Origin of the sequence: Aquimarina litoralis, from assembly GCF_019295435.1 — a bacterium.
Taxonomy (GTDB): domain Bacteria; phylum Bacteroidota; class Bacteroidia; order Flavobacteriales; family Flavobacteriaceae; genus Aquimarina; species Aquimarina litoralis_A.
This window is the reverse complement of sequence record NZ_WEKL01000108.1, coordinates 1-115,343: the sequence shown is the minus strand read 5'-3', so window position 1 is coordinate 115,343 and position 115,343 is coordinate 1. Positions and strand designations below refer to the sequence as shown.

81 protein-coding genes, 1 tRNA gene and 1 pseudogene (1 of these 83 running past the window's edge) are annotated in these 115,343 nt (G+C 32.9%); 30 read left to right on the top strand and 53 right to left on the bottom strand.

The features are described from left to right. From GBO31_RS24450 to GBO31_RS24415, 8 genes are all read right to left on the bottom strand, one after another. On the bottom strand, positions 1-1,149 hold the 5' portion of the coding sequence (locus GBO31_RS24450; RefSeq protein WP_219011259.1) for an AIR synthase related protein. Its footprint begins 33 nt before the window's first position; 1,149 of the gene's 1,182 nt are visible here — the first part of the coding sequence; its start codon is at positions 1,147-1,149; its stop codon lies beyond the left edge, outside the window. A 123-nt stretch (positions 1,150-1,272) separates the two neighbouring features. After that, positions 1,273-2,763, bottom strand: coding sequence for a carboxypeptidase-like regulatory domain-containing protein (locus tag GBO31_RS24445; protein ID WP_219011258.1), 1,491 nt, complete (start codon positions 2,761-2,763; stop codon positions 1,273-1,275). Between the two features lie 13 nt (positions 2,764-2,776). Next, complete coding sequence (locus GBO31_RS24440) at positions 2,777-4,252, bottom strand: CsgG/HfaB family protein (RefSeq protein ID WP_219011257.1); 1,476 nt, start codon at positions 4,250-4,252, stop codon at positions 2,777-2,779. Between the two features lie 6 nt (positions 4,253-4,258). Beyond that, positions 4,259-4,666 (bottom strand): curli production assembly/transport component CsgF, encoded by a 408-nt coding sequence (locus GBO31_RS24435; protein ID WP_219011256.1) that lies wholly within the window; start codon positions 4,664-4,666, stop codon positions 4,259-4,261. A 17-nt stretch (positions 4,667-4,683) separates the two neighbouring features. Then, positions 4,684-5,406 carry a curli production assembly/transport protein CsgE gene (locus tag GBO31_RS24430; RefSeq protein WP_219011255.1) on the bottom strand — a complete coding sequence of 241 codons (723 nt, stop codon included), beginning with the start codon at positions 5,404-5,406 and terminating at the stop codon, positions 4,684-4,686. Positions 5,407-5,427: 21 nt separating this feature from the next. Next, positions 5,428-5,946: a hypothetical protein gene (locus GBO31_RS24425; protein WP_219011254.1), complete on the bottom strand. Its 519-nt coding sequence runs from the start codon at positions 5,944-5,946 to the stop codon at positions 5,428-5,430. 85 nt (positions 5,947-6,031) lie between these two features. Beyond that, positions 6,032-7,216, bottom strand: a complete 1,185-nt coding sequence (locus GBO31_RS24420) for a hypothetical protein (protein ID WP_219011272.1) — start codon at positions 7,214-7,216, stop codon at positions 6,032-6,034. A gap of 327 nt (positions 7,217-7,543) precedes the next feature. Further along, a complete protein-coding gene (locus tag GBO31_RS24415) occupies positions 7,544-9,730 on the bottom strand; it encodes a glutamine synthetase III (protein WP_219011253.1) in 2,187 nt (728 codons plus the stop codon). A 219-nt stretch (positions 9,731-9,949) separates the two neighbouring features. On the opposite strand from GBO31_RS24415, the gene GBO31_RS24410 reads away from it, so the two are divergent. Beyond that, a complete protein-coding gene (locus GBO31_RS24410) occupies positions 9,950-10,972 on the top strand; it encodes a glutamine synthetase beta-grasp domain-containing protein (RefSeq protein ID WP_219011252.1) in 1,023 nt (340 codons plus the stop codon). A gap of 240 nt (positions 10,973-11,212) precedes the next feature. Here GBO31_RS24410 and GBO31_RS24405 read toward each other — a convergent pair whose 3' ends face one another. After that, a complete protein-coding gene (locus GBO31_RS24405; protein ID WP_219011251.1) occupies positions 11,213-12,166 on the bottom strand; it encodes a calcium/sodium antiporter in 954 nt (317 codons plus the stop codon). 182 nt (positions 12,167-12,348) lie between these two features. On the opposite strand from GBO31_RS24405, the gene GBO31_RS24400 reads away from it, so the two are divergent. The 4 genes from GBO31_RS24400 (at position 12,349) to GBO31_RS24390 (ending at position 15,993) form a co-directional block, all read left to right on the top strand. Further along, positions 12,349-12,705, top strand: a complete 357-nt coding sequence (locus tag GBO31_RS24400; protein WP_219011250.1) for a BlaI/MecI/CopY family transcriptional regulator — start codon at positions 12,349-12,351, stop codon at positions 12,703-12,705. A gap of 3 nt (positions 12,706-12,708) precedes the next feature. Continuing rightward, positions 12,709-14,772: a M56 family metallopeptidase gene (locus tag GBO31_RS24395; protein WP_219011249.1), complete on the top strand. Its 2,064-nt coding sequence runs from the start codon at positions 12,709-12,711 to the stop codon at positions 14,770-14,772. Between the two features lie 129 nt (positions 14,773-14,901). Beyond that, a complete protein-coding gene (locus GBO31_RS27115; RefSeq protein ID WP_246615983.1) occupies positions 14,902-15,051 on the top strand; it encodes an SsrA-binding protein in 150 nt (49 codons plus the stop codon). Positions 15,052-15,174: 123 nt separating this feature from the next. After that, positions 15,175-15,993, top strand: coding sequence for a hypothetical protein (locus GBO31_RS24390; protein ID WP_219011248.1), 819 nt, complete (start codon positions 15,175-15,177; stop codon positions 15,991-15,993). A gap of 72 nt (positions 15,994-16,065) precedes the next feature. Here GBO31_RS24390 and GBO31_RS24385 read toward each other — a convergent pair whose 3' ends face one another. Then, a complete protein-coding gene (locus GBO31_RS24385) occupies positions 16,066-16,578 on the bottom strand; it encodes an adenine phosphoribosyltransferase (protein ID WP_219011247.1) in 513 nt (170 codons plus the stop codon). Between the two features lie 377 nt (positions 16,579-16,955). Here GBO31_RS24385 and GBO31_RS24380 point away from each other — a divergent pair, with 377 nt between their 5' ends. From GBO31_RS24380 to GBO31_RS24370, 3 genes are all read left to right on the top strand, one after another. Then, on the top strand, positions 16,956-18,293 hold the full coding sequence (locus GBO31_RS24380) for an SPFH domain-containing protein (protein ID WP_219011246.1): 1,338 nt from the start codon (positions 16,956-16,958) through the stop codon (positions 18,291-18,293). Positions 18,294-18,356: 63 nt separating this feature from the next. Continuing rightward, positions 18,357-18,584, top strand: coding sequence for a putative signal transducing protein (locus tag GBO31_RS24375; RefSeq protein ID WP_219011245.1), 228 nt, complete (start codon positions 18,357-18,359; stop codon positions 18,582-18,584). Positions 18,585-18,628: 44 nt separating this feature from the next. Beyond that, a tRNA-Arg gene (locus GBO31_RS24370) sits at positions 18,629-18,702 on the top strand. Positions 18,703-19,611: 909 nt separating this feature from the next. On the opposite strand, the gene GBO31_RS24365 is transcribed toward GBO31_RS24370, so the two are convergent. The 14 genes from GBO31_RS24365 to GBO31_RS24300 form a co-directional block, all read right to left on the bottom strand. Further along, positions 19,612-22,200 carry a leucine-rich repeat domain-containing protein gene (locus GBO31_RS24365; protein ID WP_219011244.1) on the bottom strand — a complete coding sequence of 863 codons (2,589 nt, stop codon included), beginning with the start codon at positions 22,198-22,200 and terminating at the stop codon, positions 19,612-19,614. Next, positions 22,190-22,441: a hypothetical protein gene (locus GBO31_RS24360; RefSeq protein ID WP_219011243.1), complete on the bottom strand. Its 252-nt coding sequence runs from the start codon at positions 22,439-22,441 to the stop codon at positions 22,190-22,192. Before GBO31_RS24360 ends, GBO31_RS24365 begins: the two co-directional genes overlap by 11 nt. 4,698 nt (positions 22,442-27,139) lie before the next feature. After that, entirely contained in the window at positions 27,140-30,133 is a 2,994-nt protein-coding gene (locus GBO31_RS24355; protein ID WP_219011242.1) for an immunoglobulin-like domain-containing protein, read from the bottom strand. A 145-nt stretch (positions 30,134-30,278) separates the two neighbouring features. Beyond that, a complete protein-coding gene (locus GBO31_RS24350) occupies positions 30,279-31,178 on the bottom strand; it encodes a T9SS type A sorting domain-containing protein (RefSeq protein WP_219011241.1) in 900 nt (299 codons plus the stop codon). Positions 31,179-31,199: 21 nt separating this feature from the next. Then, positions 31,200-40,382 carry a M4 family metallopeptidase gene (locus GBO31_RS24345; RefSeq protein ID WP_219011240.1) on the bottom strand — a complete coding sequence of 3,061 codons (9,183 nt, stop codon included), beginning with the start codon at positions 40,380-40,382 and terminating at the stop codon, positions 31,200-31,202. A gap of 381 nt (positions 40,383-40,763) precedes the next feature. Then, complete coding sequence (locus tag GBO31_RS24340; protein WP_219011239.1) at positions 40,764-41,621, bottom strand: helix-turn-helix transcriptional regulator; 858 nt, start codon at positions 41,619-41,621, stop codon at positions 40,764-40,766. Beyond that, positions 41,618-41,929, bottom strand: coding sequence for a hypothetical protein (locus GBO31_RS24335; protein ID WP_219011238.1), 312 nt, complete (start codon positions 41,927-41,929; stop codon positions 41,618-41,620). Before GBO31_RS24335 ends, GBO31_RS24340 begins: the two co-directional genes overlap by 4 nt. Before the next feature lie 89 nt (positions 41,930-42,018). Further along, positions 42,019-42,408: a hypothetical protein gene (locus GBO31_RS24330; protein ID WP_219011237.1), complete on the bottom strand. Its 390-nt coding sequence runs from the start codon at positions 42,406-42,408 to the stop codon at positions 42,019-42,021. Positions 42,409-42,446: 38 nt separating this feature from the next. Then, the gene (locus GBO31_RS24325; RefSeq protein WP_219011236.1) at positions 42,447-42,857 is read right to left on the bottom strand and encodes an STAS/SEC14 domain-containing protein; all 411 of its coding nucleotides are present in this window, start codon (positions 42,855-42,857) and stop codon (positions 42,447-42,449) included. A 508-nt stretch (positions 42,858-43,365) separates the two neighbouring features. After that, positions 43,366-43,755 (bottom strand): hypothetical protein, encoded by a 390-nt coding sequence (locus GBO31_RS24320; RefSeq protein WP_219011235.1) that lies wholly within the window; start codon positions 43,753-43,755, stop codon positions 43,366-43,368. 2 nt (positions 43,756-43,757) lie between these two features. After that, entirely contained in the window at positions 43,758-44,672 is a 915-nt protein-coding gene (locus tag GBO31_RS24315) for a cadherin-like beta sandwich domain-containing protein (protein ID WP_219011234.1), read from the bottom strand. A 171-nt stretch (positions 44,673-44,843) separates the two neighbouring features. Further along, entirely contained in the window at positions 44,844-53,396 is an 8,553-nt protein-coding gene (locus GBO31_RS24310) for a LamG-like jellyroll fold domain-containing protein (protein WP_219011233.1), read from the bottom strand. Positions 53,397-53,404: 8 nt separating this feature from the next. Continuing rightward, positions 53,405-54,298, bottom strand: a complete 894-nt coding sequence (locus GBO31_RS24305) for a tail fiber protein (RefSeq protein ID WP_219011232.1) — start codon at positions 54,296-54,298, stop codon at positions 53,405-53,407. Positions 54,299-54,692: 394 nt separating this feature from the next. Next, positions 54,693-56,303 (bottom strand): tetratricopeptide repeat protein, encoded by a 1,611-nt coding sequence (locus GBO31_RS24300; RefSeq protein ID WP_219011231.1) that lies wholly within the window; start codon positions 56,301-56,303, stop codon positions 54,693-54,695. Positions 56,304-56,842: 539 nt separating this feature from the next. Here GBO31_RS24300 and GBO31_RS27420 point away from each other — a divergent pair. After that, positions 56,843-57,106: pseudogene (locus tag GBO31_RS27420) on the top strand (IS982 family transposase); the annotation flags it as partial. Between the two features lie 665 nt (positions 57,107-57,771). Here the strand turns inward: GBO31_RS27420 and GBO31_RS24295 are convergent. Then, positions 57,772-58,545, bottom strand: a complete 774-nt coding sequence (locus GBO31_RS24295; protein WP_219011230.1) for a tetratricopeptide repeat protein — start codon at positions 58,543-58,545, stop codon at positions 57,772-57,774. A gap of 1,467 nt (positions 58,546-60,012) precedes the next feature. Here GBO31_RS24295 and GBO31_RS24290 point away from each other — a divergent pair. Both GBO31_RS24290 and GBO31_RS24285 read left to right on the top strand, forming a co-directional pair. After that, positions 60,013-60,564, top strand: a complete 552-nt coding sequence (locus GBO31_RS24290; protein ID WP_219011229.1) for a hypothetical protein — start codon at positions 60,013-60,015, stop codon at positions 60,562-60,564. 308 nt (positions 60,565-60,872) lie between these two features. Further along, a complete protein-coding gene (locus GBO31_RS24285; protein WP_219011228.1) occupies positions 60,873-62,159 on the top strand; it encodes a DUF4157 domain-containing protein in 1,287 nt (428 codons plus the stop codon). A 278-nt stretch (positions 62,160-62,437) separates the two neighbouring features. On the opposite strand, the gene GBO31_RS24280 is transcribed toward GBO31_RS24285, so the two are convergent. Then, positions 62,438-63,295, bottom strand: coding sequence for a helix-turn-helix domain-containing protein (locus GBO31_RS24280; protein WP_219011227.1), 858 nt, complete (start codon positions 63,293-63,295; stop codon positions 62,438-62,440). Between the two features lie 175 nt (positions 63,296-63,470). Between GBO31_RS24280 and GBO31_RS24275 the strand changes: the two genes are divergently transcribed. The 3 genes from GBO31_RS24275 to GBO31_RS24265 are packed head-to-tail and all read left to right on the top strand — an operon-like array spanning position 63,471 to position 66,163. Then, positions 63,471-64,424 carry an SDR family NAD(P)-dependent oxidoreductase gene (locus GBO31_RS24275; RefSeq protein ID WP_219011226.1) on the top strand — a complete coding sequence of 318 codons (954 nt, stop codon included), beginning with the start codon at positions 63,471-63,473 and terminating at the stop codon, positions 64,422-64,424. Positions 64,425-64,476: 52 nt separating this feature from the next. Next, a complete protein-coding gene (locus GBO31_RS24270) occupies positions 64,477-65,418 on the top strand; it encodes an MBL fold metallo-hydrolase (protein ID WP_219011225.1) in 942 nt (313 codons plus the stop codon). Beyond that, the gene (locus GBO31_RS24265) at positions 65,405-66,163 is read left to right on the top strand and encodes a hypothetical protein (RefSeq protein WP_219011224.1); all 759 of its coding nucleotides are present in this window, start codon (positions 65,405-65,407) and stop codon (positions 66,161-66,163) included. The genes GBO31_RS24270 and GBO31_RS24265 overlap by 14 nt, the downstream gene beginning before the upstream one ends. A 377-nt stretch (positions 66,164-66,540) precedes the next feature. Here the strand turns inward: GBO31_RS24265 and GBO31_RS24260 are convergent, their stop codons facing one another. The 4 genes from GBO31_RS24260 to GBO31_RS24245 form a co-directional block, all read right to left on the bottom strand. Further along, positions 66,541-67,863: a serine hydrolase domain-containing protein gene (locus GBO31_RS24260; protein WP_219011223.1), complete on the bottom strand. Its 1,323-nt coding sequence runs from the start codon at positions 67,861-67,863 to the stop codon at positions 66,541-66,543. 106 nt (positions 67,864-67,969) lie between these two features. Next, positions 67,970-69,163 carry a leucine-rich repeat domain-containing protein gene (locus GBO31_RS24255; protein ID WP_219011222.1) on the bottom strand — a complete coding sequence of 398 codons (1,194 nt, stop codon included), beginning with the start codon at positions 69,161-69,163 and terminating at the stop codon, positions 67,970-67,972. An 81-nt stretch (positions 69,164-69,244) separates the two neighbouring features. After that, a complete protein-coding gene (locus GBO31_RS24250; RefSeq protein WP_219011221.1) occupies positions 69,245-70,312 on the bottom strand; it encodes a helix-turn-helix domain-containing protein in 1,068 nt (355 codons plus the stop codon). Positions 70,313-70,642: 330 nt separating this feature from the next. Next, the gene (locus tag GBO31_RS24245; RefSeq protein ID WP_219011220.1) at positions 70,643-72,235 is read right to left on the bottom strand and encodes a serine hydrolase domain-containing protein; all 1,593 of its coding nucleotides are present in this window, start codon (positions 72,233-72,235) and stop codon (positions 70,643-70,645) included. 401 nt (positions 72,236-72,636) lie between these two features. Here GBO31_RS24245 and GBO31_RS24240 point away from each other — a divergent pair, with 401 nt between their 5' ends. Then, positions 72,637-73,779 (top strand): helix-turn-helix domain-containing protein, encoded by a 1,143-nt coding sequence (locus GBO31_RS24240; RefSeq protein ID WP_219011219.1) that lies wholly within the window; start codon positions 72,637-72,639, stop codon positions 73,777-73,779. Between the two features lie 30 nt (positions 73,780-73,809). Here the strand turns inward: GBO31_RS24240 and GBO31_RS24235 are convergent, their stop codons facing one another. The 8 genes from GBO31_RS24235 to GBO31_RS24200 all read right to left on the bottom strand — a co-directional run bounded on the left by GBO31_RS24235 (position 73,810) and on the right by GBO31_RS24200 (position 80,767). Then, positions 73,810-74,910 carry a serine hydrolase domain-containing protein gene (locus GBO31_RS24235; RefSeq protein ID WP_219011218.1) on the bottom strand — a complete coding sequence of 367 codons (1,101 nt, stop codon included), beginning with the start codon at positions 74,908-74,910 and terminating at the stop codon, positions 73,810-73,812. Positions 74,911-74,920: 10 nt separating this feature from the next. After that, the gene (locus GBO31_RS24230; protein ID WP_219011217.1) at positions 74,921-75,631 is read right to left on the bottom strand and encodes a GNAT family N-acetyltransferase; all 711 of its coding nucleotides are present in this window, start codon (positions 75,629-75,631) and stop codon (positions 74,921-74,923) included. Positions 75,632-75,633: 2 nt separating this feature from the next. After that, positions 75,634-76,590, bottom strand: coding sequence for an NAD(P)H-dependent oxidoreductase (locus tag GBO31_RS24225; protein WP_219011216.1), 957 nt, complete (start codon positions 76,588-76,590; stop codon positions 75,634-75,636). 37 nt (positions 76,591-76,627) lie between these two features. Continuing rightward, positions 76,628-77,206 (bottom strand): NAD(P)H-dependent oxidoreductase, encoded by a 579-nt coding sequence (locus GBO31_RS24220; protein ID WP_219011215.1) that lies wholly within the window; start codon positions 77,204-77,206, stop codon positions 76,628-76,630. 19 nt (positions 77,207-77,225) lie between these two features. Beyond that, positions 77,226-77,504 (bottom strand): hypothetical protein, encoded by a 279-nt coding sequence (locus GBO31_RS24215; RefSeq protein WP_219011214.1) that lies wholly within the window; start codon positions 77,502-77,504, stop codon positions 77,226-77,228. A gap of 101 nt (positions 77,505-77,605) precedes the next feature. Continuing rightward, positions 77,606-77,953: a DUF983 domain-containing protein gene (locus tag GBO31_RS24210; RefSeq protein WP_219011213.1), complete on the bottom strand. Its 348-nt coding sequence runs from the start codon at positions 77,951-77,953 to the stop codon at positions 77,606-77,608. Between the two features lie 10 nt (positions 77,954-77,963). Next, positions 77,964-78,839, bottom strand: coding sequence for an SDR family oxidoreductase (locus GBO31_RS24205; RefSeq protein WP_246615982.1), 876 nt, complete (start codon positions 78,837-78,839; stop codon positions 77,964-77,966). 134 nt (positions 78,840-78,973) lie between these two features. After that, entirely contained in the window at positions 78,974-80,767 is a 1,794-nt protein-coding gene (locus GBO31_RS24200; RefSeq protein ID WP_219011212.1) for a helix-turn-helix domain-containing protein, read from the bottom strand. Positions 80,768-81,416: 649 nt separating this feature from the next. On the opposite strand from GBO31_RS24200, the gene GBO31_RS24195 reads away from it, so the two are divergent. Further along, a complete protein-coding gene (locus GBO31_RS24195; RefSeq protein ID WP_219011211.1) occupies positions 81,417-82,646 on the top strand; it encodes a S8 family serine peptidase in 1,230 nt (409 codons plus the stop codon). Positions 82,647-83,116: 470 nt separating this feature from the next. Further along, positions 83,117-84,334: a S8 family serine peptidase gene (locus tag GBO31_RS24190; protein WP_219011210.1), complete on the top strand. Its 1,218-nt coding sequence runs from the start codon at positions 83,117-83,119 to the stop codon at positions 84,332-84,334. Between the two features lie 119 nt (positions 84,335-84,453). Here the strand turns inward: GBO31_RS24190 and GBO31_RS24185 are convergent, their stop codons facing one another. The 4 genes from GBO31_RS24185 to GBO31_RS24170 all read right to left on the bottom strand — a co-directional run bounded on the left by GBO31_RS24185 (position 84,454) and on the right by GBO31_RS24170 (position 90,157). Beyond that, positions 84,454-87,951 (bottom strand): polyprenyl synthetase family protein, encoded by a 3,498-nt coding sequence (locus GBO31_RS24185; protein WP_219011209.1) that lies wholly within the window; start codon positions 87,949-87,951, stop codon positions 84,454-84,456. Continuing rightward, on the bottom strand, positions 87,882-88,163 hold the full coding sequence (locus GBO31_RS24180) for an FAD-dependent oxidoreductase (RefSeq protein ID WP_219011208.1): 282 nt from the start codon (positions 88,161-88,163) through the stop codon (positions 87,882-87,884). The genes GBO31_RS24185 and GBO31_RS24180 overlap by 70 nt, the downstream gene beginning before the upstream one ends. A gap of 501 nt (positions 88,164-88,664) precedes the next feature. Then, a complete protein-coding gene (locus GBO31_RS24175; protein WP_219011207.1) occupies positions 88,665-89,363 on the bottom strand; it encodes a LytR/AlgR family response regulator transcription factor in 699 nt (232 codons plus the stop codon). Next, complete coding sequence (locus tag GBO31_RS24170; RefSeq protein WP_219011206.1) at positions 89,360-90,157, bottom strand: sensor histidine kinase; 798 nt, start codon at positions 90,155-90,157, stop codon at positions 89,360-89,362. The genes GBO31_RS24175 and GBO31_RS24170 overlap by 4 nt, the downstream gene beginning before the upstream one ends. Positions 90,158-90,363: 206 nt before the next feature. Here GBO31_RS24170 and GBO31_RS24165 point away from each other — a divergent pair, with 206 nt between their 5' ends. From GBO31_RS24165 to GBO31_RS24145, 5 genes are all read left to right on the top strand, one after another. Then, complete coding sequence (locus GBO31_RS24165) at positions 90,364-91,275, top strand: M28 family metallopeptidase (RefSeq protein WP_219011205.1); 912 nt, start codon at positions 90,364-90,366, stop codon at positions 91,273-91,275. Continuing rightward, the gene (locus GBO31_RS24160) at positions 91,272-91,676 is read left to right on the top strand and encodes a hypothetical protein (protein ID WP_219011204.1); all 405 of its coding nucleotides are present in this window, start codon (positions 91,272-91,274) and stop codon (positions 91,674-91,676) included. Before GBO31_RS24165 ends, GBO31_RS24160 begins: the two co-directional genes overlap by 4 nt. 200 nt (positions 91,677-91,876) lie before the next feature. Beyond that, positions 91,877-92,386, top strand: coding sequence for an RNA polymerase sigma factor (locus GBO31_RS24155; protein ID WP_219011203.1), 510 nt, complete (start codon positions 91,877-91,879; stop codon positions 92,384-92,386). A gap of 70 nt (positions 92,387-92,456) precedes the next feature. Continuing rightward, on the top strand, positions 92,457-93,368 hold the full coding sequence (locus GBO31_RS24150) for a FecR family protein (RefSeq protein WP_219011202.1): 912 nt from the start codon (positions 92,457-92,459) through the stop codon (positions 93,366-93,368). Further along, entirely contained in the window at positions 93,369-95,978 is a 2,610-nt protein-coding gene (locus tag GBO31_RS24145) for a TonB-dependent receptor domain-containing protein (RefSeq protein ID WP_219011201.1), read from the top strand. Between the two features lie 205 nt (positions 95,979-96,183). On the opposite strand, the gene GBO31_RS24140 is transcribed toward GBO31_RS24145, so the two are convergent. The 8 genes from GBO31_RS24140 to GBO31_RS24105 form a co-directional block, all read right to left on the bottom strand. Continuing rightward, the gene (locus tag GBO31_RS24140) at positions 96,184-97,026 is read right to left on the bottom strand and encodes a M57 family metalloprotease (protein WP_219011200.1); all 843 of its coding nucleotides are present in this window, start codon (positions 97,024-97,026) and stop codon (positions 96,184-96,186) included. Positions 97,027-97,583: 557 nt separating this feature from the next. Further along, a complete protein-coding gene (locus tag GBO31_RS24135; protein ID WP_219011199.1) occupies positions 97,584-98,432 on the bottom strand; it encodes a M57 family metalloprotease in 849 nt (282 codons plus the stop codon). Positions 98,433-98,783: 351 nt separating this feature from the next. Then, positions 98,784-99,059, bottom strand: coding sequence for an ATP-dependent Clp protease adaptor ClpS (locus GBO31_RS24130; protein ID WP_219011198.1), 276 nt, complete (start codon positions 99,057-99,059; stop codon positions 98,784-98,786). A gap of 57 nt (positions 99,060-99,116) precedes the next feature. After that, positions 99,117-99,956 carry a 50S ribosomal protein L11 methyltransferase gene (gene prmA, locus GBO31_RS24125; RefSeq protein WP_219011197.1) on the bottom strand — a complete coding sequence of 280 codons (840 nt, stop codon included), beginning with the start codon at positions 99,954-99,956 and terminating at the stop codon, positions 99,117-99,119. 94 nt (positions 99,957-100,050) lie between these two features. Next, a complete protein-coding gene (tpiA, locus tag GBO31_RS24120) occupies positions 100,051-100,803 on the bottom strand; it encodes a triose-phosphate isomerase (RefSeq protein ID WP_219011196.1) in 753 nt (250 codons plus the stop codon). Between the two features lie 52 nt (positions 100,804-100,855). Next, the gene (locus tag GBO31_RS24115; protein WP_219011195.1) at positions 100,856-101,926 is read right to left on the bottom strand and encodes an ABC transporter permease; all 1,071 of its coding nucleotides are present in this window, start codon (positions 101,924-101,926) and stop codon (positions 100,856-100,858) included. Position 101,927: 1 nt separating this feature from the next. Beyond that, the gene (locus GBO31_RS24110) at positions 101,928-103,664 is read right to left on the bottom strand and encodes a BT_3928 family protein (RefSeq protein ID WP_219011194.1); all 1,737 of its coding nucleotides are present in this window, start codon (positions 103,662-103,664) and stop codon (positions 101,928-101,930) included. Between the two features lie 91 nt (positions 103,665-103,755). Continuing rightward, complete coding sequence (locus GBO31_RS24105; RefSeq protein WP_219011193.1) at positions 103,756-104,298, bottom strand: DUF1599 domain-containing protein; 543 nt, start codon at positions 104,296-104,298, stop codon at positions 103,756-103,758. Between the two features lie 83 nt (positions 104,299-104,381). Between GBO31_RS24105 and folP the strand changes: the two genes are divergently transcribed. The 4 genes from folP to GBO31_RS24085 all read left to right on the top strand — a co-directional run bounded on the left by folP (position 104,382) and on the right by GBO31_RS24085 (position 107,843). Further along, a complete protein-coding gene (folP, locus tag GBO31_RS24100) occupies positions 104,382-105,215 on the top strand; it encodes a dihydropteroate synthase (protein ID WP_219011192.1) in 834 nt (277 codons plus the stop codon). 221 nt (positions 105,216-105,436) lie between these two features. Then, entirely contained in the window at positions 105,437-106,213 is a 777-nt protein-coding gene (gene cdaA / locus GBO31_RS24095) for a diadenylate cyclase CdaA (protein WP_219011191.1), read from the top strand. Further along, positions 106,213-107,007, top strand: coding sequence for a DUF3667 domain-containing protein (locus GBO31_RS24090; protein WP_219011190.1), 795 nt, complete (start codon positions 106,213-106,215; stop codon positions 107,005-107,007). Before cdaA ends, GBO31_RS24090 begins: the two co-directional genes overlap by 1 nt. 35 nt (positions 107,008-107,042) lie before the next feature. Further along, positions 107,043-107,843: a DUF3667 domain-containing protein gene (locus GBO31_RS24085; RefSeq protein WP_219011189.1), complete on the top strand. Its 801-nt coding sequence runs from the start codon at positions 107,043-107,045 to the stop codon at positions 107,841-107,843. Here the strand turns inward: GBO31_RS24085 and GBO31_RS24080 are convergent. Then, entirely contained in the window at positions 107,816-109,582 is a 1,767-nt protein-coding gene (locus GBO31_RS24080; RefSeq protein ID WP_219011188.1) for an ABC transporter ATP-binding protein, read from the bottom strand. The two genes, GBO31_RS24085 and GBO31_RS24080, sit on opposite strands and share 28 nt — an antisense overlap. A 2-nt stretch (positions 109,583-109,584) precedes the next feature. Next, on the bottom strand, positions 109,585-110,328 hold the full coding sequence (gene truA, locus GBO31_RS24075) for a tRNA pseudouridine(38-40) synthase TruA (protein ID WP_219011187.1): 744 nt from the start codon (positions 110,326-110,328) through the stop codon (positions 109,585-109,587). 118 nt (positions 110,329-110,446) lie between these two features. Between truA and GBO31_RS24070 the strand changes: the two genes are divergently transcribed. Next, a complete protein-coding gene (locus GBO31_RS24070) occupies positions 110,447-110,941 on the top strand; it encodes a metallophosphoesterase family protein (protein ID WP_219011186.1) in 495 nt (164 codons plus the stop codon). 58 nt (positions 110,942-110,999) lie between these two features. On the opposite strand, the gene GBO31_RS24065 is transcribed toward GBO31_RS24070, so the two are convergent. Continuing rightward, entirely contained in the window at positions 111,000-111,410 is a 411-nt protein-coding gene (locus GBO31_RS24065) for a DUF4293 domain-containing protein (RefSeq protein WP_219011185.1), read from the bottom strand. Between the two features lie 200 nt (positions 111,411-111,610). Between GBO31_RS24065 and rho the strand changes: the two genes are divergently transcribed. From rho to GBO31_RS24050, 3 genes are all read left to right on the top strand, one after another. After that, on the top strand, positions 111,611-113,281 hold the full coding sequence (gene rho / locus GBO31_RS24060; RefSeq protein ID WP_219011184.1) for a transcription termination factor Rho: 1,671 nt from the start codon (positions 111,611-111,613) through the stop codon (positions 113,279-113,281). Between the two features lie 176 nt (positions 113,282-113,457). Then, positions 113,458-114,126, top strand: coding sequence for a peptide-methionine (S)-S-oxide reductase MsrA (gene msrA / locus GBO31_RS24055; RefSeq protein ID WP_219011183.1), 669 nt, complete (start codon positions 113,458-113,460; stop codon positions 114,124-114,126). Positions 114,127-115,034: 908 nt separating this feature from the next. Next, positions 115,035-115,343: SH3 domain-containing protein (locus GBO31_RS24050; RefSeq protein ID WP_219011182.1), on the top strand; the 309-nt coding region annotated here is incomplete at its 3' end.

Genomic DNA, 115,343 nt, shown 5'->3' with positions numbered 1-115,343 from the left:
TATCGTTAACTTCTTAGAAGTTGCTTCCTCTACTCGACCTACGATTTTAGCATCTACATCAAAACTTTTCGAAATAGAAATAATTTCATCAGCAACATCAGGAGAAACATATAATTCCATACGATGTCCCATATTAAATACCTGATACATTTCTTTCCAATCTGTTCCAGAGTTTTCCTGAATCAATTGAAATAATGGAGGTACATCAAATAAGTCATCCTTTATAATATGTAAATTATCTACAAAATGTAAGATTTTGGTTTGAGCTCCTCCGCTACAATGTACCATTCCGTGAATCGTATTACTATTATATTCAGATAATATCTTTTTTATAATAGGTGCATAGGTTCTTGTTGGCGATAAAACCAATTTCCCTGCATCAATAGGAGCATTTTTAACCTCATCTGTAAGTTTTGTTTTTCCAGAATACACAAGATCGGAAGGTACTGCCGCATCAAAACTCTCAGGATATTTCTCAGCTAACACCTTATGGAACACATCATGTCGTGCCGAAGTTAGACCATTACTTCCCATACCACCGTTGTATTCTTTTTCGTAAGAAGCCTGACCAAAAGAAGCCAATCCTACAATGACATCACCAGCCTGTATATTTGCATTATCGATAACATCTTTACGTTTCATTCGAGCGGTAACCGTAGAATCTACAATAATGGTTCGTACCAAATCTCCAACATCTGCTGTTTCTCCTCCAGTTGAATGAATGGTAACTCCAAAACTTTTAAGTTCTTCTAATAATTCCTCTGTTCCATTGATAATTGCAGAAATCACCTCACCAGGAATCAAATTTTTATTTCTTCCTATCGTGGAAGATAACATGATATTATCGGTAGCTCCAACACATAATAAATCATCGATATTCATGATCAACGCATCCTGTGCTATCCCTTTCCAAACGGAAACATCTCCCGTTTCTTTCCAATACATATATGCAAGAGAAGATTTTGTTCCTGCACCATCAGCATGCATGATTAAACAATACTCATCATCTCCAGTAAGATAATCTGGAACGATTTTACAAAATGCTTGTGGAAAAAGACCTTTATCTATATTCTTTATGGCACTATGAACATCTTCTTTGGATGCCGAAACACCTCGCTGAGCGTAGCGTTTGCTTACTTCTTGACTCATTATTATTGTATTATTCCGCTAGTAAAGGGCAAAGATAATCGAATTAATTTCGATTTTAATACTAAGAATTGCGATTTATTCGAAGTAAATCGCAATTCTATTATTTTCTATAAGAAGTTAACATCATTCCCAATCTGCCATAGAAGCATTTACAATAAGATCTGCTCTATTGGCAATTTCAAGAATTGACATTGTTTGAATATTTTTTTGAGATATCCCATCATTAGAAGTATTCACAAAAATGACAGCAGCCTCATTTGGTGAAAATCGAGCATCTAAATCATTCGTTCCTGCAGGTTTCTGAATAGAAATATCCAAGCTCGAACTATCTCCAAAATCATACACAAACAAATGAGAATCTAATTGCCTATAATCACTACTTTCAAAACCTGAAATATCTTGACTATACAATAATTTCGAACCATCTACAGAAAGATTTATACTACCTGCAGCTCCAGAAACTCCGGTTAAGACCGTTTCAAGAATTGCACCAGAAGCATTAATAGTAAATATCTCTACTTCGTATCCATCTAGATTATTCGTTTTCAATGCAATCACTCCATTATTATCGTTTTTATCAACCTCTGTAATTAAATCTCCATCAGATGTTTGATACAGCAGTGTCAGACCACTTCCATCTATATCAATACTATATAGCTTATCTTGATTAGGAAACAATAATTTAGAGCCATTATCTGACCATGAGAAATCAACTTCTCCTAAATTAAATCCTGCTACAGAAACCTGAGAAGTCACTTGAGAAACTTCGGTTCCGTCTTCATTCATAATAAATAAATGCACTTCAGAACTAACTGATTGTAAGAATGCTATTTTTCCAGTTCCTACATTTCGTCTAGGTCTGAAACTATTTTTGGTTTCTGAAGTTAATTGAATTTCAGTATCTCCTTGTTCATTTGCAGAATAAATCACACTATTTCCACCTACGGATCTTGTATAGATAATACGATTATTTGGTGGGCTTGAAGTTTCAAAAGCAAAAGTACTACTATTCACCGGATCATTAATTCCATCGCTACTACTTACCTGCCAAAAGTATTTTACGTTATACTGAAGATCGGTAAGCACATAGGTAGTATCAGTAATATTTTCAAATACCTCAACATCGGTATTGTCATCATTACGTAAGGTTACTGTATATGTTAACGTATCCTCATCAGGATCTTCACCTGTCCAAACCAAAGTAACTTCTATTGGTTGATCCACAGCATTATCTACTGGAGTATCTAAAACTGCAGCATTAGGAGGTCGGTTTCCAGCGGTTTCAATATCCATTTCAAAAACTATTTCTAATTCTCGATCTGCAATAACAGACACAGCTTCAAATTGAGCTAAAAGTCCATCCCTTTCTGCCGCAAGAGAATAATCCCCTGAAGGAATATTTTCTATTAAATATTCTCCATCAGCATTGGTAAAAACGGTGCTTGATGATGGATTTGTGGAAATTTTCACGTTTTCAAGAGGTTCATTGGTTCCAACAGCGACTACTGTTCCCCTTACAGAACCTAAACCTTCTAAATCTATAGTATCTTCGCTACATGAATTTATTAGCACTGCAGTGAAGATTAGTATTAATTTTATAAAATATCTTTTCATTTTCATTGGGGTTTTATCCTTTAGGAAGTTCACCGTTTTCAATTACTTTTCTATTTCTTTTTTTTAACTTTCTCAGTTCTTTCTCTTCTCTACGCTTTTGTTTTCGAAGCTCCTTATCCATTTTTAAAGGGCTTTTAAAATACCAGTTTAAACCAAAAGAGAAATTAAAATATTGATCATCTCTTTTCCCTTGAGATACATTGTCTAATTTATCTCCTAAAACAAGATTATGCGTAGCGTTTAGCGCGACTCCTATTTGATCTGTAACCAAATATTCTATTCCGCCTCCGTATTGGAACTTAAAAAAAGTTCTATCAAAATCATCCGTATTTACTGTTCCCACACCACCAAAAAAATATGGCGTGAGTTTTTCGAAAGGCAATAGAGTTAGTTCTGCATTGACATCGATTGCATTAAATCCTTCTGAAAAAGCATTTTCATTGCGCAGCTGAAATTTACTCAAACTTGCATTCGCGTTTAGATATGGATTAAAGTACCATTTTCCACCAATTCGAGCTGAATATGATAAATCTGCGTTATTATAATCTCCACTTATTAACGCTAATCCTCCATTTGCAAAAAGTGATTTCTTACCTCTTCGTTCTTTGAAATAACGCTCATAAAGTCCTGTATTTTGAGCTTCATTTTTTTCAGCATTATAATCCGCTACTAAAGCGTTCACAGTATCAGGCTCTTCAGAAGAACTCCATAACTTATCTTCTATCCCTTCTATTACAAGTGCTTCCACAGCTTTTTCAATTGCCTCCGAAACTGCGATTTGTCCAGGTTCGTTTTTAGTAAATCCTGTTTCTGCTTCTAATAAGCGACTAAACTTTACATACCTAAAGAAACTAGCATCTAATGCTTGAGATAAAATAGTTTTGGAAACATATACTGTTTTTAAAATCTTCCCGCTAGATGTAGAAACTGCTCTTAAATAAATAGTGATTCGATCTTGTCGATACTGAGTAGAACCTCCTACTCCAAAATATCTTGCTCCTAATCCTCCTGTAATAATATTGGAATCATAAGAAACTATACCTCCTTCTAAAATAATTCCTGCATAGAGTAAAGGTGGTAGTTGTGGTTCGTTCGTGTTTTTATTTTTTCTATATTCTTTTCTCGTAGAACGTATAATATTACGTTCATTTAATAGGTTACTAAGGTTTTCTCTTTCTATAGGCACAAACCACTTAGAATCTTCCAGAGCTTTAATCAAAATAGTAGTTGCTCCTTGGGTTACTGCAGTACTAAAGGTACTACCGGCTTCGGTAGGTTTATACTGACCTGTTTGATCTCTAAATTTATATACCCCAACCACAACAGGTTCTTTTGGCGAAGGCAAATCCCTTAGCGTTTGAGTAAACTTTGTATCTTCCCCTATTCTTGCTTGTTCTACTGTAATGGGCTGATTAAAATATGTCCCACATCCAGGTAACAATATGACACAAGCAATTACTAGAATTACTTGATAAAACTTGTGATGCATTAAAATTTAATTAGGAATTATTACTTGAGATTGATCTCCTGTACTGGTATCTAAAATATTAATTACCAGCCCTTCCCCTGATGGGAAAATCTCTATAAACAATGTTCCGAAACTAAAAGTTCCTTCTGTAAGACCTTCTTGTCCAAATTGCTCATTAAATAAGGTTCTTGATATTTGACTTAGTAATTGGTTGTTAAGACTCTCTGTAAATCGTTCTAACTCTGATCTATCATCTGCATTAGAATCACTTTCATCCATAAATGTGTTTTGGGCTTCTGCAGAACTCAATAACCACTGGTAGTTAAATGTATCACCCCCAAAAGCTGGATTCTTTGGCCTATAAACTAAGTCTTGCCCTACACTATATTGATATGCGGAGAAAACAAGTATTATAGTAATTATAACTGACTTCATTGTGTGTAAATAAGTAATTAGTACTGAAAAATATCTCTTTTTTGTTTTTTTAGATCTTTAAAATATTTATAGACCCTTCGAATCGAAATCTTAGACATTTGTTCTAAATATTCTATATCCGGTTTTCCTAAAAATTCATGAATAACTTTATCTTCAATTTTCACCTGAATGATAGTACTTCTACCAAAGCTAAGCTTTTCATAAACACCGACTATCTTAGAACCGTTGATGCTATTTAAAGTATAGGAATTATAGAAAAAATCATAAAAGTCTTTTCCTGGTTTTGTTTTAGTTTCTTCAATTACGATTCCTTTTAAAACAATTCCATCATCCTCAACGTATTCTTCTTCTTTTTCTTTTTTTTGTTCTTTTTCATTAAAAGCAATTCGAGCTTTACCTACAATTTTATCTTCTTCATATACTAGTAAAAGCATTATGATTTTATCTTTTTCATCTACACCTATCGATGTAGAAGTAAGTTTTTTTTGTTCATTAGCTTCTAATGTAAATCTATCTTCTTGATTATTTTTGGTAACTGTATTCGTACTATCGGTTCGAAAAATCGAGAATGTATATTTAAGACTTTTGTATACCTCGGTAGCATTCGCTGCTTCCGCATTGATAGCTATAATATCATCAATTCTTTCTGTCTTTATTTTAGCTACAACATCTGTATTCGTAAACTGACCATTTGAAAATTGAAAGATGAGTAGAAAAAGTATAGCCAGCTTAAAATTCATAAAACATAGCGTTATATCTGGTTAAAAACTTCTAACGATAATAGTTCGAGCATTTCCGGTCATTTTGAATTTCAAATTATTTGATAATTCATTACTTCCAAATTTTTCAAATGAAAGATTATCACCTTCCTGAAGAATTTCAAGATTTGTAGATATATCTGGGTTAAATGAAAAGTCGATAACAGAATTATTATTACCATTCTGAGTAATAAATTTTTCTATATCCCTTGACGTTTCGTTAATATCTATCAGGTTTTGTTCTCCATTCTGACTTAATCGAATATCAGAAGTTTGCGCTGTAATATTGGAAAACACCTGGTTGCCCGTACCCACCTGTTGTATAAAGACTGAATTATTATTTATTAAACTCTCTCTAGAGAATTGCGAATTGATGTTCGTACTTTGTAATTGGTTCAAAGTAATGAATTGCTCTTGATTATCTACCAATGATTCATCCTGATTATCTTCGTTCTGAGCATATGTATTTCCGAATATACATAGGGAAATTACTACTAGATATAATTTGAAATATTTTTTCATCAGCAAAGGGTTTTAAAAGTAGTAAAAGAGTTATGCCAACTTTTGGTTAGCATAACCCTTTCAAATATATTAAAATTATATCTTATTATTCTCCAGATCCAGACTGAGTTACTACAGCAGCGTTTCCAGTTCCACTTTGAAGAATGATGCTACTATGAGACTCTCCTGTTTGAGTAACAAAAGTAGTATTACCTTCTCCAAACTGAGTATCTTGAGCAAAGTTAGAATCTCCTAATTGGAAGATATCACTAATATTGCTTGCTCCATTTTGAGAAGAAACAGCTGTGTTTTCGTCTCCTATTTGTCCTTGTAATACTAAGTTATTTTCTCCGAAAAGACCAAAATCACCTTCTTGAGAAGCAGTAGCTACATTTCCATTACCAGACTGAAACTGACTTGCTGCATTATCTCCACCAAAGAATGCTAGATTTTGAGTTGCAGAAACTGAGTTTCCATCACCTATCTGAGTTTGGATGATAAAGTTGTTATCTTCTTCATGCTGAGCGAAAGCTTCGTTCTCATCACCTTCTTGTAATTGATCTACGATACCACCTCTAGAATCGAAGAAACTACTTCCTTGAAGAGAAGTTGCAACGTTACCTCCACCATTTTGTACTTGGATTAAGGTATTGTTAGTTCCCCACTGCTCACCAGCACCAAGGTTTGCTTCTCCTGTTTGTCTTTGATCTGCGAAGTTCACATCTCCAACTTGTGCCATTGTAGCAGTATTGAAAGAACCAGACTGGATGATTAAACTAAAGTTTTCTTCTCCACCTTGAGAAGTTGTTGCTGAATTAGCGTCTCCAAATTGACCTTGACCAGCATAGTTTAATGATCCGTCTCCAAAGAAACCTGCTCCTTCTTGAGAGATTGTAGCTGTGTTACCATTTCCTTCTTGAAGTTGTTCAGAAAGGTTATCCCCTCCAAAGTTTAAAAGATTTTGCGTTGCAGAAGCAGAGTTACCATTTCCTACTTGAACTTGGTATACTTCATTTCTATCTTCTTCGTGTTGTGCGAATGCAGTATTCTTGTCACCAGTTTGCATCTGAGTAACAATTCCGTTTCTAGAAGCAAATGCTTCACTACCCTGAATGGCTTCTGCGCTGTTTCCTGCCCCTAACTGAGTAGTAGTATTCGTATTTGCTAAACCTACTTGCGTAATATTTGCTGCATTGGCATCACCCGACTGATCTACACTACTTGTGTTTGACTGTGCAACCATCACTGACGCGCTTAATAAAGCTGCTAGACTAAAAATTACTTTTTTCATACGTAAAATATATTAAATTTGATTAATAATTCAATTCCACTAAATATTTGGGGCGCATGAGTAAGTTTTAGAACATTTCTAAAACTTAATTTTCAATGAAAAATCTGGGGGGAGATATTCCTGAAGGATTTGATTTTCCTTCTACAGAACAACACAAATTTAGGAAAACATTAAGGGTATTTTTAAAGATTTAATAAGAATTCGACAAAATGCATTACGGAAAACCCATAAAAAACAGTCACTTATGCGATTTTTTCAAGGTTTTAACAGATATTAATTTTTTGTTAATAATTGAACAAAAAAACAGCGTGGTCAGTAAATTCTTACCTATCTCGTAAATAAAAGCTCTCTATATTTAGTTAAAGGCCATAATTCATCATCTACTAATAGCTCTAATTCGTCGCAATTAGTTCTAACCTCATCAAACAAAGGTTTGACCTTTTCACAATAATCGATTGCTTTTTGCTCGATGTCACTTAAGGCATTAGCTTTTTTACGTTCTTTGGTCATTTGGTTGACCTTCGTATTGATGGCTCCAATATGCTTAGAAATCTCTTCAATGATTTCCATTTGTTCTTTGCCGTACTTTTTGAAATCGTTACCATATAAGTTCTTCAAACCAGATACATTACTGATGAGCATATTTTGATATTTTATGGCTGTTGGGATTATATGGTTTCTAGCAATGTTACTTAACACTCTGCCTTCTATCTCAATCCGCATTACATATTCTTCAATTTCGATTTCATATCTGGCTTCGGCTTCAATCTTATTCATCACTCCCATCTTATTAAAAAGATCCAAGGTCTTTTTTGAGACTTTAGCTTTCAATGCTTTTGGAGTTGTCTTATTATTACTTAGTCCTCTTTTTTTAGCTTCTTTTTCCCAATCTGCCCCATAACCATTTCCTTCAAAAAGAATATTTTTAGATTTCTTAATGTATTCACGTAGTACATTAAAAATTGCTTCATCTTTTTTCAAGTTCTTTTTATCAATCAACAGATCCACTTCTTTTTTGAATTCTACTAGTTGCTGCGCAACAATTGTGTTTAGAATAGTCATTGGATTTGCACAATTTGCTTTAGAACCTACAGCTCTAAACTCAAATTTATTACCCGTAAATGCAAAAGGCGATGTACGATTACGATCTGTATTATCCAATAAAATTTCAGGAATCTTACCAACCACATTTAGTTTCAGGTCTGTCTTTTCTTTAGGAGAAAGTTTTCCATCGGTCACACCTTCCAAATCTTTTAATACAGAAGTAAGTTGCTCTCCTATAAATACAGACATAATTGCTGGTGGTGCTTCATTAGCTCCTAGACGATGATCATTACTTGCAGATGCAATACCAGCTCTCATCAATTCTTCATGCTCATTTATAGCTTTTATAGTATTGATAAAAAAGGTTAAAAACTGTAAGTTACTCATAGGTGTTTTTCCAGGACTTAATAAATTAACTCCTGTATTAGTACTCAAGGACCAATTATTATGTTTTCCTGATCCATTGACACCTGCAAAAGGTTTTTCGTGTAGCAAAACTTTTAGATGATGTCTCGCTGCTATTTTTTCCATAATATCCATTAATAATGAATTATGATCTACAGCAAGATTTGTTTCCTCGAAGATGGGCGCTAATTCAAACTGATTCGGAGCTACTTCATTATGTCTTGTTTTTGCTGGAATCCCAAGTAGCATACATTCAACCTCAAGATCTTTCATAAAATTTAAAGCTCTTGTTGGTATACTGCCAAAATAATGATCATCCAATTGTTGTCCTTTAGCAGAAGAATGTCCAAGCAGCGTTCGACCGGTCATTACAAGATCTGGTCTTGATTCTACAAGCGCTTTATCAATCAAAAAATATTCTTGCTCCCATCCTAATGAAGCATTTACTTTTTTTACATTTTTATCAAAATATTTCGCAACTGCCGTAGCTGCAACATCAACAGCATGTAGTGCTCTTAGCAAGGGAGTTTTATAATCTAAAGCCTCTCCTGTATATGCAACAAAAACAGTTGGAATACACAAAGTAGTACCATAGATAAAAGCAGGAGATGTAGGATCCCAAGCAGTATAACCTCTTGCTTCAAACGTATTTCGAATACCACCATGAGGAAATGAGGAAGCATCAGGTTCTTGTTGTACTAGTTGTCCTCCACCAAATTTCTCAATTCCATGCCCTTCACCAATGATTTCAAAAAAAGCGTCGTGTTTTTCTGCTGTTGCTCCTGTTAATGGTTGAAACCAATGTGTGTAATGTGTTACTCCTTTTGATAAAGCCCAATCTTTCATTGCGGAAGCAATTTGATCTGCAATTTGCCTATCAATTTTACTACCGTGATCAATTGCATCCATGACACTAGTATAGGCGTCTTTTGTTAGATATTGAAGCATAGTTGTCTGATTAAAAACGTTTTCACCAAACAGAACAGATCTTCGTTCGGTTTCTGTAACTACTACAGAATTACGATTTAATGTTTCCTTTAATGCTTCGAATCTAAGTGTTGCCATAATGAAGAAAATTTATTTGCAAATATAAAGGAAGTTTTCATTGTTAAAATCAAAAAAATGATCTATAAAAATTACTATAAACACAAAATACCCTATAAAAAAGTAGGGTGTTGATAAAAATTGATAAAAAAAACACATTTGACCCCCTATTTTTTTTCCGTTATCACAAAATAAAACTAATTTTGAAACCTTTAAGAGTTCAATTATAAAGTGTTAATTATGAGTAAAGCTAAATTAGAATACATTTGGTTGGATGGTTATAAACCAACTGCTAATCTAAGAAGTAAAACAAAAATTGAAGAAGATTTTAGTGGAAAGCTAGAAGACTGCCCAACATGGTCTTTTGACGGTAGTTCTACAAAGCAAGCAGAAGGAGGTTCTTCTGACTGTTTATTAAAGCCAGTAGCTATTTATCCTGACCCAACTAGAAGAAATGGATATTTAGTAATGACTGAGGTTTTAAATGCTGATGGAACACCACACGAATCAAATGCAAGAGCTACTATTGATGATGATGATAACGATTTCTGGTTTGGTTTCGAACAAGAATACTTTATTATGGATAAGACCACTCAACTACCTTTAGGTTTCCCTGTAGGTGGATATCCTGGTCCTCAAGGAATGTACTACTGTTCTGTAGGAGGAAAAAATACTCACGGTAGAGATTTCGTAGAAGAGCACGCTGATTTATGTATTGATGCTGGTCTTAATTTTGAAGGAATCAACCAAGAGGTAGCAAGTGGACAGTGGGAATTTCAATTATTCTCAAAAGGAGCTAAAAAAGCAGGAGACGAAATCTGGGTTGCTAGATATTTACTAGACAGACTTACTGAAAAATATGGTTACTATATTGAGTACCACCCAAAACCAATAAAAGGTGACTGGAATGGTTCTGGTATGCATGCAAACTTCTCTAATGAAATATTAAGAACTTGTGGTTCTAAAGAAGTTTATGAAGCGATTTGTGAAGCATTCAGGCCTGTAACTGCTGAGCACATTGCGGTTTACGGAGAATTTAATGACCAAAGATTAACTGGAGAGCACGAAACTCAATCAATCCACGAATTCTCTTACGGAGTATCGGATAGAGGAGCTTCTATTAGAATCCCAATTATCACTGTAGAAAAAGGATGGAAAGGTTGGTTAGAAGATCGTCGTCCAGCTTCTAATGGTGATCCATACAAAATTGCAGCTAGAATTGTTAAGACTGTAAAAACTGCTGAAATACCAGTTACAGCATAATAAATTAACCAAAGTTGTTAAACGCAAAAAACAGCCTTCTTCATCGAAGGCTGTTTTTTTATGCTTTAAATTTAAAATCTTATAGATCAATCTATTTTGTGATGACATTCATATAAAACCGGAATGCATACATAAACGAAAAGAATAGGTACTTATAAATCCTTATGATGAAAAGCTCAATTAACTATACTATATAAAAAGGATACTATAGACTTCTAGTATTTATAATTTCTAAGTAAGCTAGTTGATAAAAACCAATGCAATGAAAATACAATAGCCTGCAAATATTAAAAATCCTTTAGGTCGTCCTAAAACCATTTTTTTAGGCACAAATGCTAATGGTAATAATATCATGGCAAATCCTAACATCCAGAAGATATCAATATTCATTAAACGGGTATCTGAAACAGCAATTGGTTGAATTAATGAAGTTACTCCTAAAACAGAAGCGATATTAAAAATGTTAGAACCTATTAAATTCCCTAAGGAAATTGCTTTTTCCTGTTTTAAAGCAGCTATAACCGAAGCGGCTAATTCTGGAACACTAGTTCCTACAGCAACCATTGTAAGTCCGATAACAGCTTCACTTACTCCCATTCTTGAAGCAATATCCTTTGCTCCATCTACCAATAACTCTGATCCAAAATACAGAGATACTCCACCAATAAGCAGCCAAAATATCATTTTAAAATTAGATACACTCTCTAGGGAATCATCAACATCTTCCACCATTTTATCCGCATTCTTTCTTGCTCTTTTAATTAATAAAAACATATACACAAAAAGAGATCCTAATAAAACTCCACCTTCTAATCTGGTAAGTACCCCATCATTATCCAGAAAAACATATAATGCCAATGATAGTAACATCATAACTGGCCAATTGAACTTATAAAAATCTCTATCAATTGCCAAAGGACCTATTAACGCCGTAATTCCCAAGACCAAACCAATATTAGCAATATTTGATCCAATCACATTACTTAAAGAAAGATCTGCAGACTCACCCAAAGCTGCTTGCAAACTCACTAATAATTCAGGAGCAGAAGTAGCAAAGGAAACCACAGTAAGTCCAATCACCATTTTTGACAACTTTAATCTAAAGGATAAAGCAACCGAAGAACGCACCAAATACTCTCCTCCTACTACAAGTAATACAAAACCTATTAGTACATAAAATATACTCTGAATCATATGCTATGAATTTGTTTGCGAATATAGAATAAGTATAGGATATGTGGTAAATGTTACACCTTTTTTTAACAAACTAAACACCCTTAAAAGATTTGAAAACTACAAAAATAGTTAAATAACTATAAAAATAGTTGTGAAACTAGATTCGTAGTTATATATTTGGCTTCAAATAAAAAAAGAAAATGGAAAAGCTCACCAATAAGGAAGAAGAAATCATGCAAGCTTTATGGAAACTCGAAAAAGCATTTGCAAAAGAGGTTCAAGCGGAATTAAATAACACAGTACATTATAATACTGTTTCTACGATCATAAGAAATCTAGAAGAAAAAGGATACATCGATCACAAAGCATTTGGCAAAACACATCAGTACTATCCAATTATTACTAAAGAAGCTTATCGAAATAACTTTGTAGGCAAAGCAATGACCCAATACTTTAATAACTCTTATAAAAACATGGTTTCCTTTTTTGCTAAAGAAGAAAAGATTACCGCAGATGAGTTAAGAGAGATTTTAAATGTAATTGAACAAAAAAAATAACCTATGGAAGCGTTTCTATTATACATACTGAAATCGAGTATTATTCTTTCCTTATTTTATATGGTGTATTTCTTCTTATTAAGAAAAGACACTTTTTTTACAGCGAACAGACATTTTTTATTGGCTGGAATGCTAGGCTCTCTTTTATTACCGTTTTTAGAGTTCACTCAAATAGAATTTATCGAACAACCTAGTTTTCAATTCATCGAGTACAGTTCTGATGCTTCTGTAAGCGAAGAAATACCTTCTGCTCCCATAAATTGGTATCTACTATTACTTATTGGGTATGCTGTGATCACATTTATTTTATCAGTTAGATTTATTATTCAATTGGTTTCCCTTCGTAAAATTTTTAGAAAAAGCGATAACAAACAAGGACAAGGTTTTTCATTTCTAAAAACCAGAGAAGACATCGCTCCTTTTTCTTTCTTTAAATACATTATATTCAACCCCATTCTACATGATTCTAAAGAATTAGAAATGATCTTAAAGCATGAAAAAATACATGCCCAACAGTATCATACTCTAGATATATTACTCATCAACTTGTTTGTAATTTTTCAATGGATAAATCCTTTTTCATGGTTATACAAAAAAAGCTTACAACAAAATCTTGAGTTTATTGCTGATCAGGAAGCCATACGTGATCTTCCTTCAAAAAAAGATTATCAGCTCACCTTAGTGAAGGTATCAGCTAATAATTATTCATCAATCACTAATAATTTTTATCAGTCATTAATCAAAAAACGAATCGTTATGTTAAACAAAAAAGAATCCAATCATCGAAACTTATGGAAAGCCACAATGATCCTTCCATTACTATGTCTGTTTTTATGGAGTTTTAATACAAAAACTGAAATTCAATATATTCAGACCGATACTCCTGAAGAAATTATAACTTCTGAAAGCAATGCACTAAGCACAGCTAATGTTTCTGACATTACTGATAAAGAAGTAGAAGCTGAATTTCCCGCAAAGGCTACATCTTCCAATACTAATAAGAAAACCATAGCTACTTCAGAAAAAAAGTATCCTACTAAAAACTTACAGAAAGAAGATGTGCGTACTACTAGTATACCTAGTAATACAAATGCTAATATTCAAAATAGCACTATTACTAAAACGCAGACTTCAAAAATCAAAAAGAAAAACACCATTGAATTTGTTATTAATAAAACATCTACAAAGTCAGATTTAGATAGAATGCAACGTATTTTGAAAAATGAGTATGATGTGCAAGTTAGTTTTAGTGATATTGAAAGAAATAGCAGCGATGAAATTACAAGTATTAGCGTAGAAGTATCTTCTAAAAAGAGTAATGCTAATTTTTCTGTATCTAATGATTCCCCTATTTCACCCTTTGTATTATCCTATGACAGTAAAAGTGAAAAGATTAATATCGGACAAACAGGGAATAAAAATATTTGGATCAGCAAAGACGGCAAACACAAACATGTCGGTGTAAATAGTATCGAAATAAAATCTGATGATGAAGGAAAAAGCTTTGTCCTTATCAATGAAGAATCCAAACACAAAATATTAAAGAAAGGCAAGAACTCTTTTATTGTCAAAAGTGGTGATGATGAAGATGGTATACATTTCCATTCTGACAGTCATGAAACAACCTTCAAATTTGATGGTGATTCTGATAAGGAGCCATTATTCTATATAGATGGTAAAAAAGCTACTAAAAAGGACGTAAAGAAGTTAAAGTCTAAGGATATTGCTACAGTAGAAGTACTTAAAGGTAAAAAAGCTATCAAGAAATACGGAAAAGAAGCTGAAGATGGTGTTGTTCAGATTACTACTAAGAAGTATGCTAAAAAGAAATATAAAAAAGGTACTGGTTTTGACATTCACATAGATAACAACGACATTCGATTTGGATCCACTGAAGATGGTAAAGAACCTTTGATCTTTGTAAATGGTAAAATGGCAAAACACAGCTCACTTGGAAGCTTGGACGCAGACAAGATCAAATCCGTGAATGTTTATAAAGGTCTTAGAGCACTAACCAAATTTGGAGTAAAAGGAGAACAAGGAGTTGTAGAAATCATCACCAAATAATACATTCATAATATAATATTTATCAAAAAACTCACTTGAAATCAAGTGAGTTTTTTTAATGATCTAATCCTCTAAAATTGCTTATTTTTATATTTCAAAGATTTTCTTCACACCCTATGATTTATTGACATGACAAAACCATTCTTTATTTTTTTGGCTAGATTAAATAAGATATTGCTCCCAAGTTTTACTAAAAGAAGGCTAGATCTCAGCAAAGCCTCTAAACTTCAGTTGCTTATTTTTGGCTGGAGGTTATATGTTACCAAAAGAGCACTATAATACTAATTTTCAAAATTTTATATTGAAAATCACTTTCTTTTTGCAACACTCCTATTCCTACTTCGTATTTATTTTTGAATTCATTTCAATTAAAAATCGAAAACCGAAAAAATAATATTTAGTATGAAAAAATGGATCTTTTTAGGAATGGGTATACTAGGTATACTTTCCTTAACTGCTTTCACGTCTAAATTATCTACAGACTCCTCTCAATACGCTTTACTTCCAAATGAAATTATAGCTACTATTAATAAGGATACTACAGAAAAAGAACTAGATGATTTAAAAGACTTTTTCTCTGAAAGTGGGATAGAACTAATCATTGAGAAGATAAAGTTCAATGAACAAAATGAAATTACGAGCCTTAGCATAATCTTAAAAAAAGGAAATGCAAAAAGTAAATACTCTTCGTCTTCTTCAGAACCGATATCAGATGTAGAACTTGGGTATAAAAATGGTAATCTATATATCACAAATTCGGGAATGTTTGATATTAACTCCTGGAGAAATCAAATTGGATTTCAGCATCAAAATTTTGACTTAGACAGTCTTTTAAAGAATCAGAATTTTAGATTCAATTTTGACTTTGATCAAGAAGGTGATTCTATATTTTTTAATGGAAAGCATTTTAATATAGGAAAGCTAAAAGATCAAATCATGAATTCTTTTGAGTTTAAAGAAGATGAAGATGGGAATATATTCTTTAACAATCAGCAGTTCCCTGCGAATTTTGGAAAATCTAAAAAGTACAGTTTTATAGATGATCCTGATATCGAAAAATTAATCATTATAGATGGAAAAGAAGCAGATTTCAAAACGTTGGATGAATTAGCCAAAGCCGATAAGTTGGAAGAAGTAGATTTCCTAAAATCTAATATTGCTGTTAGTCTTTATGGAGATAAAGCAAAAGATGGAGCGATCATTGCGATTACCAAAAAATAATTTTTTAGAGAACAATACAAAAACAAAAACAGTCTTTACTTCGGTAAAGACTGTTTTTGTTTGTTCCTTCTACTAATATTGTAATAAAGAACCTATAGGATACTTAAGTTTGTCTTTTCCATTTAGAAAGCTTAATTCCATAATAAAATTACACTGTACAATTTCGCCTCCTAGCTGCTCTACCAATTCACAAACAGCTTTTGCTGTTCCGCCAGTTGCCAATACATCATCGTGAATTAATACACGTTCTCCTTTTTTGATAGCATCTTGGTGAATCTCCAAAACATCTTCTCCATATTCTAACCCATAACTCTTACTATAAGTATCCGATGGCAATTTTCCCTGTTTGCGAACTGGCACAAATCCAGCGCCTAATCGTTGTGCAATCATACCTCCTAAAATAAAACCTCTCGCTTCGATACCGATTACTTTGTCTACTGTAACCCCACTCGGAATTAGCGCAGAAAGTTGATCTGCTACATATACCAAAGCATCAGAACTTGCCAGTAAAGGAGTAATATCTTTAAAAATAATTCCCGGTTTTGGAAAGTCAGGAATATCTCTTATCAGTTCTTGTATGTTCATAGTTGCAAAATAATGAAAATCGAAAAAAGAGCCTCAAAAATTATAAAAAGCTCCTTGAATTATCGAAACTACCCAAAAAAGCCCCTTCAATTATTACAAACATATAGTTAAAATATCATTATAAGTTATATTTTAAAACATAAATTAAAGAAATAAGATTACAAATTAAAACTAAAATCATTTTTTACCTTACAGAAAACATTCACTTTCGCAGATTTTAGCATAAATATTTTTTTATAAGCTTCTAGTACTATATTTTAAAAAAAGTACAACAATACAATAACAATTATTTTCAATTTAAAAACCTAGAAATCATGTAATCCTTAGTCTTCCTTTTTGATGAATTATAAATAACTAACATTTAAAAAGTCATTACTATGCTTACATATTTAGGAATCATAATGGTAATTATTGGAGTTGCCATTTTTATTATCAAACCATTTTTCAAAGAATCAAAATTATTACACAAGTTTACTCGACAAAGAAACATCGCTATGATCCTTATTGGATTATGTATGAGTGTCATCTCAGGGATGTTCTTTTATGCAGAACCAGGAACGGCATACGCAGTGCAATATCCTTGGGGAAGCCAAAAAGCAGTGGTTAATCAGGGAATTAATACCAAAATGTGGGGAAGATTGATCCCTATACAGTTTGAATTACCTATTAAATACGTCATCCCTAACAAGAAAAACGAGTTGGGTGAGCAAAGCAAATACGCCAATGTAGACAAGGCAAAATATTGGGCATTTAGCGATGCGGTAAAAGCGAGAATCGCTACTTCTGTGGTGATCAGTATCAATACTGCAGATGAAGATCAATTTTTATCGGTTGCAGATCGTAACAAAACGGAGAAAAATTTAATCAGATCTAGAATCATCCCTAACATAGATCAGTCTATTAAGAATACCTGTAAACTTATGGATGCACAAGATTATATATCTGGACAAGCATCTGATTTTGATCGGTATTTTAAAGATCAGTTAGAAAACGGAATGTATGTTTTGGAAGAGTTTATTGCGACTGAAACCAGAGAAACTATTGGTGATAGCACTACGGTAAGAACAATTCCTAACAAGGAATCGAAACAAAAAAGATTTCGCATAAAATATCATAATGGAGAGCCTGTTCGTGAGAAAGGCAACTCCTTAAGAGGATATGGTTTAACGGTGGTACAAGCCGTAGTTACCGAAATCGACTGGGAGCCTGAGTTTGATAAACGTCTTCAGTTACAGAAAGAAGAAGTAGCACAGACACAATTAGAAAAACAGCAGGCAGAACGTGAATTTTATAGAGCGCAAAAAGAGATTGCTCGTGGAGAAGCTGAAAAAGCTGCAGAAAGAGCTCGATTAGAAAAAGAGCAAATTCAAAAAACCATCGAAGCTGAAACAAAGGCTAAAGTGGCTGAATTCAATCTTATTGAAGAGCGAAAAAACTATGAAGTAGCACAGTTTAAAGCAAAAACTCAGAAAACAATGGCAGACGCACAGTCTTATGAGAATGCAAAGTTAGTAAATGCGGGTCTTACTCCACAGGAGCGCGCTGAATGGGAATTTAAGACCTCTGTAAATGTTGCCAAGCAATTAAAAGATTTGAGACTACCTGAAATTTACATTCAGGATGGAGGAAAGCAAGAAAATGATACCAATTTATTACAATCACTAATTGGTGCGGATCTTGCGAAAAAAATGATGTCACAAAAAACACCAAAGTAGTAACATCAAAAAGTGGGATGCTTTTTGCATCCCACTTATAAAAACATATTAAAACATAGCATTATGGGAACATACGTCAAATTATATATTGGAACATCTATTCTTACAAACAGGTTAGCTTTTTTGCTGGATGAAGCGGGTATTGCTACCATAATTAAAAATCATGATGAATCTGCAAGATTAGCAGGTTTTGGAACGCTTCAAAATTCGAGTGAACTTTTGGTAATGGATGATGATCTCCAAGAAGCTCATAAAATCACTCAAAATTTTAAAAAAGAAATTTTAAAATAGTTTTATAATTTATAAATTTCGCATATATTTGCACCCGCAAAAAAGGCCTCGTAGCATAACTGAATAGTGCACTTGATTACGGCTCAAGAGGTTGCAGGTTTGAATCCTGCCGAGGTCACTACAAGCAAGAAACCACGTCAAAAGACGTGGTTCTTTAATTTATGGAAAAATCAAACGTAGTTTGAAATTTTGGAATAAGATAAAGAACTAGAGCGATAGCTCGTGGTTTCTTATTTGCAAAGGGGAGTTTACTCAGGATCATCAAAGATAGTTCTGCCAAAGTTCAAGAATTGAAATATGAACAAAAAAGTACAAATCTGTGATTTGCGGCTTTTCATTTAGACTACGGAATTCAAAGGAACACCAAAGGTAATCTGCCGAGGTCACTTGATAATCAAAGCGTTACAGAAATAAATCACTGTAACGCTTTTTTATTTGCACAAAATTTGCATAAAGTTTCCCAGTAATCACAACATATAATGATAGATACAGTTTTCCTTCTATGGGCATCAACCTAACGATAACTTACAAGTTATTACACCTAATTGTTGGAAAACCTCAGCTCTATGACATCTAGTATCGTATGAAACTTCTGGATTAATTATAATTGTAATTACTTAATCCGTATGGGTTTCTACCAGATTAAAATCTCTATATAATTGATGGACTTCTAATTGTAACATCATAATAAAAATGAGAGGTATTACTTAAAATTATAATAAATCCAGTATACAAGATCCATATAAAAAACTGCCTGAAAATAAATTCAGGCAGTTACCATCGCTGATATTGCTAATTTTAACTATATAAAGCCCCTTAGCTCTTTATACAACATTAGCAATTTTATAGATTACCTCAATCAAGCAAAAGATAATCGTATAACTGTATAAAATATTATCATATAAAACAGTAACAATGTTATTGATAACCGATGTTTTCCTATTATTTTTTTCATATTATTCACAGTTTAATTTTTTATAACGCCTTGTATAATTTTATTTAGCAAGCTCATAAGTAAATCAAAGATTTAAAATTGTTCTCCTTTACCTATGTTTTGTAGAATGATATTTACATCGGTATTTTGTACTTGTCCGTTCATATCTACATCGTATATATTATATCCAGAAATTCCAATTTGAGTAATTACTGAACTAGTATCTGTATTTTGTATTTGTCCGTTTGCATCAACATCGCCCAAAGGCATTCCGTAAGAACCATTTCCTAAATCTGTAAAAGCATTGGTTCCTCCTTGTACATTTTCCGTCTTTTTAAAGTCAATTGTTGTGTTTTGAAAAAGTTGGAGTGAATATGTAGCGTTAGATACTAATGTTAAATGATTTCTATGTGCTACGGCTACATAGTAATCACCTTCCCAAGCAGTCATTATTGGAGTGCTTACACCATCTACATCAACTATATCCCCTGTTCTAAGCAATAAAGCAGATTTTGTACTCACAATTTCATTAACATTATCTGTAGCTCTTAATTGAATTTCTACCCAATCGACCACGGCACTATCACCAGTTGTATTAAATACTGAACTATTACAAGTTTCATTGGTATTGTATGGCGAAGTTGTAGGAATAATTTCTCGAATATTAGCCAACATAGGCGTAAATCCGAAATCATTTTCATCAAAAGCGGCTTCTAGAATTACACTTGGAGAAATGGTTAATGATTCGCAATCAATACTAAATTTAGCAGTACTATCCTTATCCGGCCAATTAGCTGTTGCATATGCTGAATCATCAACCTGAATACATGTTAAGTTGGGATTGCCTGTCGTATCAAAATAGCCAATATTGGTATTTGCACCATTCTTAATATTCAATTGGGATAAGTTACAGTTTTTAGCTTCAAAACCAATTAAGTTGCTCAATACACTTAGGTCTAGGCTTTCAATTGGGTTATTAGATACATAAAGTTCTTGAAGTGATATATTATCAGAAAGGTCTAAAGCAGTCAAATTATTATCAGAAAGCACCAATGAAGTCAATTTTGTATTATTACTTAAATCGATACTTTCCAAAGCATTTCCCCAAATACTTAGCCCTTTTAATTCTATATTTTGAGAGAGATTAATGCTGCTAAAGTTATTGCTAGTTGCTACCAAAGTTTCCAAAGCGGCAAAATCTTCAATCCCTGTTAGGTCTGTAATGGTTTGATCCGATAAGTTTACGGAAGTAACTACTTCTATTAAAGCTGTTGGCACTTGTCCATCCCCAGCAATATCATCATATCCTAAAGCTTCTAAAGCAGCTTCAAAATTACTATCAGGGATAGCTGTATACTGTATGGGGGTAGTGTCATACATTTGTATATACATTTGACTGTCATCTACTCCTTCAAAAAGAACCAATATTTCATTTTGTCCATTATCGACAACTATGGGATCATCATAACGAACATCAAGATCTGTTAACCTAATTTCTGAATTAATYAATGAACTCGCAGCAGCATCGACTTCCTGCATAAAARTACCCCAAGAATTGTCAGAAGTAGCTCTATAAATAACTGTATATGTATCATTCATACTATTATAAGCCACAGAAGGCACTTCTGCGTCATAATCAGAATTGTTTGTTGTAGTAGAACTAATTAAAAAGTTTGCCCCTATAAAAACCCCTGTATTAGATATACGTTGTCCATAAATATCTTCGAGTCCGGAAACGGGATCACCATTCCATACAACTAAGTATTCGTTTTGGGCTGTACTATGCGCAACCACAGGTTCAAAAGCATCCTCAGAATTATTAGTAGCATCACCAGTCACTGAAATTTGAAAATTAGTACCGGATAAGACTCCTGAGTTTGTAACAATTTGACCATATATTTCTTCTTTATTGTTTCTGTCAGCATCAGAATACCAAGCCACTAAATACTCATTATCTATTGCATTATACGCTACATGAGGTTCGTCTGCATCGAGGAGAGTATTTGTTGCGTCTCCTGAAAAAGAAATTTGAAATTCGGTACCCACTAATGTTCCGGTACTTGACACTCTTTGTCCATAGATTTCATCTTTATTTAAAAGTGAAGTATCAGATCTATACACTACGAGATACTCATTATCTGTTGAATTGTATACCACCTCCTGAGACTGCGCATCAAAATTTGCATCAGTTGTCGTACCTGTTGTGGTAATTTGAAATGTGTTTACTACCACATTACCAGTATCATCCAGTATAAGGCCAAAGATCTCATCTTTACCAGATAGTGTACTAACATCTCCATAGTATGTTAATAAATATTGATTATTGGTACTATTGTAGGCAATTCTTGRTTCATTAGCACCAAAAGAGGCACCCCCATAACCCACGTGTTCCGTAATTACAAAGTCTACCCCTTGCTCATTACCATTAGCATCTATAAATTGCCCAAAGATTTCAAATTCGCGGTCTGCCATTGTAGAGACTAAATTATTATCATCTGCAGACCAAACTGTTAAATAGTTGTTGTTCGTACTATTGTAGGCTGCACTTCCGGAAGACACAATTGCAAAATCACTAGTGGTAGAGACAGCATCTGAAACTTGAAAATCATTGGTTCCAAACTCTTGCGCCATATTCCATAACGGAAAACATAAAAACAATAAATTAAGTAGTTTAATTTTCATTTTGAAATTTTTTAGATATTCGAGACTTTACAGGTAAATCGGCAATACCTTTATTTGATACATCCAGAGAAGTTACATCTTCAATCAAAGCCGTAGGCACTTGTCCATCGCCTGAAATATCATCGTAGTCTTGTGAAAATATTTCAGCTTCAAAATTCGCATCTGGAATTTGTGTGTATTGCCCTGGTAATGTATATACTGTAAAACTTAAAAAAAATATACATAATGAAATCCTATACATACCTTATTAGTTTTTAAAAGTTGTAGTTAAAATTGTTCTCCTTTACCGATATTTTTTAATATCAAATTCACATCAGAGTTTTGTACTTGACCATTCATGTCTGTATCAAAAATGCTATAGCCTGAAATTCATATTTGAAGTACAGTACTAGAGATATCAGCATTTTGTACTTGACCATTTTCATCTGCATCTCCTAATGGAATACCGTTATAACCATCTCCTAAACTTACAAGAGCACTATTTCCTCCAGAAACATTTGTAGTATTGGTTAAATCGATTGAAGTAGCAGTATTCGTAAAGGAATAACTAGCATTAGAAACAACTGTTAAGTGATTTCTATGAGCAATTCCTAAGTAAAAATCGCCTTGCACTTGACTGAATGATACGGGGGAAGTACCATCAGTATCTACTATGTTTCCGTTTCTAAGTAACAAGGCCGATTTTGAAGTTTCTATTTGAGTAATATCAGATGCGTTTCTTAATTGAACCTCTACCCAATCTACTACGGCATTTTCTCCTGTGGTATCAAAAATTGTTGCTTCACAAATTGCAGCATCAGCATAAGGAGAAGTCGTAGGAATTAATACCGAAGTATTATCTCGTAAGTTATCATGCATTACAATATTGCCCGTATCTAATGAAAAAGCTCCTTCTAAAATTACTACGGGTGAAACTGAAAAGTTATACCCACAATCTTCATTAAAAGTTGTTTGGTTGTCTAAGTAAAAATCTACATCTATTTTTGAAGTAGCATCAGTAGCATTATCTACTTGAATACAAGTTAGGTGTGTATTTCCTGTAGCACCTATATATGTGAGTAGGTTATTAGAATCATTTTTAAGGTTTACTGCTGAATAATCACAATTTGTAATATCGAATTCTTGTAAACTAGTATGTTCACTCAAATCTAAATAACCACTTAATGGGTTTTCATATATGTATATCTCTTGTAGTTTAAGGTTTTTGCTTAAATCGATAGCCGTTAAATTATTGTTTTCTAAATATACCTTAGTAAGGTCTGGAATTYTGGTTAAGTCTATTTCTGATAGCGAACAACTTCCAGCATCTAATTCCTCTAATTCAGTATTTTGAGAAATGTCTATTGCGTTTATAGTATTATTCCTAACACTTAAAACTTCTAAAAGTGTGTTTTGAGTTACATCGATTGAAGTTAACTCATTATCCCAAATACTTAAGTAATTTAAATTGCTTAGATTCGTAACATCTACTTCAGTTAAGTTATTTCTATTAATGATAACAGATTCTAATATTGAAGTATTACCAAAATTAATATTCTCTATATTATTTACCGCAGCGTTTAAAAAGGTTAGATTGTTGTTGTTAGAAAGATCTAAACTGCTAATTAAATTATTCCCGCATCGTAAAGTTGCAAGATTTGTAAAATCTTCAATTCCTGTAAGGTCTGAAATAGATTTTGATACAATATCTAAGGCAGTAGCAGTTTCAATATTTGCTGTAGGGATTTTTCCATCGGCGCTAACATCATCACGAAAAGATAATGCAGCTTCAAAATTTGCATCTGGAATTAAGGTATACCCACAAGTAGTTGTGCTAAATGTTGTACCACTAATTACATTTGTAAAATTTGTTTCCGCATAACTAACATCGTCTACCATAATACATGGTAAATCGCCATTGCCAGTTGCATCAAAATTGGTAATGGTTGTATTGTTTCCATTTCTTAAATCTAAAGATACCAAGCCACTAGAATAACAAAGCAAAGTAGTTAAGTTTACATTTGTTGAAAGATCTAAAGTTTGAATTCCAGAAGAGCTATAGCATCTTAAATCTGTCAGAGCAGTTGCTCCACTTACATTTAATGAACTCAATGAAGTATTATTATAACAATATAGAGTAGTTAACGCCTTATTTGTTGAAACATCCAGTTCAGTAATTAGTGTTTGATACACAAACAATTCCTCTAAAGCAATTGCACCATTGGTATTGATAGTTGATAAACCACAACTATAAGCATGTAGTGTTGTTAAATTAGTGTTAGACGATACATCTAACGATGTGATACCAGAACTATGTACATTCAATATCTCTAAAGCCGTATTCGTGCTTAGATCTAAACTAGAGATTTGAGTGCTATATAATTGTAATTCTTTTAAAGCTGTTGCACCAGTTGTATTTAAGCTCTGTAATGAACTACCGTAAGATGTAACTATTTCTAAAGCAGTGTTTGTACTTACATCTAAACTCAATAGCTTAGTAACATTAATAAAACTTAAAGCTTTTACACTAGTTGCACCAGTAAGATTGACAGTACTTAGTTCGTCACAGCCATTACATTCTAGTATTTCCAAAGCTGCCATATTACTCACATCAATACTTTCTATAATTGAAGGTTCTGCATATACTTCTTTAATTACTGTATTCCCACTTAAATCTAAATTGACAATTGAAGTTGAAGAAACTGTTAACACTTCTAAGGAAGTAAAATCAGTAATTCCGGTAATATCAGTGATGGCGTTATTACTTAAATCTAAAGAAGTAACGGTTTGGATAAATTCTGTTGGAACCTGTCCATCATTGCTAATATCATCATAACCTAAATGATATAATAGCTCTTCAAAAACGGTATCTGGTATAGTAGTATAAGTAACACTACAAACTGTAGCACTGTATACATTAGCATCATCAACATCTGTCCAATTAGTAGTTGCGTAAGTCACATCATCTACCGAAACACAGATTAAATTTGGATTGTTTTCTAAATAGACCTCTTCGATGTTTGGATTTGCCCCATTTTTTAGATTTAATGTTACAATTGGTGTATTTGTAACTTCAACTTCAACTAAATCAGGATTGTTCGATAAATCCAAAGAAATTAAATCGGTATTATCTGCTAAAATTACTTCAAGTAAAGGATTGTTTGAAAGATCTAACCTGGTAATAGCATTGTATGAAACACCAATTCTATATAATAAGCTATTATTTGAGAAGTCAATTTCGGACAGTTGATTATTAGTACAAAACAAACTTTCTAATAACGTATTTTGGGAAAGATCTATGGAAGTGAGTTGATTGTTTAAACAGTTTAACTCTTTTAAATTGGTGTTAGAACGAACATCTAACGCAGTTAAATTATTATCGTAAATATCTAATTTCTCTAAAGCTTTAAAATTCTCTAAGCCTGAAGCGTCGGAAATATTTTTATTAAATAAAGAAAGTTCTGTTATATTTTCAATTAAAGTAGTAGGAACAAAACCGTCTCCAGAAATATCATCATAACCTAATGCTTCTAATGCCGCTTCAAAATTAGAATCGGGTATGGCTGTATATGCACAGTTTACTGTACTAAATATTACTCCAGCATCAACATCCGTAAAATTAGTTTGTGCATAAGCAACATCATCAACCAATATACAGATCAGAGCCGGATTACCTGTTGCAGCAAAAAGGTCAGTTGCAGTGTTATTCCCATTTTTAACGTTTAAAGATGTTAAATTGTTATTAGTAACATCTATCTTTTCGAGTCTAGTATTTAATGAAAGATCTAACTCAGAAATTGAGTTATTCCCTAAAGATATCCTTCGTAATAAAGTGTTTTTAGAAAGATCAATGCTCGCGAGTAAATTATCAAAAAACTCAATCCTCTTTAAGTTTGCATTTTTTGATAAATCAATTGAAGAAATTTGATTCTCGTCTAAGTATAGCTCCTCTAAATTAATTAAATCGCTTACATCAACTGTTGATAATGAATTTCCATTAGCAAATAGTATTTCCAGTGAAGTAAAATATTGTAACCCATATAAATTACTAATATTGGCATTGTCTACATTTAATGAAGTTAGATTTTGAATGTTTGCAATAGGCACCTGACCATCGGCAGAAACATCATCATATGAAGCTAAGGCTGCTTCAAAATTTGCATCTGGAATTGGAATATAATCACAACTAGTTGTAATAAAACGGACTCCAGTATCAATATCAGTAAAATTTGTTTCTGCATAAGCAATATCATCTACAATTATACAAGTCAAATTTGCATTACCAGTAGCACCAAATGCTTTGAAATTGCTATTATTTCCATTTTTAATATTTAAGTAAGAAAGGTTATTGTTATTTACATCTAAGCGTTCAAGAAGTACATTTTGTGATATATCTACACTTGTAATTGTGTTACTATCCATATAAGCATCAACCAGTACTACATTTTGAGAAAGATCTATACTTGTTAGTTGATTATTATAAAAATCAATTTCTGTTAACTTCGTATTATTCGTTAAATCGATAGCAGTAAGCTGATTTTCAAATAAAGCTAATTCTTCTAAATCAGCTAGATTACTTATATCTATACTCGTTAAAGAATTTCCGTTAGCACTCAATTGTTTTAAGGCAACAAAATCTTCAATTCCTTCTAAACTACTAATATTTTTATTAGCAACATTTAATGATGTTATGCCATTAATATTAACTGTTGGAATTCGACCATCTCCTGCTACGTCATCTAAAGTGGATAATGNAGCTTCAAAATTTGCATCTGGTATTTGTGTGTATTGCGCTTGTGCAGTACATAAACCAAAAATAAAAGTGATTATGATAAAATGTATAATTGTTTTCATATTTAAGGGGTTTTTACAATAAAGAATACACTTATTATCACCAAAATCTCTAATACCCCTTCTTGCCTAAAAGAAGAAGACAAAAAGGAGTAGATGAGATTTACCTTTATTGTTTTATTAATTTTAAGACATCATTGCCTCGATTTGTAAAAATGTGGACAAAATATATTCCAGACTCTAAATGAGAAACAGCAATCTTATTGTTCTTTGTTTCCATCACTTTTTGTCCATTACTGTTATAGATAATGACTTGTTCTACATCAAGCGTAATAAATACATTGTCAGCACTTGGATTAGGGTACATTGCTAATCCTTCTAATGTGTTATCCGCTATACTCAAAGATGGTACTACGTTTACTGTTCTAGTAACCTGTGTTGCATTATTTCCTGCAGCATCGCTCACGTTATACGTTATGATATAGGTTCCTAAAACAGCTGTATTAACAGGGTTTACTACCACAATATTTGCTGTGATATCTCCATCTAACGAATCTGTGGCTATAGCTCCAGAATCTACATAATTCCCTCCTTCTTCTATGTCCACAGGGTTATCACCTTGTAAGATAATAACAGGAGCAGTCGTATCTACAACAGTTACTTCCCTTGTTACTTGTACAGCTGCATTCCCCTCTGAGTCACTTACATTGTAAGTGATAGTATATACTCCTGTAATGGATGTATCCACAGGGTTTACTACTACGATATCCGCTGTAATATCTCCATCTACAGAATCAGTAGCTGTCGCTCCCGCATCGGTATAAATAGTTCCTGCTTCTACGGTTACGGTTGCATTTCCTGTTAAGGTAATTACTGGAACTGTCGTATCGGATACCCTTACTTCTCTGGTAACTTGTACAGCCGCATTTCCTGCAGCATCACTTACATTATAAGTTATTATATATACTCCTAGCGTAGAAGTATCTACAGGATTCATCGTTACAATATTTGCTGTGATATCTCCATCAAATGAATCAGTAGCTGTAGCTCCCGAATCGGTATAAGTCGTTCCAACTTCTACAGTTATTATTGCTGCTCCGGTTAAAGTAATTACTGGAACTGTTGTATCAGACACCGTTACTTCTCTAGTAACTTGTACGGCAGCATTTCCTGCAGCATCGCTCACATCATAGGTTATTGTATATATTCCTGGAACCGCAGTGTCTACGGGATTTACCACTACAATATCTCCCGTGATATCTCCATCTAATGAATCAGCAGCTATAGCTCCTGCATCGGTATAAGTCGTTCCTGCTTCTACAGTGAGGGTAGTAGCTCCGGTTAAAGTAATTACTGGAACTGTTGTATCAGACACGGTTACTTCTCTGGTAACTTGTACGGCAGCATTTCCTGCAGCATCGTTCACATCATAGGTTATTGTATATATTCCTGGAACAGCAGTGTCTACAGGGTTTACCACTACGATATCTGTCGTGATATCTCCATCTAATGAATCTACAGCTGTAGCTCCTGAATCGGTATAAGTCGTTCCTGCTTCTACGGTTAGGATTGCAGCTCCCGTTAAGGTAATTACAGGCACAGTCGTGTCTGACACAGTTACTTCACGAGTTACTTGTACAGCCGCATTTCCCGCAGCATCACTTACATCATAGGTTATTGTATATATTCCAGGAACAGCAGTGTCTACGGGATTTACCACTACAATATCTGCTGTGATATCTCCATCAAATGAATCAGCAGCTATAGCTCCTGGATCCGAATAACTCGTTCCTGCTTCTACGGTTACGGTAGCAGCTCCCGTTAAGATAATTATAGGTGCAGTAGTATCTGATACGGTTACTTCTCGAGTAACTTGTACAGCAGCATTTCCTGCAGCATCACTTACATTATAAGTTATGGTATATATTCCAGGAACAGCTGTATCTACAGGGTTAACCACTACGATATCCGCCGTGATATCTCCATCAAATGAATCAGCAGCCGTGGCTCCCGCATCCGTATAACTCGTTCCTACTTCTACAGTTAGGGTTGTGGAGCCTGATAAAGTAATTACTGGAACTGTTGTATCAGATACCGTTACTTCTCTAGTAACTTGTACAGCTGCATTTCCTGCAGCATCACTTACATTATAAGTTATGGTATATATTCCAGGAACAGCTGTATCCACAGGATTTACTATTACAATATCTGCTGTGATATCACCATCTAATGAGTCATTAGCTGTAGCTCCTGCATCGGTATAAGCAGTTCCCGCTTCTACGGTTAATGTTGCAACTCCTGTTAATGTAATTACTGGTACGGTGGTATCCTCAACAGTTACTTCTCTAGTAGCTTGTGTAGCTGCATTTCCTGCAGCATCACTCACGTTATACGTTATCGTATATATTCCTGGAACAGCTGTATCCACAGGGTTTACTACTACAATATCTGCGGTGAGATCTCCATCAAATGGATCAGTAGCTGTAGCACCTGCATCGCTATAGGTAGTCCCTGCTTCTACAGTTACCGTTGCAGCTCCTACTAAAGTAATGACTGGTACTGTTGTATCTATTTCTGCTCCTGTACTATCGAATGTGTCATTTGTTAATTGAACTCCAGGAAAATTTGTACAATCTGGGAAACCGAATGTAGTTGGTCCACAAGCAGTAAAAAACTGATCTAAAAATACAGAGCCCGTTTCAAAAGCAATGGTAGGATCCTCACTGATATCAGCATATTTGATTCGTATACTAAAAAGGTGTTTTGGTGTACTGGTTACATTATTAGCCGTGATAGTACCACTACTTAATCCTTGTTGGAAAGATGTAGAAACTCTTGAGTTTGTATTATCATTAGCAATAAATGATGAATAAGCAGGAAAACCAGAATAGGTTTCTGCCAAAATAGATCCAGCTGGTTGTAAGTATTCAAAGTTACCTCCGCTATGGATGTTTTCACCAAATGCGGCAGTGCTATAGGTAAAATAAATTTGCCCTGATCCAAGCTTAAAATCCGAAGTAGCTGCTATATAAATATCCGCTTCATAAAAGTCGTCTGTTCCGTCATTGGTGTTTCTGGTATTCTGAAACGTAAAAGTAATGTCTTGAGCATTCATATATGTCGAGAGACATATCAGCAAGGTAAATAGTATTATTTTTTTCATGGATTTTACTTTTAATTAGGTTTATTGAGGTATTTCTTATTTTAGTTTCACATTAAGTTTTAGACAAACGATACCTTGTTAGCCACATAACGAGGTGTCCCTGGCAGCTAATAAAAGAGGAGTATGTTATCTGCTTATTTTTTTATTATTCCTTGATGAGTTTGTAGGTTTTTCGGGAATTTTGCTTATCTATTTGTACAAAATACACACCTGATTGTAGCCTAGTTACATCAATAGTTCGGTCCAATGAATGATCTATCATTGTTTGGACTAACTTACCGTTAAGATCCGTTATATAGATATCAGATTTTACACTTCCTAAACCACGTATAGTAAAAAATTCTTTGACTGGATTAGGGTACAAACTAATAGTATCAATTTGTTGTTCTTCTATGTTTAAGGTTTGTAAGGCAGCACCACTAGAATCATAGGTGTCATTGATCAATTGGATTCCTGGTAAATTAGCACAATCTGGGAATCCAGCTTTGATACCACTTTTGAGCATACTGCCACAAGCTGTAAAAAATTGATCTTGAAAGATTACTCCTTCTTCAAAAGCAATCATAGGATCTTTGGTAGCATCCATATATTTTATTTTGATATGAAACAGCAACTTAGCAATAGTAGTTACATTTGCTTTGGTAATGGTTTCAGCACTCACACCTTGTTGAAAAGCAAAGGATACACGATGCACAGTATTGTCATTTTGCACAAAACTTTTGTATGCGGGTAACGTATAGTTTTCTCCTAAAATATAACCAGAGTCATACTTGTACTGGATTGCATTGTGTTTAGAAATATTATCTCCAAATGCTTCTGGATTGTAGGTTAAATACACCTGTCCAGATCCTAGTTTAAAAGCTTCAGAAGCCTCAATCATTACATCGACTTCATAGTAGTAATTACCATTTTCGATTGTTTTTTGGGCATTGGCAAAGGTAAAATGAATATCCTGAGCCTGAATTGCTATAGTAGCGAACACTAACAAAAAGGTAAGCCGAAACTGTTTTTTTATTTGACAGTACATAGATTTTACATTTTTCATAATCAAGGGTTATTATTCTTTTTAAAATTGTTCTCCTTTCCCAACATTGGGATTCATTAAGTTATTGATATCCGTATTTTGAATCTGACCGTTCATATCCATATCTGCATCGCTATATCCAGAAGCCCCAAGTAATGTGATCACTGTATTGATATCTGTATTTTGAATTTGACCATTGGCATCATGATCACCGGATATTAATGCAAAAGTACCATCGCCTATTTCTGCTACAGCATTAGCTCCTCCTTGGATTTGTGAGGCATCCATTGTTAAATCTATTGTATTCGCTGCTGTTGTTGAAAAAGTAATAGCACTATTGGTCATAATGCCCAAATGATTTCTATGGTGTATCGCCATATAATAGGTGTCATCCTCTGTTGAAAAATCTAGTGGAGAAGTACCATCAACATCTACAATATCGCCATCACGCTGTAATAAAGCAGAGCGCGAATAACTTACTAAGGTGTTATTTGTAGCATCTCGCAATTCTAACCAAACCCAATCTACAATGGCATCATCCCCGGTAATATCAAATACTGTAGCATCACAGCTTGCACCATCTGTATAAGGACTTATGGTTGGTAGTAAACTAGCTACTCTTAGATCATCTCGCATTAAGGTCTCTTCTCCTGTATTAGGGTTTAAGGCTGCACCTTGCAAAAAGACTTTTGGCATTACTACAAAATCTGTGGTACAGCTTGTATCACTGAAACTTGTTTGGTTATCAATATCCGTCCAGTTGGTTGTGCTGTAGGCTGCATCATCTACGAGGATACAGGTTAGATTTGGATTATTGGTGGTATTAAAACCAGTAATGATGGTATTATTTCCATTTTTAATATTGAGTTGACTTAGATTGCTATTTGAAGCATTTAATCTCTCTAGATTTACATTGTTAGAAAGATCTAACACTTCAATCATGGTATTCTGAATTTCCAAGTCTTCTAAACCTGTTAGGGTGCTTACATCAATCGAACTTAAACCAGTATTGTCAGCCTCGATTTCTGATAGCAATGTATTATTCCCAAAAGTAATATTAGTAAGTGCCACTGCATTTGTGAGTTCTAGAGCATCAATGATAGAGTTGTTGGTAAGATCCAAACTGGTAATAACTGTATTATCTTCTATACCTATGTATCCCAATGAGGTATTGTCACTAGTATCAAGTGCTGCTATAGTACTTCTATTAAGATACAAGTTATCCAAAAGGGTTAATCCAGAAATATCAATACTTTCAATAGTACTACAGTCTTCAATAAGTATTTCTGTTAGTAATGTGTTGTTTGATAAATCAATACTCAAAAGTGCTGTATTGGATGCATCTATATATTTTAACAAGCTATTTGCTGAAACATCCAAACTACTCAATGGATTATCATTAATTCCTAAATATTTTAAAGAAACAAGTGTACTAAGATCGATGGTAGCTATGTTATTTCTACCTAAGTTTAATTCCTCTATAGCGACGTTAGTAGTTAAATCTATTTCGGATAAATCATTCCTTACTAAGTCAAGATTTATTAGATTAATATTCTGAGATACATCAATTTCTAATAAATTATTAGCATCTAGATCTAGTTGTTCTAGCGCTATATTGTTGGACAGATCAATTTCGGACAAATTATTACTGTCAAGAACAAGTGTTTTTAGAGCAGTAAAATCTTCAATTCCGGTAGCATCATTAATATTATTACTTCTTAGGTCAATGGATGTTATATTTTCTATCAATGCCGTAGGTACTTGTCCATCACCAGAAATATCATCGTATCCTAAAGCCTCTAACTTAGCTTCAAAATTACTGTCTGGAATAGCAGTATAACGACAGTAATTTGTAGACGTAAAAGTTGTTGTTGCATCAATATTGGGCCAGTTAGTAGTACTGTATGCAGCATCGTCTACTATAATACAGCTTAGATTAGGAGTATCAGTACAGGTAAAGCTACTTAACGTAGTATTACTACCGTTTCTTATATTTACATAACTTAGGAGAGGATTATTATCAAAATCTGCTACTATCAAATTTGGATGTATACTTAGATCAATAGATTCCAGATTTGTTTCATCCGCCCGAAAAGACAGCAGTTCTGTATTATTTGAAATATCAATGACACTAATAGGGTTTCTGTGAATTATAAGTGTCTGTAATTTACTATTAGCAGTAACATCTAAAACAGAAAGTTCATTATCTGATACAATTAGTGATTTTAATTCAAGAAGTTGACTCACATCAAGGCTTGTTAAATTTAATGAAGTAGCTTTAATTGTTTCTAATTTTGTATTATTACTAAGATCTAAAGCTGTAAGATCATTGCTCGAAATATCGATTTCAACGAGCTCGATATTATGAGAAATATTTAACTGAACTAATGTGTTTCCAGGGGCTTTTAAGATTTCTAAATTTGTATTTAAAGAAAGGTCAATGGAGTTAATCCCGTTATTGGCACCAAAGTCCAATTCTTTTAGAGCTACATTTTCTGAAAGATCAAGGGTTGTCAGACTATTAATACTACAATTTAATACCTCTAAAGCAGTAAAATCTTCGATACCTGTCAAATCATCAATCCCGCTTGCTCTTACATTGAGCTCAGTTATAGTTTCAATTAAGGCCGTAGGTACTTGTCCATCTCCTGAAATATCATCGTACCCTAATGCTTCTAACTCCTCTTCAAAATCTAAATCCGGAATGGCAGTATAACGGCAATAGGTATCGCTAAAGGTCGTTTGAATATCAATATTCGTCCAGTTAGTTGTGCTGTAGGCTGCATCATCTACGCGTACACACTCAAGATTTGAATTATTAATAATATTCAATACTACTATATCTTCATTGGCACCATTAGCCATATTAAGTCTGTATAGATTATTATCATCTAAATAAACATTATCTAACGCGGTTAATATAGAAAGATCAAGGTTTTCTAAATTATTTGCAGAAGCGTCGAAATTGATAATACTTAAATTATTAGAAAAATCAACATCAACTAAGTCATTAAAAGCAATTCCTAAATGCTCTAAAGCTATATTGTCGGAAATATCAATAGCGGATAATTCATTACGATCTAATCTCAATTCTTCTAATTGAGAACAGTTAGATAGGTTAACATTACTTAATTGATTACTTGTAGCATTTAAGTTTACTAATGCTGTATTTGAACTTACATCTAAAGATGTTAAAGCATTTAAACTGATATCCAATGTACTAAGACTATTAAAATCTTCAATACCTGTTACGTCCGTTATCGATTGATTGGATAAGTTTATAGAAGTAACTACTTCTATCAATGCTGTTGGTACTTGCCCATCTCCTGAGATATCATCATACCCCAACGCTTCTAAAGCGGCTTCAAAATTACTATCTGGAATAGCGGTGTAGCGACAATAGGTATCACTAAAACTGGTTTGCATATCAATGTTTGTCCAGTTTGTATTACTATAGGTAATATCATCTACCAGAATACAGTTGAGTTCACTATTTCCTGTGGCACTAAAGTATGAGATTGCCGTATTATTTCCATTCTTTACATTGAGATAACTAAGTGTATTGCCATCTACTATAATTTCGTCTAATATGATAGCACTTGAAAGGTCTAAAGATTCTAAATTATTTCCAGATAATAGCAAGGTTCTTAAATTGGATGAATCATTAGGGAATACAATACTTGTTAACCCATTGTTTAGAACAGAGATAGTCATAAGATTAGCATTGTTACTAAGGTCTAAATTAGTAATAGCGTTTTCGTTAACTTCTAGAACCTGTAGCGCTGTAAAATCTTCAATCCCTGTTAAATCTTGGATTGTTACACCTGGAGCTCCTGTTATTCCCAACACGGTTAATGTTTCAATAAGCGCGGTTGGTACTTGCCCATCACCAGAAATATCATCATAGCCAATGGCTTCTAAATTAATTTCAAAAATAGGATCTGGAATAGCTGTATAACGACAATAGGTATCACTAAAGCTAGTTGTGGCGTCAATATTGGTCCAATTTGTTGTGCTGTAAGACGCATCATCTACTAAAACGCAATTTAGATTTGGGTTTCCTCTAAAATCTTGTGCTATCAAATTGGTATTCGTACCATTTCTAAAGTCTATGGCTGTTATGGCATCACTATTTGTAACTTCTACTAATGTTATTGCTGTATTTGTAGATAGGTCTAAACTTGTAATATCGGTATCATCGAGGTATAGTTCTTTAAGGTTCGTAAGCGCAGATACATCCAATTCTGTGAATGGATTTTTTGATAAATTTAAAGTTTCCAACAAGGTATTACTAGACAAATCAATAGAAGGCAAAGCTACTTGAAATAGGACTAAATCAGTAAGTGCCACAAAATCTTCAAGTCCTGAAATATCTTGAATATTATTATCTCCAATAGATAATGAAGTAACATTTTCAATGAGTGCTGTAGGTACTTGTCCATCACCAGCAATATCGTCATAGCCTAAGGCTTCTAAAGCAGCTTCAAAATTACTATCTGGAATGGTTGTATAACGACAATAAGTATTACTAAAACTAGTTTGGTTGTCTATATTCGTCCAGTTTGTAGCACTGTATGCAGCATCATCTACAAGAATACACGATAAACTAGGGTTATTAGTCGTCTTAAAAGTGTCATTAGAAATAAAACTATTCACTCCATTTTTAATGTTTAGGTATTCTAAATTATTGTTTTCAACAACAATAGAATAAATACCTGATATGTGACTGAGGTCTAACGATGTTAAATTGTTATTGGACACATCTAATACTTCTAACTGAACATTAGTTGTTAGGTCTATACTTTCTAATCCTGAATTAATTATTGATAAGGATTCTAATTCTGTGTTCTTACTTAGATCAATAATATCTAGTTGCGCATTTTCTAAGAGTAAAACATCCAACTTCTCATTTGAAGTAAGGTTTAGAGAGCTTATTGGGTTATTACTTAGATCTACCCCTATAAGGTTTATATTATTGCTAAAGTCTGCACTTGTAATATTATTAGATCCTATTAATAGAACTTGTAAACTTGTAAAATCTTCAATTCCTGTTAAATCTTCAATACTACTAGAGCTAATATCTAGCGATGTTATATTTTCAATAAGTGCTGTAGGCACTTCTCCATCACCAGAAACATCATCATAGCCTAAAGCTTCTAAATTAATTTCAAAAATAGGATCTGGAATAGCTGTATAACGACAATAGGTATCACTAAAGCTAGTTGTGGCGTCAATATTGGTCCAATTTGTTGTGCTGTAAGACGCATCATCTACTAAAACGCAATTTAGATTTGGGTTGTTAGTTAAAAATATAGATAGTATTCCTGTATTATTTCCATTTCGCAAATCTAGGTTTGTGATATTATTGTTAGTCAAGGCGACTCTTTCTAGACTAGTGGAAGCAGAAAGGTCAAAACTTGCTGTCAAATTATTATCTGATAGAAAGAAAATTTCTAAATCAGGTAAATCCGGAAGCGTAATGTCTTGAAGTCCAGCATTCGTGATATCAATTTTGTTAAGCAAAGGATTATTTGTTAAATCCAAATTGGCTAATCCTGTACCAGTTTCTTCAATTGTAATTTCTTCTAGTAGTACATTGCTACTAAAGTCCATATTAGTAATTGGGCTGCCATCACTATCAAATATTTTCAACAAATTATTTGAACTTAAGTCAACCGTAGAAATACTAGTGTTGTTTAATTGTAATTGCTCAAGTGCAGCAAAATCTTCAATACCGGTTAGGTCTGAAATATTATTATTGCTTACATTTAGACTTGTTATTCCCTCAATTAAAGCCGTAGGTACTTGTCCGTCTCCTGAAATATCATCATAACCTAAGGCTTCCAAATCTGCCTCAAAATTAGCATCTGGTATAGTTGTATAATAACAGTAATCTCCTTCAATGAAGTTGGTGTTCGCATGTATTTGTGTCCAATTCGCTGTGCTGTAAGCATTATCATCTACTTGAATACAGGTCAAAGAGGGGGTATGTGTTGTATTAAATGTTGTAATTGCTGTGTTGTTACCATTTCTAACATCTAACAAATTTAACGTAGTTTGCTCTAAATCAACATTTTCCAAACTTATAAGGGATGATAAGTCCAAATATGTAAACTCATTAAAACTTGCAGAAAGGGTTCTTAGATTGGTTAGACCATCTAAATTCAAACTAGTGATATTACTATCGCTGACTTGTAATGACTCTAAATTGGTCATATTACTTAGGTCTAACACCGGAAGATTACTCCCGTTAATACTTAAATCTACCAATGATGAAAAATCTTCAATCCCAGTTAAATCCGAAATATAAAAGTAATTCAAGCTTAATGAAGTAACTGGTTCAATTAAAGCTGTTGGTACTTGACCATCACCTTCAATATCATCATAACCTCTCGAATTTAACCCATATTCAAAAGCTGCATCAGGTATACTTGTATAACGACAATAGGTATCACTAAATATAGTTTGGGCACCTATACTGGTAAAATTGGTTTCTGCATATGCAACGTCATCTACTAGGATACAAGTTAAATTAGGGTTGTTGGTTGCTTGAAAAAATGTGAAATTAGTATTGTTACCATTTTGAATATTAAGACTCGTTAAGTTGTTACTTTGTACCCCCAAAATAAACAAGTTAGAATGATTGCTTAAATCGAGTTCGGTTAATGCATTATCGTTAAGGAAGAGTCTTTCTAACAATAAATTATTAGACACATCAATTTCGGTCATTCCTCCTCCAGTTAATGATATAGCTTTTAATGCGGTATTGTTAGATACATCTATGGCACTTATATTATTATTTTGCACCCACAAACCCCTTAAAATCAAGTTATTAGAAACATCCAAACTGCTTAGGTTGTTATCTGCTAATAGTACCACTTCCAAATCTGGGCAATTGGTAACATTCAGGCTTGTTAAACTGTTACGTTCGGCTCCAAGTCCTGTTAATTTTGTGTTACTGGTTAAGTCTAAACTTGTAAGGTTGTTATCTCTAACCTCCAAGGTTTCTAAGTCTACAAAATCTTCTATTCCTGTGAGGTCAGATATATTAGTATTATCAACATTAAGACTAGTAAGCGAATTAATGTTGTTGGTTGGCACTTTCCCATCTCCAGAAACATCATCATAGCCTAAAGCTTCAAGTGCTGCCTCAAAATTGCTGTCTGGAATTGAAGTGTATTCATTTACTGTTAGGGTAACTATATTTGAAGATAGATCATCATTACAGGTATTGGTGAGATAAGCAACATAACGATTACCATTTAAACTTAGAGCAGCATTGCTTATCGTTAATGTTTTGGTGAATACCCCGCTATACGTCGCATCATTAGCAATACTTGAAAAACCTCCTCCTCCATTAGGGACTATATACCATTGTACATTATCGTAACCCGTTCCTTCTACGGTAAGTTGTACAGTTTCGCCTACTTCTGTTGTCACATCCGTTGGCTGTGTGGTAATCGCTATTGTCGGTGTTACAAAAGCTGCTCCAACACCCACAGCATAAAATGCATTGGTTACCGATTGTTCCTGTTGTGAGCAACTACCAAATAAATCTACAGCCGCTTGTATCGCACCGGTTCTGGCATCTGCAAAATTTGAAGTACTCGTTAAATACACCGATTGCATTTGATACATGATATCCGCTGCATCATCCATGCCAATTCCAGTTACAGAAAAAGCATCACTAATATCGTTGGTTCCAGAACCTCCATTGACTAACAAATAGAACATATAATTTAGTACACCACTATTGGTATGTACTCCACAATAGTCGTTAGCGGTTCCATTAGGTGTACAATTGGACACATCATACCAAAATGTTCCTCCATAGGTATCAGGCTGCCCATACAGATTTGGATTGGACATTGATCTAAAGGCACCTCCACCATTTTCTTCACTTATCAGGTTGATGTTTTTTGATTGTCCGTGGTTATTGTTGGCATAGTTATCAATTACCATCGCCCAGATATCAGACAACCCTTCGTTAATTGCTCCTGATTCTAGTTCATAATCTAAATCTGAGGTGTTTCTTTGCACACCATGACCAATTTCATGTGCTACTACATCCAGATTGGTTAATGGAGTATATGATCCTCCACCATCACCGTAAATCATAAACCCTTTGTTATTATTAAATGATACCCAAGCAGCATTGGTGTAGTTGGTATCAAAATGTACATAGGATACAATAGATGAATTACTACCATCGTAGCTATTGCGGCCTTGCTCATTCTTAAAGTAATCGTATACCAGTTGTGCACCCCAATGTGCATCTAATGCATATTGGTCTTCATCAGTACTCATTTCTGCAGCGGTCCAGGTATTATTAGCATCAGTAAATTCGGTAACCACAGCATCGTTAAAATAATCATTCACGTTAGCAGAATGATTCATATTTACAGTTGCAATTCCAAATTTTGCTGCGCTTCCTGCTAACTGACCACTTCCTGTATTGGCTCTGGTTTGGTCATACAAAATATAATTGCTATTATCTAAAGTTGTTTCTATAGCTTGTGACCCAGAATATACCGTAGCACCGGTACCAGAAACAAAAGGAGCCCCGAAAGGTTTAGATGCTGTATGGTTATGATGTGCATGATCTTTATCTGAGTGTTCACAAGAAAGTACATTGTTTTTAAACTTTAAGACGTTGCCAGAAACGGCATCTACATATACTATTCCCATTTTTAAAACAGGTTGTGATGCTCCAACTCCAATAGCATACGCTAATCGAATCTCATTGGTTTGTCTATTGGGTAATATCACCAAGTCAGCGGTGGCTTTTCGTTCCTCAACAATTCCTTGATCGTCTAGCCAAAATACAGTGTTATTATTAAAATAGGCGCTGGCAGTTGCTTTTGCTTGTTGTTTTGAAATTTGTGGTGTAGTGTTTACTCCGGTTATATCAAAATAAGCTCCATTATAAGAGCTGTTTACTCCATTTTTTTGATGTAGTTTTAGGATTCCGGTTTCGACCTTAATTCCTTTATAATATTGCTGGTAGGTCGTATGTTTTTGCTGTTGTTTGTCTACATTGTTTCTAACAGCTCTGAATTCTATACCTGACTTCGTTTTTAAGTCAGAGAACAACATACTTTCAAAACTAGATTTTTGATTGTTTTGCGCTATTTTGGTGATTGGAATCCTCTTTAATTTTGATTCTTGTCCGTAGCCTATATATAGGAAACACAAGCTTATGATACATAGTAATTGTCTTTTCATAAAGGGGTAGATTTTTAAATTTTTACTCTTACTTTTCTTCTGCAAAATTTGGATTGATTTAGGACAAAAGAATCCTAGGATCTTCCTTTTCTACAGGGGATCAAAATTCATAAATACTTGATATTTGTGGGGTTAATTCAGAGTATAAACGACATGGAATTTCTAAAATATAGTTGTGCTAGAGGCACTTCTTATTTAGATGTCGCTAGGTGTATGGGTTTATTAAGTTCATAGTTCTAAGGGGTTTAAAGTTTGGGATACTTATGTTTGTTCTATTAAACACATTTACAGTTCAAAATTATTTAAGATTTCACTTAAAAAAAATTAATAAAGGAGACTTATGGGAGACATTTTATTCGTTTTTCCATCTTTTTACAGTTTTCATACTTCTATGGTAAATATGAATGGTCGTAAGAATTCTTCAGGTCTTAATTCTAATTTTTTTCGTAAACGTTGTATTGCTTTTTTTACACCAGCCATGGATATGCCCATAAAAAAAGAGATTTCCGTATTATTAAATCCCATCTTTAGTAAAGCAGCTAGTTTGAGATCATTGTTTGATAAATTTTTATTGATAGCTAATAATTTTTTATAAAAGAGTGGATGTACTTCTTCAAAATGTGCTTTAAATAACTCATAGTGGTTTCCATTTTTTAAGTTTTGAGTAATGTTGTTATCAATCTTGATTAATTCTTCTTTAACTTCAGTATTTGCTATTGGATATATTACTTCTATCTGATTTTTTGATTTCTCCAGACACTCAGTCTTCGCATCCAATGACAGATAGTTAGTAGATAAAATTCTGTTTAACTGATTGGTTTTGATCAATGCATTGTTTAGTTTTCTCCAATATTTTACGGTTCCAAAAATTGCTCTGGTTATAGCAATTGACTCATTACGATGTAGTAATAAAAAATCTTTATCCTGTATCGATAAAACATCTTCAATACTCACTTCTTTTTCGTTGAGTACGATCACTGGGATTTCTTTATATGTATTCTCTTCTTTTAGTTTGTTGATTTGCTGTTCCCACTTACTATATGAAATGCTATCAATAACTATGGTATCTGGTGTTGCTCCCCACGATTCTATCTTTTTGGGTATAGCATCCATGATATTCACTTTTGCTTTATATTTCTGTAAAAGCCGAATAAACTCTTGTGTAGCATCTTTGGTAATTACAGAAATTATTATTTTAGAATTACCTACTTCCTTCATATTCGAATCCAAATCCATCATTGTGTTATATAGTTTAAAGCAGCTTCTTTTAGATTAAACGTCTTTAATTTACTACCCGAATAACGGACGTAAAATTTTAACATCAATATTGCTAACCCAACAGCTCCCAGTATGGCTGATTTTTTAATACTACGCTGTGCTTTCTTGCCGATTTTTCTTAAAATACGCATGGTATCCATCTTTACCATTACTCCTGTTATATCTGTAAATACTCGTACACTATTGTCTGTCCTGCTTAAAATCATCTCGCAGCCTTCTGTGTAATGCTTTATAATCAAGTCCTCTGACGTATACCTTGTAAAATCCATTTCCAAATATTCGACGCCCTTATAGTGCTTCCATTCAGGTTTTTTATAAGTCATAGTTGGGTTTTTCTGGGTCATTTCTTCAGGAATTCTTAATTATTAATCAAATACTTGATAGCTGCTTCTCGATCCGTAAAAAACTTTACCGGACTACCTGTATAGCTTACATAAATCTTCATCATCAATGTAGTTATGCCTAAGGTTCCTACGATGGCTGATTTTTTTACGCCTCGTTGTGTTCTTTTTCCGATTTCTTTGATTACTCGCATTGTCTTCGTACTGATGATTACTCCTTTGGCATTTACTAGTACTCTCGAACTTTTATCAGGCCTCTTTAAAATCATATCACATGCTTCTGTATAATGTCTTATGATTAGCTCATCAGATTTGTAACTGGTAAAGTCCATTTCTATATATTCTATATTATTAGCATGTTTCCATTGAGGTTGTTTATAGATCATATGTATATGTTCTTTTGCCATGTCTCGACTAATTTGTATAAAGATTTCTTATAGGCATTTTAATCGTTGATCAAATACTTAATAGCGGCTTCTCTATCCGTAAAAAACTTGATTTTACTACCCGTATAACTAACATATATTTTCATTAGTAGAGATACAATCCCAACGGAGCCTACCAATGCTGATTTTTTAAGCTTAGGCTGTACTGTTTTACCTAATTTTTTTATTGTTCGCATGGCTTTTGGACTGGTTTTCATTCCTTTTGCATATACCAATGCACGTACGGTTTTGTCATATCTTTGTAACCCCATTTCAGCAGCATCCGAAACGCATTGGATCACTTCTTCTTCTGTATGAAGTCCAGAAAAATCAATTTCTATATACTCTACATTCATTCTATGTTTCCACGTAGGAGGCGTATATGATATAGAAACTGGTTCTGCCATTGGGTATGCCTGTACTGTACTCATATCTTTTCTTTTTGATTTGTTAGCTTTAACTCTTTTTCTAAATCCTTTAATTTATGTAGGATGTCTTCCAGTTTTTTATTTTCTATTTCTAAATCATGAATTATATCAAACTGGAGATCCGATTTTTTAAGAGTAAACATCTTTTTTATAAACCGTATCATAGTTGGTTGTTAAACACAGTACGAAGTAACCAACAAAATCTGTTTTTTCTAAAAAAAGAGGGGGGACATATTAGGGTACATAATTTTAAACATATGATTTTCAGGTAATTAAAACATTTTTGTTATTAGAGTACATCTGGGAAATTAGCCTTGATTTATAGTAATCGGGAAGAACTAATATGATTTATATGCATCACTACTACTTTAAACGAATGGGTAAAACATCTTTAGAGGGTTGGAATACTATTTTTTTTGAGGTGTTTTATTTACCAAAATGTTGTAAAAAAAGAGACTATTCTAAAAATCGAATAGCCTCTTTTTACATTCTTATGATATAGGGTATATGTTTATTCTACCAAAACAAAATCATCTTGAGTTGTAATATGTATTGTACTTGAGCGTCCATTATTCACAATTTGAGCTATATTCGTCCCTTCTTGCAGGGTTATAGGTATCATTTTGATCTCGTCGTTTGTGAAAGTTGTACTATATAAAGCTCCATTTACCGTATAATCTACTTTGGTAGGTATAGAAGGACCAACTCCAAAAGTATTTACGCCAATTGCAATGGAGAACTGTTCAGCAGGGTTTATACAATCATCCTCCAGGATAACAGTCCCATCAGGATATGCAAAGTTTATGGATATGGGAACAAAAGTAGTAACATCATCCTCATTAGAACAATTATAGAATAAAATGGAAACCAATAATAGGTTTATTGCTATATATTTTTTCATTTTTAGTTTTTTTGATTAATGGTGATCACTTTACTATTATCAGATACTCTTACTGTATACGATCCTGTTACCAGATCATTAAAGATCAGTTCACCGTTAGATAAGGTTCCGGACTGTAAGATTTCATTATCTTTTAGTAAAATAACATCTTCACCATCTGTAACCGAAGTAATTTTTATAGCTCCTCCGGTATAGCATACTGCATCTTTTTTGTAAAACTTGAAATCTGCTGAATTTATATTTACCAACACTGTATACGTTTTACTAACTGATTTATCTTCGGATAAGACTTCAAAACTAATAGGATTCGTAAAATCTAAGTTGTTGGATCCAGATGTAAGTTCTTCTCTATTCAGATAAAGTTTGGCTCCGGGACTTACCGCATACACTGCATTTAAACTTGTTCTATCTACGTTTTCATTAAGATATAAAGTAATTTGATTTTCATTAAAAACCTGATCATTAACAGATACTTCTACAAAGTCAAAACTAAGAAGATTAGCCACGCTATTTAATTGTGGACTTGCAATACTAAATGCTTGAAAAAGATCCCCGTAATGCTGATTTATTTCAAAAGTTTCTGTTGCCTCAATATCTCTAACCACATCATTAGATGCATCATAAATTTTAAATTCGATAGTTTCGCCATTGTTGTTCGAAAACACGGTAAGATATGCATAGTACTTATTTTCACTAACTACATAAGTAAGATTAGTAACACCTCGGCATTCATTATTCACAAAAGCAGCAACACGATCATCAGGATCGTTTAGATCTTGTCCATCTAAATTTAAGAAGGCTACAAATGACATGGTGTATTGAAAATTATTTTCGTTAACCTGCCAATTTGGTGATTGTGCAAACGAATACCATCCCACTAGCAAAAACCATAATAGGTATATTTGATGTTTTTTCATCTATTTATATTTTTTGAATTAAGAGGCTATCTAAAAAGTGTTAAAAGCTTGTATTTGTCAGTCTGAACCTGTCGAAGACATATTGAAAGTTCGATAGTTTAATAACTTCGACAAGCTCAGTTCGACATTCTAGCATAACTTTTTGGACTACCTCTATAATCATTTTAACTTTTATTTTTTAATCAATTTCTTTGTAATTACAGCATCACCAGTTTCAATTTGCAAGAAATAGGTCCCTTGTGAAAGATTAGAATTCATTTTTAAGGTATTCTTTCCAGGTACTACTTGTTTCATTGTTGATACGACCAATTGATTAGTAAGATTATAAAGTCTAACGGTTACCGTTTGACTTTTTAATGCATTGATTTCGATTGTTACATCCTGTGCAAAAGGATTTGGGAACACATTTATAGACATATCAACATTTTCTAGTACAATCGGATCATGTAAGGTTCCTAACATACTATTGCCTCTAAAATCAAAACTATAAGAGGTTTCTTTTTGTTCCTTGTCATTTCCTACATAGAAAGTTAACTTTTCATCAGTATCTCCATAGATTGTACTAAATACCAGATCTACTCCTGCTATATTTTGAACCTTTGAAGTAGCTTTCAAAGTACCTTTCTCATCATAGGCATATAAAGAGTGGTATCCCTCTGGCAATTGAACAATAGCATTCATGTTTTGTGCATACTTTGTGAACTCTGCCGTTATTTTAGGTTGATTCTTTGCTTTTTGAACAGCAATTTTGTTAATGGATCTATCTAAATATGTTGGGTAGCGGAAGTTTTGATCGATACTAGAGCTTATCATATATCCTTGTCCTGGTTCCAGATATGTTAAGGTACCAACCCATCCATTGATTGGATCGTATACCGCAAATAGGTTTTGTGATTTAATGATATCCCCATCTGCTGCTTCAAAATAAGCCATTGCTTCATTAATCGACTGGCTGCTTCCGATAATAAATGGAAGCCAGTTCCAGTTTTCTTTTATCTCAAACTCCCAAGTATTGGCGTCTACAGGACTTCCAGTAATAGATAGTGTTTCTGAATTGGCAAGATACATTTTATACATCTTAGTAGTTGATAAGCCTCCATTAGCACCAATGGTTCCTGACCAGTTTCCTCCCGAAGTATCTTCATAAAATGTTTCTAATAAGGATGGAGCGTGACTTAGAATTCTATCAGATGTTTCAAGATTCATTCCTTCGGTTAAAACATTCAGGTCTGTTAAGTTTTCGTCTTCGATATGTAGGGATATCCAGGTCCATCCCTGATTTAGGTTAATCTGCTGTATTTCTTCATCTGTATTTTCAAAAATTATCGGTGAACTTAGTGTTCCCATAACTTCATTTTCTACAAATGTTATCGTCTCGAGACCATCTACAGAAGCCTGAAGAATTTTTCCTTGAGAAGCATCCCAAATACTGAATGTGATTTCTTCTCCCTGAATAATATTACTGTAGATAGTTATAAAAGCAAAGTATTCATTATATGCATCATTATACTCTAAATCAACAACTCCCCGAACGTTTCCATCATGGAATGCTGCAATCTTATCATACATATCATCTGAGAAAACACCATCAATTTTAAGTCTACCAACCAGATTCATACTATAATCAAAACTACTAGGATCAATAGTCCAATCGGGTTCTTCACTTAATACTTTTACAGCAACTTGAAGCTTTTGATCAAAACCAAAATCAGTTTCGAGATACAGATCTTCAAGATAATCACCAGGCGCAAGTTCGCCATCGATCGTAACTGTTATTATTTCTTTACTATCTGGTGCGATAGTTCCTGAAGAAGAACTTAAGGTCATCCAATTAGGAATATTAGTAATTGCATACGATTGTTCATTACCACCTTTATTGAGTACAGTAATCTCAAAAGTACTAGACGTTCCATTATCCTGAATCATCTCTACAACTTCATTAAATCCTTCGGCATACCAACTTACTTCATTTCTATTGATATAAGCAGTCCATGTTATAGGTGATAATTGCATATTATTAGCAGCATCAAACATTCGATGTACTGTGATGTCCACAATCTGACCTTCAAGGGACGCCCAATCAGTTATAGAAGGCTCTAAAATCATTTCATCTTCATTAATTACATGATTTACATCAAACTTCACTGTAGTTCTTTCTGGTTGAATTGCTGGTGTATCGTCGGTGTAATTAACGGTGCCTCCAGAAAGAATTGAATTGGTCAGATTGATGGTTTCATTGGCATCTTGATGATAATATCTAGGACCATCATTGGTTCCATTTTCTGGGTCATTCATTCTTGCATATAGCATTAAACCTATACTTTCGGTATCTATTTCATTATATTGATCGCGTATGATCTGTTCCTCATTTCTCACTGTATTCCATAAACGAATTTCATCGAGCTTACCGGTAAATGTTCTATCTACTGTTGTTATACCTGATAGATCTATATTTCCTCTAGCACCCATCCAGATTTTGCTACCCGAAAATCCTCCAATATTTGTCATAGGATTAGAAGATACCAGATCTCCATCTACATAGGTTTGTAAAGACCCTATACGATTGAACAAAATGGCTATGTGATGCCATCCATTATCTGCAATGCTGGTATCCGTTAATAGGTAGGAGTTTCCTTCGCTTTCTAGTGATAACATTCCTGTACCAGACATATCTATAGACCATTTATTGGCATATCCGTTTGATTGCACGATATCAGTGCCATCACCTCTTCCATTAGAGAACAACGTAGCTTCATCAGTACTTTCGGTTTTTACCCAAAAAGATAGCGTAGCATCCATCTCATTAGTAAGTTGTACAAAAGATACATTATCCAATTCTAGATATTGACCATTTGCAAACTCATATGAGTTTCCTTTGGGTTTGATATCCCAGGATACTGAGTTTAGTTGTGCATGTTTAAATCTGGCAATATCATTAGCGAGTGCATCACGTCCTTCATTCATGGGCCAATATCCAATGAGGTTACTTTCATTACCCACTAATTGTGTATACCGGTTGGCATATGCTTCTTCCAGGCTTATACTTTTATTCCAAAAACGAAGTGCATGTATATTTCCTATAAAGGTATTTCCTCCAATAATCAAGTCATTGCTATTGGTAAACTGTATATTGGCACTTCCGGTATCTCCAGCGATCTGTCTATCATCTTCATATATACTGATTTCTCCAGTACTATTATGATGTGTAAACGTATAATGATGGAATAAGCCATCATTACTGATAACTCCCCTAGCAGACAAATCAGCAAGGGTAAAGTATAATTCTCCATTAGCAATACCGATTTCTAAAGTACCTCCTTCTTGACTAAAAATAGTTGCATTAGATGATGTAGTACCATTATTCATCCAAAACTCGATCGTAAAATCACCTGTAGCTATACTTGGATTACTAATAACCGCAGTATTATTGGTGCCTTCAAAATATAGAGATACATTATTATCAATTGGTAATTGATTGGTAGCTCCTTTTATCTCGATATTACTCAACGCTGAATTGAAGAAGATATCTTCATTAAAATTCACTTGAATATCTTCTCCGGCAGATAGAATTCCGTCTGTTGGAGTCGGCGTTCCAAAACGCTCAGGTGCATTCAAATCTACAGTACCTGCAATTACTTCTGAGATATATTCTGTATCATTTGTACAGGTAGTTCTTGCTCTTAACTCATAGTTCCCATCAGCCAATGCTAATCCTTCGATATCAAAAGCATGTGATAATGTAGATTCTGTTATAAGTGATATATCAGTTTGTCCTTCATTACTGGCATCATCATAAAATTCCTGAGTTGTATAGTAAGTGTGTAATCTTGACCAGGTTGGTGAAGAGGCCAAACGATATTCCAGATCTATTTTCTGAAAACTATTAAATGTAGTGCTAAAACCACTTAATGAGATCGCCATTGGATTGGTGCTACCATCATTATTGTATGCTGTATCTCTATTATACACCCAGTTTTCAAGAGGTGATGTAACCTCAACCTCAGAACAAGAAGGTACAAACTCTGCAGAGATATATACATCGCTAAACACATTAACCGGATCACATCTAGATTGTAAAATCACACGAATATCATTATATTCATAGATATCTGATACTGATTTTTCTAAGGTTAATGTATAGTATATTTCTTGTCCATAAGGCACATATACTACGGTTCCGTTATCAAAAAGATTGACTATAGCATTATTAGGATTGGTGGTGTTATCTACCAATAACTCAAAATAATTAAAACTAGCAGCATCACTTGTGAAATCAGCTCTGTTTTCGAGTTTTAAAACAAATTCTGCTTTATTATCTTCTGGAATGTTCGTTACGCTGGCAACCTCTACACTAATTATAGGGTCTTCGGTTTTTTGCGTTGCATAGGATAATTGCTCTCTATCTTCTTCTGCTAATTCTGAAATTTCTATAGCATCTGGATCATAAGAACCATCGTTATAGAAATAAGATTCTTCTGCTCCTTCATATGGACAAGAAGTAGCACCTCCAATGGTACTAAACACTGGTCCATTACCATCAAAAGCATTTACCACATCCACACTTAATAGATTGGCAGGATCATCATCTGCTAATGTATATGATATAATTGAGTTATATTCCTTTTCTTCGGTAAAATTATTTTCTATCTCTTTTCTGACTCCAAAGGTAGTGGTATTAATAACTCCAAAATCATTCACTTCGAATCCTAATTCTAATGCCACATATGCTTCAATGACTAACTGCATTTCCAGAGTATTGGTCTCAACCGTAACCGTTTCAACACTTTTTGAGATTTCGCCTACTCCTGCATCGAAGGAAACATTATCTTCAAAATTTTCACTTACTAAGCTCTTAATTTCATTAGCTTCATCAATTTGAGCTTCTAAGGTGGCTGCTTCTATTGGTCCTACAGAGGTCCCACTTGATAACTCATCTTGCAACTCTTGTATGAGGTCATCCATTTCGTTATCCACTTCAGTTTTTATAGCTGCTCGGTCATTTAAGGCTCTGTACTTAGTTCTTTCATTATCAAGAATCGTTTTTCTCCAAAGGTTTATTTGTTGCTCATATTCTGCTTTTGTGAGTACTCCTGGATCAGTTTCAGAAATAATCCCATTATCGATATTAGAAATTATTAATTCTATACTAGGAATAAGGTCATTTAGAATATACTTTTGAGAGTATACAAAGAACGTTTCTGAAGGTTCCTCAACAAAATACATGGCTTTTTGTTTACTTACATAAATCCCCAAACCCTCTGTGTTGGTTAGTTGATATGAATCTGAATCTCCAATAATTTCTTCTGATACCTGAATATCATCATAAACCCCATAGAAGTAATTCTTTGATTGACCGATATATAAATCTGCCTCGGCTCCAACGAATTCAGGATCATCACTTGTAGAAATGGTTTGTGTAAACGTATAGGTTTTGGATAAATCATACCCATATTCGGACTCATTACTTACTGTAATCCCAGTCTGAATATTGTTTGTAGTTTCACTTGTAATTACGGGACCTGCTAATCCTCCACCAGCTCCAAATGTTACTCCGAGCATGATTTTTGTGTCATTATCTACTCCTATGGTCTTTTCATATTCTCTTTCAGACGTTAGCGTAATACTTTGTCCTGCTTCAATCGAAGCAAAACTATTAGATCCCGGTGGATCACGCAGAATGATATCCGGAACATCTGGTGCTTGTGTTACAAAAGTTTGACTACCATCAGACTGTCCTCCTAAGATAATCCCTTCGTTCAAATAATTTTCGGCCTCATAATCAACTCCTCCTACTCGATACTGAACATTTAGGGTATTGGTAAATGGAAGTGAAATTGCCGGTAATCCCGCTTTAAACGAGTATTTGATTATACTCGCGTCTGTAGCATCTGTTGTTATCGTTTCGGAACCTGCCAACGCTAAATTATTGGTAATATTTAACTCTCCATCTGTTACTGCCACTAAATCTTCTACCTCTTCTGCTCCATCATAATTGATATAACGTTCGAAACTGTTTAATTCAATTTCATAGGTTCCAAACTGTGTATACACTGGATATTCGAAACCATCTGTGCTGATCATCTCATCATTTACTTCAATCTCACTATCAGATGTTTGTTTCACCACTCTCAGTACCGGAGTGGTACGGTAAGTAAAACTTTTCTCAAAATGATAGGCATCTCCTTCTTCAAAAGAGCCATCAGGATATTCATACACTGGAGTTTCCATTGTTGGAACACTGGAAAGGTTTACAGATTCATTTGCCGATAAAATATTGATTGCGTTATTGTTAGGAATCAATAATCCAGTGATCTGATCAATCTCATAATTTAATGGCAATACCGAAACACGATACTCGCCAGTCTCACTATTTGTGGTAAAACCAAATTTTGTATACTCAGTGACACTTCCTCCAGAAGGCGTATATCCCAAGCTCATATTGGCGGCACCAATATTATTGATGGAGCTAATTTCTACTTCCTGGATATTGCTATCATCATCAGTATAGGAACCAGTATAGGTGCCATTAGCACCAAAACCAATGGATTTCTGCGCTTCTACAGTTCCTCCTACAACTCTACCAACAACCGTTACTCTAGTGGTATCCACAAAAATTACGGATTCTTCAGCATCTTCAAAAAATTCATAAAATTCGTCTGTTTCAGCCGGAAAACGTCCACTATACACAAACTCGTGTCCATCTTTTTTTACGGTGATGTAATGATTCCCTATAGGAACACTAATTTCAAAATTACCCTCATCATCCGAAGTTACAGGTACATTGTTTTCATCTAATACAATTTCGCCATCTATAAACACCTGAACCTCTTCTGATGGGATATTTGCATATCTTTCTAGGTAGTCATCCGTATCGTCATTAGGTGTTCCATTATCATTATACGTATACTGTCCTTTGTAAAATTTCTCCGTTCCTTTGGTATAATAATTATATCCTTCGTCTAATATTCCTGGACCACTTACATATTCATCTCCATCGGTAAGTCCAGAAAAACTTCCTCCATTGACTTCTACAAACGATGGGAAAACTCCTTGCGTGTCATATAAAACTTTTCCTTTAAAAATAAAGGAAGAAGTGTCTGTGAAATCTATTTTATTTATTACTTCAGCACCTTGACCCAAAAACACCAATTGCTGGTTTGGTTCGAATTGATGTTGCCCATAAAGTGGTGTAATCGTAAATGATTCTCCAGAACCTGAATAAGGGATAGATGTGATTTCATAATTTCCATTGCTATCACTTACTCCAAGTATCCCTAATTGATCCGAGGTAGGAATATTACCAGATCCTGAGATCCAACTGATTTTATCACTATCAGCTGTATACGCATCATACAATTTTCCGTGGTTTTTATTATAGTTAAAACCATTTCTTGAAAAATCATAGGCATATTCACCAATTCCTTCATTTGCGGTTAGATAGGCAATAAGATTTGCATAATTACCACTGATATATCGCTTGAAATCTGTACGGATATCTTCTGGATCTAAAACATTTTTCCATATACGGATTTCATCCACAAGAGCTTCACGATCTCCACCAATATAGATATCATCCCAATTGGTATCGTTACCATCAATTTTCATAGAGACGGTCTGTGTAGGTACTGTGACCTGAAAATAAGGCGCCACATAGGAAGCATCAGCGTCTACTAATGTATTGTGCACCTCATCTCTATAGGTTTGGCTTATTTCTCTACCATTAATGTAAACCACTGGTATACTGCCATCCTTTAATACCACAGAAAGATGTACATAATCTGTGTTAAGGTTCGCAATGGGTAAGAGTTCATCATCACCACGAGCGTTTAAATTTCCAGAAGGATAATAATTTTCAAGAAGATACTCACTACCAGCTATAGTGACCTTAAATATATTAGACCCAATTAATACCTGTGCTTTGATCTCTAAAGGATTCTCTGAACTTAGCGGGTTATTAGAACTTCTAAGTCCAAAAACTCGAATAGGGTTTTCTGAATCATTAGTGTATGCCTGAGCTGGTCTTATCCAAGCCTGTAAAGTAGTTGAAGATGTTATCGGGTTTTCAATCCCTTCAATCTCTACTTGACCTGCAGCTGGAATTACTAATGCACTACCTGTATTAATATTACTCCCTTGAGGGGTTGCCTTAATAATCACATCTTTTACAGGATTTCCACCTTCATAGCTAATATTTCCGGTAACAACAGCCGTCGGGCTTCTATATCCTATTCCGGTGATGTATGTATTATACAATTCTTCGATATCACTAACTCCTTCGGCTTCCACTTTATACTCATACAAAACTCCTCCCTCTACATATTCATCTTCGTACTCGGTAGCTATAGGAGATACATTACTGATAAAATCATAATCAATTGTACCAAACTCTCTACGATAGATTTTTATATTGGTGATATCATCTATATTATTACGTATACTCCAGATTAACAATACTTTATCACCAAAGTATCCTTTTGATACATCGAATGATTCTTCTTCGAAAGTATTGTAGAGATATAGTATATCCCAGGGAAAACGTACGTCTACCGGATTAATGGTTCGATCTATACTATTGATGTTTTGTCCCAAATATGGAACTCCAACTTGTATGGAATATCCATTGCTCTGAATGGTTTGCGATGCCGTAACATGCTGCGCACCATCCTGGGCAAAAGCTTCTGTACCCAGAAGCAAAAGCCCTAGTGCTACTAGTATTTTCTTCATAGGTATGTTTATAGTTTGATGATATAGTTTACCCCGTAGTTTACCGGTCTTGTTTCTGTACCACCGGTACTTCCTGTATTACCACTTATATTGTGGGTATGATCACCATCTGTTGCTATTGCCTCTGATTCAAATAAATTGGGTTGATCCGAATCATTATCAGATCCGTCGAGCGTTTTCTTTCCATCTTCCTTTAATACCATATTAAAGCCATTGACACTATCATTATGATTATGCGCTCCTGCTGTAGATGTAGCTAAGGTTCCTTGATTATGGGTGTGAGCTTCGAATGTATCGTCTTGTGTGCCTTGTAAAGAAGGCCCATCTTCTCCGTTTACCGGACTGGTACCGGTACCTCTTAAAAACATACCTTGTAAATCAGGAGCATTATTGGACCCTAATAGTGCTATTAAATTTGCGGATCCTGGAGTAGATGTTAAACTTTGTCCATTACACAATACCCAGCCGTCAGGTACAGAAGTACCAATAAATGGCATGATAGCTCCCGTAGGAACACCATTATTAGCAGCAATCGCGTAGGGTACGTGTTTTAGTTTTTCATCTGATATTATGGTAGTGCCTTCACTTATTCTAAGATAGGCAAGGTTATTTGCAATAATAGCATTGTTTGCCGATCCGGGATCTATAACATGAGAAAACACTCCGAAAGCATCTGTATCTACAGTAGTAGTTTCAGAATATATAGCTTCCTCCAGATTTGAAGCGTTAAAATAATATAACTCAAAGGTAAGGTTCACGGAATCATCTGTAATGGCGGTATTATCCGCATTTCTGGCAATACCTTGTATAGCAATTCCCGCTTCACTGGCAGAACTCTGAGACATTACAGTCGACATAGTTAGAAATGCAATAAAAAACGAAGTAAGTAATTTTCTTTTCATAATTAGAAATGATTTAAGTTTTGTTTCAGAATTAATTTGATGCATACTTGAAATAAGTGATTACTTATGTGCATTCTTGAAAACAATGTTTTATATTTTTAAATGAATATCTTGATTGTTATGATTTTATCTTGCAAAACTAATTTGGACTCTTTATTCTTAAAAAGAATAATGGAGACAAATAGGAGACATTTATTTTTCCTAATGTTAAAACTCACTTATACAAGTACACACTAAAGCAGAGTTTAAACGCATTACAAAGTAAATCACAAAATGATTTTTCTTAAAAAAATAGGAGGGTGCAAATGTGGGTACATGTTTTGGACCTACATATAGCTAAATCAATATAAATTGGTTTGTTTTATTTTTCGAAAACAAGTTTACTAACAAAAGATCAGATTGAGTTTATATAATCTTCTATGCTGACATCTGCAGAAAGTTCCATCTTTTTGCGCAATCGACTTCTTGATTTTTTAACAGCTTCCAACGATGTATTTCTAAGATTGGCAACTTCTTTTCTACTTAATCCAATACGAGTTAAAGAACATATTTCAATATCCGTTTTTGATAATTCTGGATGTTTACTTTTTAATTTTTTGATAAACTCATAATTTACTTGCTCTATATTTTGCTTGATGAGCATCAACTTTGCATTATCCGACTTACTAGCATTTAAATCTGCGATAATGCTTTTTAAATTAGCACCTTCTTTTTCAGTAGATAACTTTTGAAGATTTTCGGCAATGCGTTCTTTAGATCTAATATGCTGTATAGTCTCTTTTAGCAATTCGGTAATCTCTTCTGTTTTTGTTGCTACTTTGTTGTTAAGTATTATATTTTGATAAGCTTGTTCTTTTATTTTTTGTCTGTTTCTAATATATATGTAAACAGCAATACCCATAATACATAAAGTTAATATCGATATCAGCCAAAGTCTATTGGTAGTTTTTTGTTCTAATGTAGCTTTTGTTAGGATTAACTTTTGCTCATAGGCCAAACTATCTTTAAGTTTTGTTTTTTCAAGTTCAAAGCCTGCTTCTAATTTAGACATTCTTCTCACTTTCTCAATATCATTTCTTTCATCTAAAACATCTTTATACTTGATATAGGTTTCGTAAGCCTTTTTATAGTTTCCTATTTTCACGTATACCTTGCTTAATTCTAAGTATCTATATGGTAATGTATTATCACTTTTTAATTCTTTATTAAGCGCTATCGCTTTTTTAAAATATTTGATGGATTCTTTGGGTTGATTAACATATCTATAATAAACTCCCAAAGCAAAATAGTCTGATTCTATTCCTATTTTGTTATTACTTAGTTGATGTAACTCCAATGCCTTTTTTAAATAAGGAAAATTTTCTTCCATACGACCTACTTTCCTTAAAAAACTGGCATAATTTGCGTAAGATGATGCTCTTTGGTAGTTATTACCAATAGAATCTGCTAATACTATAGATTTGCGATAAAATTTATAAGCGTTGATCGTGTCATTTTGGTCATGTGATAATGTACCCAAAGTACTATAGACCTGAAGCAATTGTTTGCCTTTATTGCGCTGATTAGCAATTTGTTCTGCCTTGATTAAATCATTAAATGCTTCATTAGTATCAAAAATAGACATCCAGGCCAAGGCTCGTTGATGATATGATAAGGCTAATGATTCATAAAGATGATGTTCTTCTTTCACCTTTATACTATTTTGAGCATGTAATAGTGCCTGATCGAAATTGCTCTCACGGCGCTCAAAATAACTCAAAAAATGATGAGCATCTGCTAACCTTTTAATGATGAATTTGTTGTTTACTTTTTTATGATGTTTAACACTATCTACAAACCGAACAATAGTATCCAAATAAAGTTTCGCTCTTTTAGGTTTTCGGTCGGAATTTTCTACGGCATGGTTATACCAATTAGCGACCATAATACTATCGTTAATGACTTCGTTCTGTGCCGTTACACCTAAACAACTCCATAAAAAAAACAAAAATGCTCTGATCTTCATAAACGTTACAATTACTATGCTATCCTATTTTATTTACACTGCTTAAAATCTAATATGAAATTAACAAATATTATGAAGATACCTAATACATAAACACAATTCTAACTATTGTTATTCTGCGGTTTAGAATATTGTTAAGTATTACTTTTGCTAATCTCTTTTAATTCCTGCTCTATTTCTTTTAAACGCATTAATTTATATTCCAGATCCTTCTTTTTAAGATAAAGTTCATTCATCTTATTCATTGGAAGCTGTTGTTTTTTTGGCAAGAATATTTTTTTCAAAAAAGGAAACATAATTGTATTTGTAAACGATACTACAAAGTACCTGTATTATTTTGAAAAAACGACACATACAGCAGGGACATATAGGAGACATTTATCTAAAATAATGATTATCACACACTATTATTTTAAATTCTCCAAAGAATAGAAATTAAACAGATTTTATATACTCTTCTAATTAACTCAAGTTTCCTACAAAGAACTAGTAGATAAGTTCTTTATTTTTGATTGTCGAATTTCAAAAAAGAAGCCCAAATGCTTCCGTACAAAGTTATATCAATCTATTGTGTAATAAACGATCTATTAAAAGAAATGAATTACAAAGAAATAATACCCGCAGATGTACAGATAGTTGAGAACTGACTACAACTATAGTTTTTGTTCTTTATTTTCAGAGGAATCAAACCTTGACTTTGTTGCATATAAAGAGCTTTTTTTTGAAGATACTATCAACAAAAGTGATTTTACTAAACGCCTACCTAAGTTTAAAAGTTATTATTGTTTTTGTTTTTAAGTATTAGGGGGATTTAAATACCTGCGTTGGTGGTATTCTAAACCTATTTTATATTCCTAAACTTAAGTTCGATTAGTAAACATGAATAATACAAAATTATTTGGTTCAATAAGCAACTAAATCGTGTAACTCCCCTAAAATGTTAGACTAAGACAATTTCACACTTTTGTTTACCAGATGTTTTCCAAAATGTTTGCAAAAGTGGAAAACAGTGTTTTCCAGAATCATTCTTTCTTTAAAAACAACACTACCTTACTTACCAAATAAATTTTGAACATGCATAAAAAAGGTCAAAAAGGGGTCATGACTTTTTTGAGCCTTTTGAACTTTTTGACCGTATTAGCTTGTCAAAAGATCAATAAGGTCAGAAAGTTCAATAAGTTCACCTTTCTTTTTTGAGCTTATTAATAAAATGACCATGAGATTCTTTATGAATCCACCCTTTTTCCATAAACTCATCATTATATGGTTTCGAAGTAGATTGGGATAATCCATACTGTTTTCCAATAACCTGATACTCTTTGGTAGTAAACTTTTTGAAATAAAATAAAGAACTAGAGCGATAGCTCGTGGTTTCTTATTTGCAAAAGGGAGTTTACTCAGGATCATTTAATAATCCTGTTAATCATATAATTAATTCTTATCTAACTTGACTAAGAATCTTAGTTATTCACTCTAAAGATGTATCAATATATTTTAGATGATATTTATTTACTACCAACTGTTGCGAGTCTTCTAAAGCTTCCCATGGGAATATGATGTCATTGTCTTTTATGTAAGTAAGTTCTTCCCGAATACCATCTGCATCCCCTAATTCTTCAAAAATATCAATTTTGTCTAGATGCAATTGTATTAGAGTAGTGTCCTTTTTCAATGCAATTGTTAGTTGTTTCAATGCTTTTTCATAAAATGTATACTTCTCAAATATATAACCTAAATTATAAAAACAATAACCCATATGAACTCTAGCTTCATGCATATTCGGGTTGTATTCTAATGATTCATTAAAATAATTTATGGCGGTATTATACTTATCGGCCTTTGTAATATCATCTTCAGCATTCAATGCATCATTGAATATCAAAATACCCTCCATAAAACTCTTAGTACCATCAGATTCATTTATAAAGTTTTTTTCCAAAGATTCTACTAATTTGGAATCATTGAACTCTTTCCCAAACAATTCACTATCCAATAGAAATTGTAGTTTTTTCCTTGATTTTACTAAATCATCTTCTTTTAAAATTTGATTGATTTGCTCTTGAACAAAGTTCATTTTATCTAATTCAAACTCCTTTTTAACTGTCATTCCAGTAGTGTAAATGGTAACAGGAATAGTAACTAATACAGAGATCAATGGTATAAGCACTGTCCACCAAATAGTTCTGTTTTTTATCTGTTTTTCCTTAATTTCTAGTTTTTTAATAATTTCTTCCAATTCCATTTGTAAACTTTCAAAATATTAATTAATGAATATTTGGAGTCTATATCTAAATTTTATTTATCTGAAATTTCCCCGTTTTAAAAATACCAAAAAAATCAACAACCATTTTTATCTCAATATTTTATAGAATTTTGGTAAATTATGAATAGATGAACAAAATCAGAATACAACCAATAAGTTGGAAAAACTAACTGCTTCGCAGTTGGAGTGGCTAGAAGTGGTTAAATATGATGAGGTATTACAACCAATGGAGAGTCATAAAAACAACAAAATTCATTGAGATAATTTTAATTATATTCTTTTTTAGACACTATTATTAATATTTATTTTTATGATAAAATTGGATTAACCATCCTCCTATCAACCATGCTGAAATTCCTATTGGTATCTACCACCAATTAAATTTTTCAATTTGTTGAGATTANTTTAATTTTCTATAACAAATAGAAGATTTCTATTAATTTGTTAATTATTTAAATTTCCATACTTTTATAAAACTATTRAANAAAAAAACCGCCTCATTAAGAGACGGTCTTCATACTAACTTTTGTTTTTGGATTTGATAATTGCAGTTATCATTCCAATGAGAGCAATCAAAACAGCTCCGATTACAGAAATTATTTCTGATGTCATGGTTTTAAGAATTGGCAGCTATTTTGTTAACAAAAGAGAACCAAGTCGATACTTAATTGTATCGGCTTTTTTTCTACTCTGCTGCCTTTTTAGCAGGGTTCTCCTTAACTTCAATTAATCTGATAATTAAAGAGTTAAGCCTTTGAAGTAAATTAAAACAAAATGATACTATAAATATAACAGGCAAAGGAGGGAATTTTCGCCTATTCTTTTACTAATTCGCGAATGGATAACCTTGATGAGTGGTTTTATACTTCATACTGGTAGATGACCGTTTTTTAAAAATCACTATATTTTTGTAAGAAATTCCTACAATCAATGTAATCAATACTCATTCTTCATTCTTACTATTGATGATAGGTGAGTTTTTGTAATGTAAGTTTATGGAACACGAAACAATTATTTATGTATCGATTGGAATATCTTATGTTGCTAATCAAATCAAGACTAGAATACATCTATAAATCATTCCTAGACTTTCATCAATAAATGATTGGGGAAACTACCTCTCATTTCTACTTCCTAGTCTATTAGCCATCTACAGTAAACATAATTATATTTAATAGATGTCACCAGCATTTCATTGATTGCATCTTGTAGTCTTACTTTATCTCCTTGACTGAATTTCATTTATGCAAAGGTAATTCTATTTATTTCAAAACTCATTTTTCCACTGTAAATCAAAAAGTTATGAAGAACTATTTAATTAATAAAATAGAAATATTCCCTTTCAAAATATTCAAATTACAAATTGTTTCTCTAAATTAGTTGATATTAAAATACTTACAGATGTACCAGTATATTTCCAATTTTAGGCAGCATTGAAAGAAACACATGAATGATCCAAGAGTAATAGCAGCAATTATAACATTAATAGGAGTAATTATCTCCATTGCAATTTCTTTTTTCATCAATTATCGCTCACACAAACTTGACGAAAAGGAATTGTACAAATCGATAGAACGGGATTACGCTCTTGAACTACTAAAAAAAAGACTAGAGTATTACCCGAAATTGAATTTTGAACTAAGCTCATTTCATAAAGAAATTCATTTAAAAAACGAGCTGTCTAGAGATTTAATTCTTAGCTTTTTCGATAAGACAAATAACCTCAATTCAACTTATTCTATATTTTTTAGTACAGAAACAGTTGCTGAATATTATAAACTTTGGACATGTTTGATTAAGCTACTTAGCAATACACAGGAAGGAGAACTCATTTCAAAACAGAGCGGGTTAAATGATTTAAAAAAATATATGCAATGCGTAGAAATAGCGTTGAAAAAAGATATAGGAGTTTTTATTGTTGATTTTCAAGATGGTGAGAGAAGTAAGAAATTAGAGCAGTCATACAAAGGAATTCAAAAACAACTAAAAGATACGTAGCTCGCTTCAGCTGATATTCAAATGGCAATAAAATTAAAATAAACAGCATTAAAACCACTCATTTTTTATTACAGGACCTTATAGACAAAAAATCAAACCCTAACATTAAAGAAATCATGAGTATGCATACTAACAAAACAGAGGGAAATAAGAGTAAATCGTTAACTAATAAGACGTCACAAAAACACAACATTAGTGAGTCTTCTGTCCAATTTGTGGATAATCGTTCTGAAGCGGCGGCACAAAGGAAAATTTATGAGGTTGTCCACAATAGTAATCAAGTAGAGCAAGTTACTCAATTGCAGTCTATGGCGGAAAACTACTCTGCAAATCAACAACAGCTCATCCAAAAGAAAGAAAACAAAACCGGATTACCTGACAATTTGAAATCTGGAATTGAAAACCTATCTGGTTACTCAATGGATAATGTAAAAGTGCATTATAATTCAGATAAACCTACTCAATTTCAAGCCCATGCCTATGCACAGGGAAATGACATCCATTTGGCTGCTGGTCAAGAAAAACGCCTACCTCATGAGGCTTGGCATGTAGTGCAGCAAAAGCAAGGTCGAGTAAAAACGACTAGACAAATGAAAGGGAATGCGAATATTAATGATGATGATGGTCTTGAAAAAGAGGCTCATGTTATGGGGCAAAAGGCTTTAAACGTGGATATTGAACAAACGAATTCGTTAAGTACAGAAGGGACAACTTCAACCGAAGTTATTCAAAGAAATGCATTTTTAGACTCGTTAGCAAATGCTGCCGGACAGATCGACTACGCAGTGATTTCAGGTGGTGGTGCAACACCGAAACAAAGGGATTTATATAATGGAATAAAGGACGCGATCAATAAGAATCGAAGAAATCAGGCGATGTTGGCAGCTATCCAGGCATGTGGATTTGGAGCAGAATTTAGAGCCTATGCTACTCATAATGGAATCAACATAGAAAAATTTGCCACTATCGGTCAAGATATCAGATCATCTCACTCTGGGGGAGCAATAGACCCTAATCTCCCTCAGGCAGCCTATGAAACCGTGCCGGTAGCGAATGCGGGAACAGTGGTTTCAACTGCACCACCGGTGTTAGCCACGTTAGCTGACCATGCTAACTACGAATGGCTAAAAAATACAACTACAGATCATACAACTGACCCAGATCATCCAAAGTTTCGGGGACCAACTGCAACTGGTGGAGCAAAACCTACTTTGGGTGATTCCATAAACCCAGGACCTACTCCAAATGTAAGATTAGCACCAAATGCAAACAGGGTTGCGTCATATTTTGAACTAGGAGCTCATTCGGTTCATACATTGCAAGATGGTGTGATGACTAAGGTAGTTAGTGGTACTAGAGTGGTTTTTGATCCGTTTTCGGATCGATACTTTGTATCCGAACATTACGCCAAACAATATGAATTAACTAACGTTCCGGCTGCAACAACACATGGGTATTACGCTAGAATGCAAACAAGCATAAATAATTTTATTACGAAGCCCATTTATCTTGGCGTACCTGCCAATTGGCAAAAAAATCAAAGGGAAAATTTCTTGTATCCAAAAATTGATAAAGCTTTTGATAACCTTTCGTAAGAAAGATTGTTTATTTGTCTTGCCAAAAAAAACTTATAAATAAAATCAAACCACTTTAAATTTTATTTTTCTGTTTTAAGTTTCTTATTATCCCTTCTCACCATTTTACATTTAATGACACTTAGCAATTGATTAAAAACTATCACTAACACAACCTATAAAACAATAAAATGTTTGTTTTTTTTAAATTTTCATAGTTTAGAAATAAGAATCCTTTATTAAAACCCCAACTCCTCATAAACCACCTCATTGAGCATCACATCAATTCGAATAAATCCTCAAATCTTATACTGCTTAGGCGTTATTCCAAATTGTTTTTTAAAGGATTGTGAGAAGCTGGAAAGGCTAGAAAAGCCCATTTCTTCATAAATTTCACTAGCTGTTTTTTTATGGACACCTATGAGATAGGCGGATTTTTCAAGTCTTTTTTCGCGAATCCATTTTCCAGGAGATCTACCATAAACATCAAAAAACACCCTTTTAAACGTAGATACACTCATATTGCACAAAAAGGCCATTTCTTCTATAGTGCCCAGATTAAACACATTGTTTTCTATAATTCTTTTGAAAACAGTTTCATTGCCATAGCCTATAGAATTCTTAAAAAAATCAATGACCGATGCTCCATATCGCTCCAAGAGGTATAGCATGATCTCTTCAAATTTTAACCGTTGTAATCTAGGTGAAAAAGGAACATTAGTGTCATCAAAAATTTGTTTGATGGAGTTTTTAAAATGATCTAGATAAGAATCTGTGGAGATCGAGATTTTATCCGCTATAGGAATCGTTGCTTTTTGAGCATCGATTACATCTTGATATTTATACCTGATTTGATCCAAAGCTGTATTGTTAAAAAAAATCAAGATACTGTGATAAGGCTCATCATTTGGCAAAATCTTAGTCGATAAATAATTCCCTGCTTTAAATAATAAGCAAGAAGTATTGTCGTAAAACAAACTTTTATCCTCGACCAGAATATGCTTTTTTCCTGTTAGCAAAAGAGTAATACAATGACTATTAAAGGTAATCTTCGTTCGATAGTCTGCATCTCCACTAATATGATAATAAAACATCACATCATGGTACTCTGGCACACGTGTACCTATTAAAATATCCGGAAGATTGATTATGTCCATAACTGTAAATCTCTAAAAAAAATAGACATCATTCTTTATAAAATCGAAAAAATCGCATAGATGAGCTTTTTTCTAAATTTTTTGAACCAATCTCATAAGTTCTCTTCCTTCTATTTGGTCTTTTTTTGTAAAAACTCAAAGGATGCGATGTTCTRTAATCTAAAAAATACCTATCATGAGTAATAAAAAATTAAACCGAAGAAATATGCTTAAAACCGCTACCCTATCTCTCGGAGGATTATCGGTAGCCGGTTTCACTTCAGAAAAACTCTTTTCTGATGATACTAAAGGAAGCCATTTCAAAGAAAAAGTTGCTTTTATTACTGGGGGTGCAAGAGGTATTGGTTATAGTATAGCAGAAGAATTGGCCAAATTAGGTGTTCATATCGCTATTTATGATATTGCTGCCAACATCAAGGAAATACCTTACGAATTATCTTCTGCTACGGATCTAGAAAATGCGAAAACAAAAATCGTTTCACACAATGTTAAGTGTTTAACATTCAAAGGGGATGTTCGCAACGAGGAGCATCTTAAGAATGCATTAAATGAAACCAAAGAAAAATTTGGAAAAATAGATTTTCTAGTAGCAAATGCAGCTGTTACCCGCTTTGGTGAATTAGTGAACCATGATGAAAAAACGATCCAAACACTACTGGATGTTAATTTAAAAGGCGTCATCAATACGGTGAAAACTTCCATTCCAATTTTTAAAGAGCAGAATTCTGGCAGAATCATTACGATCAGTTCTATGGCTGGTAGAGAAGGTACGGCTTTGTTTCCAGTATATTCTGCTACAAAATGGGGCGTGATTGGTTTTACCAAAAGCATGGCCATAGAATTAGGTACCCATAATATCACCTGTAATACCATATGCCCAACAGGTATACGAACCAAACTTGTTTTGAATGATCACATGGCAAAAATATTTGGAGATACGGAAACAAGCGATAAGGGAGAAGGATTCAATACCTATTTGAAATCTTCCGTACACACCATGCCAGTAGGCTTATTAGATCCAATTGAAATCGCAAAAACAGCTGTATTTCTTTGCAGTGACGGCGCCCAGTACATTACTGGTGCTGCATTGGATGTTGCAGCTGGTTGTAACTCTAGAAACTCAGCCTAATCAATGACATTTTCAAAAAATAAATTAAACAACCTTGATAAACTTTTAATCCATGAACCTAAATCGAATTGGAACATTATCATTACCCTTTCTAATGCTTTTTATGTATTACAGCAATGCACAACAAAATGCTTCTGGCTCAATAAAAACTTTGTACGAGATTGAGGATCATGTTTATCTATTTCAAGGTGGTGGAACTTGGGCGCTAAACTCTATCATTCTAGAAGGTAAAGATACATTAACGCTGATCGACACACATTTCTCAGATGAGAACAACCTAGCGTTGATTCAGCAGTTGAAAGATACATTCCCTAATAAAAAAGTAGGTACTATTGTGATTTCACATCCACATGCCGATCATTTTATGGGAGTTAAATTATTCAAGGATGCTTTTGGTGAGATTGAAGTAATTTCTATTGAAGGAGAGCGAAATCACATGAAACAAACGGCAAAAATACTATATAATGCTTATCAAGAAGTTTCTCCTAACCAACTGGTAAAACTTCATGAAATAGTATACCCAAATAAGCAAATGGGTAAAGATTTTACGATTCATTTTTCTGATAGAGTAGCTCAATTTGAACTTGTGGATCAAAATGAAAGCTGGAAATCACTTATCATGTATCTACCTGATACACATCTAATCTATTTAGGTGATTTGTATTGGGGCGGACTAACATTAGACATAGAGGGTTTTGGCGCATCGCTTATTCTATGGGAAAAAGAACTTAGAAACATCATGGATAGAAAAACTGGAAAAATCATACCAGGTCATGGAGTGGGCTTGCCAAGTCGAGATACTATTCTAACCTTTCTAGATGATATTTTAAGTTTTATCAATACAAGTAAAGCATTTATTGAACAGGGAATGCAACGTGAAGATTACATCACGAGTGACTTTCATAAAGAAATTATCTTTTTTGGCGGACGGGAAATGAACTTAAGTCAAGCCTATGACGAAATAAAAACAGCTATAGAAAATGAAAAAAATTAAACAAACAATATTTCAAATCGCAATGCTATTAGGATGTATGTATTCTTTACATGCACAGGAGCAGCATACAAAAATAACCGCTCCACCATTTATGGCGAGCAGCACCAATTTTTCTATTTCCTTATTTGATGCAACTCCAGAAAGCGTAAAAGAGATTTTACCAGAAGGAATGCAACCAAAAACAAAAGAAAATGGTTTTGTAACCGTAGGTTTTGAACTATACACAACAGCTCGTATTTATGGTATGCCCAAATTTTCCATTGCTTTTATATACGTTGAAGTTGAAAATTGCGATGCTAAAAATGGAACAGCTGGTCATTGGGCCGTTTGGGGCAACACCAATAATAAAGAAGTCCTGAACAATCTAGTATCAAACTATAAATTTCCGTATGAATATTCGTCTGGAATATATATCACATCCCAAGAAGACAACTACTCTGGTACCATCACTGGCAATGAAGGAGAACGTATTCACTTAAAACTAAAAATACTAAAAGAAACAACTCCTTTCACCGCTGAAGGTATCGTAAATATGTGCGGAAGAAAAGAAAATGGAGATACCGTATTATCTGAAGTTACTTGGTTCACGAATGGGCAAAATGCCGAAGTGATTTCACTCGATATTACTCCGGCAAATAATAAAGTTTTACGGCTATTAAAAGATTTAAAACCATTCTGGTCCATGGTCAGTAAAGAACAGACGTTTTGCTATTCTAGCCCAATCATCTTAAATAACAACCCTTAAATCCTCTAAAATGAATTTTTCTATTATCGATTTTATCATTGGGTTGACCTTAATCAACACGCTCCCCCATTTTGTTTTGGGAATTTGGAAAGGACGAATGTTTAGTGGGCTAGGATTTGGAAACACACAAAACATATTGTATGGCTTACTGAATTTTGGTATTTCAATCAGTCTGTTTATCTATCAATATGGTTTTGATGGTCTTTTACAAAATGAGATCTTTTTGGGAGGCTTGTTTGTAGTCATCTCCTATTTTGTTGTTGGCAAACTATGTTACAAGTATTTTCACCAGATATACTTTTTGAAAAAAAAAGATAGTTCATCCACCTAAACAAAATATCATAAGAATGTAAAGCTCATCAATTTTAATTACCCTTCTATTTAATCCGCTTACCTTCATAAGACTTAATACCATATTGATACAAAAGAATCGAATTGAACTCGTCTTTTTCATTTTTTACAAATTCCACCTTCAGTTCCTCATCCACCAGGAAGATATACTCTGATTGTGCAACCAACCTAACGAGTTTTTGCCCAGGAATAACCAAATGAAGTTTGCCATTCGTTGCTGTTATATCGAAGGTAACATTCTCCTTTATTTGAAAATGTCCGGTATAATTCTTTAAGCTTTCGGAGGAAATTTTATATTTTTCTGTAGGTACCAACTTTTTATTTTTTACTGTGAAGATTTCCTTTCCACTATCAAAATAGAATTCTACGATTTTTTGATATACCTTGAAACCGTCATCAGCATTTGTAAAAATCACCATCCCCTTTTTAGAGATTGGAAACAATACCACAAAAGTTTTGATACCATTTTCATCACCAGAGTGCATCATTATCAATTCTCCATTGGAAAGTGAAGGTATGATCTCCCACCCCAATCCATAAAATAAGTTCTCTTTTACCTGAACTTGAGGAGTTATCATTTCATCAAATAGGGATTTTGAAAGGCCTCCACCGTTCAATACGTAGGAACATACTTCAGCATAATCCTTTATGGTTGTCTGCAATCCAGCAGCTGCATTTAATTCAGTTCTGGGTGCATAATCATATTCTTCCAAATTAACATTATAAGGATATGCGACCTTTTCCAAGTTCCAATCAGGATTCCAAGTAAATGCAATGTCAGTTAGTTGTAGTGAGTTAAAAAGTACCTCATCAGCCCACTGCGGCAAAGTTTTCCCTGTTTTATTGGTAAGAGCTTTTCTTAAATATTCATAGCCTTCTCCAGAATACAGATATTGACTACCAGGTGTAAACTTGAATTCTAGTTTTTTAGACGGACTCATATTTCTCCAATTGACAAATCCAGATTGGTGGCTTAATATATTTCTGGCGTTCAACTTTTTTAGATGATCATCCACTTTCAAATCAGGATCAATATGATATTTATAGAGCGGTTCATCCAATGATAACACCCCTTTTTCAATCAGATTAAGCACTACTATTGAAAAGATAGGTTTTGTTAAGGAAGCTACCGTAAAAATGGTTTCATTGCTTGCCGGAACTCCTTTTCTTTGCTCTCCAAAAACCTTGGTATACGGTACTTGTCCATCTTCAATAATAGCTACTGCCACAGCAGGTACTTTATATTCTTCTTGCCATTTAGGAATGGATTTTTCCAGTTCGTTAATGACTTTAGTCTGACTATGGACACTTACAGTAATTATTAGTAGAAGAAATTTTAAACCTTTCATAGGATATATTGATTTTAAGATTTGACTAAACACTCGCTTCAATGGTTACAGCATTACACACATTTCTTTCACATTTGATGCCTTTTTAGAAAGTCCATCTCTGTGGTCACATTTTTTTACTTGGTTCAAGTCCATAAATAGAAGTAATTTCTATTGGTGCTAAGTGGAAGGAAGTGCCTTGTTCTTTAAGCTTTTCGATTACTTTTTTGTTGGTTTTTGATAACTGTTCTTTAACGTCTAAATCATTACCGTAAGACATAACATCTATAAGATTAGGCAAGTTATACATTGGCCATAGGTTCTTTATACTATTATTTTCCATTAACACCCATCTCAATCTGTTCATATTTGAAAGTGGTACTATTGATTGTACCTGGTTATTGGAAAAGAATAGTTTTTTGATATTAGGTAAACCATTCAAAACCGAAATATCCTTGATTTTATTATCTCTTATATCCAACCATTCAATACTTTTCATATCCTTTAGAAATTCAATATTGTCTAAGTTATTTTTTCGTAATACTAACACACCAATATTATTCAATTTAGATATCGCACTAAAGTCTTGAATATGAGTATCCATTAAATTGAGCTGTACTACCTTTTTAAGATTTGAAATAGGTTTAATATCTACAATCGGATTTTTTTCAAGAATTAAAATCTCAAGATCAACAAGATGCGCAATTGGTGTGAGATCGCTTACGCTGTTATTAGGAATCCAAATTCCTTGGAGTTTTGATAGTGCTTTAAAAGGTGATAAGTCATTGAGTTGATTGAATGCCATATTAAAATGCGTCAATTCCTTCCAATTTTTAATGACTGAAATATCTGTGATTTTATTAAAATTTCCAGTAACATTTTTAATGTTTACCAAAGTGGAAAGACTATCTATATTTGAGATTTTATTTCTATCGAAAGACAGTGATTTTAAATTGATAAGATTACCTATTGGATTGATATCTTCAATTCCATTACCATTAACATTTAGTACTTCTAGTTTAACGAGATTGGCGATAGGTTTTAAATCCTGAATATTATTATTATCTAATCTTAAATAAGTAAGATTCTTAGCATACTCTAAACCTTTTAATGAAGTAATCCCTTTTCCAACGGCTATGAATCGAGTTAGTGATTCCAAATCTGATTTTGATAATTCACCCGTTGGTTTATCCATGTATTCTCTGATGGCTAGGTCTAGATAAAAATCATTAATAACGACAGTATCAGTTTTAGTTTGAGCGAAGATTTGACTACTCAGGACAAGTATCAACATCAAAGAGAAAATTCTTAAGTATTTCATTTTTGTTCATCTTTTTTGTAAAAATGAATATTCCTTTCCTCTCAAAAAAAAGAATGCTGTATCAAAAAGTTTCAAATCATATTATGAAACTTTTTTCTCATTCTCTAGCTGAGCTATATATTCTTTTGGCGTCTGAGAATTGAATTTATAAAATGCTCTATAAAAAGTAGTTTTAGATTTAAATCCGGAATCTTTAGCAATAGACTCTAAGGTTAGATTGTGGAGGGCTCCGATTTTAAGCTTATCTTTTACTTCTTCTATTCTATACTTATTTGTAAAATCATTAAACTTAGTGTTCAAGTGATTGTTGAGTAAGTTTGATAATGCACTTGGATTTGTTTCTAATTGTCTTGCAAATGTTGCTAACGAAAAGTCTGAATTCAAATAAGGTTTTTCAGTTTTCATTATTCTTAAAATGTTCTGTAATTTTTGATCTATAAAATCTTTGTCAACTACCTTCCTATTCTTATTAAAAGTTGAATAGGTCAAATACCCCATTAAGGAAATGATGTAGAGTAACATCGCATTGTATACCTTAACGAACATTGTCAATGAAAAACCTAACCAAATATCTAAAGGTGAACTTTTCCAATATCCATAGATTTTACCTAAAAGCGCAGAGATTAGTTCCACCATAACCCCAACAAAAAGGAATATGAGCAAATATGTAATCCATTGAATATGTTTTTGCTTGCTGTTTAGTATTTTCTTTTCGCTCAATTCTTGAAAAGACAAGAATGAGTAACCGCAAGCCATCAGAAGTAATACAATATTATGAACAAAATTGATTTGAAAATATCCCATCCCCATTGCCCAATTACCTTTTTCTTCAACTGGAATTGATAGTGTACCTATCCAAATAAAAATATAGTACAACCAAAAAGAAATAGGGATCATCAAATGGAGACTATTCTCTCTATTAAGTCTAAAGGTGAAATTGAAAATAGATTTTAAATAGAGATATAGAATGGGAAAAACGAAAATGACCAAGTGCAAAGGAACAAACAACAGGTATTTATGCTTATGGATTAATCCAGCGTTTCCGAAGAAAGCAGGCAATAGTGATACACCAATGACGAGTAGTAAAGAAATCAGTAGTTTATTTTGAATTAGCCTCCAATTTCTATTTCTCAATATTAAAAATATCATTGTCCCACTCTGAAATAGACCAATAAGAATAAGAGTTGAAGTAAGATTTAGATTCATCGTTCTTTAATCATTATGAAAATGTAAATTTAGGTATTCCAGAAATGTTTCCTATAATACTATCCACTCTTGATCTAATTATTCTGCATTATTATATTCGACTTGAAAGTCAAGCGGCATCATTTGCGAGGAAATTAATAGCCAACAGCTCTTCATTAAATTAGAAAAACTATTACCAGCAAGACATTCGATTATCCTATTGAGGTCGATACAAGTAATAAACCACCTAAGAAAGAAGTCTTTCTTTATTGATGTTAATAATAATCATCCATTTTACTTTATCATCTTAGGAAGAATATATTTTTCTATGATCTTTTCCGTCTGTCTCCCAGAACCTCTTTTGTTATAATTTTCGGTAGTAACGACAATTACTGCATTTAATTCTGGAATAATACTGATATACTGACCTCCATTGCCTCTCGCCTCTATAGTTGATATTGATTTTTCATTAACCGTATATGTCTCGTGCCACCAAAAGTATCCGTATGCATTCTTTTTAGAAGTATTTTCTAGCTTAGTATGTTTTTTAAAAGAATCATGGATCCATTGTTCACTAAGGATACGTTTACCATTCCATACTCCTTTGTTCAAATATAGTTGCCCAAATTTTAGCATATCGCGAGGTCTCATATAAATTCCACCAGCGAAATATGGATTTCCTTTATGATCTGTATTCAGGATATAATTATGAATACCTAATAGAGCAAACAATTTTTGGTGCATGTAAAATTCTAATGGATAAGATAATCGTTCGCTCAAATTTACACTTAGCAAAAAAGGATCCGCAGACATATAATTCGTATGCTCTCCAGCATTATATTTCAGTTTTGGTTCTAAAACGGTTTTTAGCCAATCATCAGTTTCTTGATAATAATCTTCATATACTCCAATACCAGAACTCATAGTCAATAAATGTTCTATGGTTATTTTTGACTTTTCTTCATCTTTGGTGTATTGATATGATTGTGGTATATATTCATACACTTTTTCCTGGGTACCTGTGATAATTCCATCATCTATTGCTAAACCTATGATGGCCGAACCTATACTTTTTCCTGCCGAACGTAAATCATTGGTGGTAGACGTATTGGTACCTCCAAAATAATTCTCGTAGTGTATTTTGCCATCTTTAGTAACCAACACACTTTCAATTCCTTTGAGTTGGTTTTCATCAATATCATTTTCTAGTTTTGGAAGTAACAGTTTATTTTTAGCATATTTCCAACCATCTTCTATATGGATTAAGAATCCTTTTTCTTTGGCATCTGTTTTTTGATATCTTATTTTGCTTAACTCTACTTCATTTAAAAGCACACTCAAAATGATTTGATCTTGTTGCAATTCACCTTGAAACATCATACCTGTTTTATAATCTTCAAAAGAGATCTGGTTGTTATGTATTTCTAAATCATTCACCCAATAGGTTCCTAAAAGTGGATAGGCTCCATATCCTTCGACAGAGTTATATACTTTTCTTATTTCTAAGTAATGGGACTTAGATTGCAAGTAATGATTTGCAGAAAGGTTTAATATTCCTTTATATGACTCGCCCTTTTTTTGAAGTTGGATAGGGTAAAAATCAATACCTAGTTTTATAAAACCGTTAATTTTAGAGGTATCTTCGTCTACAATACCTTCAAAATATAACTTATTACCAAGTGGAACGTTTAGCGTATCTTTTAAAGTAAATTCTTTACGGAAGAGTTCTTTCTCATTAGCCAGGATTAGAGACGCTTTAGAACTTCCTAAATCTTTTATGGTAACAGCTATCTCGAAAGCATTATTTTGGGCTGCTTGACCTTTCCATAAGCCTGCATAATTTTCAAAGTTGACATGCTGCTGCGCGTAACCAGCAATCATGGTCATAAAAAACAGCCCTACTTTTAGAAATGAAAAAAAATGTTTTTTGTTTATAATCATAACTTCCAATTACAAAATTTTTAATGAAACATATACTAGCATCGAACTTCAATCCAGTTTTAATTATAAATTCTGAATGAATATATATTAGAATTCGCAACTATTACGTATTATTATTCTCAGATTAGATGTAAAATATTATAAACGATTCATACGTTTTTACTAATCTTGTTTTTCTAGAAAAAACTTTTGTAAAGAAACTTTTTTAATCCTTTTGATAGTTCGAATTTTTATCAAAAAGTGTCTTAACGTATAATTTAGGACTATTATGTTTCTTTTAAACAGTATGATTTAGGAAAGTTTATAGGATGATTATTACGATACTAAAAAAATAAAGCTTTACATAAATGCATATATCCTTATATGAGTTTTTTATTTTATTAATTATAGGTCAGTGTATCTTTCTAATTTTTGCGATACAGTATATTCCTAAAAAAAACTCAGGTACCAATAGAATGATACAGTACCTATTAGCTATTTATAGCTTTTATTTACTAGAAAGGGTTATTCATTCTGAAATACCAGGTGACTTTCTTAGAAGATACGCTCCTTTAACCAATGTTTTTTACCTTTTTATTGGTCCATTTGTATACACCTATATTAGACGTTTATTATTTTTTGAAAATGGAAAATACCATTTAGCATTCTACCATTATTTACCCGCAGTATTGTATCTATTGTATGTTTTTTTTCATATCTACATGTATGATTCAATAGTAGACTTATGTAATTATCAAACCATTTTCTTTTTTACTGTAGAAATCTTATTTTTTATATCAATTACCACATACCTTTTTAAATCCTACCTACTTTTTAACTATTATAAGAAGAACAAAACCAAAGAGTTATCTTTTAATCCTAATAGTACCAAGTATATCCAGGTAACACTTATATGTTTGATGTTATATATGTCATTTTGGTTATTAGGAATATTCGAGCTATTTGATATTATCACATGGATAAAAAGATCTTTAATTTATGATATCTCCTGTTTAATTTTTGGTGTGCAGATTTATATTGTCAGTTTTTATAATCTAAAATATCCTGAAATATTTAAAATTCCGTTTCCCTCAAATATTAAAAGTGAGCAGAAAAAAAAGAATAAACTTGATGAGCAAGAAGCCAACAAGATTAAAAATCTGGTAGATGCCTTCTTTAAAGAAAAAAAGGGATATCGACAGGCAGAATTAAGCCTGTCTATTTTGGCTAATGAAATTAACACCACTACCAATAAACTGTCTTGGGTTCTGAATAATATCTACAAAAAGAATTTTTATGAGTTGGTAAACGAATATAGAGTGGATGAATTTATTCAAAGTATTAAAGAAGACAAACACAAAGAATACACAGTAGTTTCTATAGGTTTTGATGTAGGTTTTAAATCTAAATCCACTTTTTACAAAGCATTTAAAACGATCACAAACTTTACTCCCACAGAATACATCAAAAAGATCGAATCAGAGAAGAGAGCAGAAACCTCAGATGCATAGTTTTCTTGTAAACAAATATTTTTTCACTAATCACTTTATATTTTTAACTATAGTATTTACGAATTCATAAGTGTTAAATGAAGGTGTGGCTTGCGAAATACAATACGATAGTACTGTCTTTGTTTCTGGACTATAACCAATATATGTTCCATAAAACCCATAATGTCCGAAGAAGACATCTCCATTATAAATAGATTTGTAAATCCCTAATCCATAAGGAAGGTGGTTATCTATAGTAGGCTGTACTGCTATCATTTTCTCTAATGATTGTTTTGAAACTAGTTTTCCTTCAAAAAGAGCTTCTATAAAAGTGGCGAGATCTTGATGGGTACTCAGTAATCCTCCACCAGACCAATCAAAAGAAGTATTTACCGAGTTAAAATCAATGTTACCGACATATTGATGTATTCTAGGTTTATTGGTTTTTGTGTTTTCATAAAACTCAAAATAAGTGTTTTTTAAATCCAATGGATAGAGAATACGATCTCGAATGGATTGCGATAATGATTTCTGTTCTAGTTTTTCTATTAATAAACCTAGCAACACATAATTCATGTCGGAATAGTACCAACAGGTATCAGGTTTACATTTTGGTTCTTTATTTAATCCGAATTCAAAATAAAGGTTGACCACGTCTTTAGGCTGATATTGCTGCTCTGGATTTTGCATAAGGCGTTCGAAAAAGGCTTCCTGTTTGTCATTGAAAATATCTGCTATCCCACTTTTGTGTAACAATAACTGTTTAATGCTTATCTCTTTAACGAAAGATATGTCTTCCAAATAATGAAAATCATCCAACTGCAGATAGTCAACACCTTTCAAATAGGAATATATCTTATCTGAAAGACTAAGCTTCCCTTCTTCCTGCATTTGCAAAACAATGGTTGATACAAACAACTTAGTACCGCTGGCAATTCTAAATTGATCTGTTGATAAGGTCTTCTCTCCTTTTTTTTCTCGAAGGCCAACTGCTTGGTCTATATACACACTATCTTGTTTTTTTATATATACCGATATACTATGTACTGGATTTTCTGATGTGACATCCAATTTATTCAACAAAAGTGCATTTGAGTTTTGAGCATTTATATTAAAAAAAGCACTAAGCATTATTAAATAGATATATTTCATAATCGTACTATTAAATGGTATATGATTGTAAATATCCTTGATCTTCAAAACCAAGCTTGTGATAGATAGGAGCTCCTAATTTTGATGCTACTAAATGAATGTAATTACTATTGTTTCTTAATGCTACGGAAAGTAAGTGTTGTGTCATTTTTTTTCCTAATCCTAGTCCTCGATATTCTTTTTTGGCACCAATCATATGCAAACCTGAATCACCATTTGAATCCATAAATACAATTCCGCAGCTCACATATTTATCTTGGTGCTTTCCCAAGAATAATTGAACTTTTTTACTTTTTATCAGAGGTTGGATTGTACTATCATAAATACTGTACCCGAATGCTGCTGACGCAATTTTTGCGAAGGTTTGAAAACCCAATCTACTAGTTACTCTTATAATATCTGGATAAAAAATATATTGAACCTCATCATCAATTTTCTTCGTCATTGCCGTCACAGAAGATGTTTGAGTAAACCCGTTGGATCGTAAAAACCTTTCAAGTATTTCATTTTCCGCTACTGCTAATGATCTAGACAGATGATGATTCATTATCTTGCACTTCAATTCTTCAATATGATTTTCGTTAAGATCGAATATTTTAGAAGGCCAAGTGGCATTTTTAGGAGAAAGACTAGAAAATCCATCGTACTGATGAAAATATCCTCCCACTTGACCGATATGTCTCCAAAATTCAAACTGATGTTTTATGGCTACTGGTATCATCACTAAACATATTCAGTAGTAGAAGCCTCAATAAGAGCAGCAGAATCTTCATAGAAACGGTATTCTTTTATCATCTCATCTTCTATCACACAAAGTTGTACCCAATTGCTATTGAATAATTTTCCTGAACTTCTCACTAAATGCGAAAAAGAGCCTTTGGCAACTACTAAATTATCGGCTGCCTCCATCACATTTTCAACTATAAATTCTTTAGTTTCAAAAAGGGTCACAATATTATTTAGAAATTGCTGAGCTTCTTTTTTAGTACGATAGATACCATGTAGCTGCTCTGCAGGTCGCTCTTCTTCTTTTACACTCACAATATAACAATCTGGATGAAAAACATTCAATACAGCTTCTAGATCTCCTTGTTGAAAAGCATTAAAATAAGCTTGCACTACTTCTACATTTGTTTTCTTAGGTGCAACCTTGGAATCTACAAAAGCCAAAAATGCCTTATCAAGATGTTGTAATTCTAAAGAGTCTTTGATAACACCTTTATCTATATTAAAGGTTCTATCAAAATCACCAAGAGAATATGTTGCTTTTAGAAGACCTCCCCATAATGGAATCAACTTTGCCAACTGTAGTAAGTGAGTACGCGCACCTGTAGCACCAGGAGAGGTACTTAACAATAAAACTGGTTTTTCTTCAAAAAATCGTTGTGTGATTACAGAAAGCCAATCCAATGTGTTTTTCAAAAATGCTGATGGTAAGCCATTGTGCTCTGGCGAAGCTATGACGAAACCTTCGCTTTCCTGAAAAATCGAGTATAAATCTTGGATTGATTTTGGAATACCTTTGGCTTGTATTAGAGGTGAATACATTGGTGCTTCAAATTTCTTAAGATCAATAAACCTAATATCATAATTAGGATATCTGTTAATTACTGAATGGATTAATTTTTCGTTAATGGAATCTGGACTATTACTTCCAGAAAAGGCTAAAATCTTTTTCATTTTATTCTATTTTTTAATTTATAAATATTGATAATTATTAACTAACGTTAGCTCCAAGGCTAGAAACCTGAGCAAGCCATTGTTCACGTTGTTTTTCGGTTGAATCTTTTATAGCTGCGAGATAAGTAACCTTCACAGGTTTTACGCCACAAAACTCCAAGATTCCTTTTTTAAACTGATTGATAGCTGGGTTTTTCATTATCAAACTATTATACCAACTCACGGTATCTGCCGTTACGATAATTCGAGCGGTTTTCCCTTTCAATAATTTATCAGGAAACAATTTCCCTTTTTGATATTTAAAAGTGATACCTGGTAAGAAAGTGCGATCAATAAAGCCTTTCAGTAAAGCAGGAATGCCATACCACCACATCGGAAATATCCAAACAAGATGTTCTGCTTCTTTAATCTTTTTAATAGCCATTTCTAAATCGGGTTCTAAGGTATAAGGGATTCTATAACCATATTTTAAGTTCAGGTCAAAATGAAGTTCCGAAAGATTTAAGGTTTCTACTACGACATTTCTTGAAATCGCACCTTTCTTATAGCTTTCAGCCAAAGCCCAGTTAAAGCTTTCGTTATCTGGGTGACCGTTGATAATGAGTACTTTTTTCATTTATTTCTTATTCTGTGTGTTATAAATATATTGCTGATAGTGGTTGTACGTTTCCAATATGAGCATGTTGTTCGTTTTTTATGTATTGGATTTCTCGGTCAAAGAGTTTATTTCGTATCAGAAATCGCATTACTTTTTCCTTTGTAGAATAATTACAATTTAACCGCAAGACTTTGTCGCAATCTTCAATATCGAAGTTCCAACTGCCATTCCCAACAATAGCATTTAAGTGAGGGGTTATTGCTAGAAGTTGTATTTCTTGTACATAAGTCGCTAATAGATAAAAGTTTGTTTTCATAATTGATTGATTTTTGTTGATAAATGAACCTATATCGATGGTTTAAAATAAAGATGATTAAACCGGTAGCAGTTCTAAGAGAAAACCTGAACTTTTTTATTTCAAATTCCTTTCAACAAGTATATCCAGATTATTCTAGCTATTCGTACATTGAATGAGGAAAAAGCTAAAATGGTAATAATGATCCATGGTAGTATTCTTAAATCGAAGGTACTTTCAAAAAAGAAAGTTCCAATAATAAATACTGCTATCGCTTCAGCAATTCCCAAGGCATAGCTTACATACATAGCTCCGAAAAAAAAGCCAGGTTCTTTCTCAAATACATATCCACAATGATCACATTCTTTATTCATTTTAGGCTTTTTAAAATTGAAATAAATATTCTTTTCCTTGTATACATGTCCCTTACCACAGTTAGGACATTTATTAGTTATTATTTTTTGTATCATGACTTTGATTTTAATTCCTTTTTACTTGTGAGAAATAGAAGTCTTTTAGTTTATGATTTCCATATCTCATAGCTACATTATCATCTGCCATTAATGTTAAGAAGAACTCAATTGGTCCATATGTCTTTACAGAGGTAAATTTGCGTATTGCCCAAAGTGTAAATCGTCTTACCCAATCAGGTAAATGCATCACATTAACTGCTTTGTCTTGCGCATCAAAGGCGAGTTTGACAATTTCGTTTTGAGTGAGTACATCTGGTCCTCCCACTGAAAACTCATTGACAGGATCATCAATCATATCTAAAATAAGTTGAGCCAAATCAGCACCATGAATAGGATTCATCAATTGTTCTCCATTTCCAAAAAGGAACACACGTCCTTTATCCGCCATTTCAAGAAATTCCTTCATATCAGAGAAAAACCCATTGGGCCTTATCACAGTGTATTCAAGTCCTGACTTTTTTAATTCATCCACAAAGGCCTCTTTAGCTTCAAAAATCTTTAAGTCTCTGTGTTTATCTCCATTTATGGCAGACACATATATGAATTTCCTTACTCCAGCTCTTTTAGCTTCTCTTAAAAGATTCATATTTGCTTGATAATCCACATCCATATAGGTAAATCCGTCTTTTTGGCGAGTGATACCTATAGTGGAAATCACAGTATCAATCCCTTCACAACTCCTTTCGAGTGTTTTAGGTTCTGTGACCATAGCCTCCATAATTTCTATCTTTTCAGACTGATATTTTTCTAATCTTTCTTTCTTCCGTGTAAGTAATCTTGCGGGTAGTTTCCGGTCTATTATGGCCTGTGCTATATAACTCCCTAAATAACCTGTAGCTCCTGCAAGAAAAATAAGCTTGTTATTAGTTTTTCGTAACATCATAATTAATTTTATGGTACAAAGATGATTTGAAATAGGAAAGCAATCGTTCTGAAATGAAAATCAGAACCTATAGAATGAGAATCAGAACTTTTAAAACCTGATATTAAAAAATGATAAATACCTTAAAAGCTTAGTTATATATTATTTTTTAACCATTGCTTAGGTGTTATACCTGCTACTTTTTTAAAGTAGGTATTAAAAACGGTTTTAGAGTTAAAACCACTTTCGTAAGCTAATCCTAATAAAGTTAAATGACTGTTTTCGGGCAGTAATGCTATCTTTTGAAAATATTCCAAACGCCTACTATTGACCAGTTCTGTGAAGTTGGTTTGAAGATAATCATTGATAAATTTCGACAAGCGATTGGGATGAATAGCTAATTCCTCCGATAAAGAACGAAGTGATAAATCTGAACGCTGAAAGGCTTTCTGTGTAACTAAAACTTTTTCCAATGCATTTTTTAATTCATTAGATTCTTTCTTAGTAAAAGATCGGATATTATTTGTTTTTGATATCTCAATAGAGAAATTTCTTGTTTGTATTCCTTCAAAGACCAAATTCTGTAATTCTTTGAAAACTTTTGTGTTTCTTAAAGGCAATAGAAATGGGTCAAATTGAAAATTAATAATTTGTCCGATGCGTTCTTCAACCATTTTCTCCAAACGCATAAGCGCTATATCTGTTTCTTGACAATAAACTAAATAGTAGAAATCCCAATAAACCATCAAATTCAAATTTTCTAAGACTAGAGTTTCATCATATTGTGGAATTTCTTCATGATGAACTGCTTTGTAAATAGCTTCAATCATATCCACAAAATTATTATTAAGGAATGATTTAGCGTACGTAAGCATTGCATCTCTTTCCCTTAAAAATAAAAGACAAGCTACTTTTAAATGTCGACTTAGAGAAAAACTATTATCAAGCTTTAGAGAATTTTCAAAACTTTTTAAGGCAGTTTGATAATCCCCTTTTAGATAATGAATATTTCCTTTCGTATAATAGTGATTAGGTGATAGAGGATTTATTTTTAAAATCTGTTCCGTTTGTTCTAAAGCCTTATCAAAAAAACCTGTTGCAGTATATAATTCTGCAAGAGCTTCCATGCCTTCAGAAAAATATGGATTTATCTTAAAGCAGTTTTGAAGATCCTGATATCCCTCCTCAAATTTCCAATTACCCCAAAAATGTATAGTTGCTTTTGCGAAATATCCAGTATAGGAATTTGGATTCATTTTCAGACCCTTTTCTAGATATTGATTAGCTTTTTTAAGACCATCTTCCCTGTCTATATGTCCCCAACTTGCATTGATTGCATAACACCAACCAATAGCTATAATCGGATCAGCATAAGACGCATCAAAATTAGCTGCCTCTTTATAAAAGCTAATTGCTTTCTCTAGATTGGACAGATTCCAGGTCAATTGAAAATACCTTCCTTTGAGATAAAGTTGATACGCAGTTAAATTCTGTGTTTGAACACTAGATAAAGTTTCGTCGATTTCAATATGCCCAAAATTTTCACGGATTTTGTCAGCTATTAAAAGACTAATTTCATCCTGAAGATCAAAAACATCACCGAGTTCTCTATCGAATTTTTCAGACCAAAGTAAAAAACCTGTATCTGTTCGTGTGAGTTGCGCAGAAATTCGTATTCTTTCTTTCGCAATTCGAATACTACCTTCTACAGCATTTGTGACACCAAGTTGATTCCCAATTATCCGAATATCCGTTGGCTTGTTTTTAAACATAAATGATGAGGTGCGAGCTGTTACTTTCAGTCCATCAATCTTCGTAAGTGCGTTAATAATTTCTTCAGTAATTCCATCAGAGAAATATTCGTATGAAGTATCTCCACTTAGATTCTTAAACGGTAAAACGACAATAGATTTGTCTATGGATAATATATTAGAACTTGAGAGATTCAAACGTAAAAACAGCTATGTAAAGTTAAGAAAGTGTTACAAAGAATTTCAAAACTTTTAATCAAAACCACTTCTACTTCTGTCTGATTGAAATCATTTAAGAATGAAAAGTCAAATAATCGATGAGTTTTTTTATACTTATCCCATAGGATTTTTCACAACATTAAGCAACTAACCTTTCATTAAAAGATAAAAATTCCCCAAATAAGATGTTTGCAATTATGCAACAAAGTCAAACAATTGTTAAATTTTAAAGAAGTTTTAGCTGCTAGACATCATCAAAAAATTCCTAAGATGTTATTGACCTTATGAATCAAATGTTAAAATTTAACAATTATAAAACAGGTTTTATGTTAATATTATGCTAATTAACATAATATTTGTTTAAAGCATTTTGTTGTGATTTTTTACTAGTTTTTTTATGCGGTTGTTTTTTGTTTACCCCTTTATTTATCTTTAATGCAACCATTTTGCATTACACAAACATAAACGTATTTCTTACGTTTTAAATACCAGTAAATCCAACATCCCCTTTGCTTAATTACGTTTTTACCACATTTGAGTATTGGAATTAATCTATACATTTAGCCAACTAAATTTGAGATCTCAACTAAATTTTAACTATTTTATTTAACACAAACATTGAAAACCAATGAAAACTCAACTAAGGATTTTAACTACAATTACGGTTTTTTCATTTCTATTTTATAGTTGTGAAAATGACACCGATCAACTAACAGATTTAGAAACTGGCATTGAAATCGAAACACCAGGAAATGTAGGTGCTGATCAAGCAGTACCTGGAGAGTACATCATTACGTACAAAACCAATAATTCTTTGATTGGTAAATCGGCTAGAATGCAGGCTAAATCTCAGCAAACCTTAGCGAAACATTCGATTGCTAGCAGTAACTTAAAAGAAGTTTATGATTATGCTCTTCAAGGTTTTGCAGTTAAAAACTTAACTGAAAAGCATGTAGAATTACTTCTACAAGATCCTGAAATAGCATTTGTAGAACCAAACTATATCCACAAGCTGGATATTGTGATGGGTGAACCTGTAAGTACACTACCTGCAACCGTAAATGACAAAAGTACTGCAGATACTAAGGATTCTCAATTGCCAAATGGAGATTTTTTACCTTGGGGTATCGAGCGCGTAGGACGTCGTAACGGTAGTGGTAGAACTTGCTGGATTATCGATAGTGGTATTGCTCCTCATAGCGATCTAAATATAGATTCAGGTCGAAGCAGAAGCTTCGTTGGTGGATCTTGGGTAGATCAAAATGGACATGGTACGCACGTAGCAGGAACAGTTGCCGCAAGAAACAACGGATCAGGAGTTGTAGGTGTAGCTTATGGAGCTACGGTAATTTCTGTTAGAGTATTAAATGCTCAAGGAAGCGGACCTACTTCTGGTATTCTTGCTGGTGTAGACTATGTAGCTCGTAATGTAAGAAACGGAGATACATGGAACTACAGTGTAGGATTCCGTAATCGATTTACTTCTCAAGCAATTGATGATGCGTTTAGAAACTTAGAATCAAGAGCTATCGGAGCGATGGCTGCAGGAAACAGTAACGATAACACACAATTTTACTCACCTCAAAGATTACGTACAGGTAATTCTTGGTGTGTAGGTAATATGACTCGTTCTGGAGCTGCTGCTGGTACTTCAAACTTCGGAAGAAGTGTGGATCGTTGGGCTCCTGGCACTGCTGTATGGTCAACTTGGCTAAATGGTGGATTTAATAGAATTTCAGGTACTTCTATGGCATCACCACATGTTGCTGGAATATTACTTTTAAGAGGTAATAGAACAGGAACCAACGGATCTGTAAGAAAAGGAGGGTTTACTGCTCCTATTGCTACCGTTAATTAAAACTATTATCTGATTTATAAATCACAAAGAGGTTGAAGTATTTCAACCTCTTTTTTTATTCCAAAAAGAATTAAGAGTAATTATAACCTCTCATAATCAATACGGGTTGTTTTTAAAAATTTGACAACATCCATCAAACTGCGGTTATCAAAATTTTTCAAATCTTTATCACGGATTCCTATTGATAAAAACCAAATTAAAATAAGGTTTCTTCTAATTTCATAGAAAGATTCGCAACCATTTATAAAAATTTAAGAGAAAAAAATCAACATCTTCCCCAAATCGATCAATTTCTTATTGTTATTCATCTAGTTTTTTAAGCTTTTTATACAGCGGAATATTCCACTCATACAATAAAGCGAATTTTCTTTAGGGATTTTCTTTTCTTGGACGTTTATAATATAGATGGGCATCATAACTAACGATCCTATCATACTCTTAAATTAAACCTTAACACAAAACTCAAAATCATGAAGATTAGATTTAGAATTTTAAGCACAATTACCGTTTTTTCATTTCTATTTTATAGTTGTGAAAAAAATGAAGAAACCTTTACCGATGAAGCATCAGAGATGGACATTATAGAAGATATAGGTGCAGATCAAGCAATATCTGGTGAATATATTGTGGTTTTTAAAGCTGATGAATCTTTTTCTGGCAAAAGTGCCGAAATGAAAATTAGATCCAAGCGAATAACATCTAGATATGGAATATCAGGAAAGAATATAAAGAGCACATACTCTAAAGCAATTCAAGGTTTTACTGGCAGAAACTTATCTCAAGAACAAGTAGAATTACTTAGAAAAGATCCTGAAGTAGCTTATGTAGAACCTAACTATATTCTAAGAGCAGATTTTCAAAAAGGAAATCCTGTAAGCAGTCTTCCTGCTACAGTACAGAACAAAGCAGCTACTGAAAATTCTGTACTTCCTAACGGAGAATTTCTACCTTGGGGTATAAATCGAGTAGGAAGAGGTAATGGTGCAGGTAGAACATGCTGGGTACTAGACAGTGGTATTGCTCCTCACAGTGATTTAAATATAGACACCAATCAAAGTAGAAGCTTTGTTGGAGGGTCTTGGGAAGATGAGGATGGACATGGAACTCATGTAGCAGGAACTATTGCAGCTAGAAACAACGGATCAGGAGTTATTGGTGTAGCATATGGCGCAACTGTGGTTTCTGTTAGAATTCTAGATGCTAATGGAAGTGGTACTGTTGATGGGATGATCCAAGGAGTGGATTATGTTGCTAACAATGCTAGTACTGGAGAAACCTGGAATTTCAGTGTAGGATTCCGAAATAGATTTACTTCTCGTGCAATAGATGATGCATTTAGAAATTTAGAAAGAACAACTTATGGGGCTATGGCTGCTGGAAATAGTGATGATGACACCCAATTTTACTCACCACAATTATTAAGAACAGGTAATTCTTGGTGTGTGGGTAATATGACTAATGTGGACGCTCCTGCATTTGATTCCAACTTCGGAAGAAGTGTGGATCGTTGGGCTCCTGGTACTGCAGTATGGTCAACTTGGTTAAATGGTGGATTTAATAGAATTTCAGGTACTTCTATGGCATCACCACACGTAGCCGGAATATTATTACTAAGAGGTAATAGCACCGCTACAGATGGTTCTGTAAGCAAAGGAGGATATTCTGCTCCTATCGCTACATTAAACTAAAAACAAATTCAGAAACTAAAAGAGGCTGTGATATCACAGCCTCTTTTAATATTTTGAGAAGAAAATATAATCATCATTCCAATACTTTACTTTTTCTCATAAACCTAATTATAAAAATATTAGGAACTAATAGTCATTTTTGCCAGCATATTATTCTGAAGTTTTCTAAAGACCTTATCTGAGCTCAATATATTTTTGTTCTCTTGTTGAAATTTATCCAAACACCACTTAAAATTACCCTCCAATGTAAAATTGGCTAAGGCAGTATCTTTACAACACATAGTAGCAATATCACGACCAATTGTATACACTTTCCTAAATGAAACTTCTACACTTAACTCTTCATCCAAACCTTCTATATTAGATCCTTTCATGTAAATAAACAACCATTTCTCCGCCATATCTATTTGTTCATGGGAAAATTGTTCTCTTAGCGCATTAATATAACCATCATACATCTCTTTAGGATTTTCAGGGCTTAATTGTGCCATATGCAAATAGATATTATACACTCCATCTTTAAGATCTTGAGGATACTCATCCAATTCAATTAATAATGACACATAATCTTCTAGATTATTATACACGCTACTATCTATAGATTTCTCGAGAATATTACCTGACAAAATTTGCATAATTCTAAAATTGGTTGATTTTAAATGATTCATGCTTTGCATAACACTCTGGTTTCCTATTTTCCCTTGATACCACTCATATTCCCTTTGGTAATAATTCAAAGCCTGATCATAGATTTTATTCATTTGGTCAGTATAAAAACCGCTAGATTGAATTAATTTCCAAATTTTAGATTTTTCTACATTTTCTTTAGTGATTGACGGCCCGTTGCTTTCAGAAGTTTCCTCATTTGCATTATCTACATGAAAAACCATGGTTTCTACAGTAAGTAATAATGGAAAACACTGCCAAAAACCTTCTTTACTCCATCCATTTCCTTTGTAATACACATGATAAGCACAAAAGATATTTCGTAAAGCTTTTTTAATTGACCCAAAAGGCAACTCATTAAAATCAAATGGATCTTTCGGTATTGATTTTGAATTCACCTTAAAATAATCATCTCCAAGATTTGGCAACGATAAATTAGGCACACCTTCAACTAATTTTTGTATCCATTTTCTAATAGGATCATTTTTTTTACCAAAATTACACTCTAACCATTTCAAATCTTCCTGAAGATCCCAGTATAATTCTTTGATTTTTTTCATAGTGTAATCCAGACTTCCTTTGTTCTTAAGAATTGCCAGAAGACGCAATTTGTCAGATTCTGTCTTTTGAGACTTTTCGAACACCTCCATAAATTTATTATAGGTTTCAGGATAATTTTGAACACAGTGTACAACAGGATATGAAAACTTTCCTTCATCAAAATCAGACGCCATACTTCCTTTTTTCTCAAAATATTCTTCGGAAACCAGATCCATATAATCATCTCGTATCTGAAACAACAAACCAATATTCTCTGAAAAACGCATCAAAACATCTTCTGTTTTTGATGCGTTTTTTTTAGGACTCAAATGCAACATACATAGCACAAAAACACGAAAAAAACTTCCTGTTTTATTTGCTATCATATTTAAATAGGATTCTTCATCAGGGCATTTTTGACTTTCTCTATAATACACATCATGACTTTGCCCTACATGCGCACGTGTAGCTTCTTCTAAGTAAGTCAACATACATGCTTCTCCCAAATTAATATAAGCAGATAATAAAATCTGGAAAAATGAAGTATATGCAGCTCCTAAAGTTTGATTCACTCCATATGCTATATGAGCACTGGTTTGCTTTCTTCTTACAGAAGTATCATCCATAATATCATCTATTAACAAACTACAATTATGAATACATTGTCCCGTTTCTAGCAAGTGTGCCATTTTATCTGTGGTTACACCCAACCAGGTATTCATCGCAAAAGCAAATTTTACTCGATGCCCATTCCCTTTTGATTCTGTTGTATATAATAAGGGTTTAAAAATAGGATCTTCAATATTCAAATACGTACTTAAATTTGATGGAAAAGACAATGGCATCTTATCCACCATTAGCATATTGACACCTGCCCAATTTTGTATCCTATCTGCCAGTCGATTTTTTAATTCTTGTGTCGGTTGTTTGTTCTTTGTGCTTTGTAAGAACAATGATAGTACGTCAAAATTTGGATACTTCGTATTAAAATCCCGTAATATCATCATTGAAGCATCATATATTTGGTCAAAAGTTTCCAACATAGATCCTTCAAATTGCATAAATGGCATTAGGTTATCTATCAATTTTTCTACTAATTGCCTATCGACTAAGTCAAACAAATGTGGCTGTCCTAGCGAAAACAACATTTCATCTATTTGTACAAATGGTTGTAAAACTTTGGCTATTTTTTCATGTTTTTTTCTATGAATTGGACAAAGATTTTTCGTAAGATTAAGATCTTCTAATAAGGCATTAACTGCTAATTTTCCACTTTCGTTTGCACCTTCCATGGTTGCCAAATAAGCCGATGTTTGTGTATAATCACCTGCCAAATACATATTAGGAATGGCTGTTTTATTACTAGGTCTATTGTGCCATGACTTTGCCTTATTAATAAATAAGGGAGTATCATTTGTAGCATTAGTATCTCCTGTGAGTGTAATTCCAGGATCAACTTCGCAATGAACCACCTCCATTTCTATAAAACTGGATCTAAATGTATCTGGAGCAAACATTACTAATTGTGCAATAACTTCTTCTATCAGTTCTTCTTTGGTACACTCTCTTGCCGTTTTGTTTGTCTTTATTCCTGGAGCATCCCAGTTAGCTATTATCAAAGATAATATAGATTCGTATGTTTCGCTTTTATAACGGTCTTCCCAAAAATCTGTTTGCAAAATACAAGATAAAGACCAAGGACTTGAGGCAAAACCCAGATGTCCTCGTGGCATTTTGATAGGGCATTTGAGATAAAATTGCAAACCCGTTTGCCACTCGGATTGAAGCTCCGTTATTCTTTTAAGTGTTTGATCTCTTTTCAGAAACGTTTTGGGCAATAAGGTTTCCAAATTATGATGCGGTATTGCAAATATATAAAGGTTTGCTTGGCAAAAGGTGGTTTGTTTTTCTCTACAAATCTCTAATCCTATAATTTCTTGTTCGTTATGATCTATTTTAGTAATTGTACTGTTTTTATATATATCCACACCAAGTTTAACCAAATACTTTTCCCAATGATCAAACCAGGTATCATTGGTAGGCCCATTCAAAATATCTAGACCAGGATTTGTTACCAAACGATTTAGAGTATAACTCATTCCGCGTACACTAGCTTCTGTAGAATGAACAGAAGCAGTCGCTTTTGCTACATTTTTTAAAAAATGTATAACTTCTTCCGACTCTCCTTGCAGGCTTTTTTCAATATAATCATCCCAGTTAAGATCACTTAACTCTTGTTCATGACGAGTTTTACTAGAACTCATTGCTTTTATCCAGGCTGCTGGTGGTCTTATCGGAATTGGTTCTGGTTTTACAAAGGAAAACACGTGATCATCAATTGTTAGTTCATCAACCGGTCGTAAATTTTCAAATACTGATTGTTTTTGGTCTGAAGTAGGAATCCTTTCCAACGTATGATGAAGGTTTTCATACCACTTAAAAAAAATCTAAATCCATGTTCTGCTGGATATGATGCTTCAGAGAGATAAAAACTTCTCGCTTTACCACCTAATTCCGAATTGTTATCGTAAAGAGTTACTTTAAAACCTCTTTCTGCCAGTTCATGAGCAGCAGTCATTCCTGCTATTCCTCCACCTACAACAACTATTTTTGTATCTTTCATAGGTTTAATTTTTTATTATTGATTCATAATTTGATTCTAAAATTGAGAGCGCGTGACATCTTCGTATACTCTCTATTAAAAGAAATATCGACTAATGTAAATGACAGGGAAATTGTTAACTGGGGATTGGTTTTTTGTTTTGCTTCAAACTCATGAGCCATTAAAATGAAGGCTTGCTAAAAACATATATTCATATAATGAAACCATTCATCTGAAACAGTTTTATTTTTTATGTAATTGGTAAAAGATTAAAGTTGATTACCACAAATGTATGCGAAAAGAAAACCGCTTAAAATACGTAGTAGTACGTAATATCTACGTACCCTTCTTACAACTACATTCTTACTAGAACCTTTCAAAGTTCTTTTTTACAGAACCGAAATCTTGAGGGAAATTGCACAAAAGTCATCAACTTTAAAAACCGAATAAACCCTCTATGTAATTTCATCGGTATTCATAAATAGTTTTCCAAAATTAAGCTTTTGTGCTTGATACACTACATTACTTCTTTTTAGACTTAAATAACTTGTTTACAGAACTCCTATATGTTTGTCCTACAGGAATCATATGATCGTTTATTTTAATTTGATTCCCTTCAATAATTTCAATCTTATCTTTTGAAACAATAAATGAATGATGCACTCTTAAAAAACTAGAAGGCAACTCCTCTTCGAAGGTAGAAATCTTATAAAGCGTAAGAATGGTTTGATTTTCCAAGAACACTTTACAGTAATTTCCAGCCGCTTCAATAAAAAGAATATTTTTTAAAGCTATCTGGAATTGTTTTTTACCTGATTTGACATACATCAAATCTGTATCATGATCATGAGTTTGATCAACATCTTTTGTTTTAGAAAAACTAATCTTATTAATTGCTTTTAAAAATCGTTCAAAAGAAAATGGTTTCAGCAAATAATCAACTACATCAAATTCATATCCTTCTAAAGCAAATTCTTTATGAGCAGAAGTAATAATAATTTTGGGAGGGTACGAAAGTGTCTTCAAAAATTCGAAACCACTTAATTCGGGCATATTCATATCTAAGAATAAAAGATCCACTTTCTTTTCTTGAAGTATTGTAAGTGCCTCAAAAGCATCATAAGCATTTCCTATCTTTTGTAGTATAGGTAACTTTTCGGCAAATCCTTCAATAATACGATGAGCAATCGGTTCATCATCCAAAATCATATATCTAATCATACTGTTATTTTAAGGATAGCTTTAAAAACATCATCATTACTATTCAATATCAGTTCATGTTTTCTATAATACAATAATTGAAGTCTTTTCCTCAAATTTTTTAACCCAATGCCTTCTTTATCCTTTGACTTTGATTTAAAATTATTTTCTATTTCAAAATGAACTTTATTTTTTCTAACACTCAAACTAATTTTAATGTATGCCTTAGAGATCATACTCTCCACGCCATGTTTTATAGCATTTTCTAATAGCATAATAAACAATAAAGGTGCTATTTTAATTTGATCATTATCTATAAATTTTTCAAATGAAATATGAACCTCTTTTTTATATCTAAGTTGATGAATCTCTATATATTGTTCCAAATGTTCTATTTCCTTTTTTAGCGTTACGGTTTGTTGTTCTCCTTCATAAATGGTGTATCTCATAATCTGGGACAGTTTCAATATTACCTCTGGAGTCTTATCAGATTTCTCGATAGCAAGACCGTAAAGGTTGTTTAACGTATTAAAGAAAAAATGAGGGTCAATTTTACTTTTCAGTAACATAAGCTCGGCTTCATTTTTATCATTTTTAAGTGTTTGATATTGTTTCCATAGGCTAAAAAGCCATTTTATCACCAAACAACCAACAAGGATTAAAAAAATAAACTGAAATAAGTAAAAATAATGGTCGTGAATCTCTAATCCTGATAGCTCTTCTAGCCTCTTGAATCTTATCATTCCAATTATAGAAACCAAAATTAAAGTTCCAATAATTATGGTATAAAAATATTTCCTAAAATATTTAGACATATTTCAAATGTATTCTTTTCAAGTACTCTTAACCAACCTAATGGATAGATACTATAAAATTAATGATAAACGCTATAAAATAATGTACAGATACTTATAGAAACTTAAAAACTTGGTATGTACAATTCATATCATTGTGGCCATCATATAATTTAGTTTACATCTATCGTGGATTTTACATTTGAGAAACACTTAAACAAATGTAAATGAAGAATTTATTTAAAAAAATTAGTACAGTTAGTCTTTTACTAACATCATTTTTGTGTTTTTCTCAACCTCAAGTGATATCCGATAACAACATTACATTGCTACAACAGGAGGTCTTAAAAAAATTAACAGGAAAGCTGCCCATTAAAAATGACATTTATATTAAACAAAGAGCGTCACCCGAAGAACGTGAAATTACAGCAAACTATCTATCTGAATATTTAGCCTCAATCGGCTGGCAACTTGAAAATCATTTTTATCGCACTTCCAATGGAAACCCTTTATTGGATTTATGCTTACAACCAATGAGCGGAATCAATGTTGCCGCTGTACTACCTGCTACCATAAAAAGCAACAAGTATATACTATTTGGAGGTCACTACGACTCTGAACGCGATTGTCCTGGAGCAATTGATAATGCTACCGGAGTAGCTTTAAGTTTAGCAGTTGCTTTTAAACTAACAAAATTGAAGGAAAGAAATATAAACTTTCTAATAGTACTATTCGATCAAGAAGAAGATGGAGAATTTGGTAGTATAGCCTATGCTAAAATGCTTAGAAAAACTAATAGAGAAATCCATTCGGTACACACCATAGATATGATGGGTTGGGATCAGAATCATAATTATGGAATTGAAATAGAGTTACCTTCCAAAGAGCTAAAAGAACTATATGAAAGTAACGCTAAAGAATATAACATTCCTATCTATAGCACCTCTGTGAGTTCATCTGATCATAAATCTTTCATTGATGAAGGATTTAATGCTGTGGGTATTTCCGAAGAATATGTTAAACGAGATACCACACCTTTTATTCATACTGCAAAGGATACTTATGAGACTATAAATTTTGAGTTTTTAGTATCCTCTACAAATTTCATTTTCAACATCTTTAAAAAACTAGCGCAATGATATTACGAAAAGAAGTAATTACTAATAATATATCAGAACTATTGTTTATCGGAAGCTTTATTCCCATTTTCATTCAAAGTATTGAGTATTTGTTTATAGGGTTGATCTATCCTTTTTTAATAATGACACTCTTGATATCACCTTTTATTTATATGTTTTTAAAAAGAAAAAACTATACTCAAAAGTTAATAAAGTATTGGTGTATTTTATTGACCTGTTATGGCCTGCTAAGAATCGCATTATTTGTGTTGGTTACTGTTATGCCTAGTGGTGTTCCATCTGGCGCTTTTTATCAGTTTACATTTTGGTATACTACAAAAAGTATCTGGTATGTTATTTTTGGAATATGTTTATTTACCAAAAGAAAACGAATAGTTAGGTCAATATTTCTAAAAGCCTAGCTAAACTGTTATGCAAAAAAATCAATAAATCATTAACTTACAGTAACATACGATTCAAAAACAATATTTTTAAAATTTTTAATGATTACGATAAAATTAAATCTTAAAATTATTGTTTTTAATATATTAACAGAAGATGATGAAACTGTTAAAACATTATGTTTTAAAATCGCTACAAAATAAATATCTTCGATATTAATATGGAAAAGAAGTCTGTTTGTGATGAAAAAAATTTTGAATCAATCTTTGATGATTGTTCTGAATCCTTACGGAATCTTATTTACTATAAATGCGGTGACGTTAATCTTGCTGAGGATATCATACAAGATGCATTCATTAAGTTATGGAAAAATTGCAAAAAAGTTGTTTTCTACAAGGCTAAATCATATCTATTTACAGTAGCTAACAACAATTTATTAAATCATATTGCACATAAAAAAGTAGTACTTAAATACGAACAAAAACCACATTCTGAATTGAACAATCAAGATCCACAGTTTATTATTGAAGAAAAAGAATTTATGGTAAAGTTGAAAAAAGCTATAGATGATCTTCCAGAAAAACAGAGGGAAACTTTTTTATTGTCTAGAATTGATAAGAAATCATATAAAGAAATCGCTGAAATAACAGGGGTTTCGGTAAAAGCAATTGAAAAACGCATACATTACGCTTTAGTAAGCCTGCGACAACAATTAGGAGATATTTTATAATTTAATGTAGGGTAATATAGTATAAGACTGTTAATAAAGTAAGAAGCATAAACGACGAACAAAAAAACAAATGCAAAATCCATATTCAGACGAAACATTCTTAGCCAGATGGCTTAATGATGACCTTGACGCCAAGGAAAAGATGGAATTTGAAAATTCTGAAGATTATCAAAAATATGTAACTATTATTGATAAGGTAGCTACGTTAAAATCTCCAGTGTACAACCGAGATAAAAACTTTAATGCAATTAAGGAAGACTTAAATAGCTCATCAAAGATTATTTCATTCCTTCCACAGTGGACCATTGGTATTGCTGCTACCCTATTGGTTATTCTTGGTATTTTCTTTTTCTTCAATCGTTCTACAGTATACACCACGAACTATGGAGAGCAACTGACAGTCGAACTTTTGGATGGTTCAGAAGTAATTTTAAATTCCAAATCAGAATTAAAGTTTAATAAATCAGATTGGGAAGAAACTAGAAAAGTAACACTAACGGGAGAAGCATTTTTTAAAGTAAAAAAAGGTTCTGATTTCACTGTGATTTCTGAATCTGGTGAAGTAAATGTGCTCGGAACCCAATTCAATGTAAACTCAAGAAAAGATTATTTTGAGGTAATTTGTCATGAAGGTAAGGTAAAGGCATCTGGAAATAAAGAATCAAATAAAGCAATATTAACCAAAGGAAAAGCATTTAGAATTGCAAATGCAGTAGCAGAAAATTGGGAAACCGATACAAGCCTACCGGGCTGGTTATCAGGAGAAAGCACCTTTACAAACACTCCTCTAAAACAAGTAATACAATCCTTGGAACATCAATTCAATATTTCGTTTGATACACAAAAAATAGATCAAACCCAACGTTTTACCGGTAGTTACAGTCATAAAAATATTGAACTAGCATTAAAAACAATCTTTGTTCCTATGGAAATTTCATATACATTTAACGACGAAAACAACATAGTTCTCGTTAAAGAATAAATGAAATCGATTTTTTTTTCTATTTTAATAATAATTTCTATACCCTCTTTTTCTCAAAAAACGGCATCCTCGGTCTATGATGATACGCCTTTAGAAACTATTTTAAAGGATTTAGAAAAATCTTATAGTATAAAGTTTTCTTTCAATCCTGAAATAGTTAAGAATGAAAATGCTACTATTACTAAACAAAAATCGTTAGCAAAAATATTAGAGAGTTTACAGGCACAAACATCATTATTTTTTGAAAAAGTAAATGAACGTTATTACATCATAAGAAAAAAAACTAAGGAAGGCAAAATTACCGTCTGTGGTTATTTATTCGACAAGCTACGTCAAACGCCTTTACAAGAAGCTTTGATAACCAATAAAAATCAATCTAAAACAGTTTCTTCTGATAAAAATGGCTATTTCCAATTATACTTAACCGCTCCTAATGACACTATAGATATTCGATTTCTGGGTTACAAAAATAGAAGATTTATAGCTCGAGAATTACAAAGTACGGATTGCGTTAAAATTCAACTATCAGAAGATGACTTTCAATTAGGAGAAGTAGTTATTACTGAGTATGTAACTTCTGGAATTTCAAGACAAGGAGCCAATAGCGCGATAAACATTGACCCCAGTAAATTAGGAATCTTACCAAGATTAGTGGAGCCAGATATTTTACAGACACTTCAATTCTTACCTGGTATACAAAGCCCTACTGAAACCGCTTCAGGATTGCATATTAGAGGAGGAACTCCTGATCACAATCTTGTTTTATGGGATGGTATCAAAATGTATAGTTCTGGACATTTCTTTGATTTACTTTCAATTTTCAATCCGTATATCACAGAAAATATAAAACTTTATAGAAACAGCACCGATGCTAAATATGGAAATAGAATTTCAGGAGTAATCGATATAGAATCTAAAAATGAAATTCCTAAGGATCTAGGATTTGGGGTAGGTTTTAACATGACTAATATAGATGCATATGTAGAAGCTCGTATTGATGATGATTTTGGAGTAATCATTTCCGCACGAAGAGCATTTACCGATTTAATTGAAACACCAACATTTAGAAGTTATTCGGATAGAGCATTTCAAAGTATTCGTTTCTTTGTTGATAATCAAAAATTAGATCAAGAAACTGTAGAAAATGAGAACGTATTTTATTTTACAGATCTTACACTAAAAACAATATTTGATCTCTCTAAGGGTCATAAGGGAACTAACAAACTAATCATTAGTTCCATTTTTACAAACAACAACCTTGACTACACTTTAAATATCAAAAACATACAAGGTTTTAGTGAACCATTCGATGAAAATCAGAGAGATGATTTAAACTTCGTAAATCAAGGAGCCAATATAAAATGGGAAAAAAAATGGAATAAAAACTTTACGCATTTGGCTAATTTTTACTTTTCTAATTATGACTTTAGATATACAGGCCTTAGGGAAGCTAGAGCAACAATTGATGGATTCCTCTTTTTTGAAAACAATATAGAAGAAACTAATGCCATAAAAGATGTTGGTGCATCTTTACATACTAATTGGAGAATAAACGCTACGCATAGTTTTAATTCTGGATATGATTTTTCCACTAATGAAGTTACCTACAATGCAGATTACTCTGCTGATGATTTCACCTTTGATGAGCGTGGTAACAATATCACCCATGCTGTTTTTGGTGAATATCAGCTAAATCTAAACGAAAAGTTTAAGCTCAGTGCAGGTATTCGAGGAAATTATTTTTCTGTTTTAGATGCAACCTATTGGGAACCAAGAATCAATTTAGAATTTAATGTATTCCCAGATGTCATTGCAAAATTAGCAACTGAAAGAAGAAATCAGGTTATTAGTCAAGTATCTAACTATTTACCGAATGATTTTAATTTAGATAATCAAATATGGCTTTTAGCAAATTCAGAATTTGTATCTATGTTAAGCAGCGATCAAGTATCTGGAGGTTTTACACTGAATAAAAATGACTGGTATGTAGATCTTGAAGGATATTATAAAACAACAGAAGGCTTAACATCTTTTGCAAATGGGTTTAATGGCATTTTAGATTTAGAAACAGGAGAAAGTGAAATTTTCGGAGTAGATCTTTTAATTAAAAAAAGAATTAATAATTATCGATCGTGGATCAGTTATTCATATACTAATCAGGATTTCAAGTTTGAAAATGTAAATGACGGAAGGTATTTTCCTGGGAATTTCGACATTAGACACAATCTCTCCTGGATTCATACATATCAATGGAAGAATTTTGAATTTTCTTTAGGTTGGAATATACGAAATGGAAGACCTTATACTCCTGCAGATGGTATTACAGAAACAGAAGAGTTCCTTTTTATTGATTATGGAGAAGTTAATAGTAAACAACTAAATACGTATCATAGATTGGACTTTTCATCCTCCTATAAATTCAATTTATCAAAAAATGATACTTGGAGAGGCAAAATAGGGTTTTCTTTATTCAATCTTTACGATAAGGAAAATACACTTAACAGAACCTACAATATCCGATTTGATGACAATAATAATTTTTTACTTCAAGAAATTAATACCATATCTGCAGGTATTACTCCCAATTTGTCATTTAGAATTGATTTTTAACTATCTCTAATAAAAAGTGTTTTTTGCAACCTAAAAAACTAAATCCCAGAACCTTTGCATTCAATTTGAATTATTATTCCTATATCATAGAGACCTATTAAAATAGTTAAATAATACGTAATAAAAAACCATCTCAACTTGTGCTGAGATGGTTTTCTTTAAGATTCAAAGCTTTTTATATATGTAAGATGCTACAGTAAACTTATTAGTATAAAGCATTTAAAGCAGTGATATCAGTACTAGTGAATTCTCCATCTTCACCAGAACCAAAACAAGCTAACATAATAGAATCAGCTCTATCAGAACTTGGAGTACCATTAATTAAAATAGCTCCAACTCCAGCAGTTCCTTCGTTTGTATTTTGTCCACAACTTTGACGGCTTCTCCAGTCTTGGTGACGGAAACCTACAGAGTGTCCAATCTCATGCGTGATAACGTGCTCTACAACGTTTGTACTAAAAGAGTCAGTACCAGCATTGATCTGAACTCTCTTAAACGCCTGACCTCCACTTGGGAATCCAGCAGAACCTCCGCCGCCGCTACGACCGTTGTTATATACAACCATGTCTCTATTATTGAAGTTGCTTTGGAAAACTAAAGTTAAATTCAATGAAGTATTTAATCTATTGTAGTTATTAACTGCCCATTGAAGTGCAGTTCTCATTTTACTTGTAAGCGCACAGCAAGAACCAGTATATCCAACAACTCTGAATGATCTGTTAGATCCAGTTACTAAGTTGTTTGTACGGAATTGCTTATTTCCATCAGCAGTAGTAGCCAGTCTTTGAGCATCAGAGTCAAGCTCTTCATTAGAAATAAAGATATCGTTAGCTTGTACTCCTTGAATAATAGGGTCTCCAGGAAGCCCTTTGAAAGTTACATATTCCGCGTCAACAGGATTAACTCCTGCTTTCAAAAGTGCATCTTGATGCGCTTTACTTATAGCAGCAGTTTCTGGTTGAACGTCGTTGTTAATTTCGTCTTTTTGGCAAGATGTGATTACACCAGCCGCGATAGCGCATAGCGCTAAAACTTTGATTTTTTTCATTTTAAAAAGTTGAGTTTGTGTAGTTACTTTTTAAAAAACAGACTTGTTTCTAAATCTATTTTTATTTGCAATTAATTTAAGAAGCTTTGAATCTTTTTAAATTATAGCGAGATGAAGATATGATAATTTTTTGGAAATATTCGTTAATTCTTTGAGGTATCATTAATCAATATGCAAAAACACTGAAATAAATGCAACTAAATTGCATTAACTCTAATAAACCCTTACCTTCAAATTCATAATAAACCGATCAAGTGCATTTTTGGTCAGAATTAAGCTGACAATTATTCATTAAAAAGACAGATATACTAGGCTATGTTAAAGAAATGTAAATAAATCAACAACTCAATATTAAAATAAGTTTTTTCTTACAAATCATAAATTTTTAACTAAAAAGTGTTAAAAAAATATTAACAGCTATTTTAAAGTACATTTTAAACAAAAACCTATGAATGGTTTCAAAAAAAACTACAAAACACTAACAATTCATTTATAAGAAAAAAACCCAACAGTTGTTGGGTTTTTGAATTTCATACTTTATTTAATTTCAAGCAATCCTAGTATAGATAGTTTAAAGCAGTAATATCATTACTATTAAACTCTCCAGTAGCGCTAGTACTAAAACAAGCTAACATAATTGATGTAGAATCATACCCTGTTGGTGTTCCTGGGATGTGAATAGCACCATCAGAACCTGCACTTTCTCCAGATTGTCCACAACTTTGACGACTAAACCAATCTGTGTGACGGAAACCTATTGAATGTCCTATCTCATGTGTAATTACATGTTCATTTACATTGTTAGAATATCCTGATAAACCATAGATCGCTACACCAAAGTTTGGCCTTCCCTGTGCATCAGGGAATCCTGCTACTCCTCCTTGCTCTCCAGCTGCTTCTTCATTTGGGTCATGATACACTACCATATCTTTTGTTTGATAATCCGTACCAAACGTTAATCTAAAACTTATAGAAAGGTTTAATCTATTGAAATTATTAACAGCCCATTGTAAACCTGTTCTTTCTTTACTATTAAGACCGAAACCTCCACCACCAGTATAACCGATGATATCAATCGTTCTGTTAGAACCAGTTACCAAATTATTAGTTCTATATTGCTTTGTATTTCCTTCTCCATCTCCCAATACAGGAGTTTTCATCAAATTCTCTATTGTAGAAAAATAATCTCCAGCTCTTACACCAGTTACTTGAGAACCATCTAAAAGCGTTCTTGTTTGCATAATTGCATCACTCGGATTTACCCCAATCGCTTCTAGTTGTAATTTAATTTCTTTTGATACTTCTTTGTTTGCAGTTTCGATTTCGTTAGAAATATCTTCTTTTTGACAAGATGTAATAAGACCAGCTGTAATAGCACAAAGTGCTAAGATTTTAATTGTTTTCATTGTAAAAATGTGTTGAGTTTGTATAATTTATTTTGGGAAAGTACAGACAAAACCAACAAATTGTGCTAGCTTAAAAATCAATAAGAAAGTTTTGGGGCGTACAATTTTTCCGATTCAAAGATATCATAATTTTTTATTAAAAAAAGTTAATTCATTGAATTATTCTCTGCAAATCATTAAAATCGATGAATTTTTATCACAAAATATCGTTTTTTTCGACGAATGACACAACAACCAAAACACTCAAAAACCTTACTATTATTAGGTTATAACCATAATTTTAATTTTTGAACAAAAAAAAAGCTCAATAAGCAAATTTTATTGAGCGAATATTCCTACAAATATATTTTATTATACAATTTCAGCGCTTAATCCAGCCTGAAGTAATTTAGAGCAACGAGGAACTAATTCTTCGTAAACTCCAGTCTTTACGGTACATTTACCTTTATAGTGTACCAACATTGCACATTGCTCCGCTTGCACTGGTGTATGTTCACAAGTATATATCAAAGTTTCTATAACGTGATCAAAAGTATTTACATCATCATTATATAAAACAATTTCATTGTTATTTCTCTCTGCTGTTTTTTCTAAAACTTCCTCTAATACCTTCTCTTGTGTGCTCATTTCCTTAATTTTATACAAATATACTATTTCGTAAAGAAAAACGAATCCAATATTAAATTATTTTAACTTGTAACAAGCTGCTATCCAATTGTTTCGATTCAGGCTATCAACAAATTCTAAATCGTTAGCAGCACACTCTTCTGTAATCATCTTAAGATCTTCTTTGTAGAATCCACTTAAAAACAAAAATCCATTGGTTTGTAACGTTTCTGCATAAATTGAAATATCCTTCAACAAGATATTCCTATTGATATTAGCTATAACTACATCATATTTCTGATCCACTAGCAATGATGCATCTCCTTCATACGCAGTAATAAATTCGCAATTATTTCGCTCTATATTTTCGATAGTATTTAAATAACACCAATTATCAATATCGATTGCATCTATAGGTTTTGCTCCTCTCATTTCAGAAAGAATCGCCAAAACTCCTGTTCCGCATCCCATATCAAGGACCTTTTTATTTTCTAAGTCTGCTTTTAACAAATGCTGGATCATCATATGTGTAGTTTCATGATGACCTGTACCAAACGACATTTTAGGCTCAATTACAATATCATAAGCCACATCAGGTTTGTCATGAAAAGGAGCTCTTACTCCACAAACATCATCCACAATAATTGGATTGAAATTCTTTTCCCACTCTTTATTCCAGTTTACTTGTTCGATTTCTTTTGTAGTATAAGTAATCTCAAACTCATCTGAATTTAGTATGTGGATATCATTTAAAATATCTTTATTCCATTCTGACTTTTGAACAAAAGCCTCTACTCCACTTTCGGTTTCTACAAAACTCTCAAAACCTGCATATCCTAATTCAGCAATCAAAATTTCTGTTGCTGGTTGTAATGGTTTTATAGTAAAATAATACCCTATATATATTGGTGTTGTCATATTTTCAAAAGTTAGTCTGCAAAGGTAATCTTTTGTGCTACAAAAAAAGGTATCCGTTGATACGAATACCTTTGTATTATTCTTGAAAATATTTCTAAAAAGAATTTGCTATAGCAGCAAAACTTTCTGCATCTAAAGAGGCTCCTCCAATAAGACCGCCATCTACATCTGGTTTAGCAAAAATTTCTTTGGCATTAGCTGGTTTCACACTACCTCCATAGAGTATAGAAACTTCTTCTGCAACTTCAGCAGTATAAGCCTCTGAAATAGTTTTTCGTATAAATGCATGCATTTCTTGCGCTTGTTCTGGTGTTGCAGTTTCACCGGTTCCTATAGCCCAAACTGGCTCATATGCTAATACAATCTGCTTCCATGCTGAGCTATCTAGACTAAATAACGCATTTTTTAACTGGCTCTCGACAACAGCAAAATGATTATTATCTTTTCTTTCTTCTAATTCTTCTCCAAAACAAAATATAATTGTCATATTATGTTTCAATGCAGTTGCAACTTTTTCAGCTAACAACTCATCGGTTTCTCCAAAATAAGCTCTTCGCTCGCTATGTCCTAATATAACAGTCGTAACACCAATACTAGTTAACATATCTGCAGAAATTTCTCCTGTAAAAGCACCACTTTCTGCTTGGTGCATATTTTGTGCAGCAACATCAATATCCGACCCTTTTAACTCCTCAAAGGCATAATATAGATTTGTAAATGTTGGTGCTACGATTACTTTAGCTTCTGGTGTTTCTTTAAGCTTTTCTTTTAATTCTGAAAGAAGAACTCCACTATCAGCGATATTCTTGTTCATTTTCCAGTTTCCTGCTACAATCTTTGCTCTCATTAATTTTAATTTATGTGTGTGGTTTTTATTTGGTTACTTTTCAAAAAAAAGGCTAGGTCCTAATTCTAGGATCCAACCATCTATAGATTACGTCTACAAATATATTGATTAGAATGAATACGGAAGAAATAACAATTACTGCTCCCATAATAATTGGAAGATCAGAAGTATTTAGCGCATCTACAATTTCCTTTCCCAATCCATTCCATCCAAAAATATACTCTACAAATACGGCTCCGGCTAACATGGATGCAAACCATCCAGAAATTGCTGTTACTACTGGATTTAAAGCATTTTTTAAAGCATGTTTTCTTATAATCTGAAACAACGACAAGCCTTTAGCCTTGGCTGTTCTTATATAATCCTGACTCATAACTTCTAATAATGAATTTCTCATTAACTGCGTTACTACTGCTAACGGACGTACTCCTAACACTATAGCTGGTAATATTAAATTTTTCCATTGAATATAGGTTCCTTCTCCAAAGTCATCTACTTCATACAAACTACCAGTCATATTCAAATTAGTGTATTCATGTAATACATAACCAAATAACCAAGCAAAGATAATAGCACTAAAAAAAGAAGGAACACTCATTCCTATTGTACTTATCAATTGTAATAACCTATCTGGCCATTGATCTTTGGTTAGCGCACTAATAACACCCATTGAAATTCCTAAAAGAATAGCGATAAAAATCGCAGAAACTGCTAAAACTGCTGTATTGGGTAAAGTTTCTTTGATCACTTGGCTTACTTTCTTTCCATTTTTTTGAAAAGATTCTCTTAGATATGGATATTTAAAAACAACCTTAGAGTTACCAATTGAAAATAACGATACTCCTGTATACTTTTTGGTATCGAAATATGAAAAGTCTTCTTTATTAGTGCTATGAAAAGAAATGGGTGAAAGATCGTTTAAATAATAAGCATATTGTGTTTTTAGAGGAAGATCAAAACCATACTTCTTATTAATGATATCTAACTGTTCTTGATTTTCATTTTGCCCCATCATCATCTGCGCTGGGTCTCCTGGAAGAATTGTAAACAAAAGAAAAATCACCGTTATTACTCCTAATAAAGTAAGTAAAGCATACCCAAATTTATAGAAGTAACTAATCATCCTAATTGGATTTTTTCTTTAATTCTTCCACTTCTTCTAAAGTGTAAACTTTGTACTCAAATGTATCTCCAAATAACCTTTTTGAATATTCTTCTATTGTAGTATTATATCCTGCCTTTGTCCTTCTATCATTTACATTCTCTGCATCTTTTATTGGCCAAATAATATCGATTGGAGTATTTGTATCCGAGTTTAGCGTCATCCCTTGAGTTCCATAGATTTGTTCTTCTCCTTTACCCATTAAATGTCGATCTTCCATCATCGCTACAAGTCTAAAAGGGATTTCATCATTTTCTCCTGCTTTTTTGATCAATGGAAGATATTGATCTATTTTATCAGAATGCTGAATTACAAACCAGGCAGCTTTATTCGTAGGTTCACCTACTAGTGACTTTCCTGGATACCCATATTTCTTAAAAACCTGTTCTATATAGACAGTATTAGAAGAGTCTATTTTATTTTGCTGAAACCAATAATCACTTGTAGCTTCTTCTTCTGTAGCACCTACTAGTTTAGCAATACTATCTCGCTGTTCTACCGTTTTAGCCTGCATCAATTTTCGAAACTTTTGATCTAATTTTGAAATACTGTCTAACTTAGCTTTTAGTTCCAAATTCATTTTAGGCTTAGAAGGCTCTACTTTATCTAAGATCAATTGATCAGCATCATTCCAATGCAACTTTTCAGTTATCGTACCTTTAGTAAGCTTCACAATTCCTGGATTAGATCTCAATATCGTTTTCAATGCTGTCTCATCAGTACTATAAAAATCAAAAGTAAGACCATACTGTTCCTTTTTCTGCGCTACTGCTTGAGGTGAAGAAGCAGTAAGTCCGATCACATCATAACCTTGTTTCATTGCTTTTTCAGTAAGTCCCTTTATAACATTCATTCCTTCTCCTTCACTTTTAGAAAGATTGTACATTACAATTAACACTACATTTTCTTTCTCTAAAAACTCCGTGGTATAGTCTCTTCCATCTTTTTCAATAGCAAAATCATGTATTGGAGGTATGTATCCTTCATTAATCATTTTAGTTTCCACCCCTATATATTTACCATCTACTTGCGGATACTCTCCACTAGTTTTGATGATTTCTTCTTTCCCGTTTACATTAAATTTCCAAGCGTATTCAAATTCAGCTTCGGGAGCGCCTTCAGGAACGGACATTCCTTCTTGAATGTTTGTTCCAATTTTATAGGCTCTAAAATCAAATGTTGGTAAGTGCATCAAAACGTGATATGCAAATGCCAAACATGCTGTAAACGAAACAAAAACAATCCATTTATGAGAACTCTCTGGCAGCATTGGAGTAATATATTTTCTTCCAAAAAATAATATCAAAATGAATACTAGAAGAATAACGTCTTTCGTGAAAGATTCCCAAGGTGTTAGCGGTAAGGCATCTCCAAAACACCCACAATCCGTTACCTTATTAAAATATGCAGAATAAAAGGTGAGAAATGTGAAGAAAACAATCATTCCCAACAAAGACCAAACAGTGAATTTTGGCAAATATCCCAGTAATAAGGTGATTCCAACAATAATTTCAAAAACACACAAGAATACTGCTAATAACAATGCAACTGGAATTAAAAACTCCATATTCAAAACTCCCTCACTGAAATACTCCTGTAATTTATAAGAGAATCCGAGAGGGTCGTTCAGTTTAATAAATCCGGAAAATAAAAAAAGTGCTGCTACAAATATTCGGGAAAAACCAACAAGTATTTTCATTTCTAATATGGAGATTATAATTTATGATGAACAAGATAAAAGGTTTATATCTTGCTGCTTTTAGTTTAACAGTTTTTTATAAAATCGTAGGTTAATTCGCTTCGCCCAGATGAATCATCGCAAAAACAGCATAATTAATCATATCCTGATAGTTTGCATCAATTCCTTCACTAACTAATGTTTTACCTTTATTATCTTCAATTTGCTTAACTCTCAGTAGCTTTTGAAGAATTAAATCGGTCAAGGAACTTACTCTCATATCACGCCAAGCTTCGCCATAATCATGATTTTTATTCATCATCAATGTTTTTGTAATATCTATGTGTTTGTCGTATAACTCAGTTGCAGAATCCACTGTTAAATCTGGTTGATCTACAACTCCTTTTTCTAATTGGATTAAAGCCATTAAACTATAATTAATGATTCCAATAAACTCAGAAACTTCTCCTTCATCCACTTTTCTTTCCGCATTTTCTTGCAATCCACGAATTCGTTGTGCTTTAATAAAAATCTGATCTGTAAGTGATGGTAATCTCAAGATTCTCCAAGCACTTCCATAATCTTTCATTTTCTTTGTAAATAAATCACGACATTTGGTGATTACTGCGTCATATTGGGTAGACGTATCTTGCATATAACAGTTGAATTTTGCGTAAATTTCGCTTTAATATCGCAATTATACCAAATAAACATTAAAAATATAGTATAAACCTATTTATGACTATAAATTGTAAAGGAACTTTAATAGAGCTCAATACCCCTAAAGTAATGGGTATTTTAAATCTAACACCAGATTCTTTTTATGATGGTGGAAAATATAAGGATGAGTCTCAAATCTTGTTTCAGGTAGAAAAAATGCTGCAAGAGGGAGCTACTTTTATAGATCTTGGAGCATATTCTTCAAGACCAGGCGCGGATCATATATCTAAAGAAGAAGAAGAAAGACGAATTTTACCAATTGTAACATTAATTTTGTCAAAATTCCCAGATACAATTCTATCTATTGATACTTTTAGAAGTAGCATTGCAAGTAAATGCGTAGAGGCTGGAGCCGCCATTATTAATGATATTTCGGCAGGAAATCTTGATACTGATATGATTCGCACTGTTGGAAAATTAAAGGTGCCTTATATTATGATGCATATGAAAGGAACTCCACAGACTATGAAATCATTAGATCAATATTCGGATTTAATAAAAGAGATTCAATTCTATTTTTCGCAAAAGGTATTAGAAGCCAGAAAAGAAGGTATCAATGATATTATTATCGATCCTGGTTTTGGTTTTGCAAAAAACATAGATCAAAATTTTGAACTTCTCAAAAAATTGAATCTCTTAAATTTCCAAGATCTGCCTATTCTGGCGGGTATTTCTAGAAAATCCATGATTTACAAAACTCTCAACAGTACTCCTTCTGAATCTTTAAATGGAACTACTTCTTTAAACACAATTGCCTTATTGCAAGGAGCATCTATTTTAAGAGTACATGATGTTAAAGAAGCTATTGAATGTATAAAGTTAGTTAGCAAATACAATAATCTTGCAGATTAATCATTTTCAATAAGAAGCAGAAAAAATAGTACTTAAAATTAGAATATGAACTAATTTGAATGCGCTTTTTCAAGCTTTTCAAATTAGAGTTTATTTAATTTATAAAAAGTTAGATCCTGTTCTACAACAGGATTAGTTCAACTAACTAATTTGAATGCGCTTTTTCAAGCTTTTCAAATTAGAGTTTCACTAATTTTTCTATTTTTACAAAAAGACCGCATTTGGATTTAATCAATCTCAGAATATTAGATATCTTAGATATCGTGCTAGTTGCACTACTCCTATACTATATGTATAAATTGGTTAAAGGAACCGCAGCAATCAATATTTTTATCGGAATTGTAATGATTTACCTAGTCTGGAAACTGACTCAGTTTCTAGCAATGGAAATGCTGAGCAGTGTTTTAGGTGAATTTATTGGTGTTGGGATGTTCGCTTTGATTGTAGTTTTTCAACAAGAAATTAGAAAATTTCTTTTAATGATTGGATCTACGAATTTTGGTAGAAGAAGGAAGTTTTTGCGACAACTAAAATTTATTCGAGATACACCTGAAGATAGTGTTACTGATGTTGGTGCCATTGTAAGAGCTTGTCAGAAAATGGGTGATACCTTTACAGGCGCTTTAATTGTAATCAAAAGAAATACTTCCTTAGATTTTGTTAAAAATACTGGTGATGAGTTAGATATACTCGTAAAAACCCCAATTATAGAAAGTATTTTTTATAAAAACAGCCCTTTACATGATGGTGCAATGATTATAGAAGACAATAGAATTGTGGCAACACGTGTAATTTTACCAGTATCAAATGATAGAGATATACCACTGAGATTCGGATTAAGACATAGAGCTGCTATTGGTATTACAGAAAAAACAGACGGATTAGCATTGATTGTGAGTGAAGAAACTGGTCAAATTTCTTATATAAAAAATGGTGAATTCGCGATTTTTAAGACCCCAGAAGAACTTATTGAGAAAATAAAGAAAGACCTTCAATAATGGATAATAAGCTTACTCCTATTAATCATTGTAAAAACTGTGGATACGAGATCAATAATTTTTCCTATTGCCCTAATTGTGGTGCTAAGAAAATTACAAAACGAATCACTTTTAAAAATTTAACTCAAGAATTTAGTGATCGTTTTTTAAATCTGGACAACTCTGTCATCAGAACCTTTATCCACCTGTTCACAAAACCCAAAGATGTGATTGATGGTTTTATCCATGGCCTTAGAAAAAGATATGTAAACGTCTTTAGCTATTTTGCAATATCACTTACTATTGCTAGTTTATACACATTTATTTTAAAAAAATACAAAGATGATATTTTTGCTAACGTGATGACTACAGAGGAGCAAATGGAAGTTAGTAAAATAGCTTCAGATATTTCATTTGAATATCAATCTCTAACCTCTTTTTTGACAATTCCTATTTTAGCATTGATATCAAGGTTGGTGTTTTTTAATTATAAAAAATATAACCTAACAGAACATCTTGTAATTCACCTCTATGCTTATTCGCATATCACCATGGTAATTAGTTTTATTACATTACCTATACTCTTAACCGTGGAAAACCTTTATTTAGTGTTATGGATTCAGTTTCCTACTTCTATATTTTACATCGCTTATGTGCTTAAGAAATTATATGACTTAAGTTGGAAAAAAATCATATTGAAAACACTATTATTTTTTGTCATCATGATCATATTATTTATTATTTTCTCTATAATATCAGCTATCATTATGGTGCAAACAGGAATTATGCCTATTAACGGAAGTTCTTCGGTCTAAAAAATCATCAAGCATTCTAAAAACAACTTAAACAAATGAAGGAATCTATTACAATTTCTAATTGTAAGAACTGTGGACATAGTGTTGAAAATGTAAATTTCTGTTCTCATTGCGGAGCTAAAAAAATTACCAAAGGCATTACTTTAAAAAGTTTAATTACAGAAATTAGTGAAGTATATCTTAATGTGGATAGTACTTTGATAAGAACTATAAAAGATCTTACTATCAAGCCTCATGTTGTAATAGAAGAATATATTAATGGTGTTAGAAAGAAACATTTAAACCTACCTTCATATTTTCTATTATCACTAACACTTTCTACGATATTAAGTTTTATTAAAGAAAAAGCATTTCATATCGCCTCAGAAACCGAAAAATATGATGGCAAGTCAGAAATGATACAACTTTTTTTAGAAACCACAGAAAAATACCCAACACTTGGATACTTTATATTTATTCCGTTTTATTCTTTAATGTCCCGTTTCATTTTTAGAAAGTACAGAAAATATAATTTTATAGAGCACAGTGTAATTAACGCTTATCTTATTGCGCACCTTACCATGCTTACATTTATACCATATATAATTACATTTATCTTTGGAGACTATCTGGAAGAAAGTAGCTTTATTTTTCTGCTAATTCAGCTAATTTATGCTACTTTTTTATTCAAAAATCTTTACAACGTCAGTTATTGGAAAATTATAGTTAAAGGTTTTGTAGGTTTCCTATTAATCTTCCTTATTATAGTAGGCATTAGTGTTATTGGAGGGTTAGCTTATAAAATCTTAGAAGAAAACGGCTTGATCAATCAAGCTTCTTTCATTTCACTAAACTGAACTTCGTAAAGATTTTTATAATATCCATGTTCCACTTTTAAAAGTTCATTGTGATTTCCTTGCTCTACAATTTTACCACTATCCATTACAATAATTTTATCTGCATTTTTAATGGTAGCTAATCGATGCGCGATAACAATAGAAGTTCTATCTTGAGTTATCTTATCGGTAGCATCTTGGATCAATTGCTCACTATGCGAATCTATAGAAGACGTCGCCTCATCTAACACCAAAATTTCAGGATTAGTTACATAGGCTCTTAAAAATGAAATTAACTGTCTTTGCCCCGAAGAAAGCATGACTCCTCTTTCTTTTACATTATAATGATACCCATTTGGCAGACTCATAATAAAATCATGAATACCTATTTCCTTTGCCGCCTTAACAACTATTTCTTCAGTCACATCTGGATCGTTAAGGGTAATATTATTAAAAATAGTATCCGCAAACAAAAAAACATCCTGTAAAACTACGGCAATATGGCTTCTTAATGACTTTAAATCAATATCATGAATCGATTTTTTGTCAATAGAGATGGTGCCACTATCAATTTCGTAAAATCTATTTAACAAATTAATGATAGTTGATTTTCCTGCTCCCGTAGCGCCTACAATGGCAACCGTTTCTCCTGATTTTACAGAAACCGAAATTCCTTTTAATACTTCTTCATTCTCAACATAACTAAATCGCACATCAGTAAAATCAATAGCACCTTTAATTGTTTCAAGTTCTGTTTGTCCCAAATCGTTAATCTTGGATTCAGTATCCAAAATAGCGAACACTCTATTGGCTGCTACCATTCCCATTTGTAAAGTATTAAACTTATCTGCAATTTGTCGCAATGGTCTAAAAAGCATCTGTGAGAGCTCTATAAATGCTATCACAATACCTAAAGTTATTACATCTCCTTCAGCTGCTTTTGAACCTCCATACCATACTATAAATCCAATGGCAACAGAACTAGACATTTCTGCAATTGGAAAAAAAATCGAGTTATACCAGACCGTTTTGATCCACCCCTTTTTGTGTTTTTCGTTTATCTCTTTAAAATTTTCATACTCTATTTTTTCTCTTGTAAATAGTTGGACTATTTTCATTCCTGTTATCCGTTCTTGCACAAAAGAATTTAGATTTGAAACCTGTGTTCTTACTTCTTCAAAAGCGGTTTTCATTTTTCTTTGAAAAACTCTCGTTGCAAAAACAATAAAAGGTAAAACTGCTAAGACAATTAGTGTAAGCTGCCAGCTGTAATAGATCATGAAGCAAAGGATCACAAACATTTTAAGTAGATCACTTATAATCATAAAAAGACCTTGACTAAAAATACTGGCAATGGTCTCGATATCACTTACTGCTCTGGTAACTAATCTACCCACCGCAGATTGATCATAGTATTGTTTTTTAAAACCTAACATATGATCAAAAAGTTTTACTCGTAAATCTCTGATCACTTCTTGTCCTAACCAATTTGCAAAATAAATGAACAAAAATTGAAAAACCACTTCTAAGAGTAATACTCCTAACATCAAACTGATATAAAACACAATAAGTTGACTGTCTTTTGGAATAAAACTTTCATCAATAGCTTTTTGTAATAAAAGAGGCCTTAATATTGCGAATGCGGATAACAGTATAGCTGCTAGTGCTACAAAATAAAAGGTAAATCGATACGGATTTGTATACCCAATCAGTCTTCTAAACAACTTAAAATCAAATGCCTTTCCGCTTTTTTCAGCCATTATTACATATATATATTCGCAGGATACGCTACTTTCGTCAAATATAACCCATGAGCAGGCACAGAATATCCAGCTTCACTACGATTTTCACTTTTAATAATTCTTTCTAAATCTTCAAGATTCAACTTATGCTCTCCTATTTCTACGAGAGTTCCCACAATTGCTCTTACCATATTTCTTAGAAATCGATTAGCAGTAATCCTGAAAATCAACATACTACCATTTCTTTCCCAAATAGCTTCTGTTATAGTACAATTATACGTTTTTACATCGGTTTTCGACTTACTGAAACATTTAAAATTCGTATAGTTTAACAGTAATTTAGCAGCCTCATTCATTAAATCTATATCTAACTCTTTCCTCAAATAGTAGGCTTTATTTATATGAAAAGGATCTTTATTTAAGGCTATCAAATACTCGTATGATCTACTAAAAGCATCAAATCGAGCATGTGATTCGCCTTTAACTGCATATACTTTTTGAATTGCAATTTCCGGCGGAAGAAGAGAATTAAGTTTATAACAAAGTTGATTTTCTTCTACATCATTTTCATAATCAAAATGAGCCATAATCTGTTTAGCATGAACTCCCGCATCTGTTCTTCCAGCTCCAACAATTTCTATCTTAGATTTCAACAACAGAGATAATGAATTTTCTAAAACCTCTTGTATCGAAATAGCATTTGGCTGTCTTTGCCAACCATGATAAGACGTCCCATTATAAGAAAGTTCTAAAAAATATCTCAAAGCTTTATTTTATTTTTGTTCTAAATCAGACCGCAAATATACTTTATATAAAAGAGATGTGTTATATATTGATCTTTCGGTTTACTTATAAGATTATAAACGATATCTATTTATACATTTGAAAAAAATACTCTTACTTAGTGACACTCACAGTTATATTGATGATCGTATTCTTCACTATGTCAAGCAGGCGGATGAAGTATGGCACGCTGGAGATATTGGTGATTTAAAGGTAACAGATGCCATAGAAGCTATCAAACCTTTGAGAGCAGTTTATGGCAATATTGATAACGACAAAGCGCGAGTAAGCTTTCCTTTACACCAACGGTTTAATTGTGAAAAAGTTTCAGTTTGGATTACACATATTGGTGGCTATCCGCCTAAATATAATAGTACAACAAGACAAGAAATTAAAAACAATCCTCCCAAACTATTTATTTGTGGACATTCGCATATCCTAAAAGTAATTCCTGACAATGTTAATGGTTTACTACACATGAATCCAGGAGCTGCAGGAAAACATGGTTTCCACAAAATAAGAACAATGTTGCGATTTACAATCGATGAAGATAAAATAGAAAATCTTGAAGTAATAGAATTAGGTAAAAAATAAGAACCCGAAGTTGGCATACTCCGGGTTCTAACGCACTAATACTACTAAGATTTTAGGTTTATCGCAATCGATCTACAGATTTTACGAGATTTTCATCCTTTTTAATAGCCTTATTGGCTACCACTAATAAAACGATAGAAATAATAGGAAGTAACATCCCAATACCTTTCTCAGAAACCGCTGTTTCTCCAGATAATGTTAGTGACCAATAAACAAATACTCCTAGTAAAATAAAGTTTAATAAGATATTGATTCGCCCCATTACAAATTGGAGCTGTCTATTTTTAAATAAAAAAATACTGATCAAGGCTAAAATAGCAGATCCTCCAAATAACCCCATAACTAAAAGATTATCTTGCGCTAGAAGTGCTTCTTTATTTTGATCTATTCCATATGGTAAAAGTGCAGAAATTCCACCTGATATTACCACAACTAAAAACAAATATATGGATTGAATTCTTTGTATCATTCCCCTTATTCTTTTGGAAATGCAAAAATAAGAGTTTCTTTTTATAATTATAGGTTAAAATCAAAAATAAAGTCGTATACTTGCATCACAAATGATGTAACCCATTCTATATTAGGTTACTTACCTTCTTAATAAAATTTTCCTAGAATTCTTCTTTAGAAAATTTAATACCAGAACCTTAAATTATATAACAAATTTAAATGTTAGAGATTTCTGAATTAAAAGCGAAAAAGCTTCCTGAGTTACAGGAAATTGCGAAAAGTTTAAAAGTACCTAAGTTTCGCAGTATGAAAAAATTAGACTTGGTATATCAGATATTAGATTACCAAGCAGCCAACCCTACTAAGGTAAAAGAAGTTATTACAGAAGAAACTTCTACAAATAAAACAGACAAGGACAAGGCTAAACCAAAGCAAGCTACACGTCAAAAAAGACCTCGTACTAAAAAGACTCCAGCTCAAAATAATGCTCCCTCGAAAGAAGCTACTTCTTCAAAGGAAAAAAACACCTCTCCTAAGCAAGAAGCCAAAGATTCTAATCAAGGAAACAAACCACCTGTTGAAAATAAAAAACCTCAAAAAAAGCAAGAGGACAAGAAGGAAGAGCGAAAAGAAGAAAGAAAGGATAATAACAGAAATAGAAATAACGATAAATCTCAAAATAAAAACCGTAATAACAACAATAAAAAAGATAACGGGAATAGAGATAATGGAAATAGAGATAACAGAAATCGTTACAAAGAACCTGATTACGAATTTGATGCAATCATACAGAGTGAAGGAGTATTAGACATTATGCAAGACGGGTATGGTTTTTTAAGATCTAGCGACTATAATTACCTATCTTCTCCTGATGATATATATGTATCCCAATCACAGATAAGACTTTTTGGTCTAAAAACTGGTGACACGGTACTTGGTCAGGTTAGACCCCCTAAAGAAGGTGAAAAATATTTCCCTTTAATAAAGGTTAACAAGATTAATGGTCTTGACCCACAAGTAGTAAGAGACCGAGTATCATTTGAACACCTGACACCTCTTTTCCCTCAAGAAAAATTCAAAATAGCAGAGAAACAAAGCACTATTTCCACAAGGATTATGGACTTATTCTCTCCTATTGGTAAAGGACAACGTGGTATGATCGTATCTCAACCTAAAACAGGTAAAACCATGTTACTAAAGGATGTAGCAAATGCTATTGCTGCAAATCATCCTGAAGTATACCAAATGATCCTTCTAATAGATGAACGTCCTGAAGAGGTAACTGACATGCAACGTAATGTGCGCGGAGAAGTAATTGCTTCAACTTTTGACAAAGAAGCTCACGAACATGTAAAAATTGCGAATATTGTTTTAGAAAAAGCTAAGCGATTAGTAGAATGCGGTCATGATGTAGTTATTCTATTAGACTCAATAACTCGTTTAGCAAGAGCTTATAACACGGTACAACCTGCCTCAGGTAAAATACTTAGTGGAGGTGTAGATGCCAATGCCTTACACAAACCAAAACGTTTTTTTGGAGCTGCTCGAAACATTGAAAATGGTGGATCTCTAACCATTATTGCTACCGCATTAACAGAAACCGGATCCAAAATGGATGAAGTTATCTTTGAAGAATTCAAAGGTACCGGTAACATGGAATTACAATTAGATCGCAAAATATCCAATCGACGAATATTCCCTGCTATCGACCTTACATCATCAAGCACACGTCGAGATGACATCCTACTTGATGAAAGCACTATACAAAGAATGTGGGTGATGAGAAAATATCTTGCCGATATGAATCCTGTAGAAGCTATGGAATTTATCAATGAACGTTTTAAACAAACTAGAAATAATGATGAATTTTTAATCTCCATGAATGGATAATAAAAATTCATACCTTATATAGTATAGTAAAAAATGGTTGTCGAAATGACAACCATTTTTTATTTAAAATTTCTTTATGATACCTCTACAAAGAATCTAATTAATTTTGTCAGATAAATACTCTTTGAAAGGTTTTTAAAAAAAATGAGACTACTACTTCCAAAAAAACAACTATTATGAAGACCTTATTATATAGCTTATTCACTATTTCAATTTTATTATCTGGTTGCCAAGGCAATAGCCAAACATCAAATAAAAACGCAACCACACAAAACCAAAACATTACACCAGTTCAAACCAAACCCATCAATGGTTTGGAACGCGCATACTTTGCGAGTGGTTGCTTTTGGTGTGTAGAAGCCATTTATGAGAGTGTTAAAGGTGTACAAGAAGCTGTATCCGGATATTCTGGTGGGCATACAGAAAATCCAACATATGAATCTAGTAATACTGGACGAACAGGACATGCAGAAGCAGTTGAAGTACTATATGACCCAAAAGTTATTTCTTTTGCATCCTTAGTGGATGTGTATTTTGGATCTCAAAATGTATCTCAAATAAATGGACAAGGCCCAGATAGAGGTTCACAATATAGATCTATCATCTTTTACCAAAACGACGAGCAAAAAAATATCATACAGAAAAAGAAAGATTTTTTGACCAAAAGTTTAAATCGAAACATAGCAGCTGAAGTTACACCATTTCAAAAATTCTGGAAAGCTGAAGACTATCATCAAGATTATGAAAAAAGAAACCCTTATAACAGATATATTCAAAATGTTTCTATCCCAAGATTAAAGCGTTTCCAGAAAAAATTCCCCGAATTAATCAAAGAAACACATTAAGCACTTTCTCATTAGATTCTTACAAATTCTTTAAAAAAAAAATCAAATTCTCACTAAAATCGTACACATAAAAAATCGTCAGCGATTTCTGACCACATCATTTTTAATTCAAAAAGCAGTAAAATAATCAGATTAAAGATGTAGCGGCAAAACCATAATTTCTTAAATGTAGTACCATTTTTTTAAGAACATAAACGATTTCTTAGTTTTTGTACAAAAAAATAAATCAATATTATAAACACTTAATTGTCAACACCGTACCAAAGCAAATAATAAAATCTAAAGCTCACCAATCACACTATTTACTATGCGTACATAATAAATAGCGTTAAATTTTTGTGAAAATTAGATTTTACACTAAAGAATAAGAATTCTAAAAAAAGGAAATTTCATCTCTAAATTGCACTTAAAATACCATACCGGCTTCAAGTATTGTAAAATCAAGATAAATCAGTTGTAATACACAAAATTATCGTTGAAAAACACAAATTCAATAAAAAAAAAGTAGAATTTTCTGTAAATAAAGTCAAAACAAGTTGTGTTTTTCAGATTAATAACTTACTTTTGTTTATAGTTTAAAAGTTTTCAGTTCAGTTGTTTAATACATAAGTTTAAACTTAAGCTAAAGAAAAAGCACCTTAAGTTACTGAAAATCAATAAAATAATAAACTATAAGATCTTATTAAATTGTAAGTTTTACTTCAAAAATTAGAAGTGTTAACAATTTCAAAATATTCCACACAACAGTTTGGCATATTTTTTGAGATCGCCATTTTGAGGACGAATTTGAATAAATTTTTAATATTATTGAGAAAACCCGAGAAAAAAAGCAAAAAAAGATTAACATCTGAACCAAGACCCTAATCTGCTTTATTTTTTGAATTTAATTATGTAAACACAGAAAGATTATGAAATCAATTTTTACATTTATTTTGCTATTGGTGATGACTTCTTCGACTTTCGCTCAGATAAAGTCATTAGACCGCTATTTAATGTCTACTGCAAAGTTAGAATTAAGAACTGGACCTGGACCGAATTTTGATATTATTGGTGAAATCCCTCAGGGAACACAAGTATATGTAATTAGTTCAGGATATGGTGACTGGAGTACAGTACAGTATAAAAATGGTAATGGATTTGTTTTAACAAAATTATTAGCTGAAGATAATAGTATTGCAGAGGCTGAAAGAGCTGCAAAAGCTGCTGAGGCTAAAAAG

Excerpts from the sequence above, each read along its gene's own strand:
- GBO31_RS24320 (WP_219011235.1), bottom strand. The coding sequence starts at position 43,755 with ATGAAAAAATATATAGCAATAAACCTATTATTGGTTTCCATTTTATTC.
- GBO31_RS24300 (WP_219011231.1), bottom strand. The coding sequence starts at position 56,303 with ATGAAGATCAGAGCATTTTTGTTTTTTTTATGGAGTTGTTTAGGTGTA.
- GBO31_RS24160 (WP_219011204.1), top strand. The coding sequence starts at position 91,272 with ATGATATTACGAAAAGAAGTAATTACTAATAATATATCAGAACTATTG.
- folP (WP_219011192.1), top strand. The coding sequence starts at position 104,382 with ATGACTATAAATTGTAAAGGAACTTTAATAGAGCTCAATACCCCTAAA.
- GBO31_RS24130 (WP_219011198.1), bottom strand. The coding sequence starts at position 99,059 with ATGAGCACACAAGAGAAGGTATTAGAGGAAGTTTTAGAAAAAACAGCA.
- GBO31_RS24085 (WP_219011189.1), top strand. The coding sequence starts at position 107,043 with ATGAAGGAATCTATTACAATTTCTAATTGTAAGAACTGTGGACATAGT.
- GBO31_RS24430 (WP_219011255.1), bottom strand. The coding sequence starts at position 5,406 with ATGAATTTTAAGCTGGCTATACTTTTTCTACTCATCTTTCAATTTTCA.
- GBO31_RS24170 (WP_219011206.1), bottom strand. The coding sequence starts at position 90,157 with ATGTCTAAATATTTTAGGAAATATTTTTATACCATAATTATTGGAACT.
- GBO31_RS24080 (WP_219011188.1), bottom strand. The coding sequence starts at position 109,582 with ATGGCTGAAAAAAGCGGAAAGGCATTTGATTTTAAGTTGTTTAGAAGA.
- GBO31_RS24215 (WP_219011214.1), bottom strand. The coding sequence starts at position 77,504 with ATGAAAACAAACTTTTATCTATTAGCGACTTATGTACAAGAAATACAA.
- GBO31_RS24265 (WP_219011224.1), top strand. The coding sequence starts at position 65,405 with ATGAAAAAAATTAAACAAACAATATTTCAAATCGCAATGCTATTAGGA.
- GBO31_RS24280 (WP_219011227.1), bottom strand. The coding sequence starts at position 63,295 with ATGGACATAATCAATCTTCCGGATATTTTAATAGGTACACGTGTGCCA.
- GBO31_RS24235 (WP_219011218.1), bottom strand. The coding sequence starts at position 74,910 with ATGAAATATATCTATTTAATAATGCTTAGTGCTTTTTTTAATATAAAT.
- GBO31_RS24355 (WP_219011242.1), bottom strand. The coding sequence starts at position 30,133 with ATGAAAAAAATAATACTATTTACCTTGCTGATATGTCTCTCGACATAT.
- GBO31_RS24195 (WP_219011211.1), top strand. The coding sequence starts at position 81,417 with ATGAAAACTCAACTAAGGATTTTAACTACAATTACGGTTTTTTCATTT.
- GBO31_RS24140 (WP_219011200.1), bottom strand. The coding sequence starts at position 97,026 with ATGAAAAAAATCAAAGTTTTAGCGCTATGCGCTATCGCGGCTGGTGTA.
- GBO31_RS24330 (WP_219011237.1), bottom strand. The coding sequence starts at position 42,408 with ATGGCAAAAGAACATATACATATGATCTATAAACAACCTCAATGGAAA.
- GBO31_RS24180 (WP_219011208.1), bottom strand. The coding sequence starts at position 88,163 with ATGAAAGATACAAAAATAGTTGTTGTAGGTGGAGGAATAGCAGGAATG.
- GBO31_RS24205 (WP_246615982.1), bottom strand. The coding sequence starts at position 78,839 with ATGATGTTACGAAAAACTAATAACAAGCTTATTTTTCTTGCAGGAGCT.
- GBO31_RS24255 (WP_219011222.1), bottom strand. The coding sequence starts at position 69,163 with ATGAAATACTTAAGAATTTTCTCTTTGATGTTGATACTTGTCCTGAGT.
- GBO31_RS24275 (WP_219011226.1), top strand. The coding sequence starts at position 63,471 with ATGAGTAATAAAAAATTAAACCGAAGAAATATGCTTAAAACCGCTACC.
- GBO31_RS24415 (WP_219011253.1), bottom strand. The coding sequence starts at position 9,730 with ATGGCAACACTTAGATTCGAAGCATTAAAGGAAACATTAAATCGTAAT.
- GBO31_RS24220 (WP_219011215.1), bottom strand. The coding sequence starts at position 77,206 with ATGAAAAAAGTACTCATTATCAACGGTCACCCAGATAACGAAAGCTTT.
- rho (WP_219011184.1), top strand. The coding sequence starts at position 111,611 with ATGTTAGAGATTTCTGAATTAAAAGCGAAAAAGCTTCCTGAGTTACAG.
- GBO31_RS24145 (WP_219011201.1), top strand. The coding sequence starts at position 93,369 with ATGAAATCGATTTTTTTTTCTATTTTAATAATAATTTCTATACCCTCT.
- GBO31_RS24335 (WP_219011238.1), bottom strand. The coding sequence starts at position 41,929 with ATGGATTTTACAAGGTATACGTCAGAGGACTTGATTATAAAGCATTAC.
- GBO31_RS24250 (WP_219011221.1), bottom strand. The coding sequence starts at position 70,312 with ATGATATTTTTAATATTGAGAAATAGAAATTGGAGGCTAATTCAAAAT.
- GBO31_RS24395 (WP_219011249.1), top strand. The coding sequence starts at position 12,709 with ATGGAAGCGTTTCTATTATACATACTGAAATCGAGTATTATTCTTTCC.
- GBO31_RS24175 (WP_219011207.1), bottom strand. The coding sequence starts at position 89,363 with ATGATTAGATATATGATTTTGGATGATGAACCGATTGCTCATCGTATT.
- GBO31_RS24385 (WP_219011247.1), bottom strand. The coding sequence starts at position 16,578 with ATGAACATACAAGAACTGATAAGAGATATTCCTGACTTTCCAAAACCG.
- GBO31_RS24210 (WP_219011213.1), bottom strand. The coding sequence starts at position 77,953 with ATGATACAAAAAATAATAACTAATAAATGTCCTAACTGTGGTAAGGGA.
- GBO31_RS27115 (WP_246615983.1), top strand. The coding sequence starts at position 14,902 with ATGACAAAACCATTCTTTATTTTTTTGGCTAGATTAAATAAGATATTG.
- GBO31_RS24435 (WP_219011256.1), bottom strand. The coding sequence starts at position 4,666 with ATGAAGTCAGTTATAATTACTATAATACTTGTTTTCTCCGCATATCAA.
- GBO31_RS24390 (WP_219011248.1), top strand. The coding sequence starts at position 15,175 with ATGAAAAAATGGATCTTTTTAGGAATGGGTATACTAGGTATACTTTCC.
- GBO31_RS24190 (WP_219011210.1), top strand. The coding sequence starts at position 83,117 with ATGAAGATTAGATTTAGAATTTTAAGCACAATTACCGTTTTTTCATTT.
- GBO31_RS24440 (WP_219011257.1), bottom strand. The coding sequence starts at position 4,252 with ATGCATCACAAGTTTTATCAAGTAATTCTAGTAATTGCTTGTGTCATA.
- GBO31_RS24115 (WP_219011195.1), bottom strand. The coding sequence starts at position 101,926 with ATGATTAGTTACTTCTATAAATTTGGGTATGCTTTACTTACTTTATTA.
- GBO31_RS24150 (WP_219011202.1), top strand. The coding sequence starts at position 92,457 with ATGCAAAATCCATATTCAGACGAAACATTCTTAGCCAGATGGCTTAAT.
- GBO31_RS24245 (WP_219011220.1), bottom strand. The coding sequence starts at position 72,235 with ATGACCATGATTGCTGGTTACGCGCAGCAGCATGTCAACTTTGAAAAT.
- GBO31_RS24155 (WP_219011203.1), top strand. The coding sequence starts at position 91,877 with ATGGAAAAGAAGTCTGTTTGTGATGAAAAAAATTTTGAATCAATCTTT.
- GBO31_RS24305 (WP_219011232.1), bottom strand. The coding sequence starts at position 54,298 with ATGAAAAGAAAATTACTTACTTCGTTTTTTATTGCATTTCTAACTATG.
- tpiA (WP_219011196.1), bottom strand. The coding sequence starts at position 100,803 with ATGAGAGCAAAGATTGTAGCAGGAAACTGGAAAATGAACAAGAATATC.
- GBO31_RS24310 (WP_219011233.1), bottom strand. The coding sequence starts at position 53,396 with ATGAAGAAAATACTAGTAGCACTAGGGCTTTTGCTTCTGGGTACAGAA.
- GBO31_RS24400 (WP_219011250.1), top strand. The coding sequence starts at position 12,349 with ATGGAAAAGCTCACCAATAAGGAAGAAGAAATCATGCAAGCTTTATGG.
- GBO31_RS24350 (WP_219011241.1), bottom strand. The coding sequence starts at position 31,178 with ATGAAAAATGTAAAATCTATGTACTGTCAAATAAAAAAACAGTTTCGG.
- GBO31_RS24260 (WP_219011223.1), bottom strand. The coding sequence starts at position 67,863 with ATGAAAGGTTTAAAATTTCTTCTACTAATAATTACTGTAAGTGTCCAT.
- prmA (WP_219011197.1), bottom strand. The coding sequence starts at position 99,956 with ATGACAACACCAATATATATAGGGTATTATTTTACTATAAAACCATTA.
- GBO31_RS24445 (WP_219011258.1), bottom strand. The coding sequence starts at position 2,763 with ATGAAAAGATATTTTATAAAATTAATACTAATCTTCACTGCAGTGCTA.
- GBO31_RS24240 (WP_219011219.1), top strand. The coding sequence starts at position 72,637 with ATGCATATATCCTTATATGAGTTTTTTATTTTATTAATTATAGGTCAG.
- GBO31_RS24230 (WP_219011217.1), bottom strand. The coding sequence starts at position 75,631 with ATGATACCAGTAGCCATAAAACATCAGTTTGAATTTTGGAGACATATC.
- GBO31_RS24420 (WP_219011272.1), bottom strand. The coding sequence starts at position 7,216 with ATGAAAAAAGTAATTTTTAGTCTAGCAGCTTTATTAAGCGCGTCAGTG.
- GBO31_RS24340 (WP_219011239.1), bottom strand. The coding sequence starts at position 41,621 with ATGATGGATTTGGATTCGAATATGAAGGAAGTAGGTAATTCTAAAATA.
- GBO31_RS24375 (WP_219011245.1), top strand. The coding sequence starts at position 18,357 with ATGGGAACATACGTCAAATTATATATTGGAACATCTATTCTTACAAAC.
- msrA (WP_219011183.1), top strand. The coding sequence starts at position 113,458 with ATGAAGACCTTATTATATAGCTTATTCACTATTTCAATTTTATTATCT.
- GBO31_RS24295 (WP_219011230.1), bottom strand. The coding sequence starts at position 58,545 with ATGGAATTGGAAGAAATTATTAAAAAACTAGAAATTAAGGAAAAACAG.
- GBO31_RS24380 (WP_219011246.1), top strand. The coding sequence starts at position 16,956 with ATGCTTACATATTTAGGAATCATAATGGTAATTATTGGAGTTGCCATT.
- GBO31_RS24290 (WP_219011229.1), top strand. The coding sequence starts at position 60,013 with ATGAATGATCCAAGAGTAATAGCAGCAATTATAACATTAATAGGAGTA.
- GBO31_RS24090 (WP_219011190.1), top strand. The coding sequence starts at position 106,213 with ATGGATAATAAGCTTACTCCTATTAATCATTGTAAAAACTGTGGATAC.
- GBO31_RS24225 (WP_219011216.1), bottom strand. The coding sequence starts at position 76,590 with ATGAAAAAGATTTTAGCCTTTTCTGGAAGTAATAGTCCAGATTCCATT.
- GBO31_RS24105 (WP_219011193.1), bottom strand. The coding sequence starts at position 104,298 with ATGCAAGATACGTCTACCCAATATGACGCAGTAATCACCAAATGTCGT.
- GBO31_RS24345 (WP_219011240.1), bottom strand. The coding sequence starts at position 40,382 with ATGAAAAGACAATTACTATGTATCATAAGCTTGTGTTTCCTATATATA.
- GBO31_RS24165 (WP_219011205.1), top strand. The coding sequence starts at position 90,364 with ATGAAGAATTTATTTAAAAAAATTAGTACAGTTAGTCTTTTACTAACA.
- GBO31_RS24110 (WP_219011194.1), bottom strand. The coding sequence starts at position 103,664 with ATGAAAATACTTGTTGGTTTTTCCCGAATATTTGTAGCAGCACTTTTT.
- GBO31_RS24285 (WP_219011228.1), top strand. The coding sequence starts at position 60,873 with ATGGCGGAAAACTACTCTGCAAATCAACAACAGCTCATCCAAAAGAAA.
- GBO31_RS24405 (WP_219011251.1), bottom strand. The coding sequence starts at position 12,166 with ATGATTCAGAGTATATTTTATGTACTAATAGGTTTTGTATTACTTGTA.
- GBO31_RS24270 (WP_219011225.1), top strand. The coding sequence starts at position 64,477 with ATGAACCTAAATCGAATTGGAACATTATCATTACCCTTTCTAATGCTT.
- GBO31_RS24065 (WP_219011185.1), bottom strand. The coding sequence starts at position 111,410 with ATGATACAAAGAATTCAATCCATATATTTGTTTTTAGTTGTGGTAATA.
- GBO31_RS24360 (WP_219011243.1), bottom strand. The coding sequence starts at position 22,441 with ATGTATAGGATTTCATTATGTATATTTTTTTTAAGTTTTACAGTATAT.
- GBO31_RS24410 (WP_219011252.1), top strand. The coding sequence starts at position 9,950 with ATGAGTAAAGCTAAATTAGAATACATTTGGTTGGATGGTTATAAACCA.
- GBO31_RS24325 (WP_219011236.1), bottom strand. The coding sequence starts at position 42,857 with ATGAGTACAGTACAGGCATACCCAATGGCAGAACCAGTTTCTATATCA.
- GBO31_RS24315 (WP_219011234.1), bottom strand. The coding sequence starts at position 44,672 with ATGAAAAAACATCAAATATACCTATTATGGTTTTTGCTAGTGGGATGG.
- GBO31_RS24135 (WP_219011199.1), bottom strand. The coding sequence starts at position 98,432 with ATGAAAACAATTAAAATCTTAGCACTTTGTGCTATTACAGCTGGTCTT.
- GBO31_RS24425 (WP_219011254.1), bottom strand. The coding sequence starts at position 5,946 with ATGAAAAAATATTTCAAATTATATCTAGTAGTAATTTCCCTATGTATA.